Origin of the sequence: Variovorax sp. KK3, from assembly GCF_001984055.1 — a bacterium.
Taxonomy (GTDB): domain Bacteria; phylum Pseudomonadota; class Gammaproteobacteria; order Burkholderiales; family Burkholderiaceae_C; genus Variovorax.
Map to the genome: position 1 here is coordinate 1 of NZ_LYVO01000018.1, position 96,818 is coordinate 96,818.

The 96,818-nt window shown below is 68.1% G+C and carries 88 protein-coding genes, 1 tRNA gene and 1 pseudogene; 42 read left to right on the forward strand and 48 right to left on the reverse strand.

Annotation, left to right across the window (positions count from 1 at the left end; translation table 11 throughout):
- The 5 genes from B0W80_RS11005 to B0W80_RS11025 form a co-directional block, all read right to left on the reverse strand.
- Positions 1-288: ATP-binding cassette domain-containing protein (locus tag B0W80_RS11005; protein WP_143684575.1), on the reverse strand; the 288-nt coding region annotated here is incomplete at its 3' end.
- A gap of 206 nt (positions 289-494) precedes the next feature.
- Positions 495-2,084, reverse strand: coding sequence for a DHA2 family efflux MFS transporter permease subunit (locus B0W80_RS11010; RefSeq protein WP_256856547.1), 1,590 nt, complete (start codon positions 2,082-2,084; stop codon positions 495-497).
- Complete coding sequence (locus B0W80_RS11015; protein WP_076999181.1) at positions 2,081-3,448, reverse strand: efflux RND transporter periplasmic adaptor subunit; 1,368 nt, start codon at positions 3,446-3,448, stop codon at positions 2,081-2,083. The genes B0W80_RS11010 and B0W80_RS11015 overlap by 4 nt, the downstream gene beginning before the upstream one ends.
- Before the next feature lie 33 nt (positions 3,449-3,481).
- Positions 3,482-4,969: an efflux transporter outer membrane subunit gene (locus B0W80_RS11020; protein ID WP_076999182.1), complete on the reverse strand. Its 1,488-nt coding sequence runs from the start codon at positions 4,967-4,969 to the stop codon at positions 3,482-3,484.
- Positions 4,950-5,498: a MarR family winged helix-turn-helix transcriptional regulator gene (locus B0W80_RS11025; RefSeq protein ID WP_076999183.1), complete on the reverse strand. Its 549-nt coding sequence runs from the start codon at positions 5,496-5,498 to the stop codon at positions 4,950-4,952. Before B0W80_RS11025 ends, B0W80_RS11020 begins: the two co-directional genes overlap by 20 nt.
- 79 nt (positions 5,499-5,577) lie before the next feature.
- Between B0W80_RS11025 and B0W80_RS11030 the strand changes: the two genes are divergently transcribed.
- Together B0W80_RS11030 and B0W80_RS11035 are read left to right on the forward strand one after the other, a co-directional pair.
- On the forward strand, positions 5,578-7,374 hold the full coding sequence (locus tag B0W80_RS11030) for an ABC transporter transmembrane domain-containing protein (RefSeq protein WP_076999184.1): 1,797 nt from the start codon (positions 5,578-5,580) through the stop codon (positions 7,372-7,374).
- 62 nt (positions 7,375-7,436) lie between these two features.
- Positions 7,437-8,354: a LysR family transcriptional regulator gene (locus B0W80_RS11035; protein WP_076999185.1), complete on the forward strand. Its 918-nt coding sequence runs from the start codon at positions 7,437-7,439 to the stop codon at positions 8,352-8,354.
- 22 nt (positions 8,355-8,376) lie between these two features.
- Here B0W80_RS11035 and B0W80_RS11040 read toward each other — a convergent pair whose 3' ends face one another.
- The 6 genes from B0W80_RS11040 to B0W80_RS11065 form a co-directional block, all read right to left on the reverse strand.
- Positions 8,377-9,291 carry an aminotransferase class IV gene (locus tag B0W80_RS11040; RefSeq protein WP_076999186.1) on the reverse strand — a complete coding sequence of 305 codons (915 nt, stop codon included), beginning with the start codon at positions 9,289-9,291 and terminating at the stop codon, positions 8,377-8,379.
- A 65-nt stretch (positions 9,292-9,356) separates the two neighbouring features.
- Entirely contained in the window at positions 9,357-10,331 is a 975-nt protein-coding gene (locus tag B0W80_RS11045) for a tripartite tricarboxylate transporter substrate binding protein (RefSeq protein WP_179106887.1), read from the reverse strand.
- Positions 10,332-10,417: 86 nt separating this feature from the next.
- The gene (locus B0W80_RS11050; RefSeq protein ID WP_179106888.1) at positions 10,418-12,037 is read right to left on the reverse strand and encodes a thiamine pyrophosphate-binding protein; all 1,620 of its coding nucleotides are present in this window, start codon (positions 12,035-12,037) and stop codon (positions 10,418-10,420) included.
- A 25-nt stretch (positions 12,038-12,062) separates the two neighbouring features.
- Positions 12,063-13,541 (reverse strand): aldehyde dehydrogenase, encoded by a 1,479-nt coding sequence (locus B0W80_RS11055; protein ID WP_076999258.1) that lies wholly within the window; start codon positions 13,539-13,541, stop codon positions 12,063-12,065.
- 11 nt (positions 13,542-13,552) lie between these two features.
- The gene (locus B0W80_RS11060) at positions 13,553-15,670 is read right to left on the reverse strand and encodes a hydantoinase/oxoprolinase family protein (protein WP_076999188.1); all 2,118 of its coding nucleotides are present in this window, start codon (positions 15,668-15,670) and stop codon (positions 13,553-13,555) included.
- Positions 15,667-17,397, reverse strand: a complete 1,731-nt coding sequence (locus tag B0W80_RS11065; protein ID WP_076999189.1) for a hydantoinase B/oxoprolinase family protein — start codon at positions 17,395-17,397, stop codon at positions 15,667-15,669. The genes B0W80_RS11060 and B0W80_RS11065 overlap by 4 nt, the downstream gene beginning before the upstream one ends.
- 288 nt (positions 17,398-17,685) lie before the next feature.
- On the opposite strand from B0W80_RS11065, the gene B0W80_RS11070 reads away from it, so the two are divergent.
- Genes B0W80_RS11070 through B0W80_RS11080 form a run of 3 tightly spaced genes read left to right on the forward strand, consistent with a single transcriptional unit; the run spans position 17,686 to position 20,349 of the window.
- Positions 17,686-18,657: a tripartite tricarboxylate transporter substrate binding protein gene (locus tag B0W80_RS11070; RefSeq protein ID WP_143684576.1), complete on the forward strand. Its 972-nt coding sequence runs from the start codon at positions 17,686-17,688 to the stop codon at positions 18,655-18,657.
- 2 nt (positions 18,658-18,659) lie between these two features.
- Positions 18,660-19,514 carry an HpcH/HpaI aldolase/citrate lyase family protein gene (locus B0W80_RS11075; RefSeq protein WP_076999191.1) on the forward strand — a complete coding sequence of 285 codons (855 nt, stop codon included), beginning with the start codon at positions 18,660-18,662 and terminating at the stop codon, positions 19,512-19,514.
- Between the two features lie 10 nt (positions 19,515-19,524).
- Positions 19,525-20,349: a putative hydro-lyase gene (locus B0W80_RS11080; protein ID WP_076999192.1), complete on the forward strand. Its 825-nt coding sequence runs from the start codon at positions 19,525-19,527 to the stop codon at positions 20,347-20,349.
- A gap of 27 nt (positions 20,350-20,376) precedes the next feature.
- On the opposite strand, the gene B0W80_RS11085 is transcribed toward B0W80_RS11080, so the two are convergent.
- From B0W80_RS11085 to B0W80_RS11095, 3 genes are read right to left on the reverse strand one after another with little or no spacing between them, the layout of a single operon-like run.
- Positions 20,377-21,252, reverse strand: a complete 876-nt coding sequence (locus tag B0W80_RS11085) for an oxaloacetate decarboxylase (RefSeq protein WP_076999193.1) — start codon at positions 21,250-21,252, stop codon at positions 20,377-20,379.
- 4 nt (positions 21,253-21,256) lie between these two features.
- The gene (locus B0W80_RS11090) at positions 21,257-22,222 is read right to left on the reverse strand and encodes a tripartite tricarboxylate transporter substrate binding protein (protein ID WP_076999194.1); all 966 of its coding nucleotides are present in this window, start codon (positions 22,220-22,222) and stop codon (positions 21,257-21,259) included.
- 49 nt (positions 22,223-22,271) lie between these two features.
- Positions 22,272-23,402 carry a TauD/TfdA family dioxygenase gene (locus B0W80_RS11095; protein ID WP_076999195.1) on the reverse strand — a complete coding sequence of 377 codons (1,131 nt, stop codon included), beginning with the start codon at positions 23,400-23,402 and terminating at the stop codon, positions 22,272-22,274.
- A gap of 131 nt (positions 23,403-23,533) precedes the next feature.
- Here B0W80_RS11095 and B0W80_RS11100 point away from each other — a divergent pair, with 131 nt between their 5' ends.
- Complete coding sequence (locus B0W80_RS11100; protein ID WP_076999196.1) at positions 23,534-24,493, forward strand: LysR family transcriptional regulator; 960 nt, start codon at positions 23,534-23,536, stop codon at positions 24,491-24,493.
- Here the strand turns inward: B0W80_RS11100 and B0W80_RS11105 are convergent.
- The 25 genes from B0W80_RS11105 to B0W80_RS11225 all read right to left on the reverse strand — a co-directional run bounded on the left by B0W80_RS11105 (position 24,474) and on the right by B0W80_RS11225 (position 48,309).
- A complete protein-coding gene (locus B0W80_RS11105; RefSeq protein ID WP_076999197.1) occupies positions 24,474-24,986 on the reverse strand; it encodes a DUF1178 family protein in 513 nt (170 codons plus the stop codon). The two genes, B0W80_RS11100 and B0W80_RS11105, sit on opposite strands and share 20 nt — an antisense overlap.
- Before the next feature lie 32 nt (positions 24,987-25,018).
- On the reverse strand, positions 25,019-25,591 hold the full coding sequence (locus tag B0W80_RS11110; RefSeq protein ID WP_076999198.1) for an NUDIX domain-containing protein: 573 nt from the start codon (positions 25,589-25,591) through the stop codon (positions 25,019-25,021).
- 1 nt (position 25,592) lies between these two features.
- Positions 25,593-25,904, reverse strand: a complete 312-nt coding sequence (locus B0W80_RS11115) for a DUF2818 family protein (protein WP_076999199.1) — start codon at positions 25,902-25,904, stop codon at positions 25,593-25,595.
- 25 nt (positions 25,905-25,929) lie between these two features.
- Positions 25,930-27,417, reverse strand: coding sequence for an NADH-quinone oxidoreductase subunit NuoN (nuoN, locus tag B0W80_RS11120; protein ID WP_076999200.1), 1,488 nt, complete (start codon positions 27,415-27,417; stop codon positions 25,930-25,932).
- A gap of 23 nt (positions 27,418-27,440) precedes the next feature.
- Complete coding sequence (locus B0W80_RS11125) at positions 27,441-28,916, reverse strand: NADH-quinone oxidoreductase subunit M (RefSeq protein ID WP_076999201.1); 1,476 nt, start codon at positions 28,914-28,916, stop codon at positions 27,441-27,443.
- A 21-nt stretch (positions 28,917-28,937) separates the two neighbouring features.
- Positions 28,938-30,986: an NADH-quinone oxidoreductase subunit L gene (gene nuoL, locus B0W80_RS11130; protein WP_076999202.1), complete on the reverse strand. Its 2,049-nt coding sequence runs from the start codon at positions 30,984-30,986 to the stop codon at positions 28,938-28,940.
- Positions 30,987-30,996: 10 nt separating this feature from the next.
- Positions 30,997-31,305 (reverse strand): NADH-quinone oxidoreductase subunit NuoK, encoded by a 309-nt coding sequence (gene nuoK / locus B0W80_RS11135; RefSeq protein WP_076999203.1) that lies wholly within the window; start codon positions 31,303-31,305, stop codon positions 30,997-30,999.
- Positions 31,302-31,964 carry an NADH-quinone oxidoreductase subunit J gene (locus tag B0W80_RS11140; RefSeq protein WP_076999204.1) on the reverse strand — a complete coding sequence of 221 codons (663 nt, stop codon included), beginning with the start codon at positions 31,962-31,964 and terminating at the stop codon, positions 31,302-31,304. The genes nuoK and B0W80_RS11140 overlap by 4 nt, the downstream gene beginning before the upstream one ends.
- A 37-nt stretch (positions 31,965-32,001) precedes the next feature.
- Positions 32,002-32,520 (reverse strand): NADH-quinone oxidoreductase subunit NuoI, encoded by a 519-nt coding sequence (gene nuoI / locus B0W80_RS11145; RefSeq protein WP_076999205.1) that lies wholly within the window; start codon positions 32,518-32,520, stop codon positions 32,002-32,004.
- Positions 32,521-32,525: 5 nt separating this feature from the next.
- Positions 32,526-33,602, reverse strand: a complete 1,077-nt coding sequence (nuoH, locus tag B0W80_RS11150; protein WP_076999206.1) for an NADH-quinone oxidoreductase subunit NuoH — start codon at positions 33,600-33,602, stop codon at positions 32,526-32,528.
- Complete coding sequence (gene nuoG / locus B0W80_RS11155) at positions 33,599-35,740, reverse strand: NADH-quinone oxidoreductase subunit NuoG (RefSeq protein ID WP_076999207.1); 2,142 nt, start codon at positions 35,738-35,740, stop codon at positions 33,599-33,601. Before nuoG ends, nuoH begins: the two co-directional genes overlap by 4 nt.
- A 22-nt stretch (positions 35,741-35,762) precedes the next feature.
- Positions 35,763-37,106: an NADH-quinone oxidoreductase subunit NuoF gene (nuoF, locus tag B0W80_RS11160; RefSeq protein ID WP_076999208.1), complete on the reverse strand. Its 1,344-nt coding sequence runs from the start codon at positions 37,104-37,106 to the stop codon at positions 35,763-35,765.
- The gene (gene nuoE, locus B0W80_RS11165) at positions 37,103-37,642 is read right to left on the reverse strand and encodes an NAD(P)H-dependent oxidoreductase subunit E (protein ID WP_083745317.1); all 540 of its coding nucleotides are present in this window, start codon (positions 37,640-37,642) and stop codon (positions 37,103-37,105) included. Before nuoE ends, nuoF begins: the two co-directional genes overlap by 4 nt.
- Positions 37,643-37,650: 8 nt before the next feature.
- The gene (locus tag B0W80_RS11170) at positions 37,651-38,904 is read right to left on the reverse strand and encodes an NADH-quinone oxidoreductase subunit D (protein ID WP_076999209.1); all 1,254 of its coding nucleotides are present in this window, start codon (positions 38,902-38,904) and stop codon (positions 37,651-37,653) included.
- 2 nt (positions 38,905-38,906) lie between these two features.
- Positions 38,907-39,518: an NADH-quinone oxidoreductase subunit C gene (locus B0W80_RS11175; RefSeq protein ID WP_076999210.1), complete on the reverse strand. Its 612-nt coding sequence runs from the start codon at positions 39,516-39,518 to the stop codon at positions 38,907-38,909.
- Positions 39,519-39,530: 12 nt separating this feature from the next.
- The gene (locus B0W80_RS11180) at positions 39,531-40,010 is read right to left on the reverse strand and encodes an NADH-quinone oxidoreductase subunit B family protein (protein ID WP_021008163.1); all 480 of its coding nucleotides are present in this window, start codon (positions 40,008-40,010) and stop codon (positions 39,531-39,533) included.
- A 15-nt stretch (positions 40,011-40,025) separates the two neighbouring features.
- On the reverse strand, positions 40,026-40,385 hold the full coding sequence (locus B0W80_RS11185; RefSeq protein WP_076999211.1) for an NADH-quinone oxidoreductase subunit A: 360 nt from the start codon (positions 40,383-40,385) through the stop codon (positions 40,026-40,028).
- Between the two features lie 58 nt (positions 40,386-40,443).
- A tRNA-Leu gene (locus tag B0W80_RS11190) sits at positions 40,444-40,528 on the reverse strand.
- Between the two features lie 122 nt (positions 40,529-40,650).
- Entirely contained in the window at positions 40,651-41,076 is a 426-nt protein-coding gene (gene secG, locus B0W80_RS11195; RefSeq protein ID WP_076999212.1) for a preprotein translocase subunit SecG, read from the reverse strand.
- Between the two features lie 38 nt (positions 41,077-41,114).
- On the reverse strand, positions 41,115-41,885 hold the full coding sequence (gene tpiA / locus B0W80_RS11200) for a triose-phosphate isomerase (RefSeq protein WP_179106889.1): 771 nt from the start codon (positions 41,883-41,885) through the stop codon (positions 41,115-41,117).
- A complete protein-coding gene (locus B0W80_RS11205; protein ID WP_076999213.1) occupies positions 41,879-42,877 on the reverse strand; it encodes an NAD(P)H-quinone oxidoreductase in 999 nt (332 codons plus the stop codon). The genes tpiA and B0W80_RS11205 overlap by 7 nt, the downstream gene beginning before the upstream one ends.
- A 78-nt stretch (positions 42,878-42,955) precedes the next feature.
- Complete coding sequence (gene pnp, locus B0W80_RS11210; RefSeq protein WP_076999214.1) at positions 42,956-45,244, reverse strand: polyribonucleotide nucleotidyltransferase; 2,289 nt, start codon at positions 45,242-45,244, stop codon at positions 42,956-42,958.
- Between the two features lie 217 nt (positions 45,245-45,461).
- A complete protein-coding gene (rpsO, locus tag B0W80_RS11215) occupies positions 45,462-45,728 on the reverse strand; it encodes a 30S ribosomal protein S15 (protein WP_076999215.1) in 267 nt (88 codons plus the stop codon).
- Between the two features lie 106 nt (positions 45,729-45,834).
- The gene (locus tag B0W80_RS11220) at positions 45,835-47,004 is read right to left on the reverse strand and encodes a pyridoxal phosphate-dependent aminotransferase (protein ID WP_076999216.1); all 1,170 of its coding nucleotides are present in this window, start codon (positions 47,002-47,004) and stop codon (positions 45,835-45,837) included.
- 21 nt (positions 47,005-47,025) lie between these two features.
- On the reverse strand, positions 47,026-48,309 hold the full coding sequence (locus B0W80_RS11225; protein WP_076999217.1) for a branched-chain amino acid ABC transporter substrate-binding protein: 1,284 nt from the start codon (positions 48,307-48,309) through the stop codon (positions 47,026-47,028).
- Between the two features lie 123 nt (positions 48,310-48,432).
- Here B0W80_RS11225 and B0W80_RS11230 point away from each other — a divergent pair, with 123 nt between their 5' ends.
- Both B0W80_RS11230 and B0W80_RS11235 read left to right on the forward strand, forming a co-directional pair.
- Complete coding sequence (locus B0W80_RS11230; protein WP_076999261.1) at positions 48,433-48,801, forward strand: Hsp20/alpha crystallin family protein; 369 nt, start codon at positions 48,433-48,435, stop codon at positions 48,799-48,801.
- Between the two features lie 217 nt (positions 48,802-49,018).
- The gene (locus tag B0W80_RS11235; RefSeq protein ID WP_076999218.1) at positions 49,019-49,765 is read left to right on the forward strand and encodes an alpha/beta hydrolase; all 747 of its coding nucleotides are present in this window, start codon (positions 49,019-49,021) and stop codon (positions 49,763-49,765) included.
- On the opposite strand, the gene tsaD is transcribed toward B0W80_RS11235, so the two are convergent.
- A complete protein-coding gene (gene tsaD / locus B0W80_RS11240) occupies positions 49,710-50,762 on the reverse strand; it encodes a tRNA (adenosine(37)-N6)-threonylcarbamoyltransferase complex transferase subunit TsaD (protein ID WP_076999219.1) in 1,053 nt (350 codons plus the stop codon). The two genes, B0W80_RS11235 and tsaD, sit on opposite strands and share 56 nt — an antisense overlap.
- Positions 50,763-50,846: 84 nt before the next feature.
- Here tsaD and B0W80_RS11245 point away from each other — a divergent pair, with 84 nt between their 5' ends.
- The 4 genes from B0W80_RS11245 to B0W80_RS11260 all read left to right on the forward strand — a co-directional run bounded on the left by B0W80_RS11245 (position 50,847) and on the right by B0W80_RS11260 (position 55,442).
- The gene (locus tag B0W80_RS11245; protein WP_076999220.1) at positions 50,847-52,127 is read left to right on the forward strand and encodes a nitrate regulatory protein; all 1,281 of its coding nucleotides are present in this window, start codon (positions 50,847-50,849) and stop codon (positions 52,125-52,127) included.
- Between the two features lie 312 nt (positions 52,128-52,439).
- Positions 52,440-53,684 (forward strand): CmpA/NrtA family ABC transporter substrate-binding protein, encoded by a 1,245-nt coding sequence (locus tag B0W80_RS11250; RefSeq protein WP_076999221.1) that lies wholly within the window; start codon positions 52,440-52,442, stop codon positions 53,682-53,684.
- A gap of 10 nt (positions 53,685-53,694) precedes the next feature.
- Positions 53,695-54,618, forward strand: coding sequence for a nitrate ABC transporter permease (gene ntrB / locus B0W80_RS11255; RefSeq protein ID WP_076999222.1), 924 nt, complete (start codon positions 53,695-53,697; stop codon positions 54,616-54,618).
- Positions 54,615-55,442: an ABC transporter ATP-binding protein gene (locus tag B0W80_RS11260; RefSeq protein ID WP_076999223.1), complete on the forward strand. Its 828-nt coding sequence runs from the start codon at positions 54,615-54,617 to the stop codon at positions 55,440-55,442. Before ntrB ends, B0W80_RS11260 begins: the two co-directional genes overlap by 4 nt.
- 23 nt (positions 55,443-55,465) lie before the next feature.
- Here the strand turns inward: B0W80_RS11260 and B0W80_RS11265 are convergent, their stop codons facing one another.
- Positions 55,466-56,740, reverse strand: coding sequence for a type IV pili methyl-accepting chemotaxis transducer N-terminal domain-containing protein (locus B0W80_RS11265; protein ID WP_076999262.1), 1,275 nt, complete (start codon positions 56,738-56,740; stop codon positions 55,466-55,468).
- A gap of 243 nt (positions 56,741-56,983) precedes the next feature.
- On the opposite strand from B0W80_RS11265, the gene B0W80_RS11270 reads away from it, so the two are divergent.
- Positions 56,984-58,264 carry a nitrate/nitrite transporter gene (locus B0W80_RS11270; protein WP_076999224.1) on the forward strand — a complete coding sequence of 427 codons (1,281 nt, stop codon included), beginning with the start codon at positions 56,984-56,986 and terminating at the stop codon, positions 58,262-58,264.
- Between the two features lie 41 nt (positions 58,265-58,305).
- Here B0W80_RS11270 and B0W80_RS11275 read toward each other — a convergent pair whose 3' ends face one another.
- Positions 58,306-60,024 (reverse strand): bifunctional protein-serine/threonine kinase/phosphatase, encoded by a 1,719-nt coding sequence (locus tag B0W80_RS11275; RefSeq protein ID WP_076999263.1) that lies wholly within the window; start codon positions 60,022-60,024, stop codon positions 58,306-58,308.
- 67 nt (positions 60,025-60,091) lie between these two features.
- Here B0W80_RS11275 and nirB point away from each other — a divergent pair, with 67 nt between their 5' ends.
- From nirB to B0W80_RS11330, 11 genes are all read left to right on the forward strand, one after another.
- A complete protein-coding gene (gene nirB / locus B0W80_RS11280; protein ID WP_076999225.1) occupies positions 60,092-62,566 on the forward strand; it encodes a nitrite reductase large subunit NirB in 2,475 nt (824 codons plus the stop codon).
- A gap of 13 nt (positions 62,567-62,579) precedes the next feature.
- Entirely contained in the window at positions 62,580-62,984 is a 405-nt protein-coding gene (nirD, locus tag B0W80_RS11285; RefSeq protein ID WP_083745314.1) for a nitrite reductase small subunit NirD, read from the forward strand.
- Positions 62,985-63,060: 76 nt separating this feature from the next.
- The gene (locus B0W80_RS11290; RefSeq protein WP_076999227.1) at positions 63,061-65,859 is read left to right on the forward strand and encodes a nitrate reductase; all 2,799 of its coding nucleotides are present in this window, start codon (positions 63,061-63,063) and stop codon (positions 65,857-65,859) included.
- Positions 65,860-65,942: 83 nt separating this feature from the next.
- Positions 65,943-66,860, forward strand: a complete 918-nt coding sequence (ybiB, locus tag B0W80_RS11295; protein WP_076999228.1) for a DNA-binding protein YbiB — start codon at positions 65,943-65,945, stop codon at positions 66,858-66,860.
- Positions 66,857-67,645: a uroporphyrinogen-III C-methyltransferase gene (cobA, locus tag B0W80_RS11300; RefSeq protein ID WP_076999229.1), complete on the forward strand. Its 789-nt coding sequence runs from the start codon at positions 66,857-66,859 to the stop codon at positions 67,643-67,645. Before ybiB ends, cobA begins: the two co-directional genes overlap by 4 nt.
- Before the next feature lie 97 nt (positions 67,646-67,742).
- On the forward strand, positions 67,743-68,873 hold the full coding sequence (locus B0W80_RS11305) for a sterol desaturase family protein (RefSeq protein ID WP_076999230.1): 1,131 nt from the start codon (positions 67,743-67,745) through the stop codon (positions 68,871-68,873).
- The gene (locus B0W80_RS11310) at positions 68,873-70,126 is read left to right on the forward strand and encodes an NAD(P)/FAD-dependent oxidoreductase (RefSeq protein ID WP_076999231.1); all 1,254 of its coding nucleotides are present in this window, start codon (positions 68,873-68,875) and stop codon (positions 70,124-70,126) included. The genes B0W80_RS11305 and B0W80_RS11310 overlap by 1 nt, the downstream gene beginning before the upstream one ends.
- Positions 70,127-70,225: 99 nt before the next feature.
- Entirely contained in the window at positions 70,226-70,438 is a 213-nt protein-coding gene (rpsU, locus tag B0W80_RS11315) for a 30S ribosomal protein S21 (protein WP_007833691.1), read from the forward strand.
- 114 nt (positions 70,439-70,552) lie between these two features.
- Positions 70,553-71,002: a GatB/YqeY domain-containing protein gene (locus tag B0W80_RS11320; RefSeq protein ID WP_076999232.1), complete on the forward strand. Its 450-nt coding sequence runs from the start codon at positions 70,553-70,555 to the stop codon at positions 71,000-71,002.
- Positions 71,003-71,004: 2 nt separating this feature from the next.
- The gene (locus tag B0W80_RS11325; RefSeq protein ID WP_143684577.1) at positions 71,005-71,493 is read left to right on the forward strand and encodes an NUDIX domain-containing protein; all 489 of its coding nucleotides are present in this window, start codon (positions 71,005-71,007) and stop codon (positions 71,491-71,493) included.
- A complete protein-coding gene (locus B0W80_RS11330; protein WP_076999234.1) occupies positions 71,490-72,794 on the forward strand; it encodes an Hsp70 family protein in 1,305 nt (434 codons plus the stop codon). Before B0W80_RS11325 ends, B0W80_RS11330 begins: the two co-directional genes overlap by 4 nt.
- A 20-nt stretch (positions 72,795-72,814) precedes the next feature.
- On the opposite strand, the gene pmbA is transcribed toward B0W80_RS11330, so the two are convergent.
- Positions 72,815-74,185, reverse strand: coding sequence for a metalloprotease PmbA (pmbA, locus tag B0W80_RS11335; RefSeq protein ID WP_076999235.1), 1,371 nt, complete (start codon positions 74,183-74,185; stop codon positions 72,815-72,817).
- Positions 74,186-74,241: 56 nt separating this feature from the next.
- On the opposite strand from pmbA, the gene yjgA reads away from it, so the two are divergent.
- On the forward strand, positions 74,242-74,898 hold the full coding sequence (gene yjgA / locus B0W80_RS11340) for a ribosome biogenesis factor YjgA (protein ID WP_076999236.1): 657 nt from the start codon (positions 74,242-74,244) through the stop codon (positions 74,896-74,898).
- On the forward strand, positions 74,895-75,494 hold the full coding sequence (mog, locus tag B0W80_RS11345) for a molybdopterin adenylyltransferase (protein WP_076999237.1): 600 nt from the start codon (positions 74,895-74,897) through the stop codon (positions 75,492-75,494). Before yjgA ends, mog begins: the two co-directional genes overlap by 4 nt.
- 72 nt (positions 75,495-75,566) lie before the next feature.
- Here mog and cysE read toward each other — a convergent pair whose 3' ends face one another.
- Positions 75,567-76,337, reverse strand: coding sequence for a serine O-acetyltransferase (cysE, locus tag B0W80_RS11350; RefSeq protein ID WP_076999238.1), 771 nt, complete (start codon positions 76,335-76,337; stop codon positions 75,567-75,569).
- A 35-nt stretch (positions 76,338-76,372) separates the two neighbouring features.
- Entirely contained in the window at positions 76,373-77,173 is an 801-nt protein-coding gene (locus tag B0W80_RS11355) for an RNA methyltransferase (RefSeq protein WP_076999239.1), read from the reverse strand.
- Positions 77,174-77,295: 122 nt separating this feature from the next.
- On the opposite strand from B0W80_RS11355, the gene B0W80_RS11360 reads away from it, so the two are divergent.
- Genes B0W80_RS11360 through B0W80_RS11370 form a run of 3 tightly spaced genes read left to right on the forward strand, consistent with a single transcriptional unit; the run spans position 77,296 to position 81,681 of the window.
- A complete protein-coding gene (locus tag B0W80_RS11360) occupies positions 77,296-78,321 on the forward strand; it encodes an inositol monophosphatase family protein (RefSeq protein WP_076999240.1) in 1,026 nt (341 codons plus the stop codon).
- Positions 78,321-80,567 carry an FUSC family membrane protein gene (locus tag B0W80_RS11365; protein ID WP_076999241.1) on the forward strand — a complete coding sequence of 749 codons (2,247 nt, stop codon included), beginning with the start codon at positions 78,321-78,323 and terminating at the stop codon, positions 80,565-80,567. The genes B0W80_RS11360 and B0W80_RS11365 overlap by 1 nt, the downstream gene beginning before the upstream one ends.
- Positions 80,568-80,577: 10 nt before the next feature.
- On the forward strand, positions 80,578-81,681 hold the full coding sequence (locus B0W80_RS11370; protein ID WP_076999242.1) for a mechanosensitive ion channel family protein: 1,104 nt from the start codon (positions 80,578-80,580) through the stop codon (positions 81,679-81,681).
- A gap of 45 nt (positions 81,682-81,726) precedes the next feature.
- Here the strand turns inward: B0W80_RS11370 and pcaQ are convergent, their stop codons facing one another.
- Positions 81,727-82,647, reverse strand: a complete 921-nt coding sequence (pcaQ, locus tag B0W80_RS11375; protein WP_076999243.1) for a pca operon transcription factor PcaQ — start codon at positions 82,645-82,647, stop codon at positions 81,727-81,729.
- A gap of 169 nt (positions 82,648-82,816) precedes the next feature.
- Between pcaQ and B0W80_RS11380 the strand changes: the two genes are divergently transcribed.
- Positions 82,817-83,809 carry a tripartite tricarboxylate transporter substrate binding protein gene (locus B0W80_RS11380; protein WP_076999244.1) on the forward strand — a complete coding sequence of 331 codons (993 nt, stop codon included), beginning with the start codon at positions 82,817-82,819 and terminating at the stop codon, positions 83,807-83,809.
- Positions 83,810-83,827: 18 nt separating this feature from the next.
- Here B0W80_RS11380 and B0W80_RS11385 read toward each other — a convergent pair whose 3' ends face one another.
- Positions 83,828-84,331 carry a MarR family winged helix-turn-helix transcriptional regulator gene (locus B0W80_RS11385; protein WP_076999245.1) on the reverse strand — a complete coding sequence of 168 codons (504 nt, stop codon included), beginning with the start codon at positions 84,329-84,331 and terminating at the stop codon, positions 83,828-83,830.
- Positions 84,332-84,461: 130 nt separating this feature from the next.
- Here B0W80_RS11385 and B0W80_RS11390 point away from each other — a divergent pair, with 130 nt between their 5' ends.
- The 3 genes from B0W80_RS11390 to B0W80_RS11400 are packed head-to-tail and all read left to right on the forward strand — an operon-like array spanning position 84,462 to position 87,774.
- The gene (locus tag B0W80_RS11390) at positions 84,462-85,454 is read left to right on the forward strand and encodes a tripartite tricarboxylate transporter substrate binding protein (protein ID WP_076999246.1); all 993 of its coding nucleotides are present in this window, start codon (positions 84,462-84,464) and stop codon (positions 85,452-85,454) included.
- A gap of 8 nt (positions 85,455-85,462) precedes the next feature.
- The gene (locus B0W80_RS11395) at positions 85,463-86,440 is read left to right on the forward strand and encodes a Bug family tripartite tricarboxylate transporter substrate binding protein (RefSeq protein WP_076999247.1); all 978 of its coding nucleotides are present in this window, start codon (positions 85,463-85,465) and stop codon (positions 86,438-86,440) included.
- Positions 86,441-86,457: 17 nt separating this feature from the next.
- Positions 86,458-87,774 (forward strand): sulfatase, encoded by a 1,317-nt coding sequence (locus B0W80_RS11400; protein WP_076999248.1) that lies wholly within the window; start codon positions 86,458-86,460, stop codon positions 87,772-87,774.
- A 19-nt stretch (positions 87,775-87,793) separates the two neighbouring features.
- On the opposite strand, the gene B0W80_RS11405 is transcribed toward B0W80_RS11400, so the two are convergent.
- Positions 87,794-88,753, reverse strand: coding sequence for a GyrI-like domain-containing protein (locus B0W80_RS11405; protein WP_076999249.1), 960 nt, complete (start codon positions 88,751-88,753; stop codon positions 87,794-87,796).
- Positions 88,754-88,857: 104 nt separating this feature from the next.
- Here B0W80_RS11405 and B0W80_RS11410 point away from each other — a divergent pair, with 104 nt between their 5' ends.
- The 9 genes and pseudogenes from B0W80_RS11410 to B0W80_RS11450 all read left to right on the forward strand — a co-directional run.
- Complete coding sequence (locus B0W80_RS11410; protein ID WP_076999250.1) at positions 88,858-89,418, forward strand: PadR family transcriptional regulator; 561 nt, start codon at positions 88,858-88,860, stop codon at positions 89,416-89,418.
- Positions 89,419-89,423: 5 nt separating this feature from the next.
- On the forward strand, positions 89,424-90,257 hold the full coding sequence (locus B0W80_RS11415) for a siderophore-interacting protein (RefSeq protein ID WP_076999251.1): 834 nt from the start codon (positions 89,424-89,426) through the stop codon (positions 90,255-90,257).
- Between the two features lie 138 nt (positions 90,258-90,395).
- Positions 90,396-90,908, forward strand: coding sequence for a hypothetical protein (locus tag B0W80_RS11420; RefSeq protein WP_076999252.1), 513 nt, complete (start codon positions 90,396-90,398; stop codon positions 90,906-90,908).
- Between the two features lie 108 nt (positions 90,909-91,016).
- Entirely contained in the window at positions 91,017-91,355 is a 339-nt protein-coding gene (locus B0W80_RS11425) for a type II toxin-antitoxin system RelE/ParE family toxin (protein WP_076999253.1), read from the forward strand.
- Complete coding sequence (locus tag B0W80_RS11430) at positions 91,355-91,687, forward strand: helix-turn-helix domain-containing protein (RefSeq protein ID WP_076999264.1); 333 nt, start codon at positions 91,355-91,357, stop codon at positions 91,685-91,687. Before B0W80_RS11425 ends, B0W80_RS11430 begins: the two co-directional genes overlap by 1 nt.
- Positions 91,688-91,772: 85 nt before the next feature.
- Complete coding sequence (gene mutS / locus B0W80_RS11435; RefSeq protein ID WP_076999254.1) at positions 91,773-94,403, forward strand: DNA mismatch repair protein MutS; 2,631 nt, start codon at positions 91,773-91,775, stop codon at positions 94,401-94,403.
- 23 nt (positions 94,404-94,426) lie between these two features.
- Complete coding sequence (locus B0W80_RS11440; RefSeq protein ID WP_076999255.1) at positions 94,427-95,266, forward strand: proteasome-type protease; 840 nt, start codon at positions 94,427-94,429, stop codon at positions 95,264-95,266.
- Positions 95,267-95,607: 341 nt separating this feature from the next.
- Positions 95,608-96,105, forward strand: coding sequence for a hypothetical protein (locus B0W80_RS11445; RefSeq protein WP_143684579.1), 498 nt, complete (start codon positions 95,608-95,610; stop codon positions 96,103-96,105).
- Between the two features lie 290 nt (positions 96,106-96,395).
- A pseudogene (locus tag B0W80_RS11450) lies at positions 96,396-96,818 on the forward strand (hypothetical protein); the annotation flags it as partial.

Genomic DNA, 96,818 nt, shown 5'->3' on the forward strand with positions numbered 1-96,818 from the left:
CGTGAGGTGCGGGAACACGGCCGAGATCTGGAACGAGCGGATGATGCCGCGCCGCGCGATCTGCGCCGGGCGCTCGCGCGTGATGTCCTGGCCGTTGAAGAGGATGGTCCCCGAGGTGGGCTCGAGGAACTTGGTCAGCAGGTTGAAGCAGGTCGTCTTGCCGGCGCCGTTGGGCCCGATCAAGGCATGGATGGAGCCGCGCACCACCTTCAGATCGACTTTGCTGACGGCGGTGAAGCCCTTGAATTCCTTGGTGAGCTGGCGGGTCTCGAGAATGATGTCGCTCATCTCGCGAGGGCGCCCGGGTACAGGGAGTAAAGGTCGATCATGCGGTCCATCTGATGCCATCAATGTGGCTGCTGGACACATTGTTTGCAGCCATCTCAATAATGCCTACTGGGGCAAATGCCTATGCTGCACCGCAACCATTTGTCAGATGCGTGAAAGCCGCCGCGCCCCGAACGGGACGCGGCGGCTTTCCGGATCGACGAAGTTCAGTGCGCGCCGGCTGCGGCGTCGGCGGCGCCCGGGCTGCGCGTGGGCTTCGACAGCCACACGAAGGGGATCAGCAGCAGGAAGAGCACGGCCGACGCATAGAACACGTCGTTGGCGGCGAGCATGAAGGACTGCTGGTCGACCAGGCGGTTGAGCTGCCCCAGGATCTGCTCGGTCGAGAAGCCGTTGGCCGCCAGTCCGGCCATGGCGCTCGACGTGGCCGAACTGCCCTGGCTCACCGATTCGACCAGCTGGGCATGGTGCAGCGCGGCGCGGTTCTCCCACACCGTGGTGGCGATCGAGGTGCCCATGGCGCCCGCCGTGATGCGCGCGAAGTTCGACAGACCCGAGGCCGCCGCGATACGGTCGGGTGTGAGACCCGACAGCGTGATGGTGACCAGCGGAATGAAGAAGAAAGCCATCGCCACGCCCTGGATCACCGTCGGGATCATGATGGTCCAGAAGTCGGCCTGGGTGTTGAAGTTGGAGCGCATCCACAGCACCAGCGCGAACACCAGGAACGAGAAGGTCGCGTAGCGGCGCGGGTCGATCTTGCCGACCGTGAGGCCGACGATGGGCGAGAAGATGATCGCCAGCAGCCCCACGGGCGCCATGATCATCCCGGCCTGCGTGGCGGTGTAGCCCATGTACTGCTGCAGCCACAGCGGCAGGATCACCACGTTGCCGAAGAAGAGGCCGTAGGCCACCGCGGTGGCAAGCGCGCCCGACCAGAAGTTGCGGCGCTTGAAGAGCGACAGGTCGACCACCGGATGCTTGTCGGTCAGCTCCCAGACCAGGAAGAAGGCGAAGCCCACCACGGCGATGATCGCCATGGCGATGATCTCGGGCGAGTGGAACCAGTCGAGCTCCTTGCCCTTGTCGAGCATCAGCTGCAGCGAGCCCACCCACAGCACCAGCAGCGCCAGGCCGATGCCGTCGATCGGCACCTTGCGCGTGCCGCTTTCGCGCTTGTGATAGATGCCCCAGGTGATGCCGGCCGCGAGCAGGCCCACGGGGATGTTGATGTAGAAAATCCAGGGCCAGGAAATGTTGTCGGTGATCCACCCGCCCAGGAGCGGGCCCATCACGGGCGCGACCAGCGTGGTCATGGACCACATCGCCATCGCCAGCCCCGCCTTGGCACGCGGGTAGCTCGACAGCAGCAGCGTCTGCGACAACGGGATCATCGGCCCGGCGACGAAGCCCTGCAGCGCGCGGAAGGCGATCAGCGTCGTCATGTTGGGCGCCAGGCCGCACAGCCACGAGCTGATGATGAAGAGCAGCACGCTGGCCATGAACAGGCGCACCTGGCCGAAGCGCTGGGTGAGCCAGCCGGTCAGCGGCACCGCGATCGCGTTGGCGACGGCGAAGCTGGTGATGACCCAGGTGCCCTGCGTGGAGCTCACGCCCAGGTCGCCCGAGATGGCGGGCAGCGACACGTTCGCGATCGACGTGTCGAGCACGTTCATAAAGGTCGCGGCCGAGAGCGCGATCGTGCCCCAGACGCGGGCCGAGCCCTCCAGCGGCGGATAGGCGGCGGGAGCCGCTGCGGCGGTTGCCATCGTTCTTGCCTCGTCGCGGCGCGTCAGATCGGGTTGACCTGTGCAGTGTGGGCGGTGTGCGAGCTGTGCGGGCGCAACGCCGCGGCGGCCGGCGCGGGCGTGGCCGCGGGCGCAGCCGCGGGAGGCTGTGCGGCGGGGCGGGCGAGCGCCGGGCCGCGTCCCAGGTTGGCGGCGATGATGCGCTGGACCTCGGCGTCGGCGCCCTGGTCGAGCTGGCTGTAGACCTTGGTCTGCGCCAGCGCGGCGGCACGCGGCGCGTCGGCCAGCATCTTGCCGGCCTTCGCGCGCACGTCGACTTCCACGTCCATCGACAGGCCCACGCGCAACGGGTTGGCCTTGAGCTGCTGCGCGTCGAGCGCGATGCGCACGGGCACGCGCTGCACCACCTTGATCCAGTTGCCGGTGGCGTTCTGCGCCGGCAGCAATGCGAAGGCAGCGCCCGTGCCCACGCCCAGGCCCGCGACCCGGCCGGTGTACTCGACCTTCTTGCCGTAGACGTCGGCCACCAGCTTCACGGGCTGGTCGATGCGGATGCTGCGCAGCTGGACTTCCTTGAAGTTGGCGTCGACCCAGAGCTGGTCGAGCGGCACGATGGACATCATCGGCGTGCCGGCCGCGACGCGCTGGCCCAGCTGCACCGTGCGCCGCGCCACGTAGCCTTCGACCGGCGCGGGCAGCGCCACGCGCTGCGTCGCCAGGTAGGCCTCGCGCACCTTGGCGGCGGCGGCCTGCACGCTGGGGTGCTGCTCGACGCTGGTGCCGTCGGTCAGCGACTGGTTGCTCGCGAGCTGCTCGCGCGCGGCCACCACGCCGGCCTGGGCCGCGGCCAGTGCGCTCTTGGCGTTGGCGAGCGTGGTCTCGGCATGGTTGAGTTCTTCCTTCGACACCGCGCCGTTGCCCGACAGCGACTGGCGACGCTTCAGGTCGTCTTGCGCGCGAGCGATGTCGCTCTGCGCCTTGACGATGTCGGACTGCCGCAGCGTGACCTGCGCGGCCAGCGAACCGTTGTTGGCGTAGAGCGTGCGCACCTGGCGCACGGCCTGGCCGAGCGCGGCCTCGGCCTGCTCGAGCGCGACCTTGGCATCGGCCGGGTCGAGCTGCACCAGCGGCTGGCCCGCCTTCACCAGGTCGGTGTCGTCGGCCATGATCGACATCACGGTGCCGCCGATCTGCGGCGTGATCTGGATCACGTTGCCTTGCACGTAGGCGTTGTCGGTGGTTTCGTAGCGGCTGGCCACGAGCGCTTCGTACGCGCCCCAGCCGGCACCGGCCACCACCACGACGGCGGCCAGTGCCGTCAGGGCGCGGCGGCGCTTGCCGTTGGAGGCCGGCGCTTCGGCCGGAGCGGTGTTGGGGACGCTGTTGGCGGGTGTGTTGTTGTTGCTGTCCATGGAATGTCCTTCGGATTCGCGCGATGTAGGGGTTCAGGGTTGCCGTGCGGGCGTCGTGCCGGCATCGGCGGTGGCGTCGGCCTGCGGCTGCCAGCCGCCGCCGAGCGCGCGCGCCAGGCCCACCTGGGTTTCGAGCGCGCGGGCCGACAGGTCGACGGCCTGGCGGCGCTCGGCCAGCACGGTGGTCTCGGCGGTCAGCACGTTGAGGTAGTTGCCCAGGCCCGCGCCGTAGCGCTGCACGGCGATGCCGTAGGCGGCTTCTGCTGCGCGCTGCGATTCGGCCTGTTCGGCCTGCTGGCGCGTGACGGACTGGGCGCTCGCGACCTGGTCGGCCACGTCGTGCACGGCGTCGAGCACCGTGGCGTTGTAGCTCTCGATCGCGGCGTCGAGGTCGGCGTTCTTGCCGCGCAGGTTGGCGCGCAGCCGGCCGCCTTCGAAGATCGGCAGGCGAATCGCCGGGCCCACGCCCCACTGCTCGCTGCCCGACTTGGTGAGCTGGCCGAAGCCCAGTGCCGAGAAGCCGGCGAAGGCCACCAGGTTGATGTTGGGATAGAACTGCGTCTTGGCGTTGGCGACGTCGCTGGTCGCGGCCTCGACGCGCCAGCGCGCGGCGGCGACGTCGGCGCGCCGGCCCAGCAGGTCGGCCGGGATGGTGGGCTGCAACGCGATCGGGCGCAAGCTGGCGATCTGCGGGGCGGCCAGCGACTGCGTCGCGCCGGGCTGGCCCACCAGCGCGTCGAGCGCGTTGCGCGCCAGCGCGATCTGTTCGTTGAGCGCCTCGATCTGCTGCCGGGCCTGCGGCAGGCCGCCTTCGCTCTGGCGCAGTTCGAGGCTGGTGTCGAGGCCGGCCGACACGCGGTCGCGCACGAGCTTGAAGGTCTCGTCACGCTGCGCGAGGGTGCGGCGCGCCACGGCCAGCTGGTCGTCGAGCCGGGCCCACTGCACGTAGGCGCGCGTCACGTTGCTGGCCAGCAGCACGCGCGCGGCGTCGGCATCGGCCGCGGCGGCGTTGGTGCTGCCGACGGCCGTCTCGATGGCGGTGCGGTTGCGGCCGAAGAAGTCGAGCTCCCAGCTCGCGTTGAGCTGCAGCGTGCCCAGCTCCTGTTGCGAGCCGCCCAGCGGTGCGGGATAGATGTAGTTGCTGCTGAACTTCTGCTTGTTCAGGTCGAGCTGGCCGTCGACCTTGGGCAGGCGCCCGGCCTGCGCCGCACCGATGGCCGACTGCGCGCGCTCGAGGCGGGCCTGGGCCACCTGCAGGTTGGGGTTGCCGCGCAGCGCCTGGTCCACCAGGCCGTTGAGTTGGGCGTCGCCGAAGGCGAGCCACCATTGGCTGTCGATGGTGGGCGCGGCCATGGCCGCGGCTTCGCTGGTCAGGCCCAGCGAGGCGGCATCGCGCAGGGTGGCTTGCGAAGTGTTGCGGCCCATGTCGGCGCAACCGGCCAGGAACAGGGTCGCTGCAGTCGCCAGCACCGCAAGCGCCGCGATGGGGCGTCGAGTGGAATCAGTTCGAAGTGTTGTCATTGTTCTCTCCACGGGCCGAGACGGCCTGGGCGTTGTCCAGCAGGCGGCGCAGGTAGCTCTTGAGCTGCATCCATTCCTCGCGGCTGAAGCCTTCGAGCAATTCGTTCTGCACGCCACACAGCACATGGGGCACCTGGCGCGCGGCATCGCGCCCCTCGTCGGTCAGCTCGATGTTGACCACGCGGCGGTCGGACACCGAGCGCACGCGGCGACACAGGCCCTTGGCCTCGAGACGGTCGAGAAGGCGCGTCATGGCGCCGGTGTCGAGCTGGCATTCGCGCGCCAGTTCGGCGACGGTGGTGGCCGTGCCCAGGTGCAGCTTGTACAGCGGCGCCCACTGAGGGAAGGTCGGGCCGCTCGGCTCCGACATGCGATTGCCCACCGTCTGGCCCAGCATCGTGGTGATGCGCCGCATCATGTGGCCGACGCTCTCCTCCGCGTTGTACGAGTCGGGCTTGTAGAACTCGGGCGCACGCGCTTTCGGTTCGGGCGGCGAATCGGCGACAGCGGGATCGGTGGAAGCAGGCATGGGGCGGATAATAGTTGCCGCGACAGTAATTGTCAAGGCGACCTTTGAAAGGGCAAGCGTTCGTTAGAATGCGCGCTCCATGGTTACCCCTGCCCCTTCTCCTGTCTCGGCCCCTGCCGCCAAGGCCTCTCCCAAGTCGCTGTCGGGCCTGGCGCCGTTCCTGCGGCCGTACCGTGTCCAGATCGGGCTCGCCGCGCTGTTCCTGGTGCTGGCGGCCGCGACCACGCTCGTGTTTCCGATCGCACTGCGCAGCCTCATCGACGGCGGGTTGATCGTGGCCGACCGCGGCGCCCAGACCATGGCGCTGCGCGACCACTTCCTGGCCCTCTTCGCCGTCGCCATCGCGCTGGGCATGTTCTCGGCCGCACGCTTCTACACGGTGAGCTGGCTCGGCGAACGCGTCACGGCCGACCTGCGCAATGCGGTGTACGCCCACGTGCTGCGCCAGAGCCCGGTGTTCTTCGAGACCACGCAGACCGGTGAAGTGCTCTCGCGCCTGACCACCGACACCACGCTCGTACAGACGGTCGTCGGCTCGTCCCTCAGCATGGGCCTGCGCAATGCCGTGATGGGCGTCGGCGCGCTGGCCATGCTGATCTGGACCAACCCCTACGTGATGGTGCAGGTGATGGGCATCCTGGTGCTGGTGGTGCTGCCCAGCATGTGGTTCGGCCGGCGCGTGCGCAAGCTCTCGCGCGCGAGCCAGGACCGCGTGGCCGACTCGAGCGCCATCGCAGCCGAAGTGCTGAACGCGATTCCCGTGGTGCAGAGCTACACGGCCGAGCCGCGCGAGGCCGCCCGCTTCGATGCCTCCACCGCCGATGCCTTCCGCACCGCGGTGCGCCGCACGAAGGCGCGCTCGGTGCTGGTGGCCTTCATCATCATCGCCACCTCGGCCGCCCTGCTGTGGGGGCTGTACCAGGGCACGCAGGCCGTGCTGCGAGGCGACATCACGGCCGGGCACCTGGGACAGACGGTGGTGTACGTGATCATCCTCGCGAGCGCGGCCGCGGTGCTGGGCGAGGTCTACGGCGAGCTTCTGCGCGCGGCCGGCGCCACCGAACGGCTCATGGAGCTGCTGCACGCGCCGCCGGTCATCGTCTCGCCGGCCCGGCCGACGCAGGCTGCAGTGCCGGCGGCGGGCAGCGCGGTGCGCTTCGAAGGCATCGGCTTCCACTACCCTTCGCGGCCCGGCATGCCGGCGCTGCGCGACTTCAGCCTCGACATCGCACCGGGCGAAACGGTGGCCCTGGTCGGCTCGAGCGGCGCCGGCAAGAGCACGGTGTTCCAGCTCTTGCTGCGCTACTACGACCCGCAGTCGGGCCGCATCCTGCTCGACGGCGTGCCGCTGGCCGAGCTGGGCCTCGAAGCGCTGCGTGGCCGCATCGGCCTGGTGCCGCAAGACGCCGTGATCTTCTCGGCCAGCGCACTCGAGAACATCCGCTACGGCCGACCCGATGCCAGCACGGACGAGGTCCACGCCGCCGCGCGCGCCGCATTCGCCGACGGCTTCTTGCGCGCGCTGCCCGAGGGCTACGACACCTTCCTCGGCGAGCGCGGCGTGCGCCTGTCGGGCGGCCAGCGCCAGCGCATCGCCATCGCACGCGCCATGCTGAAGAACCCGCCGCTGCTGCTGCTCGACGAGGCCACCAGCGCACTCGACGCCGAAAGCGAACGCATGGTGCAGGCCGCGCTCGAATCGGCGATGACGGGCCGCACCACGCTGGTCATCGCGCACCGCCTGGCGACGGTGCAAAAGGCCGATCGCATCATCGTGCTGGACCACGGCGGCATCGTCGAGCACGGCACGCACGCCGCGCTGGTGGCGCAGAACGGCGTTTACGCGCGGCTGGCCGCGCTTCAGTTCGCCGCATAGCCGCGTCGGGCGCAGGCATGCATCCTGCGGCGGCATGCCGCGTGGATCACAATCGCTTTCGCATGCACTACGACCTGACCGACCTGCGCCTGTTCCTGCACGTGGGCGAGACGCGCAACCTCACGCGGGCCGCCGAGCGCGCCTTCCTTTCGCCGCCCGCGGCCAGCATGCGGATCAAGCAGCTCGAAGAGAACTTCCACACGCCCCTGCTGTTGCGCCAGGCCAAGGGCGTGCAACTTACGCCGGCCGGCGAACGCATGCTCGAGCACATCCGCATGGTGTTCAACCAGCTCGAATGCATGCATTCGGCGATGCAGCCTTTCGCCAGCGGCGTGAAGGGGCGCGTGCGCCTGCTCGCCAACAGCACGGCAGCCAGCACCTTCCTGCCCGGCGCGCTGTCGGCCTTTCTGGCGGAGCATCCCGACATCGACATCGAGCTGGAGGAGTGCAGCTCGCGCGAAGCCGCGGTGGCGGTGGTCAAGGGCGCGGCCGACATCGCGATGGTGGCGGGGCACGTGATGCCCGAAGAACTCGACGTGCTGCCGCTCTACCGCGACGAGCTGGTGCTGATCGGCTCGCCGCTGCTCGGTCCGCGCAAGGAAGGTCCGGTGCGTCTGGCCGAGCTGTTGGACAGCACGCCCTTCGTCGGCCTCAACCAGCACAACTCGATCCACAGCTTCGTCGACGGCATCGCGCGGCAGCTGGGCAAGCGCATCAACCTGCGCATCCAGGTCGGCAATTTCGACGCGGTGTGCCGCATGGTCGAAGCCGGCGCCGGCGTGGCGGTGGTGCCGCTGATCTGTGCGCAGCAGTACGGGCTGAAGCGGCTGCGCGTGATGGCGCTCGACGAGCCATGGGCCCGGCGCGACATCAGCCTGGTGCGCCTGCGCTCGCACACCTTGCCGCGGTCGAGCGAGCTGCTGATCGAACACCTGCGCCAGCAGGTACGCGCGTTGGTGGGCGAGGTCGCGCACGAGTAGCCCGCCGGCGCGCCGGCGCGTCTCAGGTCAACGGCGTGTGCCAGCCCCACTCGTCCGGCACCATCCGCCGCACGCAGTCGAAGTACATGGCCTGCACCTGCCGCGTGATCTCGCCGGGCTTGCCGTCGCCGACCGGCAAGCGATCGATGCCGACCACGGGAATGATCTCCTGCCCGGTGCCGCAGAGGAAAGCCTCCTGCGCGAAGTACAGCTCGCTGCGGTCGACGTCGCGCTGGATCACCGGCCGGCCGAAGCGGCGTTCGTACAGCCGGATGATCGAATCGCGCGTCACGCTCTCCAGGATGTTGCTGCCCAGCCCCGGCGTGATCAGCTCGCCGTCGCGCACCATGAAGAAACAGGCGATCGGCGCCTCGGACACCTTGCCCTGCGGCGTGAGCATGAGCGCGCCGTCGTAGCCGTCGGCCTGCGCCTGAAGCTGCGTGAGCCGGGCGTTGTGGTAATTGGCCGTGGCCTTGATGCGGGGCGGGCTCGCGTTGTCGGAGAGCCGGCTCCACGAGCTCACGCCGAGCTGCATGCCGGTCTCCGCGAACTTCGGCTTGTCGCGCGGCTGGGCCACCGCAAAGTAGCTGACTGGCCCCTTCGTCGCCATCAGGCCGGTGCCCGAGATGAAGACGAGCAGGCGGATGTACACGTCGGTGTCGGGTGAGTTCGCGCGCACCAGGCGCGACAGGGCTTCCTGCATCTCGTCGACCTCGATGCGCCGGTCGAAGCGCATCACCTTCATGCCCACCTGCAGGCGCTCGATGTGCTCGCGCAGGCGGAAGAAGCTGTAGCTGCCATCTTCGGGGCGACGGTAGGCGCGCAAGCCTTCGAAGACGGTGGTGGCGTAGGTGACGGCGAGCGAGAGGGGATGGATCTTCGCGTCGGCATGGCGAATGATCTCGCCGTCCGACAGCACCCAATCAGGGGTCCACATGCTGGGTCGTTCCTTATGTGCGTGGATGGATGGATTGGCGGGTTGGCCGAACGCCTGGCGACGAATCAGTTGCCGAGCTTGAGGCCGGGCACGAGCTTCGCCATCTTGCGGTTCACGTCGGCGATGGTGCGGCCGAAGGCCGTGGCGTCCATGTACGCACCCGTGCCGGAGAGCTTGCCGAGCATCTCCCTGAAGCTTGCTTCGGCCACCATGTCGCGCCCGGCGGCTTCCCAGGCCTTCACTGCGTCCTCGGGCATGCCGGCCGGGCCCGCGATGCCGTAGAAGATCGGCACCGAGACCGGGAACTGAAGCTCCTTGTACGTGGGCACGTCGGGATAGCCGGGGATCTTGTCGGGCCCGCTTTCCGCCAGCAGCCGCACGCGCCCGCTCGCGGCGAAGGGCGGAAACTCGGCCGCGACCAGCGCCTGGATCTGGCCGCCGAGCAACGCCGACATGGCATCGGCACCGCCCTTGTAGGGAACATAAGTGGCGTCGATGCCCGCGGCCTGGAACGCGGCCGCGGTCGAGATGTGCGTGGCGCCGTTGGTGGCCGCGGTCGACCAGAACAGCTTGCCGGGGTTGGCCTTGCCCCAGGCCATGAGTTCCTGCATCGACGTCCACTGCGCATCGGCCTTGACGAACAAGGGCTGCGCGCTGACCAGGTACTGGAACAGATAGCGGAAGTCCGCCACCGGGTCGTAAGGCAGCTTCTGCAGGTAAGGCGCCACCGTGAACGGGCTGGAGGTGGCCAGCGCGACGGTGTAGCCGTCGGGCTTGGCGCGTGCGAGCAGGCCGGCCACGATGGTGCCGCCTGCGCCGGGTTTGTTCTCCACCACCACGGTCGTCTTCCAGCGCGCGCGCAGATAGTCGGCCATCCAGCGGCTCCAGGTGTCGCCGCCGCCGCCTGGCGCGAAGCCGACCAGGATCGTGACCGTCTTCGATGCAGACGGAAAGGCCTCTGCAGCCCCACTGCCCAGGTGCGGCAGGCCGGCGAGGCCGGCGGCGGAAAGCGCCATCATCCGGCGGCGAGACATCGACATGGGAAACCTCCAGTGAATGGCGAAGCAAGCCTCGCCGACCGCAACATGCATGCCCGTTGGCGGCCATGCGTCAGCCTCTCAGCCTCTCAGCCCCTCATGGCCTTGAGCTGCTGTGCATAGCCCGCCGGCTCGACCTCGACGTCGATCAGCGCCGGCCCCTGGCAGCCCAGCGCATGCTTCAGCGCGGCGCGCAGCCCGTCTTCGTCGCGCACGCGCCAGCCTGCGCCGCCTGCGCCTTCCATCACCTTCGCGAAGTCGTGCCGGCCCCAGCGCACGCCGCGCGTGGGCAGTTGGCGGCTCTGCTGCTTCACGTCGATCAGCGACAGCGCGCCGTCGTTGAACACCACCACCAGGATTCGCGCGCCGGCCTCGACCGCCGTGCACAGCTCGCCCATGCACATCATCAAGCCGCCGTCGCCGGTGAAGCAGACCACCGGGCGCGATGGGTCTTCGAGCGCCGCCGCGATCGCGGCGGGAACGCCGAAGGCCATCGAGGCCAGGCCGTTCGAGATGAGGCAGTCGCCCGGCGCCTCGCAGGGGAAGAAGGCAGTGGCCGAAAACATGTGGGCACCGGCATCGACCGCCAGGCGCGGTCGCCAACCGGCCTCGGCACAGGCCTGCGCGGTGAGCTGCACCAGCCTGTCGGGCGCCACGCCCTGCGACACCGGCCCGTAGGCCAGCGCGCGCTGCACGTTGCTGCGCAGGCGGGCGATCTCGCCGGGCTCCCACGTGCTCGCCGCGAGGCCGTGGACGCCGAGCGCTTCGAGGCTCGCCGGCAGGTCGCCGTACACGCCGAACGCGGGCGTCACGTAGTGCACCGGGTAGGCATGCGTGCCGATGTCGAGCACCGGCGTCTCGTAGGGCCACGGCTGCAGGATCAGCTCGACCGGGTCCATGCCCACCAGCACGATCAGGTCGGCCTGGCGCACGCATTCCTGCTCCTGCGCCCCGCCGGTGAACACGCCCGTCACCAGTTCGTGCCGATCGGGCAGCACGCCCTTGGCCTTGTAGGTGGGCAGCACGGGGCAGCACAGCCGCTCGGCCAGTGCGCGCAGCTGCGGGGCCGCACGCCGCGCTTCGAGCCCCGCGACGATGACCGGGCGCCGCGCCTTCGCGATCATCGCCGCGGCCTCTTCCACCCGCATCGCATCGGCCAGCTCGCGCCATGCCGGCGCGGCGTCCGGCATCGGCCGGGCCAGCGGCTTGCGGGCCGCCGCGCTGGTGAGTTCCAGATGCACCGGGCCGCAAGGCGCCGTGCAGGCCTGCGCCACCAGCCGGCGAATCTCCGCGCCTGCGTCTTCGCCGTCGAGCCGGCCGTGGCCCTTGACCAGCGGCGCCAGCATGGCGCGCTGGTCGAACACCTGGTGCGTGATGTAGCTCGTCTGCTGCGGCGTGAAGCCGTCCGTGATGACCATCACGGGCGCGCGATCGAGGCTCGCATAGGCTACGCCGTTCGTCGCATTGGCGACGCCGGGGCCCTTGGTCATGAGCGCCACGCCGAGGCGCCCGGTGCTCTCGGCCAGGGCGCCCGCCATCATCACGGCGGCGTTCTCGGACTTCGTGAGCGTGAAGCCGATGCCGCGCTGCGCGGCCGCCTCGATCACGTCGAGCGACGAGCCGCCGCCCGGCACGCCGTAGATGCGTTGCACACCAGCCTCCTGCATCGCCTGCGCGAGCGCCTCGGCCACTGTCATCGTTGTCGTCATGCTTTTCTTCTCTGCGGCGCGCTCGTCAGCGGCGGATGTAAGGGTTGGCCACCGGTCCGCCGGTGTAGAACCAGACGCTCTTGGTCTGCAGGTATTCGCGGATCGCATCCATGCCGTTCTCGCGGCCCAGGCCCGATGCCTTCACGCCGCCGAATGGCGTGGTGTAGCTGGTCGACCGGTAGGTGTTGACCCAGACGGTCCCGGCCTGCAGCTGCTTCGAGAAGTTCACCGCGCGGCGCAGGCTCTCGGTCCACACGCCGGCGGCCAGGCCGTAGTTCGTGCTGTTGGCGATGCGGATCGCTTCTTCGTCGGTGGAGAAGCGGATCACCGACAGCACGGGCCCGAATACCTCTTCCTGCGCGATGCGCATGTCGGGCGTCACGTCCGCAAAGATCGTGGGCTGCACGAAGAAGCCCCGCGCGCCCGGCGGCTGCGAAGCCACGTCGCCGCCCATCACGCAGCGCGCGCCCTCCTCCTTGGCGATGCGCAGGTAGTCGACCACCTTGCGAAACTGGGGCTCGGTGGTGACGGGGCCGATCTGCGTACCGGCATCCATCGGATCGCCGAAGCGGGCCTGGCCGGCCAGCTCGAGCAGCTTGCCGAGGAACTCGTCGTGGATGCGCTCGTGCAGCAGCAGGCGCGAACCCGCGATGCAGGTCTGGCCCGTCGCCGCGAAGATGCCCGAGATCGCCCCCGACACCGCATCGTCGATGCGCGCATCGTCGAGCACGATGTTGGCCGACTTGCCGCCCAGTTCGAGCGTCGTGTGCTTGAAGTCGCGCGCGGCGGCCACCGCGACGTGGCGTCCGCCCGATTCGCCGCCGGTGAAGGCGACCTTGCGCACCAGCGGATGCGTGACCAGCGGCTCGCCAGCCTCGGCACCGTAGCCGGTGACCACGTTCACCAGGCCCGGCGGCAAGCCGGCCTCGTCGCAGACGCGCGCGAACTCCAACGTCGACGCCGAGGTGAATTCCGAGGGCTTGATCACGACCGCGTTGCCGGCCGCGAGCGCCGGCGCGACCTTCCATGCCATCAGCAACAACGGCGAGTTCCACGGCGTGATGCAGGCGGTGACGCCGATCGGCTCGTGCCGCGTGAAGTTGAGAACGTCGGCCTTGTCGATGGGCGGGACCGTGCCCTCGATCTTGTCGGCCAGTCCGCCGAAGTAGTGGAACCACTCGGTGAGATAGCGGCACTGGTTGAGCATCTCGGCCAGCAGCTTGCCGTTGTCCTGCACTTCGGTGCGCGCCAGATGTTCGGCCCGCGCGAACAGCAGGTCGCCGAGCTTGCGCAGCCGATGGCCGCGCTGGGTAGCGTTGATGCGCGCCCACTCGCCGTCGTACATGGCGCGGTGCGCCGCGCGCGCGGCCGCATCGACGTCTTCGGCATTGCCGCGCGGTATGCGGCACCAGGCCTCGCCGGTGTAGGGATTGATCGAGTCGAACCACTCGCCGCCGGCGGGGTCGCGCCATTGGCCGTCGATGTAGAGCTGGTACTGCTGCATGGCGGGCGCCTTCATTGAACGGCCTGCACGGGCAGGTCGACGATCAGGTTGCGGTAGCCGTCCACGGTCACGCGCGCGCCCTCGGGCACGACCACGGTGGATTCGCGCTCTTCCACGATCGCCGGCCCCTGCAGGTCGGTGTCGGGGCCGAGCCGGTAGCGGTCGTACACCGGCGTGTCGACGAAGCGCTTGCTCGTCACGCTGTAGACGGGGCGCCGCCCTTTCAGCGCATCGCCGCGTTCGTCGAGGGTCGCGACGGCCGCCGGGGTGATGTCGGGCGTCTCGGTCATCACCACCACGCGCCACGAAACGATCTCCAGCGGCGAGTCGTGCTCGATGCGGCCGTAGAGCTGCCGGTAGGCGGCTTCGAAGGCGCGCTCGAGCCGTTCGGCCATGCCATGCGGCTGCCGGTGATCGTCCAATGGCACCGGCACGTCGTAGCCCTGGCCGACATAGCGCATGGCGGCGCTGATCTTGACCAGCACCTTCACGCTGCCCATGCCGGAGGCCTCGAACATCGCGCGGCCCTGGGCCTCGAGTTCGTCCACCAGGGCCTGCACGCGGCCGGCCGACAGCTGCGCCAGCGGCGTGATCTCGGCCCGCACGAACTGGAAGGACATCGGCGACGCCAGGAAGCCGAAGGCCGAGGCCACGCCCGCGCCCAGCGGGCAGATGACGCGCCGGATGCCGAGCTTGAGCGCGACGTGGCAGGCATGCACCGGCCCGGCGCCGCCGATCGGCACCATCGCGTAGTCGGCTGCCTTGCGGCCCTTTTCGAGCGCGTAGATGCTGGCGGCCTGCGCCATGGTCTCGTTGACGGTCTCGTGGATGCCGAAGGCGGCTTCCACGTCGTCCAGGCCGAGGCGCTGGCCGATGTTCGCTGCCAAAGCCTTGCGCGCGGCCGGCTCGTCGAGCGCCATGTCGCCGCCCAGGAAGGCCTTGGCGTCCAGGTAGCCGAGCACCAGGTCGGCGTCGGTCACAGTGCCGTCTTCGCCGCCCAGGCCGTAGCAGGCCGGGCCGGGCACGGCGCTGGAGCTGTCGGGGCCGACCTGGATCAGGCCCATCTGGTTGATGCGCGCGATGCTGCCGCCGCCGGAGCCGATCTCGATCATGTCGACGGCCGGCACCTTGAGCGGAATGCCGCTGCCCTTCTTGAAGCGCGCCTGGCGCGCCACTTCGAAGTCGGTGGTGACGGCCGGCTCGCCGCCTTCGATCAGGCAGGCCTTGGCGGTGGTGCCGCCCATGTCGAAGCACAGCACGTTGTCGGCGCCGGCCAGGCGGCCGATGAGCGCGGTGGCCTGCACGCCGCCGGCGGGGCCCGACTGCACGAGGCGGATCGGGTACTGCATCGCGGTGCTGTAATGCACGGTGCCGCCGTCGGACTGCATGAGGAAGAGCTCGCGCTCGATCCCCATGTCCCGCATGCCGTCGATGAGGCCCGCGATGTACTTGCGGAACAGCGGCTGCACGTAAGCGTTGCACACGGCCGTGGCGCTGCGCTCGTATTCGCCGAGTTCGGGCATCACCTCGCTGGAGATGCAGACCGTGGTGTGGGGCAGGTGCTTCTCGAGGATGGCCTTGGCGCGCTGCTCGTGGGCCGGAAAGCGGTACGAATGCAGGAAGCACACGGCCACGGCCTCGTAGTCGCCGGCCGCGAGCTGCTGCGCGATGGCCTCCATCTGGCGCTCGTCCAGCGCCGCGATCGCCTCGCCTTCCGGGCCCACGCGCTCGCGCACCTCGTAGCGGGCGGAGCGATCGATCAGCGAATCGACCGGCTGCAGGCCGATGTCGTAGATGTCGTAGCGCCACTCGCGGCCGATCTGCAGCACGTCGCGGAAGCCCTCGGTGGTCACCAGCGCCGTGCGCACGCCCTTGCGCTCGATCAGCGCGTTGGCCACCAGCGTGGTGCCGTGGATCACCGCGTCGACGTCGCGCGCCTGCACGCCGCTCTTCTGCAGCAGGAGGCCGATGCCGTTGAGCACGCCGCGCGACGGGTCGTCGGGCGTGGTCGGCACCTTCTCGTTGACCAGCATGCGGGCCTCGGTGTCGAACATCACGAGGTCTGTGAAGGTGCCGCCGATGTCCACGCCGATGCGGTAGCGGCGGGCGTCTTGTCCCTGTGCGTTCACGAGTTCGATTCCTTCGCTGCCTTCGATGCCTTCGATGCTTTCGACACTTCCGATGCTTTCGCTTCGCTCTTGCCGGCCGCCAGGCTCAAGCGGTCGGCCTGGATGCCGTAGTCGCGCTGGGCCGCAGCCAGGCTCACGATGCCGTTGACCAGGTCCTTGCGGATCGCGTCGAGCCGGCGCTCGCCCGGCGGGTACATGCCGCCCCCGCCCGGCGTCTCGAAGGTGGCGACGTCGCCCTTCTTCATGGCCACGACCGACTTGGCCGCGATGCGCTCGCCGTTGAGCATGTCCACGCCGGCCGAGCCGGGCAGACCGCCCAGGAAGCCGCGCGGCGGATGCTTGACGCGCTCGTGGCGGATGACGAAGGTGAGCGGGTCGTCGGAGGTCGAGCGGAACGACAGGCGCTGCCCCGCCCCGCCGCGGAAGCGCCCCGCGCCGCCCGAGTCGGTGATGAGGCGCTTCTCGGTCACGATCAGCGGCGTCTGCGTCTCGAACTGCTCGATGGGGCTGTTCGCCACGTTGGTCGGAAAGCTCAGGCAGGCCGGCCCGTCCGACGTGGCGCGCGCGCCGTAACCGCCGCTCATGAAGAACATCTTGACGAACTTGCGGCGCACCTTGTCGTTGCCCTTGAAGTAGATGTTCCAGATCGGCGAGCCGCTGTCGGCGGCCACGCGCTCGGGAATCATCTGCGCCAGCGCGCCGAAGATGGCGAAAGGCAGGTAGTGGCCCGAGAGATGCCGCCCCCACACCGGGGCCGGGCGCGTCGGGTTCACCAGGCAGCCCTCGGGCGCGAGGATGGTCAGCGGACGCAGCGACCCGTCGTTGTTGGGCGAGCCCGGATCGAAGGCGCACTTGATGGCGTAGGCGCTGTAGGCGAAGGTGAAGTTCATCACCGAGTTGATCGGCTTGTCGATCTGGCCCGTGGTGCCGTCGTAGTCGACCGTGAGGTCCGAGCCCTTCTTGCGCACGGTGCAGCGGATGGACAGCGGCAGGTCGTAGCCGTCGGCCGTCACTTCGTCGTGGAACTCGCCGTCGGGCGCTGCCTCGAGCATGGCGCGCATGCTCTGCTCGGAGCGGTCGAGGATCTGGTCGGTGACCTGGCGCAGGTCGTCGATGCGCTCGTCGTCCAGCAGCTTGATCAGCCGCTTCTGCGCCTGCTCGAAGGCTGCGAACTGCGCGCGCAGGTCGCCCAGGGTCTCCGTGGACTCGCGCAGGTTCTCGGTGATGAAGGCCACCACGTCGGCGTTCTCCTCGCCGCGCCGCATGATCTTGAGGGCCGGGATGCACAGGCCTTCTTCATAGCAGTCGCGCGCGAATGGGTTGGGCGCGCCGCCGATGTCGACCGTGTGGAAGGTGGAGCCGACGAAGGCGATCAGCGTGCCACCGCGGAAGATCGGCCGCACCATGGTGATGTCGTTGAGGTGGCCGGTGCCCATCCACGGGTCGTTGGAGATCAGCACGTCGCCCGGCTCCAGCGTCTCGCGCGGATGCCGCTGCAGGATGGCCGCGAGCGTGCGCGGCATGGTGCCGAGAAAGGACGGGATCGAGCGCGAGGACTGCGCGAAGACGCGGCCCTCGGCGTCCATGAAGGACATCGCGAGGTCCCAGTTCTCCCGCACGACCACCGAGAAGGAGGTGCGCACGAAGGTCTGCGCGATCTCGTCCATCAGCCCTGTGAGGCGCTGCCAGACGATGCCGAGCTGCACGGCGTTGATGTCTTGTCTCATCGGATCGGAAGGTGGTGCCCTCGCCGGTGGCGAAGGACGAGTGGTACATGCGGCCAGTATGTCCAGCGCTCGCGGCGCTGACCATTCGTGGTTCGATAACGGGCCGTTCAACGGCGCTGAATCCGTGGCCGGCTGCGGCAGCGTTCAGGCAGGCTGAACGTTGCCCCCGGCGGATGTGAATTCAGCGCGCGGGCACGCGTTCCTACCATCTGGCGCAGTGGTTCTGCATGGCGCGCATGGTGCGCGGCAAGCATCAGGACCGGTCAGCCCGCCCCCGAGGAGTGTTCCGTGAATCCGAGCCCGATGTTCAGGCGATGCGTCGCCGCCGCCCTGTTGTGCATCGCCGGCGCTGCCGGCGCCGCCTACCCCGACAAGCCGATCCGCATCATCGTGCCCTACCCGCCCGGCGGCAGCGTCGAGATCGTGTCGCGCGTGATCAGCAACCGGCTCGCACAGGCGCTGGGGCAGCCGGTGGTGGTGGAGTCGAAAGGCGGCGCGGCCGGCAACATCGGTGCGTACTACGTCGCCACGCAGCCCGCCGACGGCTACACGCTGGTGATGGGCACGCAGAGCACGCACGGCACCAACAACCTGCTGTTCAAGGAAACGCGGCACGACCCGGTGAAGGACTTCGAGCCCGTCACCATGGTCGCGGCCGCGCCGCTGCTGCTGGTGGTGAACCCGAAGGTGCCGGCCACCGACGGCAAATCGATGCTGCAGTACATCGCCGAGCAGAAGGACGGCGTGAGCTTCGGCTCCGCCAGCACGGGCGGCGGCGGCCACCTGGCGGGCGAGCGCTTCAAGAAGCTCACGGGCCTGAACCTGGTCCACATTCCCTACAAGGGCAGCGGCCCGCTGCGCACCGACCTGATCGCGGGGCACGTGCCGATGAGCTTCGACAACATGGCCTCGGCCCTGCCCGCGGTGCAGGCCGGGCAGCTGCGTGCGCTGGCCGTGACCACGGCGACGCGCAGCAGCGTGGCGCCCGAGATCCCGACCATGGCCGAGGCCGGCTTTCCGCCGCTGGTGCTGGACACCTGGTATGCGCTCTTCGCACCCGCGGGCACGCCGAAGCCGATCGTCGACCGGCTCAACAAGGAAGTGGTGAAGATCCTGCAGGAGCCCGCCGTGACCGAGCGCCTGCGCGGCCTGGGCATGGACGTCGTGACCACCACGCCGGAAGGCCTGCGCACGCGGGTCGTCGAAGACACGGCGCGCTACAAGCGCATCATCGACGACGCGAAGATCGAGGCGCAGTGAGGATGGTGACCACCGCCACCACCACCGCCCTGCCCGCCCCCTCGATGAGCGGCCATCCCGCCGTCGGCGCGGCCTTCAAGGAACGACTGGCGCGCGGCGAGCTGCTGCTCGGCTGCAACGTGCGGCATTCGCGCACGCCGGAGATCGGCGCGATCCTCAAGGACTGCGGCTACAGCTGGCTCATGCTGGACAACGAGCACAGCCCGATGACGCCGCATCTCGGCTACGACATCGCGCTCGGTGCGCTGCGCGCGGGGCTGCTGCCCTTCGCGCGGGTGCGGCGCAACGACGAGGCGGAGATCGCGAGCTGGCTGACCAATGGCGTGCTCGGCGTGGTGGTGCCGCACGTCAACTCGACCGACGAGGCCCGCCGCGCGAGCCGTGCGGCGAAATACCCGCCCGAGGGCACGCTGTCGGTGCCGGGATCGATTCCGCAGTTCGGCTACGGCATCCCGCTCGCCGAGGCGAGCCGGCGCTTCAACGAGGAGTCGGTGACCATGCTGATGATCGAGAGCGAAGCCGCGGTCGAGGCCGTCGACGACATCGCGGCCGTGCCGGGTGCCGACGTGCTCTTCGTCGGCAGCAGCGACCTGGTCTTCGACATGGGCCTGCCCGGCGGCTACGACCACCCGCGCTACGTGGCCGCGCTCGAACGCATCGCAGCGGCGGCGCGGGCGCACGGCAAGGGCTTCGGCGTGGGCGGTGTCGGGCGCGACGCGCAATGGGAGGCCGTGCTGGTGCTCGGCGCCCAGGTGGTGCTGACCGAGAACGACCTGAGCATGCTGGTCAACCGCGCGCGTGAACGTGTCGCTTTCTTCGCGGCGCTGACCGAGCGCCGCCCTCCTCTTTCGACTTGAGCCAAACCCGATGCAGAAGACGGCAAGAATCCAGGAACGCGACGAGCTGCGCGACGCGCATCCGAAGCAGGTGCGCGATGCGATCCGAGAGGGCCGCTGGGACGGCCCGACCGTGGGCATGGCACGCGGCTACATCCAGGCCAACGTGGCGATCGTGCCCGAGCGCCATGCCTTCGACTTCCTGCGCTTCTGCCTGCGCAACCCCAAGCCCTGCCCGCTGGTCGAGGTGCTGGAGCCCGGCGACCCGGTGCCGCGGCAATCGGCGCCCGGGGGCGACCTGCGCACCGACGTGTCGCGCTACCGCGTGTTCCGCGACGGCAAGCTCGCGGAGGAAGTGCGCGACCTGCGCACGCTGTGGCGCAAGGACCACGTGGGCTTCCTGATGGGCTGCAGCGTGTCCTTCGACCAGGCGATGCTCGACGGCGGCATCGACCTGCGGCATCTTCAGAGCGGCACCGGCCGCATCGCGGTCTACGAGAGCAGCATCGCGTGCCAGCCGGCGGGCATGTTCCACGGCAACATGATCGTGAGCATGCGTCCGATTCCGAAGTCGCTGCTGGTGCGGGCGATCGAGATCACCTCGCAGTACCCGATCGCACATGGCTCGCCGGTGCACGTGGGCGATGGCGCGGCGATCGGCGTTGCCGACATGGCGAAGATCCACAGCGGCAAGGTCAACGAGGTGGGGCCCGACGACGTGCCGGTGTGGTGGGGCTGCGGCGTGACGCCGCAGGCGATCGCGCTGGCCTCGGGGGTGCCCGAGATGATCACGCACGCCACCGGGCATCTGTTTGCAACCGATCTGCGCGTCAGCGCGCATCGCACCGGGCTGTAACGGCCCGCGCGACGAGATCCGCCCTGCTCAGCCCTGCTGGTAGCGCTTGCCGCGGGCCAGCAACTCTGGCGTGCCGATCACGGCATTGAGGCCGTCGAAGTCGAGCATCTCCGGCCGCATCGCGTTGGTGCTGCCGTTGGCGTGCAGCGAATCGAAGTAGCGCTTCATCTGCGCACCCAGGAAGCGCACCACGCCGCCCGGGAAGATGACGATGCCGAAGCCCATCTCGCCCAGCTCGGCTGCCGATTGCAGCGGCGTCTTTCCACCTTCGACCATGTTCGCCAGCAGCGGCGCACGGCCTTCGAACTGGCGGCAGGCGCGCTGCATGTCGGCCGGGCTGCGCAGCGCCTCGATGAAGAGCACGTCGACACCGCAGGCCAGGTAGGCCTCGGCGCGCACCAGGGCGGCGTCGAGACCCTCGATGGCAACGGCGTCGGTGCGCGCGATGATGAGCGTGTCTTCGCTGGCCCGTGCATCGAGCGCAGCCTTGAGCTTGCCGCACATCTCGGCCTGCGGGATGACCGACTTGTCGTCGAGATGGCCGCAGCGCTTGGGAAAGCCTTGGTCTTCCAGCTGGATGGCCGCCGCGCCCGCGCGTTCGAACAGGCGCACGGTGCGCTGGGTGTTGAGCGCGTTGCCATAGCCGGTATCGCCGTCGACGATGACGGGCGTGTCGACGCGGTCGGTGATGCGGCCGAGCACGTCGGCGGTTTCGGTGGCGGTGGTCAGGCCCACGTCCGAGCGGCCATGCGAGGTGTAGGCCACCGCGGCGCCCGAGAGATAGAGCGCCTCGAAGCCGGCTTGCGTGGCGACAAGCGCCGAGAACGGGTCGTAGACGCCAGGCGCGAGCACCGGGCCGCCGGTGCGAAGCCGGGCCTGGAGCGTTGGTTTCGTCTGCGTCATGCGCTCAGCTCGCGCGAACGCCGGTGGTCTTGGCCACGGCGGCCCAGCGCTTGAGTTCGGCGTCGATGAAGGCCTTGAACTGCGCGCTCGTGTTGCCCACGGGCTCCAGGCCTTCGTGCTCCAGGCGCTGCTTCACGATGTCCGAACGGCCGGCCTTCATGGCGACCTGCTCCAGGGTCTTGGCATCCTCGGGCTTCAGGCCGGCCGGTGCGAGCACGCCGTACCAGGTGCGGTAGTCGAAGCCCGGCAGCACCTCGGCAATGGGCGCGGCATCGGGGTAGGCGACGAGTCGCTCCTTGGTGCTGACGCCGAGCGCCTTGAGCTTCTTGCTTTCGAGGAAGGGCCGCACCGTGGCGACGTTCGACAGCATCAGCTGCACCTGCCCGCCCAGCAGGTCCTGCACAGCCGGCGCGGCGCCCTTGTAGGGCACGCTCACGATGTCGAGCTTGGCCTGGGCCTTGAGCATCTCGCCCGACAGCTGGCTCGCGCTGCCCAGGCCCGCGCCGGCCACGCCCAGCTTGCCGGGATTGCGGCGCGCATAGGCGATCAGCTCGGCCGTGTTCTTGACCGGCAGGTCGGGATGGCAGACCAGCAGCAGCGGCGAGGTCGCGATCAGGCTCAGCGGCGTGAAGTCCTTCTGCGGATCGAAGTTCTGCTTGATGCCGATGGCGGGATTGATCGCGTGGCTCGTGTAGGCGAGCAGCAGCAGGTTCGGGTCGCCGCTGGCCTGCGCGACGGCGGACGCCGCGATGTTGCCGCCGGCGCCCGGCTTGTTCTCGACGATCACGGTGCGGCGCAGTTCGGCCTCCATGGCCTGTGCGAGCGCGCGGCCGACGATGTCGGTGCCGCCACCGGGCGTGGCGCCGACCTGCATGCGCACGGCTTGCGAGTTGCCCTGGGCCCAGCCGTCCAGGTGCAGGGCGCCGAGGCCGAGCGGTGCGGCGAGGCTCAGGAACTGTCGTCTTTTCATCGATGTCTCCGGTATCTCTTCTCTTGCGGGGGCATGGAACGAGGGGCGCTCAAACCGTCTCGGCGGTCGTGGTGGTCGTCGCTGCGGGCACCTCGGGCGCGGCGAAAGGCTTGCGCGGCATGTTCATGCGCTTGGCTTGCCGGATCTCGAAGTCCTCGAACGCCTGGGTGCGGTTGCTGCCGCGCAGGCCGCCGCGCACCGAGCCCGCGCGGTCGTCGCCGTAGTACGGCGCCCAGTTCTTCGGCAACTGCTGGGCGCTGGGCACCGACAGCCACAGGCGAAGCAGATGGCGCTTCTGATCGGCTTCTTCGTGGTCGACGAAGCTGGTGCGCGAGTGCACCACCGTGTAGTTGTTGAGCAATTGCAGGTCGCCCTTCTCGAACCACATCGTGAAAAGCAACGCGGGGTCTTCGAGCAGCGTGTCGATGAGGTCCAGCGCCTCGACTTGCTGGGTGCTGAGGCGCGGCACCTCGGCGAAGTCGCGCTGCGCCGCATTGACGTTCTTGCGGTTGATGCGGAACGCGAAGGGCACGTCGGCGCTGCCGAGCAGCGGGATCGTGTAGTACGGCGGCTGCGACGGGTCTTGCGCGCCCTGGTAGCTGTAGTGGAAGACACCGCGAAGCGTCCCGACCAGGTCGGGGCGCCGGCGCGCGAACTCGGCCACCAGCGCCTTCGAGCTCACGATCTTGCTCGCGCCGCCTTCCTTGGCCGTGCGCCGGCACAGCAGCGCGACGACGTCGCAGGAGTCGCAGTGAAAGTCGAGCTGCGCGTTGGTGTTGTAGCCACGACCGTTGGTCACCTTGTAGCTGCCGCCGGCATCGCGCACGTCGTTGAGGATGTCGCTGGCCTTGTTCTGCGTGCGCGCCACGCCCAGGTACAGGCCCAGGCCCCAATAGGCGACGCGGCAGTCGTCCTCGCTCCAGCGATCGACGGGGAAGCCCTTGAGCTGGCACATGCCCCAGTGGCCCTGGGTGCGGGCCAGCGCGGCCTGCAGCGCGTCGACGGATGCCTGCGGCAGCGGAAAGTCGTCCTGCGTCATCTCGATCAAGGGCTTGGCGGCGCGCCTGGCATGGTCGAGCGCGGCGTCGAAGCCGGCGACGGCTTCGGGGCTCAGGCGGTGGATCCAGCTCGTGTCGGCGGCGGCTTCGTCGGCGCGCCAACCAGTGTCGGGGGTGTTCATGTCAAGTCTCCGTGGCAGGTTGCAATCGGTCGTCTTCCGGTGCATCGAGCACTCGGGCATGCCATGAAGTCTAGGGACGCTTGCCCTCAAGAAAAAGTGACTATATTTGTCGGCTGACATCAAAAACCCTGATGAAGATCGAAGCCTTCCAAACCCTCGACGCCGTGGTGCGCGGCGGCAGCTTCGCCGCCGCCGCGCAGGCCATGCACCTGACCCCGAGTGCGGTCAGCATGCAGATGAAGCAGCTCGAGCAATACCTCGGACGGCCGCTCTTCGACCGCTCGGGCCAGCAGGTGCGGGTAACGCCAGCCGCGCTGGAACTGGTGGGCACCATGCGCCCGGCGCTCGACGCCTTGCAGACGCTGCGCCACCGCACGCCCACCAGCGTGGCCGGCCACCTGAAGATCGGGATGATCGAGATGCTGCAGCCGCTGCTGCTGCCGCCCGCCATCGCCCACACCCGGCGCGTCTACCCCGGGCTGCACATCGCGCTGCGGCGCGGCACGAGCATGGAGCTGACCGAGGCGGTGCGTGCCGGCCAGCTCGACGCCGCCATGGTGGCGCGGCCGGCCAGCGGCGCGCCCAGCGGCCTGGAGTGGACGCCGCTGATCCGCTGCGAGCTGGTCTTCATCGCGCCGCCACTCGACGAGCCGGCCCGCGCGCGTCCGCTGACCGCGGCGCGCCAACGCGCGCAACTGGTGGAGCTGATGCGCTCGCTCGACTGGATTCGCTACAACCGGGCGACCACCACCGGCGCGATGGCCACGCGCTTCGTGCGCGGCATGGTGCCGCAGAAGCGCAGCCTGATGGAGCTGGAAGGCGCGGCCGCGATCGTCGCGATGGTCCACGCGGGGCTGGGCTTTTCGGTGCTGCAGGTGCTGAACCGGGCTCTGTTCGAGCAGTACCCGGTACGGGTCATCGGCCTGGGCAAGGATGCGCCGCACTTCGACATGTGCATCGTGCGGCGCTCGGGCGACGTCAACGACCGGCTGCACCAGGCCTGGAACGAGGCGCTGCGCGCTGCGCTCGTGGAAGCCAAGCTGGCGATCCAGCCGGTGGCCACGCCGGCTGCTACTGCAGGGTTTCCTTGAGCGCGGGCGGCACGGGCAGCGGATAGACCGAGATGCCCTCGTCCTCGAGCTCGCGCGCCTCTTCGGGCGTGGCCTGGCCACGGATGCCACGCTGCTCGGCATCGCCGTAGTGCATCTTGCGGACCTCGTCGGCGAAGCGTGGGCCGACGTCCTCGGTCATGGACATCACCTCGCGCACCGCGCGCAACCAGTGCCCGACGGCGGAATCCACCGCGGCATCCGCCGCTGGCCCCGAAGGGCTTGCAGGACTTGCAGGAGTGGTCGGGGGCGCGGGGGTCGAGGGGGCGCGCGACGCTGAAGACGCCGCCTCGTCAGGCGGCTTGGCCGCGCCGAAATTCAGGCGCGGCGCCGAGAGCAGCTTGGTGATGACGGTGTCGCCGCACAGCGGGCAGGCGACCAGTCCGCCGGCCATTTGCGTGTCGAAGTCTTGATGAGAACCGAACCACCCTTCGAAGCCGTGGCCGTGTGCGCATTGCAGGTCGAGTACCTTCATGCGCAGGATTATCAACGGTTGACGATGCTGGTTTACCCTAGGTTCCAGTCCAGCGACCAGGCACCGGACAGGACGTTCTGCAACCAAAGCGTGCAGGTCAACGTCTTTGCGTCCGACACGGCGCCGTCACGGCACCAGGCCTGCAGCTCGTCGGGCGTGGCCGCGAGGACGTCGACGAATTCCTCGTGGTCGAGCTGCTGGCTGCCCTGCGTGAGGCCGCGGGCGAAATAGATGTGGATGATCTCGGTCGAATAGGCGACCGCCAGGTGCATGGCACCTGCATGGGCCCATTCGCGTGCGCTGTAGCCGGTTTCTTCGAGCAGCTCGCGCTGGCCGCAAAAAAGCGGGTCTTCGCCCTCGTCGAGCTTGCCCGCAGGAAACTCGGTCATCACCCGGCCGATGGGGTAACGGTACTGGCGCACCATGGCCACGCGGCCATCGTCGAGCAACGGCACCACCACCACCGCACCCGGGTGAACCACGTATTCGCGCGTGGCGCTCTTGCCGTCGGGCAGGCGCACGGTGTCGCGCTTGGCATGGAGAAAGTTGCCCTTGAAGAGCAGTTCGCTCGCGGTGCCCTCTTCCCTCAGGTGTGCGTCGTCCATATCAGGTCCGGTGATGCTTGAGCAGGTAACGCCAGGTGAAGCCCGGGAAGGCCAGCACCAGGAACAGCGCGCCGGTGACGGCGTAGAACTCCCAGCCCTGCGGCGAGATCTGGCCGACGCGCCGCTCGAAGAGCAGGCCGATGCCGCCCGCCAGGAAGTAGAGGATCACCAGTTCGAGCAGCCGCAACCCGAGCGACTTCTTCGGCCTGGCCCCGAGCGGGACCACACCGAACAGCCGCTCGTTCAGGAAAGGGAGGTTGGCCGCCGCCAGTGCGACCAGCAGCACCAGCCAGACCGACGCGCTGTCCGACACGGGAACGACCGGGCCCGGGCCGGCTTCAGCCGGCCAGCGTGGCCACGATGGCCTCGGCGCACAGCGTCATCAGCCCGCCGGGCACGATGCCCAGGATCAGGATCAACGCGCCGTTGAGCGTCAGCACCGTGCGCACGTCGCGCGGGGCCGACACCGTGGTGGCCGTGACCGGTGCGTCGAAGTACATGACCTTGACCACGCGGATGTAATAGAAGGCGCCGATCAGCGACATCACGACCGCGAACACGGCCAGCGCGATGTACAGGCCCTGCCCCGAGGCGATCAGCGCCTGCAGCACGGCCAGCTTGGCGTAGAAGCCGACCAGCGGCGGAATGCCCGCCAGCGAGAACATCGCGATCGCCATCACGCCGGCGTAGAGCGGGCTGCGCTGGTTGAGGCCGGCCAGGTCGGTGATCTCTTCGCTCTCGAAGCCCTCGCGCGCCAGCAGCAGGATGATGCCGAAGCTCGCCAGCGTGGTCAGCACGTAGGTCACGATGTAGAACATCGAGGCGCTGTAGGCGAACTGGGCGTTGTAGGTGTTGTTGTTGACCACGCCCGCGATCAGGCCCAGCAGCATGAAGCCCATCTGCGCGATGGTCGAGTAGGCCAGCATGCGCTTGAGGTTGGTCTGCGCGATGGCCGCCAGGTTGCCCACGAGCAGCGAGCCGATGGCCAGCAAGGCCAGCATCTGCTGCCAGTCGATCGCCAGCGGCAGCAGGCCTTCGACCAGCAGGCGGATGATGATGGCGAAGGCCGCGAGCTCGGGCGCCGCGCCGATCAGCAGCGTGACGGCCGTGGGCGCGCCCTGGTAGACGTCGGGCACCCACATGTGGAAGGGCGCCGCGCCGATCTTGAAGGCCAGGCCCGCCACGATGAACACCAGGCCGAACACCAGCACCTGGTGGTTGACCTTGCGGCTGGCGATGGCCTTGAAGACCTCGTTGGTGTCGAGCGAGCCGGTGGCACCGTACATCATCGACAGGCCGTAGAGCAGGAAGCCGCTGGCCATGGCGCCGAGCACGAAGTACTTCATCGCCGCCTCGCTGGCCACCGCGTTGTCGCGGCGCAGCGCCACGAGCGCATAGCTCGACAGCGTGAGCAGTTCCAGGCCGAGGTAGATCAGCAGGAAGTTGGAGCCCGAGATCATCACGAACATGCCCAGCAGCGCGAACATGCTCAGCGTGAACATCTCGCCGCCGCGCAGCATGCCGCGATCGGCGGCGTAGGGCCGGCCGTAGACCAGCGTCACCATCAGTGCCACGCTGGCGAAGCACTTGAGCCAGTTCCCCATCGGGTCGCTCACCACCATGCCGCCGAAGCCGTAGTAGCTCTTGGGGTCGGTGGCCTGCATGCCGGACAACACCGCCACGACGGCCAGCGTGGCGAGGGTCAGCACGTAGGTGCGCGTGCGGTGGGTGTCGGTGGTGGACAGGTCGACCAGGGCGATGATGCAGGCCATGACCAGCAGCACCAACTCGGGGTAGATCGTCATCCAGCTGAGTTTGTCAATCATCTCGTTCTCGTGTCAGGCTGGATTCAAGGCAGCTTGGAGATCGCCACGTGGCGCAGCAATTCGGTCACCGAGGCGTTGGTCGCATCGGTGAAGGGCTTGGGATACAGGCCCATCCACAGCACCGCGATCGCCAGCAGCGCCAGCATGAGGAATTCGCGGGCATTGATGTCGTCGAGTTCCTTGACGTGGTCGTTGCCCACCGGGCCCAGGTAGACCCGCTTGTACATCCACAGCGTGTAGGCCGCACCGAAGATCAGGGCGGTGGCCGCGCCGAAGCCCAGCCAGAAGTTGGCCTTGACGGCGCCGATGATCACCATCCACTCGCCGACGAAGCCGGCGGTGGCGGGCAGGCCGCAGTTGGCCATGGCGAACAGCAGCGCGAAGGCGGCGAACTTGGGCATGGTGTTGACCACACCGCCGTAGTCGGCGATCTGGCGCGAATGCACGCGGTCGTACAGCACGCCGATGCACAGGAACATCGCGCCCGAGACGAAGCCGTGCGCGATCATCTGCACGATGCCGCCGGACACGCCGAGGTCGTTGAAGATGAAGAAGCCCAGCGTGACGAAGCCCATGTGGGCGACCGAGGAATAGGCCACCAGCTTCTTCATGTCCTGCTGAACCAGCGCGACCAGGCCGACGTAGATCACCGCCACCAGCGACAGCGCGATCATGAGCCAGGCCCATTCGTGCGCGGCATCGGGCGCGATGGGCATCGAGAAGCGCAGGAAGCCGTAGGCGCCCAGCTTCAGCATGATCGCGGCCAGCACGGCCGAGCCGCCGGTGGGCGCCTCGACGTGCACGTCGGGCAGCCAGGTGTGCACCGGCCACATCGGCACCTTGACCGCGAAGGCCGCGAAGAAGGCGAAGAACAGGAAGGTCTGCGCCGTGCCCGACAGCGGCAGCTTGTGCCATGTCAGGATGTCGAAGCTGCCACCGGACTTGTTGTAGAGGTAGATCAGCGCGACCAGCGTGAGCAGCGAGCCCAGCAGCGTGTACAGGAAGAACTTGAACGCCGCGTAGATCTTCTTGGGGCCGCCCCAGATCCCGATGATCAGGTACATCGGGATCAGTGTGGCCTCGAAGAACACGTAGAACAGGATGCCGTCGAGCGCCGAGAAGGTGCCGATCATCAGGCCCGACAGGATCAGGAAGGCGCCCATGTACTGGTTGACGCGCTCGGTGATCACTTCCCAGGCGGAGATCACGACGATCACCGTGATGAAGGACGTCAGCAGCACCAGCCACAGCGACAGCCCGTCGAGCCCCACGTGGTAGTGGATATTGAAACGGTCGATCCAGGGCGCCTTTTCGACGAACTGCATCGCGGCAGTGCCGTTCTGGAAGCGCGTGAACAGCGGCACGGTGGCCAGGAAGCTCACGATCGAGCCGACCAGTGCGATCCAGCGCACGATGCCCGCGTGCTGGTCGCGCCCGATGGCCAGCAGCACGGCACCGAACACGATCGGCACCCAGATGGCGAGGCTCAACATACCCATTTTTCTTGTTCTCCCGGCGGCTTATCTGTTGAACCAGACGAAATACGTCATGAGGATGAAGACACCCAGCAGCATCGCGAAGGCGTAGTGATAGATGTAGCCGGACTGCATCCAGCGCACCACGCCGGCGATGCGGCCGATGGTCTTCCAGGATCCGTCGACGATGGCGCCGTCGATGATCCCCTGGTCGCCGCCCTTCCACAGGCCGGTGCCCAAGGCGCGCGTGCCGCGCGCGAGCACGTGCTCGTTGAACCAGTCCATGTAGTACTTGTTCTCGAGCAGGTTGTAGATCGGGGAGAACGAGCGCTTGATCGCGGCGGGCAGCGCCGGGTTGACGAGGTACATGTACCAGGCCAGCACCACGCCGGACAGGGCCAGCCAGAACGGCGGCGCGGTCAGGCCATGCAGGGCCATCGCCATCGGGCCGTGGAAGGCTTCTGCCAGCTCCTTCATCGCGTGGTGCTTGGTGGCGTCGATGAAGATCGAGTCCTTGAAGAACTCGCCGTAGAGCATCGGCTGGATGGTGATGTAGCCGATCACCACCGAGGGAATGGCGAGCAGCACCAGCGGCAACCAGACCACCCAGGGGGTTTCGTGCGGCTTGTGTGCGTCGTGGTGGTCGCCGTGGCCGTGCCCGTGGTCGTCATGGCCGTGGCCATGGTCGTCGTGATGCGCGTCGGGATTCTGGTCGTAGCGTTCCTTGCCGTGGAAGACGAGGAAGTACATGCGGAACGAATAGAAGGCCGTGACGAACACGCCGATCAGCACCGCCCAGTATGCGAAGCCGGCGCCCCACAGGTGGCTTTCGTGGACGGCCTCGATGATGCTGTCCTTCGAGTAGAACCCGGCGAACAGCGGCGTGCCGATCAACGCGAGCGAGCCCAGCAGCGAGGTGATCCAGGTGATGGGCATGTACTTGCGCACGCCGCCCATCCAGCGGATGTCCTGGTTGTGGTGCATGCCGATGATCACCGAGCCGGCACCGAGGAACAGCAGCGCCTTGAAGAAGGCGTGGGTCATCAGATGGAACACGGCCACCGAATAGGCCGAGGCGCCCAGCGCGACCGTCATGTAGCCCAGCTGCGAGAGCGTGGAGTACGCCACCACGCGCTTGATGTCGTTCTGGATGATGCCCAGGAAGCCCATGAAGAGCGCTGTGATGGCACCGATGACGAGCACGAAGCTCAGGGCCGTGTCGCTCAGCTCGAACAGCGGCGACATGCGCGTCACCATGAAGATGCCGGCCGTCACCATGGTGGCGGCGTGGATCAGCGCCGAGATGGGGGTGGGGCCTTCCATCGAATCGGGCAGCCACACGTGCAGCGGAAACTGCGCGCTCTTGCCCATCGCGCCGATGAACAGGCAGATGCAGATCACGGTGATCAGCATCCACTCGGTGCCCGGGAAGCTGAGCTTGGCCAGGTCGTCGGCCTTGGCGAAGGCCTCGCCGTAGTTCAGCGTGCCGGCGTAGGCGGCGATCAGGCCGATGCCCAGGATGAAGCCGAAGTCGCCCACACGGTTGACCAGGAAGGCCTTCATGTTGGCGAAGATGGCCGTCGGCTTGTTGTACCAGAAGCCGATGAGCAGATACGACACCAGGCCCACGGCTTCCCAGCCGAAGAAGAGCTGCAGCATGTTGTTGCTCATCACGAGCATCAGCATGGAGAAGGTGAAGAGCGAGATGTACGCGAAGAAGCGGTTGTAGCCCTCGTCTTCTTCCATGTAGCCGATGGTGTAGATGTGCACCATCAGCGAGACGAAGGTGACGACGCACATCATCATGGCCGTGAGGCCGTCGACGAGGAAGCCGATCTCCATCTTGAGGCCGCCCACCACCATCCACTCGTAGATGGTTTCGTTGAAGCGGGCGCCGTCGAGCGCCACGCTCTTGAGCGTCATGGCCGAGATGACGAAGGCGACGAACACGCCCAGGATGGTCAGCGAGTGCGATGCGGCGCGGCCGATGCGGTTGCCGCCGAACTTGGTGCCCAGGATGCCCGCGAGCACGGAGCCGACCAGCGGCGCCATCGGGACCGCGAGCAGCGCGGATGCGGAAAGAGTTGCGCTCATGTGAATTCCCTCAGCCCTTGAGCGCGTTCAGCTCGTCGACGTTGATGTTCGACTTGTTGCGGAAGAGCAGCACCAGGAGCGCCAGCCCGATCGCCGATTCGGCCGCGGCCACGGTCAGGATGAAGAACACGAAGATCTGGCCGTGCATGTCGCCCAGGAAGTACGAGAAGGCGACGAAGTTGATGTTGACCGCGAGCAGCATCAGCTCGATGCACATCAGCAGCACGATCAGGTTCTTGCGGTTCAGGAAGATGCCGATCACGGAGAGCGCGAAGAGCATCGCGCCCAGCGACAGGAAGTGTCCGAGGGTGAGGGTCATGCCTTGGTCTCCCCGGCGGCCGTGGCGGCCGTTGCGGCCGGATCTTCGGCCGCGGGCGGGGCGGCCCGCGTGACCGGCATCGGCACGATGCGCACGCGGTCGCGCGCCTTCACGCGAACCTGGTCGGCCGGGTTCACGTACTTGCTGTCCTTGCGGGTGCGCAGCGTGAGCGCGATGGCGGCGATGATGGCCACCAGCAGGATGACGGCCGCGATCTCGAGCGGGTAAAGGTATTCGGAGTACAGCAGCTTGCCGAGTTCGAGTGTGTTCGACGTGTCGGGGCCGGAAGCCAGTTGCTGGCGCGGCTCGGCCAGGCGGAAGCCGCCCATGAGCACCGCGGCCATTTCCAGCGCGATCAGCGCGCCCACGCCGGCAGCGAGCGGAAAGTGCTTCCAGAAGCCCTGCCGCAGCGCGTCGACGTTGATGTCGAGCATCATCACCACGAACAGGAAGAGCACCATCACGGCGCCCACGTACACGAGCACCAGCGAGATGGCGAGGAACTCGGCACGCAGCAGCAGCCAGATGGCCGAGGCCTGGAAGAAAGCGAGCACCAGATACAGCGCCGCATACACGGGATTGCGCGAGGTGATGACGCGGAAGGCCGCGAACAGCAGCACCGCGGCGAACAGGTAGAACAGACCGGTCTTGACGTCCATGATCGGTTTCGTTGTTGTGATTCGGGCCAGGTCCGCTTCAGCGGTACTTGGCGTCGGCCGCTTTGTTGGCGGCGATCTCGTTTTCGTAGCGGTCGCCCACGGCCAGGAGCATGTCCTTGGTGAAGTACAGGTCGCCGCGCTTCTCGCCGTGGTATTCGAAGATGTGGGTCTCGACGATGGAGTCGACCGGGCAGCTCTCTTCGCAGAATCCGCAGAAGATGCACTTGGTCAGGTCGATGTCGTAGCGGGTGGTGCGGCGCGAGCCGTCGTCGCGCACGTCCGACTCGATGGTGATGGCCAACGCCGGGCAGACCGCCTCGCAGAGCTTGCAGGCGATGCAGCGCTCCTCGCCGTTCTCGTAGCGGCGCAGTGCGTGCAGGCCGCGGAAGCGCGGGCTCAGCGGCGTCTTCTCTTCGGGGAACTGCACCGTGATCTTGCGGCTGAAGGCGTATTTGCCGGTGATGGCCAGGCCCTTGAACAGCTCCACCAGCATGAAGCTGGACAGGAAGTCCTTGAGCGAGAACGGCGCGCTGGCCGTGACAGTGTTCGCAGCCATGGCGATTACTTCCAGATGTTGAACGGGGTCTGCATCCAGACGCCGACCACCACCAGCCACACGAGCGTGACCGGGATGAAGATCTTCCAGCCCAGACGCATGATCTGGTCGTAGCGGAAGCGCGGGAAGGTCGAGCGGACCCACAGGAACATCGTGACCACGGCGAAGGTCTTGACGCCCAGCCAGATCCAGCCCGGAATGAACGAGAGGAACTCGAAGGGAGGCAGCCAGCCACCCAGGAACAGGATGACCGTCAGGATCGAGACCAGCCACATGTTGGCGTACTCGGCCAGGAAGAACATGGCGAAGCTCATGCCCGAGTACTCGATCATGTGGCCCGCGACGATCTCCGATTCGCCTTCGACCACGTCGAAGGGATGGCGGTTGGTCTCGGCCAGGCCGGAGATGAAGTACACGACGAAGATCGGCAGCAGCGGCAGCCAGTTCCACGACAGGAAGCTGACGCCCATGGACGCGAAGATGCCCTTGCCCTGCCCCATCACGATGTCGCTCATGTTGAGGCTGGCCGACACCATCAGCACCACCACGAAGGCGAAGCCCATCGCGATTTCGTAGCTCACCATCTGGGCCGAGGCGCGCAGCGCGCCCAGGAAGGCGTACTTCGAGTTAGAGGCCCAACCGGCGATGATCACGCCGTACACCTCGAGCGAGGTGATGGCCATGACGAAGAGCAGGCCGGCGTTGATGTTCGCCAATGCCACGTCGGGGCCGAAGGGAATCACGGCCCATGCGGCCAGGGCCGGCATGATGGTCATGATCGGGCCCAACAGGAACAGGCCCTTGTTGGCGACCGTGGGAAGAATGATTTCCTTGGTCAGCAGCTTGAGCGCATCGGCGATGGGCTGCAGCAGGCCCAGCGGCCCGATGCGGTTGGGGCCCACGCGGATCTGGGTGAAGCCGATCGCCTTGCGCTCCCAGAGCGTGAGGTAGGCCACCGCGCCCATCAGGGGCAGCACCACGACCACGATCTTGATCAGGGTCCAGATGACGGGCCAGGCCACCGCGGTCCACCACGGCGCCGCGATCAGGCCCAGGCCGAAGCCGTGCAGGCTGTCGATCATGCGAAGACCTCCTGCGCGGCGCGCGCATCGGCAGTGAGCTGCAGCGAAGGTGCGCGGCGCACGATCGAATCGAGCTGGTAGATGCGGGCGACGACGGGCTCGGCGGCACCATTGGCGCGTTGGCCATCGGCACGTGCGGAGGTCGCGTTGCTGAACCGGTCCGCCGGCAGCGCGCCGGCCGCCAGGCCGATGTCGGCCTGGACCTCACCCACCGACTCGAACGAGAAGCCCTGCAGGCCCAGCAGATTGGCCAGCACGCGCAGCACCTTCCAGGCCGGACGGGCCTCGCCCTGCGGCTTGACCACGGCATGGAAGCTCTGCACGCGGCCTTCGGCGTTGACGAAGGTGCCGGGCGTTTCCGTGAAAGGCGCGATGGGCAGCAGAACGTCGCTGAAGTCGAGATTGGCCTTGAACGGGCTCAGCGTGACGACCATCTGGGCCCGTGCGAGCGCCTCGGCGGCGGCAGCGCCTGCCGCCGAATCGAACACGGGCTCGGTGTTGAGCAGCAGCGCCGCCTTGAGCGAACCACCGAGCATCTGGCCGGCGTCGAGGCCGCCTTCGCCGGGCAGCGCCCCGACCAGTTGCGCACCGACGGTGTTGGCCGCTTCGGTCAGGTAGCCGACGCTGGCGCCGGTCTGGGCGCCGAGCCAGTTGGCCAGCGACAGCAGCGCGCCGGCTTCGGCATGGTGCGCGGCCGCGTTGCCAAGCAGGATGGCCTTGCGTTCGCCGCCGAGCAGCGACGCGGCGATGGCTTTCGCCTCGTCGCCCGGCTCGCCCGAACGGGCCACCGGTGCGGCGACGCCCGCGCTGGACGCCACGGCGGAGGCGATCTCGGCCAGCGCATCGGCCCAGCCCTGCGCCGGCACACGCACCGCGCTGGCCACGGGCATGGCCCAGGCTTCGCCGTCAGCCAGGAATTCCGTGGAGGTCAGCGCGCTGAGCGCGGCGCCATTGCGCACCGCCTGGCGGATGCGCTGAGCGAACAGCGGATGGTCCTTGCGCAGGTTGGTGCCGATCACCAGCACGCGCTGCAGTTGCGACAGCGATGCGATGGAAGTGCCCAGCCAGCGCACGCCCTCGGTCGCTTCGAACGAAGCGTGGCGCAGGCGATGGTCGATGTTGGCGCTGCCCAGGCCTTGCACCAGCAGCTTGGCCAGGTGCAGTTCTTCGAGCGTGCTGTGCGGGCTGACCAGCGCACCGATGCTCTGAGCGCCGTGGTCGGCCTTGATCTGCTTGAGACCGTTGGCCACGTACTCGAGCGCGGTCTGCCAGTCGACCTGCTGCCACTGGCCGCCCTGCTTGAGCATGGGCTGCGTGAGGCGCTCGGGTCCGTTCAGGGCCTCGTAGGAGAAGCGATCGCGGTCGGCGATCCAGCATTCGTTGACGTCTTCGTTCTCGAGCGGAACGACGCGCATGACGCGGTTGTTCTTGACCTGGACGATCAGGTTGGCACCGGTGGAATCATGCGGGCTCACCGACTTGCGGCGCGACAGCTCCCAGGTGCGGGCGCTGTAGCGGAAGGGCTTGCTCGTCAGCGCGCCGACCGGGCAGATGTCGATCATGTTGCCCGACAGCTCGGAATCGACCGACCCGTCGAGGAAGGTCTCGATCTCGGCATGCTCGCCGCGATGCGACATGCCCAGCTCCATCACGCCGGCCACTTCCTGGCCGAAGCGCACGCAGCGGGTGCAGTGGATGCAGCGGCTCATCTCTTCCATGCTGATGAGCGGGCCGACGTCCTTGTGGAACACCACGCGCTTTTCTTCTTCGTAGCGCGAGGAAGAGCCGCCGTAGCCGACGGCCAAGTCCTGCAGCTGGCATTCGCCGCCCTGGTCGCAGATGGGGCAGTCCAGCGGGTGATTGATCAGCAGGAACTCCATGACCGACTGCTGGGCCTTGATGGCCTTGTCGCTCTTGGTTCGGACGATCATGCCCTGCGTCACCGGCGTGGCGCAGGCTGGCATGGGCTTGGGCGCCTTTTCGACGTCGACCAGGCACATGCGGCAGTTGGCCGCGATGCTGAGCTTCTTGTGGTAGCAGAAGTGCGGGATGTAGGTGCCCGCCTTGTCGGCCGCATGCATCACCATGCTGCCTTCGGTCACTTCGACCTTCTTGCCGTCGAGTTCGATTTCAACCATGTTCGTGTTTTCTCGTTCTCGCTCAGGCCTTGACCGGCGCCTTCGGGACGTAGCCCGGGATCAAGGCTTCGAACTCGTGGCGGAAGTGCTTGATCATGGCGCGCACCGGCATGGCGGCGGCATCGCCCAGTGCGCAGATGGTGCGGCCCTGGATGTTGTCGGCGACGGAATTGAGCAGGTCCATGTCGCTTTGCTTGCCATGGCCGTTGTGGATGCGGTCGACCACACGCCACATCCAGCCCGTGCCCTCGCGGCACGGCGTGCACTGGCCGCAGGACTCGTGCATGTAGAAATACGAAAGGCGCTTGAGCGATTCGACCATCGAGCGGCTGTCGTCCATGACGATCACCGCGCCCGAGCCCAGCATCGATCCGGCCTTGGCGATGGAGTCGTAGTCCATCGTGCATTCCATCATGATGGAAGCCGGCAGCACCGGCGCCGACGAACCGCCGGGGATCACGGCCTTGAGCTGGCGGCCCTTGCGCACGCCACCGGCAAGCTCGAGCAGCTTCGAGAAGGGCGTGCCCATCGGCACTTCGTAGTTGCCGGGCAGCTCGACGTCGCCGCTGACCGAATAGATCTTGGTGCCGCCGTTGTTCGGCTTGCCGCATTCGAGGTACGCCGCACCACCGTTGACGATGATCCACGGCACGGCCGCGAAGGTCTCGGTGTTGTTGATGGTGGTCGGCTTGCCGTAGAGACCGAAGCTGGCCGGGAACGGCGGCTTGAAGCGCGGCTGGCCCTTCTTGCCTTCGAGCGATTCGAGCAGCGCCGTCTCTTCGCCGCAGATGTAGGCGCCGAAACCGTGCGCCGCATGCAGCTGGAAGTTGAACGCACTGCCCAGGATCTTGTCGCCGAGGTAGCCGGCCGCCCTCGCCTCTTCGAGCGCTTCCTCGAAGCGATCGTAGGTCTGGAAGATCTCGCCGTGGATGTAGTTGTAGCCCACGCTGATGCCCATGGCGTAGGCCGCGATGGCCATGCCCTCGATCACGATGTGCGGGTTGAACTGCAGGATGTCGCGGTCCTTGCAGGTGCCGGGTTCGCCTTCGTCCGAGTTGCAGACCAGGTACTTCTGGCCCGGGAACTGACGCGGCATGAAGCTCCACTTCAGGCCGGTCGGGAAGCCCGCACCACCGCGCCCGCGCAGGCCCGAGGCCTTGACCTCGGCGATCACTTGCTCGGGCGTCAAGCCCTCGCTGAGGATCTTGCGCAGGGCCTGGTAGCCGCCGCGCGCTTCGTAGTCGGCCAGGCGCCAGTTGGTGCCGTTGAGGCCGGCATAGATCTGGGGCTCGATGTGGCGGTCGTGAAAGCAGGTCTGGACGCCGGTGGCCTGGAACTGCGAGAGGACTTGCTCCGGCGTCATCATTGCGCGCCCTCCGCCTTCGCGCTGCGAAGGCCGTCGACCAGCTGGTCGAGCTTTTCGTTGCTCATGAAGCTGCACATGGTGCGGTCGTTGACGAGCATCACGGGCGAATCGGCACAGGCGCCGAGGCACTCGCTCTGCTGCAGCGTGAACAGGCCGTCGGGCGTGGTCTCGCCCATCTGGATGCCCAGCTTCTTCTCGAGGTGGGCCAGCGCCACGGCGCCGTCGCGCAGCTGGCACGGCAGGTTGGTGCAGACGTTGAGCTTGTAGCGGCCCACCGGATGCTGGTTGTACATGTTGTAGAAGGTCGTGACCTCGTGCACCGCGATCGGTGCCATGCCCAGGTAGGCGGCGATCTCGCGCTCGCGCTGCGTGCTCACATAGCCTTCCTGCTTCTGCACGATCGTGAGGCAGGCCATCACGGCCGACTGCTTGCCGGCCGGTGGGTATTTGGCGACCTCGCGCGCGAAGAGATCCACGATGGCCGCCGGCAGCGGCGGCTGGGTGCCCTGTTGGCTCTGGTGGGTGTCGGGTGTCATGCGTTCGCTCACCTGTCGATTTCGCCGAAGACGATGTCCATGGTGCCGATCACCGCGACGGCGTCGGCGATCATGTGGCCGCGCGACATCTCGTCGAGCGCAGCCAGATGCGGAAAGCCCGGCGCACGGATCTTCAGGCGGTAGGGCTTGTTGGCGCCATCGCTCACGAGATAGATGCCGAACTCGCCCTTGGGATGCTCGACGGCGGCGTAGGCCTCACCCTCGGGCACGTGGAAGCCTTCGGTGAAGAGCTTGAAATGGTGGATCAGCTCCTCCATGTTCGCCTTCATCGATTCGCGCGCGGGCGCGGCCACCTTGTGGTTGTCGGTGATCACCGGGCCCGGGTTGGCGCGCAGCCAGGCCGAGCACTGCTGGATGATCCGGTTGGCCTGGCGCATCTCTTCGACGCGGACCAGGTAGCGGTCGTAGCAATCGCCGGTCTTGCCGATCGGCACGTCGAAATCCATGCGGTCGTAAACGTCGTAGGGCTGCTTCTTGCGCAGATCCCATTCGACGCCGGAGCCGCGCAGCATCGGGCCGGTGAAGCCCAGGTTGAGCGCACGCTCGGGCGTGACCACGCCGATGCCGACGGTGCGCTGCTTCCAGATGCGGTTGTCGGTGAGCAGCGTTTCGTACTCGTCGACCATCTTCGGAAAGCGGCGGCAGAAGTCGTCGACGAAGTCGAGCATCGAGCCCTGGCGGTTCTCGTTGAGCTTCTCGATCGCCTTCGCGTTCTTGATCTTGCTGACCTTGTACTGCGGCATCGCGTCGGGCAGGTCGCGGTAGACGCCACCCGGACGGAAGTAGGCCGCGTGCATGCGCGCGCCCGACACCGCTTCGTACAGGTCGAACAGGTCCTCGCGCTCGCGGAAGCAGTAGATGAGCATGTTCATCGCACCGCAGTCCAGGCCGTGCGCGCCGAGCCACAGCAGGTGGTTCAGCAGGCGCGTGATTTCGCCGAACATCACGCGGATGTACTGCGCGCGCACGGGCACTTCGAGGCCGAGCATGCGCTCGATGGCCAGGCAGTACGCGTGCTCGTTGCTCATCATCGAGACGTAATCCAGCCGGTCCATGTAGGGCAGCGACTGGATGAAAGTGCGCGTCTCGGCCAGCTTTTCGGTGGCCCGGTGCAGCAGGCCGATGTGGGGGTCGGCGCGCTGGATGACTTCGCCGTCCAGTTCGAGCACCAGGCGCAGCACACCGTGCGCCGCCGGGTGCTGGGGACCGAAGTTAAGCGTGTAGTTCTTGATTTCCGCCATGGTCAGTGCAGGCCGCCGCCGTAGTTGTCTTCGCGAATCACGCGCGGCGTGATCTCGCGCGGCTCGATGGTCACCGGCTGGTAGATCACGCGCTTCTGCTCGGGATCGAAGCGCATCTCGACATGGCCGGAGACGGGGAAGTCCTTGCGGAACGGGTGGCCGATGAAGCCGTAGTCGGTGAGAAGGCGCCGCAGATCGTCGTGGCCCTCGAAGACGATGCCGTAGAGGTCGAAGGCTTCGCGCTCGAACCAGCCGGCGGAGCTCCAGACGCTGGTCAGCGAATCGACCAGGGGCAGGTCTTCGTTGGGCGCGAAGACCTTGAGGCGAACGCGCTGATTGAGGCTGACCGACAGCAGGTGCGAGACCACGCCGAAGCGCTCGCCCTCCCACTCGCCTTCACGGTAGTCGGAATAGTCCATGCCGCAGAGGTCGATCAGCTGCTCGAAGCGGCAACCGGGCGAGTCACGCAGCAGGCGCGCAGCCTCGAGGTAATCGGCCGCAGCCACGACCACGGTGACCTCGCCGAGCGCGAGCGTCACGCGCTTGGCCTTGGCGCCGAGCGTTTCCTGGATCTGGGTCTGAAGTGCCTCGGGAGCAATGGCAAAGTCGGTCATCGTCTCTCGCTCTCAGGCACGCGCGATGGTGTTGGTGCGCCGGATCTTCTGCTGCAGCTGGATGATTCCGTACAGCAGCGCCTCGGCGGTCGGCGGGCAGCCCGGCACGTAGACGTCGACCGGCACGATGCGGTCGCAACCTCGCACCACCGAATAGCTGTAGTGGTAGTAGCCGCCGCCGTTGGCGCAGGAGCCCATCGACAGCACCCAGCGCGGCTCGGGCATCTGGTCGTAGACCTTGCGCAGGGCCGGCGCCATCTTGTTGCACAGCGTGCCGGCCACGATCATCAGATCGGACTGGCGCGGGCTCGGGCGGAACAGCATGCCGAAGCGGTCGATGTCGTAGCGAGCGGCACCCGCGTGCATCATCTCCACGGCACAGCAGGCAAGACCGAAGGTCATCGGCCAGAGCGATCCCGTCTTGGCCCAGTTCACCACCGAATCGTAGGTCGTGGTGACGAAGCCTTCCTTCATGACGCCTTCAATGGCCATTGTTCGAATTCCTTGTCATTCCCAATCGAGCGCACCCTTTTTCCACTCGTAGATGAAACCTACGACGAGGATGGCGAGAAAAATCATCATGGCCCAGAAGCCGACCGGACCGATCTGCTTCAGCGCGATCGCCCACGGAAAGAGGAAGGCGATCTCGAGGTCGAAAAGAATGAAGAGGATCGCAACCAGGTAATAGCGCACGTCGAACTTCATGCGCGCGTCTTCGAAGGCCTCGAAGCCGCATTCGTAAGGCGAATTTTTCTGGGAGTCGGGCCGATTGGGGCCGAGGATGTAACCGAGAACCTGAGGTGCCACTCCGACACCGATACCGACCAGGATGAACAACAGGACGGGCAGGTAGGATTCGAGGTTCATCGGGGGTCTTTTACCGCTTGTCGCCGACAGGAACATGACGTGCCCTGTCGGCGAGATTTGGTGCCGTCGGCGAGACTCGAACTCGCACAGCTTTCGCCACTACCCCCTCAAGATAGCGTGTCTACCAATTTCACCACGACGGCGGTTTTATGTGTCCGAATGGCATGAGGAACCAGATGAGGTTTTGGCTTTCCGGACAGCTTTAGAGTTTACCCTGAAAAGAAGTCGTTTTCGCCGCGCGCAGGAGCGAAAACGACTGTGGCGTTCACTTGGTCGGAATCTGCGCGGCGCCCGACGCGGGCGTGGCTGGCGCAGGCGCACTGCCGGCCGGCGCGGCCGGTGCATTGCCGGTCGGAATCTGCGAAGCCGGGCCCGATGCGCCCGGTGCCGGCGCGGGGGCCGCGGCACCACCGATCGCGGCGCGCTCGAGCAAGCTGCCGCCACCCGCAGGCCGGCTGTGGCTGAAATAAGCCAGCAGCAGCGTGCATGCGAAGAAGACGGCAGCGAGCACCGCCGTGCTGCGCGACAGGAAGTTCGCGCTGCCGCTGGCGCCGAAGAGGCTGCCGGCACTGCCGCTGCCGAAGGCCGCACCCATGTCGGCGCCCTTGCCGTGCTGGATCAGGATGAGGCCGATCATCGCGAGCGCCGACAGCATCTGCACGCCCACGAGGATGTTGAAGACCACGTTCATTTCGTTCTTACTCCGGGATTCGTTCGGGACCGGGCCGCTCAGCGGGCCGCGGCGATGATCTGCAAAAAGTCGGGGGCCTTGAGAGACGCGCCGCCGATCAATCCGCCGTCGATGTCCGGCTGGGCCAGCAGCTCGGCGGCGTTGGCGGCATTCATGCTGCCGCCGTAGAGGATGCGGATGCCCGCAGCGTGCTCGTTCGCGGCATGGTGCAGTTGCGCACGCAGCAGCGCGTGCACGGCCTGCGCCTGCTCGGGCGTCGCGGTCTTGCCGGTACCGATGGCCCACACGGGTTCGTAGGCGACCACGATCTCGCTGATGCAATGGCCGTTCACGTGGATCACGGCGGCCAGCTGGCGCTTGACCACTTCCTCGGTGTGCCCTGCCTCGCGCTCCGCCAGCGTCTCGCCGACACAGACGATGGGCGTGATGCCACCGCCCAGCGCGGCAGCGGTCTTGGCCGCCACCGTGTCGTCGGTTTCACCGTGGTATTGCCTGCGCTCGGAATGGCCGACGATCGCGTAGCGCACGCCGAAGTCCTTGAGCATCGCGGCCGACTGCTCGCCCGTGAAGGCGCCTTGCGGCTGGGCAGAAAGGTCTTGCGCGCCCAGGGCGACGGGCGACCCCGTGACCAGTGCCTGGACCTGCGCCAAGTATGGCGCCGGCACGCACACGGCAATGTCGCAGGCCGGCGATCCGACACCTTGCCGAAGCGCATTCACCAAGGCTTCGTTCGCGGCCAGGCTGCCGTTCATCTTCCAATTGCCGGCGATGAGTTTCTTCTTCGTGGTCATGGGTTCGTCGCTCACCATGTCAGCACGATCTTGCCGATGTGCTGGTTCGATTCCATCAGGGTGTGGGCCTGCGCCGCGCCACTCGGGTCGCCGCCCGCAGCGAAGACGCTATGGATGACGGGCTTCACGGCGCCGCCTTCGAGCATCGGCCAGACCTTCTCGCGCAGTGACTTCGCGATCGCTGCCTTGAAGGCGATCGGCCGCGGACGCAGCGTCGACCCGGTGATGGTCAGGCGCCGGCGCAGCACCAAGCCCGCATTGAACTCGCTCTTGGTGCCGCCCTGCACGGCGATGATCACCAGGCGGCCGTCCTCGGCCAGGCAGTCGATCTCACGCGGCACGTAGGCGCCGGCGACCATGTCGAGGATCACGTCCACGCCCTTGCCGCCGGTCAGCCGCTTGGCCTCTTCGGCGAAATCGGCTGTCTTGTAGTTGATCGCGTGGTCGGCGCCCAGCTTCCGGCAGGCCTCGCACTTGTCGTCGCTGCCCGCGGTGGCGATCACGGTCGCGCCGAAGGCCTTGCCCAGCTGGATCGCCGTCACGCCGATGCCGCTGGTGCCGCCCTGGATCAGCAGGGTCTCGCCCTTCTGCAACCGACCGCGATCGAACACGTTGCTCCAGACGGTGAAGAAGGTTTCGGGCAGCGAGGCAGCCTCTGCGTCGCTCCAACCCTTGGGCACCGGCAGGCACTGGGCCACCGGTGCGACGCAGAGCTCGGCATAGCCGCCGCCCGCGATCAGCGCGCAGACGCGGTCGCCGACCGCGAAGCCGGCGTCCTTCATGGCCGCCTCGTCGCCTGACACGATCTCACCCGCCACCTCGAGCCCAGGGAGGTCCGAGGCACCCGGCGGCACCGGGTAGTTGCCCGTGCGCTGCAGCACGTCCGGCCGGTTCACGCCGCTGGCCGCCACGCGGATCAGCAACTCGCCCGCACCGGCGACCGGCGCGGGGCGCTCGACCTGGCGCAGCACCTCGGGCGCACCGAAGGATGTGATTTCAATGGCTTTCATGCTCGTCTCGGCTGAAGCGCCCGCTCTTTCGAACGGGCGCCCGTTGGAAGGTCGGCAACGGCGTCACCGCCCTCGCCTTCAGGCCTGGCGGTCGCCGCCGTTGGGCTCTTGCGGACGCACGTCCTGGTCGACGGCCACTGCTTGCTCTGCGGCCGGCGCTTCGGCCGTGTTGTCGAAGCGCGGTGCACGATCGCCGCGGGGCGGACGATCACCGCGCTCGCGTCGCTCGCCACGCTCTTCGCGCGGCGGACGGTCGTAGGACTCCATGCCGGCCGGGCGCTCGGCCAGCGCCTTCATGGACAGCTTGACGCGGCCCTTGTCGTCCGTCTCGAGCACCTTGACCTTCACGATCTGGCCTTCGCTCAGGTAGTCGGTCACCTTCTCGACGCGCTCGTGCGCGATCTGGCTGATGTGCAGCAGGCCGTCCTTGCCGGGCAGCAGGTTGATCAGTGCGCCGAAGTCCAGGATCTTCGTGACCGGGCCTTCGTACACCTTGCCGATCTCGACTTCGGCAGTGATCTGCTCGATGCGCTTCTTGGCCGCCTCGGCCTTGGCCGGATCGGTGGAAGCGATGGTGATGGTGCCGTCTTCGTCGATGTTGATCTGGGTGCCGGTCTCTTCGGTCAGCGCGCGGATCACCGAGCCACCCTTGCCGATCACGTCGCGAATCTTCTCGGGGTTGATCTTCATCGTGAACAGGCGGGGCGCGAAGCTGGAGACCTCGGCCTTGGCTTCGCCCATCGCTTCCTGCATCTTGCCCAGGATGTGCATGCGCGCTTCCTTGGCCTGGGCCAGGGCGACCTGCATGATTTCCTTGGTGATGCCCTGGATCTTGATGTCCATCTGCAGCGCGGTGATGCCGTTGGTCGTGCCGGCCACCTTGAAGTCCATGTCGCCCAGGTGATCTTCGTCGCCGAGGATGTCGGTCAGCACGGCGAAGCGGTTGTCTTCCTTGATCAGGCCCATGGCGATGCCGGCCACGTGAGCCTTCATCGGCACGCCGGCGTCCATCATCGAGAGGCAGCCGCCGCAGACCGAAGCCATCGACGACGAGCCGTTCGACTCCGTGATTTCCGACACCACGCGGATGGTGTAGGGGAACTCTTCCTTGCTCGGCAGGCAGGCCACGAGGGCGCGCTTGGCCAGTCGGCCATGGCCGACTTCGCGGCGCTTGGTCGAGCCCATGCGGCCCACTTCGCCGGTGGCGAAGGGAGGCATGTTGTAGTGGAACAGAAAGCGGTCTTCGTACTCGCCAGCCAGCGCGTCGATGCGCTGCGCGTCGCGTTCGGTGCCCAGCGTGGTCACCACGAGCGCCTGCGTTTCACCGCGGGTGAACAGCGCCGACCCGTGCGTGCGCGGCAGGACGCTGTTGCGGATCTCGATGGGGCGGACGGTGCGCGTGTCGCGGCCGTCGATGCGCGGCTCGCCCGAAAGGATCTGGCTGCGAACGATCTTCGATTCGATGGCGAACAGCAGATCGCTGACCTTGCCTGCATCGAAAGGCTCGCCGCTCTCCTTGAGCGATGCCATCACGCTGGCATTGGCTTCGCGCAAGGCTTGCGTGCGCGCCTGCTTGCTGCGGATCTGGTAGACCGCACGCAGCTTTTCTTCCGCAAGGCCCTTGACCTTGGAGACGAAGGCTTCGTCTTCGGCCGGCGGCTGCCAGTCCCACACCGGCTTGCCGGCGTCGCGGACGAGTTCGTGGATCGCGTTGATCGCGATGCCGGCCTGCTCATGCCCGAACACCACGCCGCCGAGCATGATTTCTTCGCTCAGCTGCAGCGCTTCGGACTCGACCATCAGCACGGCGGCTTCGGTGCCGGCCACGACGAGGTCCATCTGCGATTCCTTGCGCAGGGTCTGGCCCGGATTCAGGACGTACTGGCCGTTGACGTAGCCCACGCGCGCGGCGCCGATCGGGCCGCTGAACGGAATGCCGGAGATCGACAGCGCGGCGCTGACGGCGATCATGGCGGCGATGTCGGCGTCGACCTCGGGGTTCAGCGACAGCGTGTGGATCACCACGTGCACTTCGTTGAGGAAGCCCTCGGGGAACAGCGGCCGGATCGGGCGGTCGATCAGGCGCGAGGTCAGGGTTTCGAGTTCGCTGGGCTTGGCTTCGCGCTTGAAGAAGCTGCCGGGGATCTTGCCTGCGGCATAGGTCTTCTCGATGTAGTCGACCGTCAGCGGGAAGAAGTCCTGGCCGGGCTTGGCGGTCTTCGAGGCGACCACGGTAGCCAGCACCACGGTGCCGTCGATGTCGACGACCACGGCACCGCTGGCCTGGCGGGCGATTTCGCCCGTTTCCATGACGACGGTCTTGTCGCCCCACTGGAAGGACTTGCTGACTTTGTTGAAGAGGCTCATGTCTTGCTCCTGTTTTTGTTGGCGGCTTGGCCTGCGGTCATCGCAGGGTCCACCGGGAGGGGAGGCCTTCAGAACACGATGCCATTCCAGCGAAGCTCGCCTCGAGCTTCATTGGAATGACACAGCTTCGATCTGTGCGGCACTCCTGGATCGATTCGCGAAGTAAAAAACGCCTGAGCTAGCGGACTAACCCAGGCGTTCCTTCATATGAATCGGCTTACTTGCGCAGACCCAGCTTGGCGATCAGGGCGCTGTAGCGGTCGACGTCCTTGGACTTGAGGTAGTCCAGCAGTTTGCGGCGGCGGCTCACCATGCGCAGCAGGCCGCGACGACCGTGGTGGTCCTTGGCATGCGTCTTGAAGTGGGGGGTGAGTTCGTTGATGCGGGCGGTCAGCAGTGCGACTTGCACTTCGGGGCTGCCGGTGTCGTTGGCGGCGCGGGCGTTGTCCTTGACGACTTCGGCCTTGATGGAGGCTGCGATCATTGATTGATTTCCTTGTTCCGGGATGTTTGACTTGCGGCGGGCACTGGAACTGCACCCGTCGTGCGCCTTGCGGCATGCAAAGCCTTGGGATTATACATAGCGACCCTCACGCGGCCGGTTGCCGGCCCTGCAGCCACCCCTCGAGCCGATCGACGCCCTGGGCCAGGCGCTCGGCATCCTTCGACGCGAAGCACCAGCGCAGCCAGCCTTGGGCTTCCGGCGCGAAGGCGTTGCCCGGCGCCAGGCCGAGCCCCGCCTCGGCCACGAGCCGCTTGGCCAGCGCGAGCGAATCGTCGAAGCCTTCGAGCCGGAAGAAGGCATACATGCCGCCGCGGGCCGGCGCCACTTGCACGCCAGGGACCCGGGCCAGCAGCGGGACGAGCCGGTCGCGGCAGGACTTGAGCTGCGCCACCACGCGCGGCGTGACCTCATTGCCGAGTCCCAGGGCCGCGATGCCGGCACGCTGGGTGAACACGCTGGTGCAGGAAGTGTTGAACTCGATCAGCTTGCCCATGGCATCGACCAGCGTCGGCGGCAGCACGAGCCAGCCCAGGCGCCAGCCGGTCATCAGGAAGCTCTTGGAGAAGCTGTGGACCACGACCAGCCGGTCATCCGGCTCGGCCACGTCCAGGAAGCTCGGAGCGCAGGCGTTCGGGGTGGGCTCGTAGTAGAGCCGCTCGTAGACCTCGTCGGCCAGGATCCAGGTGCCGGTCCGCCGGCAATGCGTGACGATCGCCTGCTGCTCCGCGCGCGTCAGCGTCCAGCCGGTCGGATTGTTCGGCGCATTGACGACGAGCAGCTTCGTGGCCGGCGTCACCGCGGCCAGGAGCGCATCCAGATCGAGCGTCCACTCCCCGCCCTTCGGCACCAGCGAGACACGGCGCACGCGCGCGCCCAGGATCGCCGGCTGCGCCGTCAGGTTGGGCCACACCGGCGTCACCGCCACCACCTCGTCGCCCGCATCGACCAGAGCCTGCACGGCCAGCATCAACGCGCTCACACCACCCGAGGTGACGGCGATGCGCCCGGCGTCGATGGACGGATGCAGGCTGCTCATGTAGCCCGCGATCGCCTGGCGCAATTCGGGCAGCCCCAGGTTGTGCGCATAGAAGGTCTCGCCGCGCTGCAGCGACTCGATGGCCGCCTGGCGGATCGGCTCCGGCGTCACCTCGTCGCCCTCGCCGAACCAGAAGGCCAGCACGTCGGCGCGGCCCATGCCCGCATTGGCGACCTCGCGGATCTTGGAGGCTTCGAGGTTCTGGATGGCTTCGCGCATCTTGGAGTCCTTCTGTGACGGTCAGGGGCGCTGCATCTTGCAGCTCGTAGGCATCTCGGCGCGCTCCGCTGGAATGGTGCGCACCACGCGAAAGCCGTAGCCTGAGCCTTCCACGTCGAACTTCACGCCGGGACTGCCTTGGCGGTCCATCATGCCGACGACCAGGCTCTGCTGGAACTGATGGTCTGACGCACGCATGCGGCCGCCCTGCCCCGCCAGGCTGACGTCGGCGCGCTCGAGCGCACGCCCCACCGCCACCGTGTCGACGCTGCCCGCGCGTTCGACCGCCTGCGCCAGCGCCTCGACGAGCAACTGCATCCGCATGTGCACGTAGTCGTCGGCAGGCTTCGGAAAGCGCTCGCGAAAGGCCCGGTAGAAGGCTTCCGATTCGCGCGTCTGCACGTTGGGCAGCCAGTCGGCCACCGCGGCGACGCGCCCGATACCGGCATCGCCGATCGCCGCCGGCGCGCCGAGCGCATTGCCGTAGAAGGTGTAGAAGCTGCCGTTGAAGCCCGCCTCGCGCGCCGCCTTCACCATCAGCGTGAGGTCGTTGCCCCAGTTGCCGGTAACCACGGCCTGCGCGCCGCTCGCGAGGATCTTGGTCGCGTAGGGCGCGAAGTCCTTCACGCGGCCCATCGGGTGCAGTTCCTCGCCGACGATCTGCACATCGGGCCGCAGTTGGCCCAGCTGGCGTTTCGATTCGCGCAGCACCGCCTGGCCGAAGCTGTAGTCCTGGCCGATCAGGTAGACGCGCTTGAGGGACGCGTCGTTCTTCATCACCTCCATCAGCGCCGTCACGCGCATGTCGGCGTGCGCGTCGAATCGAAAGTGCCAGAAGCTGCAACGCTCGTTGGTCAGCACCGGATCGACCGCCGAGTAGTTGAGGAAGAGCACGCGCCGCGACACGTCCCGCTCGTTGTTCTTGTCGATCGCATCCACCAGCGCCGCGGCCGTGGCCGACGAGTTGCCCTGCAGCACGATGCGCGCGCCGTCGTCCATCGCGGCACGCAGTGCGGAAAGAGCCTCTTCGTTCTGCCCCTTGCTGTCGTAGCGGTCGAGTTGCAGAAAGCGATTGCCGCCGGGCAGCTTGATTCCGCCGCGGGCATTCACCCGCTCCACCGCCCACAGCAGGTTGCGGAACACAGCCTCGCCGGTGTTGGCGAAGGGGCCGCTCATGCTCTCGATCAGTGCCAGGCGAATGGGCGTCACGGTCTGGGCATGGAGCGCCGGCAAGCCGGTCGCGCATAGCGCCGAGGCCACGAATTTCAAGGCCCGTCGACGGCAAATAAAGCTGGATGAATGCATCTTGAAAGCCCACCTGCTGCGCCTAGATGGGTTGGCAAGCGGCACTCTGTTGAAAGGCCGCGCAGTGTAAGGGACGCACATCTCTCGTCCCCATTGTGTTCATCAGGAGTACCCATCATGTCCTTGTTCTTCGCACCTGCCCATCGCGCTTCGTTCGCCCCCCGTTCGTTCGACCGCAGCTTCGAACGCTTCGTCAACGATGCCTTCTCGGCATCGCGCCGTTCACTCAACGTCGAACAGGACGACAAGAGCTGGACCGTGACGCTCGACGTTCCCGGCTTCGCCCGTGAAGACCTCACCATCGGCATCGAAGGCGCCGTCGTGCGCATCGAGAGCAAGGCCGACGCCAAGCGCAAGTTCAAGGCCGCCTACGAACTGCCGCAGGACATCGATGTCGCCGCCAGCGAGGCCAAGCTCGAAAACGGTGTATTGACGCTCAAGCTCGGCAAGCTCGTCCCTGTCAGCAACGTCGCGCAGCTGACCATCAACTGATTTCCGCGCGTTCAGCGTGTTTCAGAGTTGCTGAACACGCAAACAGCTCAACAGGCCGGTAACTTTTTGTTGCCGGCCTTTTTTGTTCCTGATCACAAAATATGTGCCAACAACGTCACATTAAGCGGCGTTTCTTCTTACATATTTCCGGCCCATCGTCTGTTTAGCCTTCTTGCGGCTCGCCCCGTAACCGGTTGCAGACGACTTACGACGCAACATGAAAACGCACCTGAAGCCTGCCTTCGACAACTTGCGCTCGGACACTCTCCTGGTCTTTCTGCCAGGCGCCTTCCTGAAGCCCGAAGAGTTCGAACGCGAAGGCTTCGTCAGTGCCGTGCGCGAGCGTGAACTGGCCGCCGATGCCCTGCTGGTCGACGCCGACGTGTCCTACTACTACGACCAGAGCTTCATCGAGCGCCTGCAGGACGACGTGCTCCAGCCGCAGCGCGCCCTGGGCTACAAGACCATCTGGCTGGTGGGCATCTCGATCGGGGGCTTCGGCGCCTTGATCCACGAACTGGCCAAGCCCGGCACCGTCGACGGCATCGTGACCCTTGCGCCCTACCTCGGCCGCCGCCCGATCGGCGCCGAGATCCACAAGGCCGGCGGGCTGCGGACCTGGAAAGCCCCCGAAGGTCCGCCGCCGGACGAAGAAGTCGACCGCAAGCTGTGGCCCTGGCTGCAGCAGTACGCGAATGCCGCGCCCGCGAAGGATCTTCCACCGCTGTACCTGGGCTACGGCTTGGCCGACCGCTTCGCGGCCAACCACCGCCTGCTGGCCGACGCCCTGCCGGCCGGCCAGGTGTTCACCACCGAGGGCGGACACGACTGGCCGCAATGGTCGCAGCTGTGGCGCAAGATGCTCGACGTGCTGCCGCTGCCCGCGCTCGCCGGCCGCAAAAACCCGTCTAGCCGAACTGCGGTTCCGGCTCTCCCAGCGACGCCAGTGGCCATCGCGGCTTGACGTCGAAGGCGTAGCGCTCGGTCGCTTCCTGCACGCCGGCCTGCAGCCGCATCGCGCCGGCCATCGCGATCATGGCGCCGTTGTCGGTGCACAGGTGCAACTCGGGGTAGTGCACCCGAACGCCGCGCTGGGCACAGGCCGCATTCAGCTGAGTCCGCAGTGCCTGGTTGGCACCGACGCCGCCGGCGACCACCAGGCGCTTCAGTCCGCTCTCTTCGATGGCGCGAAGTGATTTCTTCAGCAGCACGTCGACGATGGCCGCCTGCGTGGACGCCGCCAGGTCGGCCTTGCGCGCTTCCAGTTCGCCGCCCAGCTTGCGCGCCTGGGTCAGCACCGCGGTCTTGAGGCCGGCGAAGGAGAAATCGAGGTCGCCGCTGTGCAGCAGCGGCCGCGGCAGCTTGAAGGCCGCGGGGTCGCCTGACTCCGCCAACTTGGCCAGCCACGGCCCGCCCGGATAGGGCAGGCCCATGAGCTTGGCGCTCTTGTCGAAGGCCTCCCCGGCCGCGTCGTCGATGGTTTCGCCCAGCAGGTCGTAGCGCCCCACGTCGTCGACCCGCATCAGCTGCGTGTGCCCGCCCGACACCAGGAGCGCGACGAAAGGAAATTCGGGCGGATCGGCGCTGAGGAACGGCGACAGCAAGTGCCCCTCGAGGTGGTGCACGCCCAGCACCGGCTTGCCGAGCGCAGCCGCCAGGGCGCAAGCCACGCCGGCACCCACCAGCAGCGCACCCGCCAGCCCCGGCCCGCGCGTGTAGGCGACGACGTCCACATCGGCCAGCCCGCGCCCCGCCTCGTCCAGCACTGCTTGCGCCAGCGGCAGCACACGCCGGATGTGATCGCGGCTCGCCAGTTCCGGCACCACGCCGCCGTAGGCCTGGTGCATGGCGATCTGGCTGTGCAGCGCATGCGCGGCCAGGCGCGGCAGACCGCCCTCACCCGCCTCGACCAGCGCCACGCCCGTTTCGTCGCAGGAGGACTCGATTCCCAATACAAGCATGCGGCGAGTGTAGGAGGCTCGCCGGGCCGGGGCACGAATGTTGCTCGATGCCCGCACGACGAGCACTCGCCTGCAACCCACACGATGAAATCCGGCCTGAGCTTTCTGATCGCCGCCCTGCGTTGCGAGATCGACGAACTCGACCAGCTCGCCCGCACCAGCGCACTGGTCGCGACCATCGGGCGGCTGGTCCACGCGCTGCAGCGCGAGCGCGGCCTGTCCAATGTCTTCCTGGCTTCCGGCGGCTGCCGCTTCGCAGCGCAGCGCGCGGAGCAGACCCACGCCTGCCTGTTGGCCGAAGAGGCGGTTCGCGCCTGCTTCGACCGGCTCGAAGCCGACGCCAGCGGCATCGGCAACGGCGCGCGCCTGTTCAGCCGCATCGCCTGGGTGCTGCCCGGCCTGGCGGCCCTGCCCACGCTGCGCAGCCGCATCGGCGCGATGGAGCTCTCGCCCGCGGATGCGACGGCCGCCTTCGTCAAGCTCGTCTCGGGGCTCTTGGCCGTGGTGTTCGAGGCGGCCGACGGCGCCACCGACCCCGAGATCTCGCGACTTCTCGTGGCGATGTTCAACTTCATGCAGGGCAAGGAATTCGCGGGCCAGGAGCGCGCCTGCGGTGCCGCAGCCTTCGCCTCGGGCCGCAACGACGCCGACCGCCAGCAGCAGTGGCTGCATCTCATCGAATCGCAGGAACGCTGCTTCCAGGTCTTCGTCGAGTTCGCCGGCGGAGCGATGGGCGAGCGCTGGTACGCCAATCAATCGCCGCAGCAACTGGCCGAACAGGAGCGCATGCGCCGCATCGCCTGCGCGGCGCCTGCCGGCGTGGTGCTCGACCCCGAACTCAGCTCCACCTGGTTCGACTGCTGCAGCCGCCGCATCGACGCCATGCAGGCCGTCGAAGAACAGCTGGCCGCAGACCTGCGGCTCATCTGCGAGCAGAAGACCGCCCGCGCACGCGCCGAGCTGACGGCGCACGAAGCGCTGCTCGCGCACCTGGCCGACGACGAAGGCACGCCCTCCGCCGCGTTCTTCGACGAAAGCGCGCCGGCCCAGAGCCCGCCGCGCGTAATGGGCGCGGCGCCGCCTTACGGCCGCCAGCTCGAGCGCTCGATCCTCGACATGGTCCAGGAGCAGTCGCTGCGCCTTCAGGCGATGGGCGAAGAGCTCGACACCGTTCGTGCCGCCCTCAACGAGCGCAAGCTGGTCGAGCGCGCCAAGGGCCTGCTGATGGCGCACCGGCGCCTCAGCGAGGAAGAGGCGCACAAGATGCTTCGACGCACGGCCATGAGCCAGGGACGCCGCCTGGTCGAGGTCGCCGAATCGGTGTTGGCCATGGCCGAGTACCTGCCGCCACAACCCGTGCGCTGACCACCCTCGGATGGTGCGCTGCACAACAAGAGTGCCGCCCACGCGAAGACCGCCCGATCGTGGCCAATCCAATGCCCACCGGGGCGTACCTGCTACGGACTTCATAGCAAGCAGCTCTGGCACGCAGCTTGCTCAGTCTCACGCAGGCGACATCCAACGGCGGATGCTGCCGACCGAACCGGACAAAGGCGTCCCCATCCCGCAAGGGCTCGTTTTCGAGCAGCCCCTGCGCGGTGCGGACGCCTTTTCGTTTTTGCCTCTCGCTTTTTTTGCTTTTTTCTCCTCCCAGTCCTCTCAACCGGAGCCCGCCCCATGAACGACCTGCTGAAACCGAAACTGAGCCGACGCCGAGTGCTGCAAGCCGCCGCCATCGGCGCGATCGGCATCGACCCGGCCTTGCGCGCCGCGGTCTGGGCCCAGGGCTCGGACAAGCCCGAGAAGGAAGAGGTCAAGATCGGCTTCATTCCCCTCACCGACTGCGCCAGCGTGGTGATGGCCTCGGTGCTCGGCATCGACAAGAAGTACGGCGTGAAGATCGTGCCCAGCAAAGAGGCGAGCTGGGCCGGCGTGCGCGACAAGCTGGTCAACGGCGAACTCGACATGGCCCACGTGCTCTACGGCCTGGTCTACGGCGTGCACCTGGGCATCAGCGGCCCCAAGAAGGACATGGCCGTGCTGATGACGCTCAACAACAACGGCCAGGCGATCACGCTGTCGAAGAAGCTGGCCGACAAGGGCGCCGTCGATGCAGCCTCGCTCGCCAAGCTCATCACCACCGAGAAGCGCGAGTACACCTTCGCCCAGACCTTCCCGACCGGCACCCACGCGATGTGGCTGTACTACTGGCTCGCCTCGGCCGGCATCGACCCGTTCAAGGACGTCAAAAACATCGTGGTGCCGCCGCCCCAGATGGTCGCCAACATGCGCGTGGGCAACATGGACGGCTTCTGCGTCGGCGAGCCGTGGAACCAGCGCGCGATCATGGACAACATCGGCGTCACCGCCGTCACCACGCAGGACATCTGGCGCGACCATCCGGAGAAGGTGCTGGGCACCACCGGCGACTTCGTCAAGAAGTACCCCAACACCGCGCGCGCCGTGACGGCCGCCATCCTCGAAGCCGGCAAGTGGATCGACACCGGCCTGCAGAACAAGAACAAGATGGCCGAGACCATCGCCGACAAGAGCTACGTCAACACCAGCGTGGACGCGATCAACCAGCGCATCCTGGGCCGCTACACCAACGGCCTCGGCAAGAACTGGGACGACCCGAACCACATGAAGTTCTACAACGACGGTGCGGTCACCTTCCCCTACCTGTCGGACGGCATGTGGTTCCTGACCCAGCACAAGCGCTGGGGTTTGCTCAAGGAGCATCCCGATTACTTCAAGGTCGCCACCGAGATCAACCGCGTCGACATCTACAAGCAGGCCGCGGCGGCCACCAAGACATCCGTGCCCAAAGACGCGCTGCGCACCAGCAAGCTGATCGACGGCGCGGTGTGGGACGGGAAGAACCCGAAGCAGTACGCCGATTCCTTCAAGTTGCATGTCTGAGGAGCGCACCATGGTCAGTGCCGTCTTTCATTCGCCGCTCGATGCGGCCGCCGGCCACCTGCCGGCCCCCGTCGCCGCGCGCACCGCGGTGCCCGCCGCCGCACACGCAGCAGAGCCGGTGCAGACCGCAGCCGAAGAACGCACGCCGCGTGACTTCAGCTGGGTCTGGCTGCGCGTGCTGCCGCCGCTCATGGGCTTCGCGCTGCTGATCCTGATCTGGGAGCTGGTGGCGCTCAAGAGCACGACCGGCTTCCCGTCCCCGGGTGTCGTGTGGCAACAGGCGCTGAGCGTCTTCAGCGACCCGTTCTACAGCAAGGGCCCCAACGACCAGGGCGTGGGCTGGAACGTGCTGTCGTCGTTGCAGCGCGTGGCGCTGGGCTTCGGGCTCGCCGCCGCGGTGGGCATTCCGGCCGGCTTCGCGATCGGGCGCTTCTCGTTCCTCGCACGCATGTTCAATCCGCTCATCAGCCTGCTGCGGCCGGTGTCGCCGCTGGCCTGGCTGCCGATCGGGCTGCTGGTGTTCAAGGGCGCCAACCCGGCCGCCATCTGGACCATCTTCATCTGCTCGATCTGGCCGATGGTCATCAACACCGCGGTGGGCGTGCAGCGCGTGCCCAGCGACTACATGAACGTGGCGCGCGTGCTCAACCTGTCCGAATGGAAGATCCTCACCAAGATCCTCTTCCCCGCCGTGCTGCCCTACATGCTGACCGGCGTGCGCCTGGCGGTCGGCACAGCCTGGCTGGTGATCGTGGCGGCCGAGATGCTGACCGGCGGCGTCGGCATCGGCTTCTGGGTGTGGGACGAGTGGAACAACCTCAACGTCGCCAACATCATCATCGCGATCTTCGTGATCGGCATCGTGGGCCTGGTGCTCGAGTTCGCGCTGATCCGCATCGCCACCGCGTTCACGTTCGAAGAGGTGAAGGCATGAGCACGAGCACTGCCATTGCTGCGGATGCGAAGTACATCCAGGTCCAGGGCGTCGAGCAGCGCTTCAAGACGCCCAAGGGCAGCTTCCTCGCGCTGCGCGACATCGACCTGCAGGTGGCCAAGGGCGAGTTCATCACGCTGATCGGCCACTCGGGCTGCGGCAAGTCGACCCTGCTGAACCTGATCGCGGGGCTGACCACGCCCACGCAGGGCGCCCTGCTCTGCGCCAACCGCGAGATCAAGGGCCCGGGCCCCGAGCGCGCGGTGGTGTTCCAGAACCATTCGCTGCTGCCCTGGCTCAGCTGCTACGAGAACGTGTACCTGGCCGTCGAGCGCGTGTTCGCCGCGACCGAGAACAAGGCACAGCTCAAGGCCCGCACAGAAGCCGCGCTCGCGCTGGTCGGCCTGAGCGCCGCCGCGCAGAAGCGGCCCGGCGAGATCTCGGGTGGCATGAAGCAGCGCGTCGGCATCGCGCGCGCACTGTCGATGGAACCCAAGGTGCTCTTGATGGACGAGCCCTTCGGCGCCCTCGATGCGCTGACGCGCGCCAAGCTGCAGGACGAGTTGCTCGCCATCGTGCAGAAGACGCACAGCACGGTGGTGATGGTCACGCACGACGTCGACGAAGCCGTGCTGCTGTCCGACCGCATCGTCATGCTCACCAACGGGCCGGCCGCCACCATCGGCGAGATCCTTTCGGTGGACCTGCCGCGCCCGCGCGACCGTGTGGCCTTGGCGGAAGACCCGGTCTACGTGCACGCGCGCAAGGCCGTGATCGACTTCCTCTACACGCGGCAGGCGCACGTCGAAAAGACGGCAGCCTGAACACGCGGCGGCGAACACGGGGCTCAGGACATGATGACCTGCAAGCTGTGTTCGTACGAGGCCGTCAAACGGTCGAAAGTGTCGGCCAGCACTTCGCTGGCGCGCACCAGGTCCGCCCGGCCCTCGGCCCTGTCGGCCTCGCGCACGCCGCGCACCAGCCGCAGCCATTCGTCGCGCGCGCCGGCGAGTGCGGCGCGGATCTCGGGCGAGCTCAGCGGTGCACGCTCCAGTTCGAGCAGCGAGGCCTCGAAAGCGTCCATGGTCGGCGCCAGACGCATGCTCCATTCACCACCGCCCAGCAGCGATGCGAGCAGCGCATCCTTGGCGAGGCGCTGCGCCCGCATGCGTTGCCGGCCGCACAGGTTGACGATGCGCAGCGCGCGCCGTCCGCCCGAGGTTTCGAGCGCGTCGGTCAGCGCCTCGGCGGCGGTCAGGAGCGCCTCCGCGTCGACGTCGATGGCGCCGAGCGCGGCCGGCGACAGGCGCGCACCGAGCGCCGCGTCCAGCGCCTCCCAGGCCGCGCGCACGCGCTCCAGCGCCATCTTGCTCAGCTCGTCGAGTGGGAGGGCCGCGAGATGAGCCAGGTTGTCCTGCACCCGCGCGACCGACTCGGTGCGCAAGCTGCGGCTGCGTCGCGCATCGACGCCGGCCAGCGCCTGCGCAGCCAGCCGCGCCAGCCGCTGCGACAGCATGCGCAGTTGCCCGGCACGGTTGATGGCCTCGGCCCACTGCGCCGCCTCCACCACGGAGCGCGACAGCTCGCCCACGCGCAGGTTGGCATGCATGGCCGCGCCACGCAGCAGCACGAACGCGGCGTCCTCGTCGATGCCGCGCGCCGACATCAGCAGGCCCTTGGCGCGGTCCACCCACTTGCGCTCGTCCAGGTGCGCGAGCGAGCGCGTCAACGTGTCGCGCAGCGCCGCCTCGCGCCGCCAGCGTGCGTCGGCCCGCGCGAGCAATGCGCGCAGCGCGGGCGCATCCAGGCCGACGGCGAGCGACCAGGCGTTCACGCCGACATGCACCAGCTCCTCGTGCTGCGACGCCGCCAACGGGCCGCAGACCAGGCTCACGGGATGCGGCGGCGCACCGGCCCAGGCCGCCTGCAGCGCCGCGCGCAGGCCGGCGATGGATGCGGGTTGCCAGGCCAGCAGCTGCTGCGGCACCAGCATGGAAGCCTGCTGCACCAGGGTGTCGCACGTCGCGGCGCCGATGGCGGCCGCATCGGACGTCGCCAGCAGGCGCTGCAGCGCGTCGGGAACGGCGTCGGCATCGGGCAGGACGAGCAGCAAACGGATCATGGCCAGCGCATTGTGGAAGAACGGTGCGCGCGCAGCATAGGCCACGAATGGCGGGCACGGGTCTTGCGTGACGGAGGGCGCGGTGTAACGAAGCACCGCTTTGGTGAAGTCCCCGGCCGCAGCGCCGGCAGCTCGCCACCCCACGCGCCGCCGGCTCCCGGCGGTCCAACCCCCTTGCGTCCATCCACCTGCGCAGCCTCGCACCGGCTGTGCGGCGCCTTGGCGCATTGACGAACCACCGCCATGTCCACCCGCTTCAAGACCTTCCTGAGCTCCGGGCACTCGCCCACCCTGTTCGCAGCCTTCCTGTACTTCACGTTCTCGTGCTGCATCTGGGTGCTCAACGGTGCCATGGCGCCGTTCATCAGCGAGACCTTCCAGCTCACGCCCGCGCAAAAGGGGCTGATGCTGTCGATCCCGATCATCGCGGGCGCGCTGATGCGCTTTCCGCTCGGCATCCTCGCGCAGTACATTGGCCGCAAGAACGCCACGCTGGTCGAGATGGGCCTCATCGCGGTCGCGATGCTGTTCGGATTCTTCCTGGTGCACAGCTTCAACGACCTGCTCGCCATGGGCGTGTTGCTGGGCATCGCGGGCGCCAGCTTCGGCGTGGCCCTTTCGCTGGGCTCGGGCTCCTTCCCGCCGCAGAACAAGGGCCTGGCCATGGGCCTCGTGGGTGCCGGCAACGTGGGCACAGCGCTGTCGGTGCTGGTGGCGCCGCCGCTCGCGCAGTGGCTGGGCTGGCAGGCGGTGTACGGCGTGGCGGCGGTTGCGATCCTGATCCCGATGGTCGTGATGGTGCTCTTCGCACAAGAGCCGCCCGACGTCGACAGCCATGCCAGCCTGCGCGAGCACGTGGCCTGCCTGTTCGAGAAGGACGGCTGGGCCTTCAGCCTGATCTACGGCATCACCTTCGGCGGCTTCATCGGGCTCATCACCTTCCTGCCCTCGTACTACTACGACCAGTTCGGCGTGAGCAAGGTGCAGGCCGGCCAGCTGACCATGCTGGCCGCCTTCATGGGTGCGGCGGTGCGCGTGATGGGCGGCTGGATCTCCGACCGCTGGGGCGGCGTCAACACGCTCACGGTGGTGCTGATGGTGGCCGCGGTGACGCTGGCGCTGATCGGCTTCAGCGCGGGCTCGCTGGTCCTCACGACGCTGCTGCTGATCGTCTGCTTCGCGGCACTCGGCGCCGGCAACGGCGCGCTGTTCCAGCTGGTGCCGCTGCGCTGGCCGACCACCACCGCGGTGGCGGGCTCGATGATCGGCGAGATCGGCGCGCTCGGTGGCGGCTTGGTGCCGAATGCGATGGGCCTGTCGAAGCAGTACTTCGGCACCTACCTGTGGGGCTTCTTGCTCTTCGCGGTGCTGGCCGTGGTGATGCTGGGCGTGATGCGCGTCATGCAGATCCGCTGGACGCGCACCTGGGCCGAGAAGGGTGGTCGCGCCCGCACGGCACCCGTCGCATCGGCCGCGCCGGTGGCCGATCGCGGTCGCGCCCTGCGCCGGCGCGTAGGAGGCTGACGACCATGCAGCCCCGCATTCCGCACAACCCCTTCGCCTGCTCAGCGCGGCAGGAACAGCAGCCAGAACACCAGCAGCGCGTTGAAGAGCAGCGAGAGGGCCAGCGCGATCTTCCACAGCGTGGCCGGATCGCGTCGCGCCAGCGGCGTGGCGCCGGGCGCACCGATCGGCCGCGCAGCCCCGCGCTCGAGCGCGAGCAGCATTTCTTCGGCCGTCTCGAAGCGCTGGCGCGGGTCGCGCGCGACGGCCTTGCGCACCAGGTGGTCGAGCCACATGGGCACGTCGGGCCGGATGCGCGACAAGGCCACGGGGTCGCGCCGGTAGCGTGCGCTCTGATAGGGCTCGATCTCGCCATAGGGCAGCCGACCGCCCAACCACTGGTAGAGCACCACGCCGAGTGCGAACAGGTCGCTGCCGGCGTCGGGCAAGCCGCCCTCCCACTGCTCGGGATTCATGTAGCTCGGCGTGCCCGCATGCAGTTCGCGCTGCGCCGCGCCCTCGCGTCCGGACAGCGCCACACCAAGGTCGAGGATGCGCCACTGGCCGTCGTCGCCCAGGTGCAGGTTGCCGGGCTTGATGTCACGGTGCACCACGCCGTGGCGATGCAGCCGGCCCAGCGCCTTGCAGATCTGGATGGCGGCCGCGACGACCTGGGCCACGGGCTGGCGCGCACCGTCCTTGCGCAGCTGGGCCTGCATCTGCTCGATGGTGCGGCCGCCATGCCAGTCGAACACGGTGTAGAGCGCGCTGGCCTGGCCGGCACGCGGATGCACGCGCACGAAGCCGGGCTCTCCGCGCGCGCTCACGCGCAGGCCCAGCCAGGCCTCGTGGGCCAGCATCGCGCGCTCTTCGGGGTCGCTCGCACGCGCAGGGTGCAGTGTCTTGATGGCCACCAGCGCGCGGCTTTGCAGGTCGCGGGCCTGGTACAGCCGATGCACGCCGGTGTCGGCGACCAGCGCGGTGACCTGGTAGCCGTCGAGCAGGTCGCCCACCTTCAGCGCGGCGGGCGGCACCAGCCGGCGCGCGTCGCCCAACTCGTCGTGCAGCTGGCGCGCGTCGAGGCCCAGCACGCGAATCACCAGTGCGGTGGCGTTGTCTCGGCTGCCGGCGGCGATGGCGGCCTCGACCATCGCGTCGCTGGCCTGCTGCGCGCTTCCGGCCAACGCCAGTTCGCCCACGCGCGCGGGCTTCAGCACGCCGTGCACGCCATCGGTGCTGAGCACGAAGCAGTCGCCCACGCGCAATTCGCCCTGCGTGTAGTCGACGCGCACGTGGTCGTCCAGGCCGACGGCGCGCGTGAGGCGGCTGCGCAGGTCGGGATGGTCCAGCGCATGGTCGACGGTCAGCGGCGTGGCGGCGCCTTCGTCGTGGCGCACGCGCCAGGCGCGCGTGTCGCCCACGTGGGCCAGCGTGTAGCCCTGCCCGTGCAGGGCCAGCGCGGTCAGCGTGGTCATCGCGCTGTCCTTGCCGCGTCGCCGGTTGTGGTCGGCCAGCCAGGCGTTCTGCGCGGCGATGAGGCGGTCCATCGCGACCGTCGGCTCCCAGGTGTCGGGCGTGGCGAAGTAGTCGCCCAGCAGGCCGATCACGGTGGTCTGCGCCGCCTCCAGGCCATGGCCACCGGACGACACGCCATCGGCAATGGCTGCGATCAGCCCGCGCGACTCCTCGCCGCGCGGCGCATGCACCGCACCGGCGAAGTCCTCGTTCTGCGGACGCGGTCCGCGATGGCTGCTGTAGCCGATCTCCACCTCGAAGCTCATGGCGCGCGATTGTCCACGCACGCCGCCATGCGCCACCACTTTGATTGAGTCCAGAAAGGTCCACCCCATGAAGAAGATGAAACTCGTGATGGTCGGCAACGGCATGGCCGGCGTGCGCACGGTCGAAGAGCTGCTCAAGATCGAGCCCGACCTCTACGACATCACCGTGTTCGGCGCCGAGCCGCATCCCAACTACAACCGCATCCTGCTGTCGCCCGTGCTGGCCGGCGAGCAGACGGTCGACGAGATCATCCTCAACAGCTGGGAGTGGTACGCCGAGAACAACATCACCCTGCACGCCGGCAAGAAGGTGGTGGAGGTCGACCGCGTGAAGCGCATCGTGCGCGCCGACGACGGCACCGAGGCCGCCTACGACCGCCTGCTGATGTGCACCGGCTCCAACCCCTTCATGCTGCCGGTGCCCGGCAAGGACCTGAAGGGCGTGATCGCCTACCGCGACATCGCCGACACCGACTACATGATCGAGACCGCCCGCACGCACAAGAACGCGGTGGTCATCGGCGGCGGCCTGCTGGGCCTCGAAGCCGCCAACGGCCTGATGCTGCGCGGCATGACGGTCACCGTCGTGCACGTCATGCCCTGGCTGATGGAGCGCCAGCTCGACGACGTGGCGGGCAAGCTGCTGCAAAAGTCGCTGGAAGACCGCGGGCTCAAGTTCGCGATCGGCGCGCACACGCAGGAACTCGTCGGCGGCGAGGACGGCCGCGTCAAGGCCATCCGCTTCAAGGACGGCAGCGAGGTCGCGGCCGACCTGGTGGTGATGGCCGTCGGCATTCGGCCCAATGTCGACCTGGCCCAGAAGATGCGCCTGCATTGCGAGCGCGGCATCGTGGTCAACGACACCATGCAGACCGTGACGGACGCGCGCATCTACTCGGTGGGCGAATGCGCCGCGCACCGCGGCATCGCCTACGGCCTGGTCGCGCCGCTGTTCGAGCAGGCCAAGGTGGCGGCGAACCACCTGGCGCACTTCGGCATCGGGCGCTATTCGGGGTCGCTCACTTCCACCAAGCTCAAGGTGACGGGCATCGACTTGTTCTCGGCCGGCGACTTCATGGGCGGCGATGGCTGCGAAGAGATCGTGATGAGCGACCCCTTCGGCGGCGTCTACAAGAAGCTGGTGATCAAGGACGACAAGCTGGTCGGCGCCTGCCTCTACGGCGACACGGTGGACGGCAGCTGGTACTTCAAGCTGCTGCGCGACGGCCGCAGCGTGCACGACATCCGCGACAAGCTGATGTTCGGCGAATCGAACATCGGCGACACCGGCCACGAAGGCCACAGCAAGGCCGCGAGCATGCCCGACGAGGCCGAAGTCTGCGGCTGCAACGGCGTGACCAAGGGCACCATCTGCAAGGCCATCAAGGACAAGGGCCTGTTCACGCTCGAAGAGGTGAAGAAGCACACCAAGGCCAGCGCGTCCTGCGGATCGTGCACCGGCCTGGTGGAGCAGATCCTCATGTTCACCGCCGGCGGCGACTACTCGGCAGCGCCGAAGAAGAAGGCGATGTGCGGCTGCACCGACGCGAGCCACCAGGACGTGCGCGACGGCATCCGCAAGGAGCACTGGCTGACCCACGCCGAGGTGTACCGCGGCATGGGCTGGCGCACGCCCAACGGCTGCTCCAGCTGCCGCCCGGCCGTCAACTACTACCTGATCTCGACCTGGCCCAAGGAGGCGAAGGACGATCCGCAGAGCCGCTTCATCAACGAGCGCAGCCACGCCAACATCCAGAAGGACGGCACCTATTCGGTGATCCCGCGCATGTGGGGCGGCCACACCACGCCCGACGAACTGCGGCGCATCGCCGATGCGGCCGACAAGTACAAGATCCCTACCGTCAAGGTCACGGGCGGCCAGCGCATCGACCTGCTGGGCGTGAAGAAGGAAGACCTCGAGAACGTGTGGAAGGACATCGGCATGCCGTCGGGCTTCGCCTATGCCAAGTCGCTGCGCACGGTGAAGACCTGCGTCGGCAGCGAGTGGTGCCGCTTCGGCACGCAGGACTCCACGCAGATGGGCAAGGACCTGGAGCGCGCGCTGTGGGCCATGTACTCGCCGCACAAGGTCAAGCTGGCCGTGTCGGGCTGCCCGCGCAACTGCGCCGAGTCCGGCATCAAGGACGTGGGCGTGATCGGCGTCGACTCGGGCTGGGAGCTGTACGTGGGCGGCAACGGCGGCATCAAGACCGAGGTGGCGCAGTTCCTGGTCAAGGTGAAGACATCCGAGGAAGTGATGGAGTACGCGGGCGCCTTCCTGCAGCTCTACCGCGAGGAAGGCTGGTACCTGGAGCGCACGGTGCACTACATCGGCCGCGTGGGCCTGGACTACGTGAAGAAGAAGGTGCTCGACGATGCCGAGGGCCGCAAGGCGCTGTGGGAAAGGCTGCAGTTCGCACTCGACGGCGAACCCGATCCGTGGTTCGAGTCGAGTCAGGCGTCCGTGGACGTCCGGCAGTTCACGCCCGTCGCCGTGCTCGATGCCGCCGCCGTGGCCGCCAACGCCGCCCAACCGGCCTGAAGGAGCAACAACCATGAGCGAATGGAAAGTCATCTGCCGCGTCGACGACATCCCCGTGCTCGGTGCGCGCCGCGTGGCGCGCCCGGTGGGCGTGGACGTCGCCGTGTTCCGCAACGCCGAGAACCAGGTGTTCGCACTGCTCGACCGCTGCCCGCACAAGGGCGGTCCGTTGTCGCAGGGCATCGTGTTCGGCACCAGCGTGGCGTGCCCGCTGCACAACTGGTCGATCGGCCTGGACGACGGCTGCGCGAGGGCTCCCGACGAGGGCTGCACGCCGCGATTCGCGGTGAAGGTGGAGGACGGCGTGGTGCACCTGGGCGCCGAGGAACTGGAGACGCACGCGACCGACCTGCCGCGCCCGGTCGCCGGCCCCGCCAGGCGCGTGGAGTTGTTCCCTCTCCCTGCGGGAGAAGACTAGGGTGAGGGCACCGGGCGTTCCCATGGACACGCAGCCTGCCCTCACCCCCGCCCTCTCCCAGAGGGAGAGGGAGCAAATGCAGACGCGCTCGACCTGTCCTTACTGCGGCGTCGGCTGCGGCGTGATCATCGAATCCGATGGCGACCAGATCACCGGCGTGCGCGGCGACCCTGACCACCCGGCCAACTTCGGCCGGCTCTGCACCAAGGGCTCGACCCTGCACCTGACCGCATCCGCCGCCGTCACGATGCAGACGCGCCTGCTGCGGCCGATGCGGCGTGCCGCGCGCGGCGCCGCGCCCGAAGCCGTGGGCTGGGGCGACGCGCTCGACACCGCCGCCGGCAAGTTCGCCCAGGTGATCCGCGAGCACGGCCCCGACGCCGTCGGGTTCTACGTCTCGGGCCAGCTGCTGACCGAGGACTACTACGTCTTCAACAAGCTGGCCAAGGGCCTGATCGGCACCAACAACATCGACACCAATTCGCGCCTGTGCATGAGCAGCGCGGTGGCCGGCTACAAGAAGACGCTGGGCGCCGACGCGCCACCGGCCTGCTACGACGACTTCCAGCACACGCAGTGCCTCTTCATCGCGGGCAGCAACACCGCGTGGGCACACCCGATCCTGTTTCGCCGCATCGAGGACGCCAAGGCCGCGAACCCCGGGATGAAGATCATCGTGGCCGACCCGCGCCGCACCGACACCTGCGAAATCGCCGACCTGCACCTGGCACTGCAGCCGGGCACCGACGTGATGCTGTTCCACGGCATGCTGCACCTGATGCTGTGGGAAGGCTGGACCGATGCCGCCTACATCGCCGCCCACACCAGCGGCTTCGACGCACTCAAGGCCAAGGTGCGCGACTGCACGCCCGACCGGGTCGCGCAGGTCTGCGGCATCGCCAAGGAAGACCTGCTGGAGGCGGCGCGGCTCTTCGCGACCTCCGCCGCGACGCTGAGCCTGTACTGCCAGGGGCTCAACCAATCGTCCTCCGGCACCGCCAAGAACGCGGCGCTGGTCAACCTGCACCTGGCCACCGGCCAGATCGGCAAGCAGGGCGCGGGGCCCTTCTCGCTGACCGGCCAGCCCAATGCGATGGGCGGGCGCGAGGTGGGCGGGCTGGCCAACCTGCTGTCGGCCCATCGTGACCTCGGCAATGCGCAGCATCGTGCCGAAGTCGCCGCCTTGTGGGGCGTGCCTTCGGTGCCGGAGAAGCCGGGCAAGACCGCGGTCGAGATGTTCCAGGCCGCCGCCGACGGTGAGATCCGCGCGCTGTGGATCGCCTGCACGAACCCCGCGCAGTCGATGCCCGACCAGGCCACGGTGCGCCGTGCGCTGCAGCGCTGCGAGTTCGTGGTGGTGCAGGAGGCCTTCTCCACCACCGCGACCTGCGACTACGCCGATCTGCTGCTGCCCGCTACCACCTGGGGCGAGAAGGACGGCACCGTGACCAACAGCGAGCGCCGCATCTCGCGCGTGCGCAACGCCGTGGCGCGGCCGGGCGAGACGCGCGACGACTGGGTGATCGCCAACGACTTCGCGCGGCGGCTGGAAAGGCAACTCGGCCGCGCGGGCACGCTCTTTCCCTACGCGGATGCCGAATCGGTCTGGAACGAGCACCGCGAATCGACGCGCGGCCGCGACCTCGACATCACCGGCATGAGCTACGCGATGCTCGACGCCGCGCCGCAGCAGTGGCCGCTGCGCGAAGGCGATGCCACCGGTCGGGCGCGGCTCTACGAAGATGGCGTGTTCCCCACGCCCGACGGCCGCGCACGCTTCGCCGACGTCGCCTACAAGCCGGTGGCCGAGGCACGCGAGGCGCGCTACCCCTTCTCGCTGAACACCGGCCGGCTGCGCGACCAGTGGCACGGCATGAGCCGCACCGGCACGTTGGGGCGCCTGTTCGGCCACGTGCCCGAGCCCACCGTGCAGATGCATCCGCAGGACATGGCGCGCCGTCAGTTGAAAGACGGCGAACTGGTCCACGTGACCTCGAAGCGCGGGTCGATCCTGCTGCCGGTGTCGGCCAGCACCGACCTGGGCCTGAGCCAGGCCTTCGTCGCGATGCATTGGGGCGGCGAATACCTCAGCGGCCGGTCGAGCACCGGCGAACTGCTGGCCGGCGTGAACGCGCTGACGAGCCCGGCCTTCTGCCCCGATTCGAAACAGCCCGAGCTCAAGCACGCGGCGGTGAAGATCCTCAAGGCCGAGATGCCCTGGTCGCTGCTGGCCGTGGGCTGGCTGCCGCAGGACAAGATCCTCGAGTCGCGGGAGGCTCTGCGCGAACTGATGGGCGCTTTCCCGTTCGCGAGCTGCGTGCCCTTCGGCGACTCGGGCGCGTTGCAGGATGGTTCGCCGCAGCGCAGCGGTGTGCTCTTTCGCGCCGCCGCCTACGAGGCGCCGCCGGACGCGATGCTGGCCCGCATCGAGGCCTTGCTCGGGCTCGACGGCCACGACAGCCTGCGCTACGCCGACCGCAAGCACGGCCAGCGACGTACGGCCCGGCTCGTGCGCGACGGCCAGGATGCGCGTCTCGAAGCCTTCCTGCTCGGCGGCGACACCCGTGCCGAGGCGTGGATCAAGACCCTGCTGCAGGAACGCCTGCCGGCCCAGTCCTATGGCCGCCAGCTGCTCAAGCCGGGCGCCGCCGCGCCGGCCGGCGTCGCCACGCGCGGCAAGGTCGTGTGCAGCTGCTTCGGCGTCAGCCAGACCGCGATTGCCGACGAACTGGCCACCGCGTCGGGCGACGAGGGACAGCGCCTGGCCGCGCTGCAGGGTGCGCTGAAGTGCGGCACCAACTGCGGTTCGTGCCTGCCCGAACTCAAGCGCATGGTGCGTGCCCCCGCCATGCCGGCCCTGGTACTGCAGCCATGACCACTACCCTTGCACTCGCTGCCGCCGGGGTAATAAGCGGCCTGCCGATCCGGCATAAGCCTTGCGGGACAATCCGCACACCCATGGGAATCAGCCACTACATCAAGGAAATCGGCCGCGGCGCGCGCGGCGCCAAGCCGCTCGACCGCGCGCAGGCGCACGACCTGTTCGGCCAGGTGCTCGACGGCAGCGTGAGCGACCTGGAGATGGGCGCCTTCTGCCTGGCCATGCGCATCAAGGGCGAGACGCCCGAAGAGATGGCCGGTTTTCTCGATGCCACCCATGAACGCCTGGCGCGCATCCCGGTCGCCGGCCATCCGCCCGTGGTGCTGCCGAGCTACAACGGCGCGCGCAAGCTGCCGGTGCTCACGCCGCTGCTCGCGCTGCTGCTCGCGCGCGAAGGCGTGCCGGTGCTGGTGCATGGCGCGGCCACCGAGACGGCGCGCGTGCTGTCGTCCAACGTGCTCGCCGCGCTCGGCATTCAACCGCTGCCGGCCATCCGCCCCATCGCCGATGGCGAAGTCGCGTTCGTACCCACCGAGCTGCTGAGCCCCGGCCTCAAGCGTCTGCTCGACGTGCGCCGCGTGGTGGGCCTGCGCAATCCGGGCCACAGCGTGGTCAAGCTGATGCAGCCCTGCGAGGGCGAAGGCGTCGTGGTCGGCAGCTACACCCATCCGGCTTACGCCGAGTCGATGGCCGCGACTTTCGAGTTGATGGGCGCGACCGCCCTGCTCTCGCGCGGCCTCGAAGGCGAGAGTGCGGCCGATCCGCGCCGCACCGCGCAGGTCGACGGCTTCGTGCGCGGGCGCCGTATCGCGCTGCAGTCGCACCAGCCGGGCACGCTGTCGGACGTGCCGGGCCTGCCCACCGAAATCGACATCGCCACCACCGCCGACTACACGCGCCGGGTGCTGGCCGGGCACGCGCCCGTGCCCGACGCCATCGCACAACAGGTCCGCCAGATCCTGCAACTGACCCACGAGCTGGAGCGCAAACAATGAGCCAATCCTTTCACGCCGGCAGCTGCACGCTGGTCGGTGCCGGCCCGGGCGACCCGGAACTGCTGACCATCAAGGCCGCCAAGGCCATCCAGGCCGCGACCGTGTTGCTGGTCGACGACCTGGTCAGCGACGAGATCCTGGCCTATGCCCGGCCCGGCGCACGCATCGTCCACGTCGGCAAGCGCGGCGGCTGCAAGAGCACGCCACAGGCCTTCATCGAGCGGTTGATGATCACCGCGGTGCGTGAGGGCGAGACGGTGGTGCGCCTCAAGGGCGGCGACCCCTTCATCTTCGGCCGCGGCGGCGAGGAGGTGGAGCATCTGCGCGAAGAAGGCATCGAGGTGCAGGTCGTCAACGGCATCACCGCCGGCCTGGCTGCCGTGACCTCGCTGGGGGTTCCGCTCACCCACCGCGAGCATGCGCAGGGCGTGGTCTTCGTCACCGGGCATGCCAAGACCGGCCACGCCGCCGCCGAGCATCCGACCGACTGGCGCCAGCTGGCGGCGACCGTGCGCGACGCACGGCTCACGCTGGTGATCTACATGGGCGTGGCGGGCGTGGTCGGCATCCAGCAGCAACTGCTGAGCGGCCTGCCGGGCGAAACGCCGGTGGCGGTGATCCAGCATGCGAGCCTGCCGGAGCAGCAGCACATCACGACCACCCTGGCACGCCTTCCGCTCGACCTGGCGACCGCCGGGCTGGGCAGCCCGGCCGTGATCGTGGTCGGCGACGTGCTGCGCGGCCTGGCCGCCGCCGGGCTGCCGGCTTCGCGCTTCGGTACCTGAGCCTGTCGATCGGTGGCAACTCGGCCGTTCGGACGGTCGTTGCCGCCGAGCCCGCGGCCTAGAATCTTCGCCCTGAAAGAACAACACGGAGAAGGGCATGCTGGAGCTCGAGAAACTCAACGAATTCGTCGACAGCCACGGCGAGCTGCAGCGCGGCAAGGGGCTGGTCACCGGCACCATCGCGCTGTCGCTGGGCATCCTGTGCTTCCTGGGCGTGCTGGTCTTCCACTTTCCGCAGTACCTGAGCACGCCCGAACTGCGCCGCAGCTACAACGTCGACGTGATGCGCATCGTGCTGCTGACGTCGATGGTCGTCGCGGGCGGGCTGTCGCTGGTCAACATCATCTTCAACCGCTCGCGCTGGCTGTCGGCTTTCGCGTTCCTGCTGGTGGTGGCGGCCGCCCTGCTGGGCGGTCACAAGGTGCCGGTCAACGACTTCGCGGACAACACGCCCTACATCGGCCTCGACTGGTTCATCCTCGACCTGCTGGGCTCCGCGCTGATCTTCATCTTCATCGAGAAGCTGTTCGCCCACCGCAAGGAGCAGCCGGTGTTCCGCGCCGAGTGGCAGACCGACTTCCACCATTTCGTGGTCAACCACATGATCGTGGGCTTCGTGCTGCTGGCCACGAACCTGCTGGTGCACAAGCTCTTCGGCTGGGCCGCCAACGACGGCATCCGCGGCTGGATCGCGGGGCTCAACTTCTGGGTGGGACTGCTCCTGATCGTGCTGGTGGCCGACTTGGTGCAGTACTGGACTCACCGCGCCTACCACGAGGTGCCCTTGCTGTGGCGCCTGCACGCGGTGCACCACAGCGTGAAGAGCATGGACTGGCTGGCCGGCTCGCGCCAGCACATCCTCGAACTGCTGATCACCCGCACGCTGGTGCTGGCGCCCATCTACGTGCTGGGCTTCAGCAAGGAAGTGATCGATGCCTACATCGTGGTGGTCGGCTTCCAGGCCGTCTTCAACCATTGCAACGTGAGCGTGCGGCTGGGGCCGCTGCGCTACGTGATCGTCACGCCCAACTTCCACCACTGGCACCACAGCCAGGACGACGAGGCGATCGACAAGAACTACGCGGCGCACTACGCCTTTCTCGACTACCTGTTCGGCACCGCCGTCAAGAGCACCAAACTCTGGCCCGAGCGCTACGGCGTGGTGGGCGACTACGTGCCCAACGGCTTCTTCAAGCAGCTGAAGTTTCCGTTCGTGTGGAAGGGCTGATGGCGGCGGACGGCGCTTTCGAGGCCTTCGACGTCGTCGTCATCGGAGCCGGTGCCGCCGGCCTGTTCTGCGCGGGCATGGCGGGGCAGCGCGGCCTGAAGGTGCTGCTGCTCGACCATGCCGAGCGCATCGCCGAGAAGATCCGCATCTCGGGCGGCGGCCGCGCCAACTTCACCAACCGCGACCTGGACGTGCGCGCGCCGCAGCGGCATTTCATCGGCGGCAACCCGCATTTCTGCCGTTCGGCGCTGGCGCGCTATACGCCGCAGCAGTTCATCGCGCTGGTCGAGCGGCACGGCATCGCGTACCACGAGAAGCACAAGGGGCAGCTGTTCTGCGACGGGCCTTCGCAGCAGATCATCGACATGCTGCTGGCCGAATGCGCAAGCGGCGGCGTCACGCATCGGCAGCCCTGCAGCGTGGACGAGATCGGGTTCACGCCCGGCGGTGGCTATCGGCTGCAGACCGCGCAGGGCGAGGTGCGGGCGCACCAGGTGGTGGTGGCGACCGGCGGCCTGTCGATTCCCCAGATCGGCGCCACCGACTTCGGCTACCGGATCGCCGCCCAGTTCGGCCTGCGCGTCGTCACGCCGCGGCCCGCGCTGGTGCCGCTGACCTTCGGCGGCGAAGCCTGGGCGCCGTACGCCGAACTGGCCGGCCTCGCCTTGCCAGTGCAGATCGCGACGGGGAGCAAGAAGGAGCGCACGGCGTTTCTCGAGGACCTGCTGTTCACCCACCGCGGCCTCTCGGGCCCCGCGGTACTGCAGATCTCCAGCTATTGGCAGGCCGGCAGCCCGCTCACCATCGACTTCGCGCCCGGTGTGGACGTGCAGGCCGCGCTGGGCGAGGCCAAGCAGCGCTCCCGCAAACGCATCGCCAACGAGCTGGCCGGTCTGGTGCCGGGCCGCCTGGCCGATGCATGGGTCGGCCAGGACGCGGCGCTGCAGCGCCCCATCAACGAAGCGGCCGACCGCGCGCTGGCGGCCCTGGCCGAGCGCATCGCGCGCTGGCAGATCACGCCCAGCGGGACGGAGGGCTACAAGAAGGCCGAGGTCACGGCCGGCGGCGTCGACACCCGCGACCTGTCGTCCCAGACCATGGAATCGAAGCAGCCCGGCCTGTTTTTCATCGGCGAGGTGGTGGACGTGACCGGCTGGCTGGGCGGCTACAACTTTCAATGGGCCTGGGCCAGCGCCCACGCCTGCGCCCAGGCGCTGGCCAGCGCGAGTTCTGACGCTATAATGCCCGGCTAACTTTGGCCTCCCCTCAACGGCCCACCCCTTTTCGTGTTGAGGACACCCGGCCCGGGGCCCGATCTTCCCCAGGCCAACATTCAAGCAACCGATTCATCAATGACCACCATCCGCGTTAAAGAAAACGAGCCTTTCGACGTCGCACTTCGCCGCTTCAAGCGCACCATCGAAAAGCTCGGCCTGCTGACCGACCTGCGTGCCCGCGAGTTCTACGAAAAGCCGACCGCCGAGCGCAAGCGCAAGAAGGCCGCAGCCGTCAAGCGCCACTACAAGCGCGTGCGCAGCATGCAGCTGCCCAAGAAGCTGTACTAAGAGCCGGCATCGCTGAACCGGCCTGAAGGCCGGACACCAGCCAACGCCGCGAGCCGCGCCAGGGACATCCTGCCGCGGCTCTTGTCATTTCCGCCCACCCAGAAAGAGAACGCCATGAGCCTCAAGGACCAGATCACCGAAGACATGAAGACCGCCATGCGCGCCAAGGACTCGGAGCGCCTGGCCACCATCCGCCTGCTGATGGCGGCCATGAAGCAGAAGGAAGTCGACGAGCGCGTGGAACTCGACGACGCGCTGATCGTGGGCATCCTCGACAAGATGGTGAAGCAGCGCAAGGACTCGGTCGCCGCCTTCGTCCAGGGCGGGCGCACCGACCTGGCCGACAAGGAAACGGCCGAGATCAAGGTGCTCGAGGTCTACCTGCCCCAGCGCATGGACGCCGACGCGATCGCGGCCGAGGTCAAGGCCATCGTAGCCGAGCTGGGCGCCAAGGGCCCTGGCGACATGGGCAAGGTGATGGGCGCCGTGAAGTCCCGCCTCGCCGGAAAGGCCGACATGGGCCAGGTCAGCGCCGCCGTCAAGGCCGCTCTTTCGGGCGCCTGAACGTGACGGCGTCGCCGGTCCTCAAGGCCTGTGCCTGCCTGGTCGACGACCGGGACCGCCTGCTGGTCTTCTTCCACCCCGGCGATGGCGGCTTGCAGCTGCCCAAGGGCACCATCGAGCCCGGCGAGTCGCCCGAAGACGCGGTGCGGCGCGAGTTGCTGGAGGAATCCGGCATCGCCTACGACGACGCGCTGCAGCCGCTGGGCACGATGGAGCGCGAATGCGAGGCCGGCATCGAAGGCAACATCGAACGGCATGCCCAGCTCTGGCATCTGTTCCTGATGCGCATCCGGAGCCCACAGCCCGAGCGATTCGAGCACGTGGCCTCGGGCAGCCCCGAGGAAGATGGCCTGGTGTTCCGCTTCCAGTGGCTGGCGCCCGATGCCCCGCTCGACGGCTTCGCCACCCCCTACGTGCGCGTCATCGACCGGGTGCGTGCCGCACTGGCCCCCGTGTCGGGCGAATCCATCGGGGCGCATTCGCCGTCATGACATCACCGCGCCCGGCGTCCTACTGCGCCATCGACTTCGGCACCTCCAACTCCGCCATCGCCCTGCCCGCCGGGCCGGGCCGCGTCGCGTTGGTCGCGCTCGAGAACGGCCAGCGCACCATGCCGACCGCGGTCTTCTACCAGGTCGAGGGCCTGGCGCCGCACGAGGAGCCGCTGCGCTTCTACGGCCGCGCCGCGCTGGCCGCCTACGTCGAAGGCCATGACGGCCGGCTCATGCGCTCGATGAAGAGCATCCTGGGCTCGACGCTCGCCGAGCAGAGCACCGACATCGGCGCCGGCCGCTCGGTTCGCTACCTCGACGTGGTCGGCGGCTACCTGCGCCATCTCAAGACGCTGGCGGAGCGAGAAGCCGACACCACGTTGTCGCGCGTGGTGCTCGGGCGGCCCGTCTTCTTCGTCGACGACGACCCGGCGCGCGACCGCCAGGCCCAGCAGGCGCTCGAGAACGCCGCGCGCGCGGTCGGCTTCAGCGAGCTCAGCTTCCAGTACGAACCCATCGCCGCGGCGCTCGACTACGAACAGGGCATCGACCGCGAAGAGCTGGTGCTGGTGGCCGACATCGGCGGCGGCACGTCCGACTTCTCGCTGGTGCGGGTGGGGCCCGAGCGGCGCCTGCGCATCGATCGGCGCGAGGACATCCTGGCCAACCATGGCGTGCACGTGGCGGGCACCGACTTCGACCGGCACGTCGAACTGACCAGCATCCTGCCCTGGTGCGGCTACCGCGGCTTCGGCCCCAGCCGGCCCGGCCAGACCCCGCGCGAGGTGCCGAGCCGCGTCTACTTCGACCTCGCGACCTGGCACCTGATCAACACGGTGTACGGCCCTCAGCGGGTCGCCGAGCTGCGCCGCATGCGCAGCTTCTACGCCGACACCGACCAGCATGCGCGGCTGATGCGGGTGGTCGAGGATCACCTGGGCCATGCGCTGATCGCCCAGGCCGAGGCGGCCAAGATCGCGGTGGCCGAGGGCGGCAGCACGCAGATCGACCTCGATCGGCTCGAAGACGGACTCCGCTCGACGCTCGACGAGGCCGAGGCGGTCCAGGCGCTCGATCCCGACATGGGGCGCATCGTCGAAGCGGCGCAAGAAACGCTGCTCGCCGCGGGCGTCGACGCGGGCGATGTCGACGTGCTGTATTTCACCGGCGGCTCCACCGGCTTCCTGCCGCTCACGCAGAAAATCGCGGCCGCCCTGCCGAACGCCCGTGCCATCCATGGCGACCGCGACGCGAGCGTTGCGCAGGGGCTGGGCCTGCATGCCCAGCGCCTGCTGGGCTGAGCCCCCGGACCAGCAGCCGATCAGCTGCCGGCGACCTTCATTCTGTTGACCAAAATCGAGCCGGTCGTCTTGGCGCCATAGTTGTACGCATCGGCACCCACCGCCTCGATGCCCATCAGCATGGTCTTGAGGTTGCCGGCGATGGTGATCTCTTGAACCGGAAAAGCGATCTTGCCCTTCTCGACCCAGAAGCCGCTGGCGCCGCGCGAGTAGTCGCCGGTCACGTAGTTGACGCCCTGCCCCATCAGCTCGATGACGAACAGGCCGGTGCCCAGCTTGGCCAGCATCGCCTCGAGGTCGTCGCCGGGCTTCGTCTGGCGCGAGCTCAGCGTGAGGTTGTGCGAGCCGCCGGCGTTGCCGGTGGTCTTCATGCCCAGCTTGCGGGCCGAATAGGTGCTCAGGAAATAGCCTTCGAGCCGGCCGCCGTCGACCACCTTGCGCTTGCGCGTGGCCACGCCTTCGTCGTCGAAGGCCGAGCTGCCCTTGCCGCGCGGGATGTGCGGGTCTTCCGCCACGTCGAGATGCGACGCCAGCACCGGCTTGCCCAGCGAGTCGAGCAGGAAGCTGCTCTTGCGGTAGAGCGCACCGCCGCTGGTGGCCTGCACCAACCCGCCCAGCAGGCCCGCCGCCAGCGGCGACTCGAACAACACCGGGCACTCGGTGGTCTTGATCTTGCGCGACTTCAGGCGGCTGAGCGCCCGCTCGGCGGCATAGCGGCCGACGGACTCGGGGCTGGCCAGCTCGCTGGCCGAACGCATCGAGCTGTACCAGGCGTCCCGCTGCATGTCGTCGCCCTTGCCGGCGATGGGCGCGACCGAGATCGAATGGCGCGAGCTCGCATAGCCGCCGCGGAAACCGCGCGTGTGCGCGCTGAAGAAGTGGCTCTGCTGGGCCGAGACGCCGGCGCCCTCGCTGTTGGTGATGCGCTTGTCGGTCGACAGCGCCGCGGCCTCGCATTCCAGGGCCAGGGCCGCAGCCTGCTCGCTCGTGACCTCCCAGGGGTGGAAGAGATCGAGGTCGGGCTGCTCGGTGGCGATGTCGGCCTCGTCGGGCAGGCCGCTGACCGGGTCTTCGGCGGTGAAGCGCGCGATGTCGTAAGCCGCCTGCACGGTCTGCTGGATGGCTGTTTCGGAGAAATCGGAGGTGCTGGCGTTGCCGCGGCGGTGGCCCACGTAGACCGTGATGCCGAGCGACTTGTCGCGGTTGCGCTCGACGTTTTCGAGTTCGCCCTTGCGCACCGAAACGCTCAGGCCGCAGCCCTCTGAGGCCTCTGCCCCGGCGTCCGTGGCGCCGAGCTTGCGGGCATGGGCCAGCGCGGTGTCGACCAGGTTTTCGAAGAAGGGACGGCTGTAGGCGAAGCCGGCGTCGGCGCGCGAGGGGTGTGTGCTCATGTGGAGGGCTATGATACTTGCGCCCCCCGCTCCGAGGGGGCAGCAACGAGTCCCCCATGCCCCGCAAACCCAAGAAAGGCTACTTCGTCCGCGGCACCTTTGTCGCCGAAGGCAGCGAACTAGACCAGGAACTCAAGCGCGAGCTCAAGGGCAGCGACGCCGCCAGCAAGACCGATCTCAAGCGCGAAAGCGCCGAACTTCAGGATCTGGGCGAGGCCCTGCTGGGCCTGCGTGCCGGCCTGTTCGACAAGCTCGACCTCGGCGAGAAGCTGGTCGACGCCATCGACGAAGCCAAGCGCATCACCAATTTCGAGGGCAAGCGCCGCCAGATGCAGTTCATCGGCAAGCTGATGCGCGGCCTCGATGCGGCCACGCTCGACGCCATTCGCGCTTCGCTCGACGAGCAGAACCGCGGTCCTGCCATCGAAGCCGCCATCCTTCACGATGCCGAGCGCTGGCGCGACCGGCTGATCGCGGACGACGACGCGCTCGGTGGCTGGATCGAGACCCACCCCGGCACCGACGCCCAGCAGCTGCGCGCACTGGTGCGCCAGGCCCGCAAGGACTTCAAGGACGGCGCGCCCGGCGAGGCGCAGCGCCAGGGCAAGGCCTACCGCGAGCTGTTCCAGCTGCTGCGCGCGCAACTCGAGGTGCACGGCACCGACGACCATGCCGCCGAAGCGGCCGCCCAGGCCCGCGAGGAGGACGCATGACGGCATCGCCGAATTTCGACCCGGTGCGCATCGGCATCGTCTCGGTCAGCGACCGCGCTTCCAGCGGCGTCTATGAAGACAAGGGCCTGCCCGCCCTGCAAGACTGGCTGCAACGCGCGCTGCGCAACCCCCTCGCCTTCGAGCCCCGCCTGATCCCGGACGAGCCCGAGCGCATCAGCGCCGCGTTGATCGAGCTGGTGGATGCCGGCTGCTCGCTCGTGCTGACCACCGGCGGCACCGGCCCCGCGCTGCGCGACGTGACACCCGAGGCCACGCTGGCCGTGGCGCACAAGGAGATGCCGGGGTTCGGCGAGCAGATGCGGCAGATCAGCCTGCGCTTCGTGCCGACGGCCATCTTGTCGCGGCAGGTGGCGGTGATTCGCGACAAGAGCCTGATCATCAACCTGCCGGGGCAGCCGAAGTCGATCGCGGAAACGCTGGAAGGGTTGAAGGATGCGGACGGCAAGCAGGTGGTGCCGGGCATCTTCGCGGCGGTGCCGTATTGCATCGATCTGATCGGCGGGCCGTACCTGGATACCGACGAATCGGTGTGCAAGGCATTCAGGCCGAAGTCGGCGATTCGCACGTTCCCTTAGCGCCCTGTCTTGCTCCCTCTCCCAGAGGGAGAGGGAGAGGGAGCAATACCTCTCGCCTTCTGCTTGCTCCCGCTACTTCCCGACCAAGTCCGCCAGCCGCCCCTTCTCGAAGTTCTCCGTCGTCGCAGCCTCGTCCGGCACGCAATCCTTGCTGCCCTGCGACGACAGCGCCTCGATCGCCTGCCACAGCAGCGCGATCTGGTGCTCCTGGTTCGCCGCGTTGTCGATCAGCCCACGCATGGCCAAGGACAGCGGGTCGTCCTGCTGTGTGATGCCGTAGGCCTCGAACTTGCCGTCGGCGCCGTCCACGTCCGCAGTTGCACCGGCCTTCGCCGGGATGATGCGAGCCGGTATGCCCACGGCCGTCGCGCCCGCAGGCACGGGCTTGATCACCACCGCATTGCTGCCGATCTTGGCGCCATCGCCCACGGTAAAACCGCCCAGCACCTTGGCACCGGCACTCACCACGACATTGCGGCCCAGCGTGGGATGCCGCTTGGCCCCTTTGTAGAGCGAAGTGCCGCCCAGCGTCACGCCCTGGTAGATGGTGCAGCCGTCGCCGATCTCGGCCGTCTCGCCGACCACCACGCCCATCGCATGGTCGAAGAACACGCGGTCGCCGATGACGGCGCCGGGGTGGATCTCGATGCCGGTGAGCCAGCGGGACACCTGCGAGACGAAGCGCCCGACCCACTTGAGGCCATGGCCCCAACACCAGTGCGCGAGCCGGTGCAGCACCACGGCATGCAGGCCGGGGTACAGGGTCAGCACCTCCCAGCGCGATCGCGCCGCCGGATCGCGGTCGAGGATGCACTGGATGTCGGAACGCAGGCGCGAGAACATGGATGTTCTGGTTATGTCGTTATGGGCAGCGCAGTCTAAGACGAGCCCTCATCGCGCGCCGGCGGTGGGGTCTTCGTTGCGGCTTTCGAGGCCTGGGGGGCCTTGTATGTGCCGCCCTGCGCCGCGTCGGCCATGGCCTTGGCGATGCCGCGCAGGATGTGGATCTCTTCCGGCGTCGGCTGCGCGCGGTTGAAGAGCTGGGCCAGCCGCGGCATCAGCTTCTTGGGTGCTTCCGGATCGAGAAAGCCGACCTGTACCAGCGAACGCTCCCAGTGTTCGAGCATGCCCGCCACCGCTCTGGCATCGGCTGCGTGCGGCTGCTCGGCCGCCTCGCGCACCGGCGCTGCGAAGCCGCCCAGCGCCATCCGCCATTCATAGGCGATCACCTGGATCGCGGCGCCCAGGTTCAACGAACCGAAGTTCGGGTCGGTGGGAATGCTGAGCGCCACGTGGCAGCGGTACACGTCTTCGTTGCGCATGCCGAAGCGCTCCGATCCGAACAGGAACGCGACATGCTGCCCCGCCTGCTGCGCGAGCGGCCCCAGGTGCTCGCGCGGGCCGCGGGTGGGCGGGCCGAAGTCGCGCGGCACCATGGCGGTGGCGCACAGGTGGGTGACGCCATCGAGCGCTTCGTCGAGCGTGTCGACGATGCGGGCCTTGGCCAGCACGTCGAGCGCCCCGCTGGCGCGCTGGATGGTTTCCTCGCGCCGCAGCACATTGGCCCAGCGCGGCGCCACCAGCACCAGGTCGTCGAAGCCCATGGTCCGCATGGCACGCGCCGCGGCGCCGACGTTACCGGCATGGCTGGTCTGGATCAGGATGAATCGGGTGCGCATGGCAAGGACAAGAAGCGATGAGCCGGGTCGGCCGGCCCGGGCCCGGTAAAATCCGCGATTCTCGCCGCCCGCATCGCCGGGCCGCCTCCTCGGGCAGCGCCCGTTGTTCTTCCCCCCATCCGATGCCGTCTCCCAACCTGCACCCCATGCTCAACGTGGCCGTCAAGGCCGCCCGCGCCGCCGGCGCCATCATCAATCGCGCTGCGCTCGACATCGAGGCAGTGCGCATCTCGCAGAAGCAGGTCAACGACTTCGTGACCGAAGTCGATCACGCCAGCGAACGGGTCATCATCGACACCCTGCTGGGCGCCTACCCGGGACACGGCATCCTCGCCGAGGAATCGGGCACCGAACACGGCGCCAAGGACTCGGACTTCGTCTGGATCATCGATCCGCTCGACGGCACCACCAACTTCATCCACGGCTTTCCGGTCTACTGCGTGTCGATCGCACTGGCCATCCGGGGCAAGGTCGAGCAAGCCGTCATCTACGACCCCACGCGCAACGACCTGTTCACGGCCACCCGCGGCCGCGGCGCCTTCATGAACGAGCGGCGCATCCGCGTCAGCAAGCGGGTGCGGCTGTCCGAGTGCCTCATCTCGACCGGCTTCCCCTTCAGGACCGGCGACAACTTCAAGCAGTACCTGGCCATCATGGCCGACCTGATGCCGCGCGCGGCGGGCCTGCGCCGGCCCGGCGCGGCGGCCCTCGACCTGGCCTACGTCGCGGCCGGTTTCAGCGACGGCTTCTTCGAAACCGGCCTCAACATCTGGGACGTGGCCGCGGGCTCGCTGCTGGTCACCGAGGCCGGCGGACTCATCGGCAATTTCACCGGCGAGCCCGACTTCCTCGAGCAACGCGAATGCCTGGCCGGCGCACCGCGCATCTACGGCCAACTGGTGCCGCTGCTCGCCAAGTACTCGAAGTTCGCCAGCGTCGACGACAAGTTCGCCGCCAGCGAGCGCGTGCGGGCGGTCGACCCGTCGGCCGGCGGCGTGTATGCGCGCAGCACGGTGCACGGCCTGGCAGAAAGCGCGGAGCCCGCCGCGGATGCAGCATCGGCAGCGCCGGCCCCGCGCAAGCTGACGCGCCTGCGCCGCGAAGAATCACCGGCCGCACCCGCCGCAGGCGAAGCCGCCACCGAGTGATGCGGGCGGAGAGCGACGCCACCGCTTTCGCCACCCGTCGGGGCCGCGCCGCGCTGCGCGTGGCCCTGTCGTACTACGTCGCCAACGGCCTGTCGGTCGCGGTCGGGCTGCTGCTGATTTCGGGCGGCGTGCACATCGCACTGGGCACCGCGGCGGCCTCCGCGGCCGGCGTTGGCGTGATCGTGAGCGCACCACCCGACCTGCCCGGCCCCCGGCGCGGCAAGTTCTGGCAGATGGTGCCTTCGCCGCTGGTCGGGCTGCCGCTCTTCTTCCTGGTGCAACTGTTGCACTCGGCGCCACTGCGCCTCGGCCTGCTGGTCGTGCCCGCCACCTTCCTCGCCTTCGTGGCCATGGCCTGGGGCAAGCGCGGCATTCCTATCGCCATCGCGATCATGTTCTCGATGATCTTCTCGATGGCCACGCCGGCGCCCGCGGGCATGCACGAGGCCGTCGAGCGAACCATGCACTTCGGGCTGGGCGCGGGGCTCTACGTCATCTACTCGCTGCTGGCCAACCACCTGCTCAACGGCCGCTACCGCGTGCAGGCGATGTCCGACCTGCTGCTGTCGCTGGCCGCGCTGATGCGCACCGAGGCCCGTCAGTTCACGCCGCGCGACGAGTCGGGCGACGTGCGCGAGGTGCAGGCGCCGCTGCTGGGCCAACTGCTGCGCGAGCAGGCCGCATTGGCCGACCAGTTGCAGGCCACGCGCGACATCGTGCTCGAGTCCCCCCGCACGCCGCGCCGTCAGCGGCTGGCCGGCATGCTGGTCACGGTGCTGGAGCTGCGCGACATGCTGCTGGCCTCCGAACTCGACCTCGACGCGCTCAAGGCCCATCCGGGTCATGCGGAGGCGCTGTGCGACATGCAGCGCATCCTGCTCGAACTCTCCGACGAAACGGCCGCGCTGGCCGACGCGATGCTGCTGGGCCGGCAGCCCGATCCCGTGCCCGATCGCCGCCCCGAGCTGGCCGCCATCCATCTCGAAGACGACCCGGCCCATCCCTCGGCCGCCGCCAGCGGGCCGACACCCGCCATGCTCGCGCGCGGGCTGGCCAGCCGCATCGGCCACATCAACGACGAGGTGCTGCGCCTGGTGGGCCTGGCGCGCGGCGAGCGCCAGCCCGACCTGGCCGTGGTGCGCGCCAACTGGCACATGTTCGTGAGCCCGACCGACTGGTCGCTGCTGCCCTTTCTCACGCTGTGGCGCTGGGACGCGCCGCCGCTGCGCCACGCGATCCGCGCCGCGCTCGCCATCGGCACCGGCTACACCATCGCCGTGCTGCTGCCCTGGGGCTCGCACGACTACTGGATCTTGCTGACCATCGTGGTGGTGCTGCGCGGCAGCCTGTCGCAGACGCTGGAGCGGCGCAACAGCCGCGTGGCCGGCACGCTGCTGGGCTGCGTGTTCGCGGTGGCCCTGCTGTCGGCCCATCCCGGTGCGCTGGCCACGCTCGCGGCCATGACCTTCGCACAGGCCATCGCGCACGGCTTCGCGGTGCGCAAGTACCTCATCACCTCGGTCGCCGCCACCGTGCTGGGACTGTTGCAGGCGCACCAGCTCAACGTCGGCATGAGCACGACCTTCGCCTTGTTCGAACGCGTGGCCGACACGCTGATCGGAGCCGGCGTGGCCTGGGCCTTCTGCTACGTGCTGCCGTCGTGGGAGCGCAGCCAGATCCCGTCGCTGGTGGCTCGCTGCCTCACCGCACAGGCACGCCACGCAAGGCTCGCACTCGGCCTGGGCCAGCTGCGCGCGGTGCAGACCAGCCCCGAACTCGAATGGCGGCTGGCGCGACGCGAGGCCTTCGACAGCCTCTCGGCCCTGGTGCAGGCCACCGCGCGGTCGCTGTCGGAGCCGCGCGCCGTGCGGCCGCCGCTGGAGCCGCTGGAGCACTTGCAGGCCCACAGCTACCAGCTGCTGGCACAGCTGAGTGCGGTCAAGTCGATGCTCGTGCTGCGGCACGACCGGCTCACGCCGGCCGACATCGAAGACCCGCTGCAGCGCGCCGCCGTGCGCATCGAGGCCAACATCGGCAGCACGCCGACCACCGGCCCCGTGATGCCCGACAGCGCCCCCGCCACCACCGTGGCCGAGCCGATTCCCCTGCCCGACCCTTTCGACAACGACGTCAGCCCCTGGCTGCTGCGCCGGCTCGACATGGCGATCGGCATTTCGGCGCAGCTGCGCGACGACGCGGCCCGAATCCTTCAAGCTCCTACAGAGGAGGTGCCCGAGACTGCGTAAGGTCGGCAGCATGACTTTGGACATGTTGCTTTCCCATCCGTGGTTCGGCCCCTGCCTGGCCGCACTGATCGCCGCGCCGCTGGCGCTTTTCGTCCACCGCATCGGTGGCATGGTGCTGCGGCGCCTCGCGCGCCCCATACCGGTGCTGCATGCCATGCTGGTCAACATCCAGGTCGCGGCACGCTTCGTGCTGCCGCTGATCGCGCTGCAGATGGTGTGGCAGGCCGCACCCGACGACCTGAAATTCATCGGCAGCGTGCGCCATCTGAACGGCTTGCTGCTGATCGCGGCCCTGACCTGGCTCGCGATTCGCGCGGTCAACGGGATCGCCGACGGGGTGCTGGCCAAACATCCCTACGACGTGGCCGACAACCTGCAGGCGCGCCGCGTGCTCACCCAGACGCGCGTGCTCTCGCGCACCGCCGCCAGCATCCTGCTGGTGGCCGGCGCTTCGCTGATGCTCATGACCTTTCCGGGCGCGCGCCAGGTCGGCGCCAGTTTGCTGGCCTCGGCCGGCGTGATCGGCATCGTGGCCGGCCTGGCCGCCAAGCCGGTGTTCAGCAACCTCATCGCCGGCCTGCAGATCGCACTGGCCCAGCCGATCCGCATCGACGACGTGCTGGTGGTCGAAGGCGAATGGGGCCGGGTCGAGGAGATCACCGGCACCTTCGTCGTGCTGCGCATCTGGGACGACCGGCGCCTGATCCTGCCGCTGTCGTACTTCATCGAGAAGCCCTTCCAGAACTGGACGCGCAGCAGCTCGCAGCTGCTGGGCTCGGTCTTCATCTACGCCGACTTCGGCATGCCGCTGGTGCCGCTGCGCGAAGAGGTCGAGCGCATCGTGAAGTCGGCGCCCGAGTGGGACGGCCGCTTCTTCAACCTGCGCGTCACCGACACCACCGAGCGCACGATGCAGATTCGCGTGCTGTGCACGGCGGCATCGTCGTCGCTGGCTTTCGACTTGCGCTGCTCGGTGCGCGAGGGGTTGATCGAATTCATGCAGCGCAGCTACCCGCAGTTCCTGCCGCGGCTGCGCATCGAGGGCGATGCCGTCGCGCCGACTGCATCGCAACCAGACCTGCCCTTGCCGCAGGCCGCACACGCCACGGCCTGAGTGCATGGGCGTGCACGTGCGTGCGCCTGCATGCACCTGGCCGGCCTACGCGGAGCGTTGCCGCACCACCTCGTGGATCGCCTCGACCAGCGCCCGTGCGCCTTCGCCCACCTCGGCGCCACGCCGCATCGTCAACCCGACCGGGCCCTCGGTGCTCGCGGTGTCGATGGCCAGCCGTCTCAGCTCGCCACGCGAGACGAAGCCGTCGACCGCACCCTGCGGCGCGAACCACACGGCATCCGAGCATTGCAGCAGCCCGACCGCGAAGCTGGTGTCGGTCGCTTCGATCAGGCAGCGCGGCGGCGCCATGCCTTGGGCGACGAGGAAGGTGTCGGCGGTCTGGCGCACCAGCGTGCCCGAGACCGGCATCACCAGCGGATAGGCCGCGAGCGCATCGAGCCTGGGCCGGCGCTGCGACGCGAGCGGATGGCCGGGCCGCGCGACCAGCCGCAGCGGCTCGCTGTAGAGCTGCTCGAAGGCGAGGTCGGCCATGGCCGATGCTTGCGCCAGCCGGCCGAGCACCAGGTCGATCTCGCCTTGGCGCAGCTGCGTCATCAACTGCGCGTTGGTGCCGCTGACCACGCGCACGCGCAACGACGGCGAACGCGCATGCAGCGCGGCGACGGCCACCGGCAGCAGGTGGGCGGCCATGTTGGGCAATGCGCCCACCGCCACCTGCAGCTGGTCGAGTTCGGGCTGGTCCAGCGCCAGGCCCAGGCCTTCACGCAAGCCGCGCAAGGCGACCACCGCATGCCGCACCAGCACGTCGGCGGCCGGCGTCAGCTCCACGCCACGGCGGCGGCGAAGCAGCAGGCGACGGCCGACGATGTCTTCCAGCTCGGCGATGGTCTTCGACACCGCAGGCTGCGTCAGCGCGAGCGCCTTGGCCGCGCGCACGAGGTTGCGCTCCTGCGCCACGATCACCAGGCACTGCAGGTGACGCAGCTTGAGGCGAGCAAAGTTCATGGCAGACATCGGCGGCCTCTCTGAAAAGCGCAGCCGGAAATATAACCAACGGGAATAGCTGGCAGAAGAGCTTTCAGTTGTGCCGGGCTGGGCGCGCTCCTAGAGTCGCTCTTGTGGCCGCACGCCGTCTCCCGGCGACGGGCCCTTGCGAATTCGGAGACACGACACCATGACCCGCACCTCCCCGCTCGGCGCGCTGCGCCGCCTCGGCCTCGCCGCCGCCTGCGCCGCGCTCGCTTTCGGCGCGACCACGACCTCGTTCGCTCAAGGCGCTTATCCGCAGAAGCCGGTGAAGTTCATCACCAACTTCCCGGCCGGCGGCCCGCTCGACATCCTCGGCCGCGCCTTGGGCGACGTGCTGCAGAAAGACCTGAAGCAGCCGTTCGTGGTCGACAACCGGCCCGGCGCCGGCGGCAACATCGGCGCCGACCTGGTGGCCAAGAGCCCGGCCGACGGCTACACGGTGCTGCTGTCGATCGACACCACCTTCACCATCAACCCGCACCTCTACGCCACGATGCCATTCGCGGCCAAGGACTTGAAGCCGCTGATGATCTTCAGCTCATCGGGCCTGAGCTTCGGCGTCGGGCCTTCGGTGGGCGCGAAGACGCTGCCCGAGTTCGTCACGGCGAGCAAGGCGCAGGCCTCCACCTTCGCTTCGGCCGGCAACGGCAGCCCGGGGCACATCGCGGCGGAGATCTTCGCCAACGCCACGGGCGCCAAGATCACGCACGTGCCCTACAAGGGCAACGCGCCAGCCGTGATGGCCATGCTCTCCGGTGAAGTGCAAGCCGGCATCGTCGCCACGCCGGGCCTGCTGCCGCAGCTGCAGGCGGGCAAGCTGCGGGCGCTCGCCGTGACCGGCCGCCAGCGCGCGCCGCTACTGCCGCAGGTGCCGACCGTGAGCGAGCTGGGCCTCAAGGACCTGGAATTCGAAGTGCTCTACCTCGCGATGGTGCCGGCCGCTACGCCCGAGCCGGTGATGCAGACACTGCGCAGCGCGCTCACGTCGGCCATGGCACTGCCCGAGATCAAGTCGCGGCTGGCCACTCTGGACATGGTGGCCGTGGGCGAGACCGGTGACGACGCGGTGCGCCACCTTGCGGCGAGCCAGGCACGCTACGGGAAGATCGTCAAGGCCACGGGCATGAAGGTCGACTGAGATGAGCGCCGCGCGGCTTCAGCGCGAGCCCGCGCCGCGCCGGCCCCGGTCGGCCTTGGGCAGCACGGCTTCGCTCGTCAATTGCTCGGCACGCGCCTGCAGCCGGCGCAGCATCTCGTCGAGCCGTTCGGCCTCCGCGGCATCGAGCGCGTCCATCAGCTCGGCGTTGATGCGGCTGACCAGCGGGTACAGCTCGTCGTACAGCGCCTGCCCGCGGTCCGACAGCCGCAGCAACACCTGTCGGCGGTCGCCGGCCGGATGGCCGCGCAGCAGCAACTGCTTCTCGACCAGCGAGCCGATGGCCTTGGAAGTGCGGGCGCGGTCGAGCTGCGCATGCTCGGCCAGCTGGGACGAGCCGAGCTCGCCGCGGCTGGCCAGCGTGGCGATGAGCCGCCATTCACGCCGCGTGATGCCGAAGCGCCCTTCGCACAACCGGATGACCATGCTGCCGGCCACCGCGAGCAGGCGCGACAGTCGGTACAACAGCAGGTCGTCCAGCGGACGGCGCGGGGAAGAAACCATCTCGGGGTTAGTCCTGGGGACAGTTGATTTGATCAATCGAATGACGCGACTCTAAAGTGGATCGGGCCGAGGGCCGCTGCGGCGCCGGCACCCGACGGACATTCGACACAACACCCGGAGACGCTTCTTCATGACCGACACCCTCCTCGACCGGCGCCATGCGCTCGCCCTGCTCGGCGGCATCGCGCTCGCACCCGTGGCATCGATCGCGCAGGCCCAGGCCTTCGTGCCCGGCCAACCGATCAAGGTGCTGATCGGCGTGCCCGCCGGCGGCACGCAGGACGTGCTGACCCGCGCCATCGCCCACGAGGTGCGCGACTCGCTGGGTCCGCTGGTGGTGGACAACCGCTCCGGCGCGGCCGGCCGCATCGCGGTCGAAGCCGTGAAGACCGCGGCGCCCGACGGCCGCACGCTGCTGCTGGGCACGGCGAGCATGATGACCATGTTCCCCAGTGCCTATCGCAACCTCTCGTACGACCCGGTGCAGGACTTCATTCCGATCGTCAACGCGGCGCGCTTCGAGCTGGCCTTGACGGTTCACAAGGACGTGCCGGCCAACACGCTGCCCGAGTTCGTCACCTGGGCCAAGGCGCAGGGCGACAAGCTGAGCTTCGCGTCCTACGGCGCCGGCACGCCTTCGCATTTCCTCGGCGAGATGCTCAACCGCGCGGCCGGCCTGAAGATGACGCACGTGCCCTACCGCGGCTCCACGCCGGCGCGCCAGGACCTGATGGGCGGCACCGTGCCGGTGTACTTCGACACCGTGGGCGGCGCGCAGCAGATGCTGGGCACGGGCCGCGCCAAGGTGCTGGCCACCAGCGGCGACAAGCGCTCGCCGCTGCTGCCCAGCCTGCCCACCTTCGTCGAAGCCGGCTACAAGGACGTGGTCGCGACCGCCTGGTTCGCCTTCTACGCACCGCGCAAGACGCCGCAGCCCATCGTCGACAAGCTGCGCGCCGAGTTCACGCGCGCGGTGAACACGCGCGAGGTGCGCCAGCAGTTGCTGCAGAACGGCATGTACCCCGTGGGCGATGGCCCCGAAGCCTTGCTGAAGACCATGCGCGAGGACACGGCGCGTTGGGGAGGCATCATGCGGGCCGTGAACTTCCAGGCCAACGATTGAACAACCCCATGCAAGCGTCTTCACTTCTTCGCCGTTTTGCCGGCATCGCCCTTCTCGCCGCCATCGGCGCGGTCGCCACCGGCGCCGCGGCCCAGCCGGCCGATGGCCCGCTGCGCATCGTCGTGGGCTACGCGCCCGGCGGCGCCACCGACCGCGTCGCCCGCATCGTCGGCGACAAGCTTTCGGCGAAGCTCGGCGTGCCGGTCGTCGTCGACAACAAGCCCGGCGCCGGCGGCCGCCTCGCCGCCCAGCAGGTCAAGGCCACGCCGGCCGGCCAGAACGTGCTGATGGTCGCCAACCCCGCCGTGATGGTGGTGGCGCCGCTGGTCTTCAAGGACAACGGCTACGACCCCGAGCGCGACTTCGTGCCGGTGTCCCACGTCAACGACTACGAGTTCGCGCTGTCGGTGTCGACCGCCGTGCCGGTGCGCGAGCTGCCGCACTTGCTGGCCTGGATGCGTGCCAATCCCGACAAGGCCAACGTGGGCGTGCCTGCCACCGGCAGCCTGCCGCATTTCTTCGGCCTCATGGTCGGCGAAAAGGCGAAGGTGCAGACGCAGGTGGTGGGCTACCGCGGCTCGGCACCACTGATGACCGACCTGATCGGCGGCCAGGTGCCGATCGCGGTCGACACGCTCGACGTGGTGATCCCGCAGCACCAGGCCGGCAAGGTGCGCATCCTCGCGATGTCGGGCACGAAGCGCTCGCCCTTCGCGCCGGAAGTGCCCACCTTCAAGGAAGCCGGGCTCGACCTGGTCGGCCTGGGCTGGAATGCCTTCTTCGCGCCCGCCACCATGCCGCGCGACAAGGTCGCGCGCCTGTCGCAAGCCATCCGCGAAGTGATGCAGGACGCGGACACGCAGCGCCGCTTCAAGGAATCGCTGATGACGCCGGTGGTCAGCACGCAGGAGCAGACCGCCGCCATGCTCAAGGCCTACCGCGCGCAATGGGCGCCGGTGGTGCAGAAATCGGGCTACCAGCCCTGAGACCCGAGAGGCCCCTCATGAAACGCCCCAACATCATCTTCATCGTGGCCGACGACCTCGGCTTTGCAGACCTCGGCTGCTATGGCGGCCGGGATGCGCCATTCGGGCCCGTGTCGCCGGTGCTAGACCGCCTGGCCGCCAACGGCATCCGCTTCACGCAGGGCTATGCCAACTCGCCCGTGTGCTCGCCCACCCGCTTCGCGTTGATGACGGCCCGCTACCAATACCGGTTGCGCGGTGCGGCCGAGGAGCCCATCAACAGCAAGAGCCGCGGCAGCACCAGCCTGGGCCTGCCGCCCGAGCATCCGACACTGCCCTCGCTGCTGCGCGAGGCCGGCTACCGCACGGCCCTGATCGGCAAATGGCACCTGGGCTATCCGCCGGCCTTCGGGCCGCTGCGCTCGGGCTACGAGGAGTTCCTGGGGCCGATGTCGGGTGGCGTCGACTACTTCACCCACTGCGATTCGAGCGGCCGCCACGACCTGTGGTTCGGCGAGGAGGACCGGCAGGAAGAGGGCTACCTCACCGACCTCCTTTCGCGCCGCGCGGTGGACTACGTCGAGCGCATGGCGGAGCAGGAAGCGCCCTTCTTCCTGAGCCTGCACTACACCGCGCCGCACTGGCCCTGGGAAACGCGCGAGGACGAAGGCCGCGCGCCGACGGTGAAGAACAACCTCTTCGATCTGGCCGGCGGCAACATCCACGTGTACCGCCGCATGATCCATCACATGGACGAGGGCATCGGCTGGATCATGTCGGCGCTCGACAAGCTGGGCATCGCGGACGACACGCTGGTGGTCTTCACCAGCGACAACGGCGGCGAGCGCTTCTCGGACAACTGGCCGCTGGTCGGCGGCAAGATGGACCTGACCGAGGGCGGCATCCGCGTGCCGTGGATCGCGCACTGGCCGGCCGTGATCCGGCCCGGCAGCGAAAGCGCCCAGCACTGCATGACGATGGACTGGTCCGCCACCATGCTCGACGCCGCAGGCGCGAAAGCCGCTGCGGACTTTCCGCTCGACGGCGTGTCGCTGCTGCCGGTGCTGCGCGATTCCTCGCTCGGCTTTCACCGCCCGCTGCACTGGCGCATGAACCACCGCGGCCAGCGCGCGCTGCGTGACGGCGACTGGAAGTACCTGCAGGTCGACGGCAACGAGTACCTGTTCAACATCCCGGCCGACGAGCGCGAGCGGGCCAACCAGGCCGAGCGTGAACCCGAACGGCTGGCCGCCATGCGCAATGCCTGGCAGCTGTGGAACGACGGCATGCCGGCGATTCCCGACGACGCGACGGTGAGCCTCGGCTATTCGGTGAAGAACATGCCGCAGCGTTGAAGCACGCGGCGACCAGGCCTCACAGCGGCCGCACCGGCATGCACAGCGTGCAAGCGAAAGCGCCGGTGTTTTCGTCCATCACGAAGTCGGGGCCGTAGATTTCGAGCGGTGGGCCGTCGGCGGCCTGCCAGCCGCTGTCGGGCAGCCAGTCGCACAAGCGCATCCAGGCCTGGTGGATCTCGGTCGGCGGGCCGCTGAATTCGCAGCAGGCATGGCGCCCCCCCGCGATGGTCTGCACGCCGACCTCGCCGCCGGCCTTGAAGGCGTCGTCCACTTCGATGCACGCGTCGTAGCGGCATTTCTCCGGCGGCGTCACGTCGGGGTTGTCGTAGCTGATGCCGTACATCGTGCGGCGCGGCGTCATCAGCCCCTGCTCGCCGCACCACGCGGCGAAGCGCTGCCACAGCCGCGTGATGCCGGAGTCGCCATAGGCGCCCACATGGCGCATGTAGGCCACGCGAACCGGCGGCAAGGTCTTGAGTTCCACGTTCATGTCGCTGTCTCCTGGTTGAGGCACGTGGCCCCGCGGCCACGAACGCTCATCCTGTCGGAAAGCCTCCATCACGGCTTGATGCGACTTGCGGTCGGCTTGATGAATCTTGCTGAGCGCGATGCGATGGCGCTCGGCCCAACTGCGGTACCCGCCGCGCCGCCACTGCGTCGGCGTGGTACCGAAGTGCGCGCTGAAGGCGCGCGTGAACACCGGCGCCGAGCCGAAGCCGACATCGAGCGCGATGGCCAGCACAGGCTCGGGCGGCAGGCCCAGCAAGCGCGCGGCCGCCACCTCGAGCCGGCGGCGCCGCACGCGGTCGGCCAGCGTTTCGCCCGTCATCGACAGGAACACGCGGTGGAAATGCCAGGCGGAGAAGTGAGCCACGTCGGCGAGCGTGGCGAGGTCCAGCGGGTCGGCCAGGTGCGCGTCGATGTGGTCGATCACGCGGTTGATGCGGCCGACGTAGGTCTGGCGCGATGAACTCATCGGCGGACCTGCCGCGCACGCGCACGCTCACTCATCACGCGCTTGACTTCGACATAATTTAGATATATCTTTTGTCTATCCGACATATTCAAGAAAGCATCTCCATGCACACTCACCATCACCCACGCTTCCTGCACGGCCACCCCCGCGGCGACCATGGCGACGGACTCGGCGGCGGCCGGGGCAGCCGCGGCGGCGGGCGCATCTTCGGCCACGGCGGGCTGCGCTTCGTGCTGCTGCAGCTGATCGCCCACAAGCCCAGCCACGGCTACGAGCTCATCAAGCTCATCGAAGAACGCCTGGGCGGACGCTACAGCCCCAGCCCCGGCATCGTCTACCCCACCCTTACCCTGCTCGAAGAACTCGGGCACGTCGGCGTCGATACGGCCGAGGGCGGCAGCCGCAAGCGCTACACCGTCACCGACGCCGGCCGCGAATTCCTGGCCTCCAACCGACAGGCCACCGACGACATGATGGCCCGCATGGAAGGCGGCGTCGACGGCGCCGGCCCCCGTGCCGGCCGGCCGCCGCAGGTCGTCCGCGCCATCGAGAACCTCAAGCTCGCGATGCGCCTGCGCCTCGCGCGCGAACCCCTCACCGAACAACAGGCCCACGAATTCGCCGCGGTGCTCGACAGCGCCGCCCAGCAACTGGAAAAGATCTGACATCCATGACCGACACCACATCTCCCTCTGCCACCGACCTGCCCGACCGCCTGCCCCGCCGCGTGCGCCATGCGTTGCGCTTCCGCCGGCTCGAGGTGCGCGCCACCGAGCGCGTAACGCCGCACCTGGTGCGCATCACGCTCGGCGGCGACCAGCTCGAAGGCTTTGCCAGCCCCGGCTTCGACGACCACGCCAAGCTTTTCTTTCCCGACGAGCAGACCGGCCAGCTGACGCTGCCCACCGCCGGCCCCGACGGCCCGGTGTGGCCCCCTGGCGGCAAGCCCGCGATGCGCGACTACACCCCGCTGAACCACGACGCCGCGGCCGGCACGTTGCAGTTCGACTTCGCACTGCACGAAGCCGGCCCCGCCACTCGCTGGGCCGAGCGCGCCCGCGTCGGCGACATCCTCGGCGTGGGCGGGCCGCGCGGCTCCTTCATCGTGCCGACCGGCTTCGATTGGCACCTGCTGATTGGCGACGACACCGCGTTGCCGGCCATCTCGCGCCGGCTGGCCGAGCTGCCGGAAGGCGCACGTGCCGTGGTGCTGGCCGAGGTCGACGGCGAATCCGACCGCATTACGCTGCCGACCCGCGCACGGCTCGATCTGCACTGGGTCCATCGCGGGAGCGCGGCGGACGCCCATCCGCTGCTGGACAGGCTGCGGTCACTCACCCTTCCGGCCGGCGATTTCCACGCCTGGATCGCCTGCGAATCGGCCGCCGCCAAGGCCCTACGTGTTTTCCTGGTGGACGAGCGCGGCGCCAATCCCAAGTGGATTCGCGCCTCGGGCTACTGGCGACGCGGCACGGCGGCCACCCACGATACCCACGAGGACTGAGACGCTAGCGGGCTAGCCCCGCGTCGCGCAACTGGCCGAACGCGCTATGCCGCGCGACGGTTTGACACCCCCACTCTGCAACACCAGAATTTAAGTTTGAATACTTAAGGACTAGTGATGATGGCGGGGGGCTCTCTGATGAACGTCGGACTCGCGAATTGGCAGTTGCTCGCCCTGGTCGCGGGGGTGCTGCTGCTGTTCCTGGTGATGTGGATGGCCTGGGCCCGGCTCGCCGAGCGGCGCGAGACCGAGCGCCGGATCGCCGCCGCGCGCGTGCGCTCGGGCCACGTGCCGCTGGAGATTCCCACCGTGCGCGGCAGCCTCAACCAGGCCGACGACGCGGCGCCCGACACCCTGCCCGAGTGGTTCATCCAGGGCAAGGGCGAGCACTCCATCGTCGACGAGCAACCGCGCATCCGCGTGCGCTACGTCGATCCCAACGGCCGCAAGGCCGAATGCACCATGCAGGTCCAGCACCTGGATATCCAGAAAAAGGTGCTCACCGGCCACGGCGAGATGCCCGGCGACATGTACCGCATCCCCCTGCACGCCATCACCGGCGCCCGCATCGCCGAATCGGGCCAGCGCTTCAACATCGACACTTGGGTGGACGCCGTGCGCGTGGCGCGGCGGCGGCGCGGGCAGGTTTGAGTTCGAAGGCACCTGCTCCCTCCTCTTGCTTCCAGCTTCCCGCGAGCCGCGCGTGCATGCTTGTCTTGCATTTGAATCCCCGTATAAAATTTTATACAGGGAGAAAAGATGGAAGACAAAGAGATTCGCTGGGTTGGATCGTCGTACGAAGATCTGCTTGGGTTTCCAGCAAGCCCGCGTCGGGAAGCCGGCTTCGAGCTGCGAAAGGTGCAGGGTGGACTCGATCCGTCGGATTGGAAGCCATTCAATGAGGTCGGCCCCGGCACAAAGGAAATCCGCCTGCGGGACGCCAATGGCATTTATCGCGTGATGTACGTTGCAAGGTTCGAGGAAGCCATCTACGTCCTGCATTGCTTCCAGAAAAAGACGCAGACGACCAGCCGGCAGGACAAGGACATCGCAGCGGCGCGCTACCGTGCGGTGGCCGCAGGAAGGACACCAAGATGATCAACATCGATACCGACATTCGCCATGTCACTCGGCCGGGCGCCAATCTTTTTCGCGAGCTGGGTTTTTCGCCCGAAGAAGCCAGGCGCCTGCAGGCTGCGTCCCGGAAACAGATCAACGACACGAAGGTGCTCAAGCAGCAGTTGATGGACGAACTCTCGGCCTGGATCACCGCGCACGACCTGAAGCAGGCGGAGGCCGCCGAAATCCTCATGGTGTCGCGCCCGCGCGTGTCCGACGTGGTGAACCGGAAAACCGCCAAGTTCACCATCGACACGCTGGTTGAAATGCTGAGCCGGATCGGCAAACCCGTGAGGCTGGCCATCGGCTGACGCGCATTGCCGCGATGGCCATCGCGTTCTTTATGATGCAGGGCCCGCCGCACCGCCGGCCGCGCCTTCGCATCCGTTCCGCTTGATGACCCTCCCCGCGACAGCCCCTCACACGCCCATGATGGCCCAATATTTGGGCTTGAAAGCGAACCATCCCGACACGCTGCTCTTCTACCGGATGGGCGATTTCTACGAGCTGTTCTATGCCGACGCCGAGAAGGCCTCGCGCCTGCTCGACATCACGCTGACGCAGCGGGGCCAGTCGGCCGGGCAGCCGGTGGTGATGTGCGGCGTGCCCTTCCACTCGGTCGACACCTACCTGGCGCGGCTGATCAAGCTGGGCGAATCGGTGGCGATCTGCGAGCAGGTCGGCGAGGTGGGCGCAGCCAAGGGGCCGGTGGAGCGCAAGGTGGTGCGGGTGGTCACGCCCGGCACTCTCACCGATTCCGAACTGCTGCAGGACAAGAGCGATTCGCTGCTGCTGGCCGTGCATGCCGGCCCACGCAACTTCTGCGGCCTGGCGTGGCTCAGCGTCACCGGCGCCGAGCTGCGGCTGGCCGAATGCCCGACCGATGCGTTGGAAGCCTGGATCGCGCGCATCGCGCCGAGCGAGCTGCTCTACAGTGCCGAGGTCACGCCCGGTTTCGAGCAGCGGCTGAAGGGTGCGCGCAACGGCAGCGCCTTCACGCTGTCGGTACGGCCCGCGTGGCAGTTCGACGGCGGCCTCGGCGAGCGCAAGCTGTGCGAGCAGTTGGGCAGCGGCAGCCTCGCGGCTTGGGGCGCCGAATCGCTTGCCAATGCGCATGCGGCCGCGGCCGCGCTGCTCGGCTATGCGGAACACACGCAGGGCCGCGCGCTATCGCACGTGCAGCGGCTCTCGGTCGAACGCGACGGCGAACTGATCGAGCTGCCGCCCACCACGCGCCGCAACCTGGAGCTGGTGCAGACCCTGCGCGGCGAGGATTCACCGACGCTCTTCTCGCTGCTCGACACCTGCATGACCGGCATGGGCAGCCGCGCGCTCAAGCGCTGGATGCTGGCGCCGCGGCGCGATCGTGCCGATGCGCAGGCACGGCTCGAAGCGATCGCTGCCTTGCAGACGGCACCTTCCGGCGCCACCGCGACGCCCTGGCGCGCGCTGCGCGAGCGCCTGAAGAACACCAGCGACGTGGAGCGGATCGCCGCGCGCATCGCCCTGCGCCAGGTTCGGCCGCGCGAGCTGCTGGCGCTGCGCATGGCGCTGGCCAAGGCCGAGGAACTGGCACCGGCGCTGTCGACGGCCGATGCCGCGCTGCTGGCGCAGATGGCCGCGCAACTCGCGCCGCCGCCGGGTTGCGTCGAGCTGCTGGCGGCCGCCATCCACCCCGAGCCGTCTGCCCTGGTACGCGACGGCGGCGTGATCGCGAACGGGCACGATGCCGAGCTCGACGAGCTGCGCGCCATCAGCGAGAACAGCGACGCCTTCCTGCTGCAGATGGAGGCCAGCGAGCGCGAGCGCACCGGCATCACGAACCTGCGGGTGCAGTTCAACCGCGTGCACGGCTTCTACATCGAGGTCACGCAGAGCGCGCTGTCGAAAGTGCCCGACAACTATCGCCGCCGCCAGACGCTGAAGAACGCCGAGCGCTTCATCACGCCCGAGCTGAAGGCCTTCGAGGACAAGGCACTGTCGGCGCAAGACCGCTCGCTGGCGCGCGAAAAATGGCTCTACGAGCAGTTGCTCGATGTCTTGCAGGCCTCGGTGCCCGCCCTCACCCGCCTGGCCGGCGCATTGGCCGCGCTCGATGCGCTGTGCGCCCTCGCAGAGCGGTCGCACACGCTGCACTGGCGCGCGCCCAGTTTCGTCGGCCACCCGTGCATCGAGATCGAGCAGGGCCGCCATCCGGTGGTGGAAGCGCGGCTGGCCGAAAAATCATCGGGCGCGTTCATTGCGAACGACACCCGCATGGGGCCCCAACAACGCATGCAGGTGATCACCGGCCCCAACATGGGCGGCAAGTCGACCTACATGCGGCAGGTGGCGATCATCGTGCTGCTGGCCTCGATCGGTTCGCACGTGCCGGCCGCCGCCTGCCGGCTGGGGCCCGTCGACGCCATTCACACCCGGATTGGCGCGGCGGACGACCTGGCCAATGCGCAATCGACCTTCATGCTCGAGATGACCGAGGCCGCGCAGATCCTGCATGGCGCCACCGCGCACTCGCTGGTGCTCATGGACGAGATCGGCCGCGGCACCAGCACCTTCGACGGCCTCGCGCTGGCCGCCGGCATCGCGGCGCAGCTGCACGACCGCACGCGCGCCTTCACCCTGTTCGCGACCCACTACTTCGAACTGACCGAGTTCCCGGCCAACCACCATGGCGCGGTCAACATGCACGTGAGCGCCACCGAGGCGGGCCGCGACATCGTGTTCCTGCACGAGATGCAGCCCGGCCCGGCCAGCAAGAGTTACGGCATCCAGGTCGCGCGCCTGGCCGGCATGCCGGCCGCGGTGGTCAACCATGCGCGCCAGGCGCTCGAAGCGCTCGAGAGCCAACAGCAGCAGACGCGCGCGCAAGTCGACCTGTTCGCACCGCCGCCGGAAGCGCAGGCACCGGCGGTGAGCGCCGTAGAATCCGCGCTGACCGCGCTCGACCCCGACACCATGAGCCCGCGCGACGCGCTCGAAGCCCTCTACACACTCAAAAAACTTCACGCGCGCGAACACGGGGCGTGACCCGTTCCGCGCCAGACGACCTCATGACGTACTGCGTAGGCATCAAACTCAACGCCGGCCTGGTGTTCCTCTCCGACTCCCGCACCAACGCGGGCGTGGACCACATCAGCACCTTCCGCAAGATGATCGTCTACGAGCAGCCGAACGACCGCGTGATGGTGCTGCTGTCGGCCGGCAACCTGAGCATTTCGCAGTCGGTGCGCGAGATCCTTCAGATCGAAGAACTGCACGAAGTGCGCGAAGACGGCGAAGAGAGCCAGCCCATCACGATCTGGAACGCCAAGAGCATGTTCGATGCCGCGCGCGTGCTGGGCTCGGCGGTGCGCCACGTCTACGACCGCGATGCCGAGGCGCTCAAGCATGCAGGGCTGGAGTTCAACGTCTCCTTCATCTTCGGCGGGCAGGTCAAGGGCGAGGGCATGCGCCTGTTCCTGGTCTATGCGGCCGGCAACTTCATCGAAGCGACCAGCGAGACGCCCTACTTCCAGGTCGGCGAATCCAAATACGGCAAGCCCGTGCTCGACCGCGTGCTCACGCCCGACACACCGCTCGACGAAGCCGCCAAGTGCGCGCTGGTGTCGATGGACTCGACCATGAAGTCCAACCTCTCGGTCGGCCTGCCGCTGGACCTGGTGGTGTACGAGGCCAACCGGCTCGAGACCGACAAGGTGGTCTGCATCGACGCCGACAACCCCTACTACCGCATGGTGCACAACAGCTGGGGCCAGAAACTTCGCGAAGTATTCGACAGCATTGAAGACCCGGTCTGGGACGACACCTACGCCGAGCACCCGCTGAAGATGCCGGCCACGCGCCACAGCCCGCTGCGCAAGATCTCGACGCCCGAGGAAAAGCTCATCTAGCTTTCCCCTGCCGCGGCCCCGGCGGGCGTTTGCACAAAGGATTAACCCGACGGGGATCAATCCTGCGAGCCAACGGGCCAACCCCCTCTGAACGGCACGCCATCCACGACGGCGCATGCGTAGAGCCACGGATTTTCCCGACGCATGGTCCCACGCGGATGCCCGGGCGGTACCACGCACCTGATCCTCACGGTTGATTCCTCGGGCGCCACATTCTTGGCTCCTCCGGGCCTATTTGCTCGCGGCTCAAAAAGCAAAACTGGACACAAGCTGGTGATGGCGCGAGACCCACCACGCAGCTCGATTCCAGAACCGTCTCGCGTGGACCCAGGAGCTTCGCCGTGATAAGTACCCCGCTCGAGACTGAAGTCATGCAGCGCGCATTGCATGAGATCGATCAGTTGCTCCATGCATTGCAGGAACCGGCCAAGGCACATCGATGCCTGCCGTACGACGACTCCCTCCCCCTTCCTTTCGACAGACCGGACGCCGGGCAATCACCGGCGCCGAGTGCCGTGTACTTCTGCCTCACGTCTGCCAGCGCGCTGCTCGAGGTGAGCCGTTCGCTGCTGGGGCACCTCGGCGCGCTGCCGGGGGATCATCGCCCCGCCAGCTGGATCGCGCTGAGCGAGGCCTCCAAGGCGGCCGGGCAATCGGCCTTCCTCGCCTCGGTGATGCTGAACGCACCCACTGCACGGGATCTCGATTCGACGTTGCAGCAAAGTGCCTGGGCCGGCACGCAGGTCTACACGCCCGTCACCGCACGGCCCCGGCGCAATCCGATCGGCGTACGCGTCAAGACCAAGCTTCGAAGTTTCTTCGGCGCCATCGCCGCCTAGCGCGTACCCCCTGATCGGCATCGCAGCAGGCCTGCGAGGAGGAAGGCGGCACGTGGGCGTTCTCGCCGAGGACGAAGAGGCTGTCGCTGCAATCCTGCTGATGTCGATCACCGGCCACCTCAGGCCCCACGCATGGAGCAGGGTCGAGCACGGTTGACGTGCCATATCCCGCCAGCCTCTCTCCGAGAGCAGACGCTCCCCTTCCACCCCCCTTCGTCGAGTTCTTTGTTGCGCTTCATGCGGCGCAAGGGACTTCTTTTGCCCAAACAGATTGATTCAGGAGATTCGGTGTGAGAAAGATCGACAAACATGCGCTTCTGCTCTTCGTCGCGGCCGGTGCGCTCGCGGGCTGTGGAGGTGGCGGCAGCGGCGCCAGCGGTGGCTTCGGTGTCTCGCAATCAGGCGGCGATTCGCTGCCCGCGTCGCAGACCCCGACGGAACCCACACCGGCCACTGACACGGTTCCGGGCAAGGAAGGCCAGCCACTCAGGAAACTCGATGCCAGCTGGATCAAGGTCGCCAACGAAGACCAGCAGTTCACGCTGTCCGCACCCGCGGTGGTGCAGTACGGCGCCAACTCGACATTCGCCAGCAAACAGATGACCGGCCGCGTCGCCTGCAGCAACGCCAGCTTCGGCGACCCCCTGCCCTACGTGGCGAAGGCGTGCTACGTGCAGCAGCAGGCCGCCACGACGACGCCTCCACCGCCACCC

What these genes read in the sequence shown, in the direction of transcription:
- rpsU (WP_007833691.1), top strand. Translation starts at nt 70,226, where the DNA reads ATGACCACCATCCGCGTTAAAGAAAACGAGCCTTTCGACGTCGCACTT.
- B0W80_RS11140 (WP_076999204.1), bottom strand. Translation starts at nt 31,964, where the DNA reads ATGGACGTCAAGACCGGTCTGTTCTACCTGTTCGCCGCGGTGCTGCTG.
- B0W80_RS11305 (WP_076999230.1), top strand. Translation starts at nt 67,743, where the DNA reads ATGCTGGAGCTCGAGAAACTCAACGAATTCGTCGACAGCCACGGCGAG.
- nuoN (WP_076999200.1), bottom strand. Translation starts at nt 27,417, where the DNA reads ATGATTGACAAACTCAGCTGGATGACGATCTACCCCGAGTTGGTGCTG.
- B0W80_RS11225 (WP_076999217.1), bottom strand. Translation starts at nt 48,309, where the DNA reads ATGCATTCATCCAGCTTTATTTGCCGTCGACGGGCCTTGAAATTCGTG.
- ntrB (WP_076999222.1), top strand. Translation starts at nt 53,695, where the DNA reads ATGGTCAGTGCCGTCTTTCATTCGCCGCTCGATGCGGCCGCCGGCCAC.
- pcaQ (WP_076999243.1), bottom strand. Translation starts at nt 82,647, where the DNA reads ATGAACTTTGCTCGCCTCAAGCTGCGTCACCTGCAGTGCCTGGTGATC.
- B0W80_RS11260 (WP_076999223.1), top strand. Translation starts at nt 54,615, where the DNA reads ATGAGCACGAGCACTGCCATTGCTGCGGATGCGAAGTACATCCAGGTC.
- nirB (WP_076999225.1), top strand. Translation starts at nt 60,092, where the DNA reads ATGAAGAAGATGAAACTCGTGATGGTCGGCAACGGCATGGCCGGCGTG.
- B0W80_RS11415 (WP_076999251.1), top strand. Translation starts at nt 89,424, where the DNA reads ATGACCGACACCACATCTCCCTCTGCCACCGACCTGCCCGACCGCCTG.
- nuoL (WP_076999202.1), bottom strand. Translation starts at nt 30,986, where the DNA reads ATGAGCGCAACTCTTTCCGCATCCGCGCTGCTCGCGGTCCCGATGGCG.
- cobA (WP_076999229.1), top strand. Translation starts at nt 66,857, where the DNA reads ATGAGCCAATCCTTTCACGCCGGCAGCTGCACGCTGGTCGGTGCCGGC.
- B0W80_RS11385 (WP_076999245.1), bottom strand. Translation starts at nt 84,331, where the DNA reads ATGGTTTCTTCCCCGCGCCGTCCGCTGGACGACCTGCTGTTGTACCGA.
- B0W80_RS11085 (WP_076999193.1), bottom strand. Translation starts at nt 21,252, where the DNA reads ATGACGCAGACGAAACCAACGCTCCAGGCCCGGCTTCGCACCGGCGGC.
- B0W80_RS11355 (WP_076999239.1), bottom strand. Translation starts at nt 77,173, where the DNA reads ATGCGCACCCGATTCATCCTGATCCAGACCAGCCATGCCGGTAACGTC.
- B0W80_RS11440 (WP_076999255.1), top strand. Translation starts at nt 94,427, where the DNA reads ATGACGTACTGCGTAGGCATCAAACTCAACGCCGGCCTGGTGTTCCTC.
- B0W80_RS11015 (WP_076999181.1), bottom strand. Translation starts at nt 3,448, where the DNA reads ATGGACAGCAACAACAACACACCCGCCAACAGCGTCCCCAACACCGCT.
- B0W80_RS11400 (WP_076999248.1), top strand. Translation starts at nt 86,458, where the DNA reads ATGAAACGCCCCAACATCATCTTCATCGTGGCCGACGACCTCGGCTTT.
- B0W80_RS11245 (WP_076999220.1), top strand. Translation starts at nt 50,847, where the DNA reads ATGAAATCCGGCCTGAGCTTTCTGATCGCCGCCCTGCGTTGCGAGATC.
- nuoK (WP_076999203.1), bottom strand. Translation starts at nt 31,305, where the DNA reads ATGACCCTCACCCTCGGACACTTCCTGTCGCTGGGCGCGATGCTCTTC.
- B0W80_RS11365 (WP_076999241.1), top strand. Translation starts at nt 78,321, where the DNA reads ATGCGGGCGGAGAGCGACGCCACCGCTTTCGCCACCCGTCGGGGCCGC.
- yjgA (WP_076999236.1), top strand. Translation starts at nt 74,242, where the DNA reads ATGCCCCGCAAACCCAAGAAAGGCTACTTCGTCCGCGGCACCTTTGTC.
- nuoE (WP_083745317.1), bottom strand. Translation starts at nt 37,642, where the DNA reads ATGACACCCGACACCCACCAGAGCCAACAGGGCACCCAGCCGCCGCTG.
- B0W80_RS11270 (WP_076999224.1), top strand. Translation starts at nt 56,984, where the DNA reads ATGTCCACCCGCTTCAAGACCTTCCTGAGCTCCGGGCACTCGCCCACC.
- ybiB (WP_076999228.1), top strand. Translation starts at nt 65,943, where the DNA reads ATGGGAATCAGCCACTACATCAAGGAAATCGGCCGCGGCGCGCGCGGC.
- B0W80_RS11290 (WP_076999227.1), top strand. Translation starts at nt 63,061, where the DNA reads ATGCAGACGCGCTCGACCTGTCCTTACTGCGGCGTCGGCTGCGGCGTG.
- B0W80_RS11185 (WP_076999211.1), bottom strand. Translation starts at nt 40,385, where the DNA reads ATGAACCTCGAATCCTACCTGCCCGTCCTGTTGTTCATCCTGGTCGGT.
- B0W80_RS11090 (WP_076999194.1), bottom strand. Translation starts at nt 22,222, where the DNA reads ATGAAAAGACGACAGTTCCTGAGCCTCGCCGCACCGCTCGGCCTCGGC.
- B0W80_RS11220 (WP_076999216.1), bottom strand. Translation starts at nt 47,004, where the DNA reads ATGCGCGAAGCCATCCAGAACCTCGAAGCCTCCAAGATCCGCGAGGTC.
- B0W80_RS11205 (WP_076999213.1), bottom strand. Translation starts at nt 42,877, where the DNA reads ATGAAAGCCATTGAAATCACATCCTTCGGTGCGCCCGAGGTGCTGCGC.
- B0W80_RS11405 (WP_076999249.1), bottom strand. Translation starts at nt 88,753, where the DNA reads ATGAGTTCATCGCGCCAGACCTACGTCGGCCGCATCAACCGCGTGATC.
- B0W80_RS11030 (WP_076999184.1), top strand. Translation starts at nt 5,578, where the DNA reads ATGGTTACCCCTGCCCCTTCTCCTGTCTCGGCCCCTGCCGCCAAGGCC.
- nuoI (WP_076999205.1), bottom strand. Translation starts at nt 32,520, where the DNA reads ATGGCTGCGAACACTGTCACGGCCAGCGCGCCGTTCTCGCTCAAGGAC.
- B0W80_RS11410 (WP_076999250.1), top strand. Translation starts at nt 88,858, where the DNA reads ATGCACACTCACCATCACCCACGCTTCCTGCACGGCCACCCCCGCGGC.
- pnp (WP_076999214.1), bottom strand. Translation starts at nt 45,244, where the DNA reads ATGAGCCTCTTCAACAAAGTCAGCAAGTCCTTCCAGTGGGGCGACAAG.
- B0W80_RS11025 (WP_076999183.1), bottom strand. Translation starts at nt 5,498, where the DNA reads ATGCCTGCTTCCACCGATCCCGCTGTCGCCGATTCGCCGCCCGAACCG.
- nuoH (WP_076999206.1), bottom strand. Translation starts at nt 33,602, where the DNA reads ATGATCGACAGCCTGCACGGCTTCGGCCTGGGCCTGATCGCGGCGCCG.
- B0W80_RS11275 (WP_076999263.1), bottom strand. Translation starts at nt 60,024, where the DNA reads ATGAGCTTCGAGGTGGAGATCGGCTACAGCAGCCATCGCGGACCGCGT.
- mutS (WP_076999254.1), top strand. Translation starts at nt 91,773, where the DNA reads ATGACCCTCCCCGCGACAGCCCCTCACACGCCCATGATGGCCCAATAT.
- nuoG (WP_076999207.1), bottom strand. Translation starts at nt 35,740, where the DNA reads ATGGTTGAAATCGAACTCGACGGCAAGAAGGTCGAAGTGACCGAAGGC.
- B0W80_RS11310 (WP_076999231.1), top strand. Translation starts at nt 68,873, where the DNA reads ATGGCGGCGGACGGCGCTTTCGAGGCCTTCGACGTCGTCGTCATCGGA.
- B0W80_RS11330 (WP_076999234.1), top strand. Translation starts at nt 71,490, where the DNA reads ATGACATCACCGCGCCCGGCGTCCTACTGCGCCATCGACTTCGGCACC.
- tsaD (WP_076999219.1), bottom strand. Translation starts at nt 50,762, where the DNA reads ATGCTTGTATTGGGAATCGAGTCCTCCTGCGACGAAACGGGCGTGGCG.
- B0W80_RS11370 (WP_076999242.1), top strand. Translation starts at nt 80,578, where the DNA reads ATGACTTTGGACATGTTGCTTTCCCATCCGTGGTTCGGCCCCTGCCTG.
- B0W80_RS11040 (WP_076999186.1), bottom strand. Translation starts at nt 9,291, where the DNA reads ATGTGGACCCCTGATTGGGTGCTGTCGGACGGCGAGATCATTCGCCAT.
- B0W80_RS11100 (WP_076999196.1), top strand. Translation starts at nt 23,534, where the DNA reads ATGAAGATCGAAGCCTTCCAAACCCTCGACGCCGTGGTGCGCGGCGGC.
- B0W80_RS11380 (WP_076999244.1), top strand. Translation starts at nt 82,817, where the DNA reads ATGACCCGCACCTCCCCGCTCGGCGCGCTGCGCCGCCTCGGCCTCGCC.
- nuoF (WP_076999208.1), bottom strand. Translation starts at nt 37,106, where the DNA reads ATGATGACGCCGGAGCAAGTCCTCTCGCAGTTCCAGGCCACCGGCGTC.
- nirD (WP_083745314.1), top strand. Translation starts at nt 62,580, where the DNA reads ATGAGCGAATGGAAAGTCATCTGCCGCGTCGACGACATCCCCGTGCTC.
- B0W80_RS11110 (WP_076999198.1), bottom strand. Translation starts at nt 25,591, where the DNA reads ATGGACGACGCACACCTGAGGGAAGAGGGCACCGCGAGCGAACTGCTC.
- B0W80_RS11075 (WP_076999191.1), top strand. Translation starts at nt 18,660, where the DNA reads ATGGTGACCACCGCCACCACCACCGCCCTGCCCGCCCCCTCGATGAGC.
- B0W80_RS11065 (WP_076999189.1), bottom strand. Translation starts at nt 17,397, where the DNA reads ATGAGACAAGACATCAACGCCGTGCAGCTCGGCATCGTCTGGCAGCGC.
- B0W80_RS11235 (WP_076999218.1), top strand. Translation starts at nt 49,019, where the DNA reads ATGAAAACGCACCTGAAGCCTGCCTTCGACAACTTGCGCTCGGACACT.
- B0W80_RS11420 (WP_076999252.1), top strand. Translation starts at nt 90,396, where the DNA reads ATGAACGTCGGACTCGCGAATTGGCAGTTGCTCGCCCTGGTCGCGGGG.
- B0W80_RS11105 (WP_076999197.1), bottom strand. Translation starts at nt 24,986, where the DNA reads ATGAAGGTACTCGACCTGCAATGCGCACACGGCCACGGCTTCGAAGGG.
- B0W80_RS11425 (WP_076999253.1), top strand. Translation starts at nt 91,017, where the DNA reads ATGGAAGACAAAGAGATTCGCTGGGTTGGATCGTCGTACGAAGATCTG.
- B0W80_RS11020 (WP_076999182.1), bottom strand. Translation starts at nt 4,969, where the DNA reads ATGACAACACTTCGAACTGATTCCACTCGACGCCCCATCGCGGCGCTT.
- B0W80_RS11095 (WP_076999195.1), bottom strand. Translation starts at nt 23,402, where the DNA reads ATGAACACCCCCGACACTGGTTGGCGCGCCGACGAAGCCGCCGCCGAC.
- cysE (WP_076999238.1), bottom strand. Translation starts at nt 76,337, where the DNA reads ATGTTCTCGCGCCTGCGTTCCGACATCCAGTGCATCCTCGACCGCGAT.
- B0W80_RS11055 (WP_076999258.1), bottom strand. Translation starts at nt 13,541, where the DNA reads ATGCAGCAGTACCAGCTCTACATCGACGGCCAATGGCGCGACCCCGCC.
- rpsO (WP_076999215.1), bottom strand. Translation starts at nt 45,728, where the DNA reads ATGATCGCAGCCTCCATCAAGGCCGAAGTCGTCAAGGACAACGCCCGC.
- tpiA (WP_179106889.1), bottom strand. Translation starts at nt 41,885, where the DNA reads ATGGTGAGCGACGAACCCATGACCACGAAGAAGAAACTCATCGCCGGC.
- mog (WP_076999237.1), top strand. Translation starts at nt 74,895, where the DNA reads ATGACGGCATCGCCGAATTTCGACCCGGTGCGCATCGGCATCGTCTCG.
- B0W80_RS11265 (WP_076999262.1), bottom strand. Translation starts at nt 56,740, where the DNA reads ATGATCCGTTTGCTGCTCGTCCTGCCCGATGCCGACGCCGTTCCCGAC.
- B0W80_RS11390 (WP_076999246.1), top strand. Translation starts at nt 84,462, where the DNA reads ATGACCGACACCCTCCTCGACCGGCGCCATGCGCTCGCCCTGCTCGGC.
- B0W80_RS11035 (WP_076999185.1), top strand. Translation starts at nt 7,437, where the DNA reads ATGCACTACGACCTGACCGACCTGCGCCTGTTCCTGCACGTGGGCGAG.
- secG (WP_076999212.1), bottom strand. Translation starts at nt 41,076, where the DNA reads ATGAACGTGGTCTTCAACATCCTCGTGGGCGTGCAGATGCTGTCGGCG.
- B0W80_RS11320 (WP_076999232.1), top strand. Translation starts at nt 70,553, where the DNA reads ATGAGCCTCAAGGACCAGATCACCGAAGACATGAAGACCGCCATGCGC.
- B0W80_RS11080 (WP_076999192.1), top strand. Translation starts at nt 19,525, where the DNA reads ATGCAGAAGACGGCAAGAATCCAGGAACGCGACGAGCTGCGCGACGCG.
- B0W80_RS11050 (WP_179106888.1), bottom strand. Translation starts at nt 12,037, where the DNA reads ATGACGACAACGATGACAGTGGCCGAGGCGCTCGCGCAGGCGATGCAG.
- B0W80_RS11250 (WP_076999221.1), top strand. Translation starts at nt 52,440, where the DNA reads ATGAACGACCTGCTGAAACCGAAACTGAGCCGACGCCGAGTGCTGCAA.
- B0W80_RS11170 (WP_076999209.1), bottom strand. Translation starts at nt 38,904, where the DNA reads ATGGCGGAAATCAAGAACTACACGCTTAACTTCGGTCCCCAGCACCCG.
- pmbA (WP_076999235.1), bottom strand. Translation starts at nt 74,185, where the DNA reads ATGAGCACACACCCCTCGCGCGCCGACGCCGGCTTCGCCTACAGCCGT.
- B0W80_RS11175 (WP_076999210.1), bottom strand. Translation starts at nt 39,518, where the DNA reads ATGACCGACTTTGCCATTGCTCCCGAGGCACTTCAGACCCAGATCCAG.
- B0W80_RS11045 (WP_179106887.1), bottom strand. Translation starts at nt 10,331, where the DNA reads ATGTCGATGTCTCGCCGCCGGATGATGGCGCTTTCCGCCGCCGGCCTC.
- B0W80_RS11395 (WP_076999247.1), top strand. Translation starts at nt 85,463, where the DNA reads ATGCAAGCGTCTTCACTTCTTCGCCGTTTTGCCGGCATCGCCCTTCTC.
- B0W80_RS11125 (WP_076999201.1), bottom strand. Translation starts at nt 28,916, where the DNA reads ATGGGTATGTTGAGCCTCGCCATCTGGGTGCCGATCGTGTTCGGTGCC.
- B0W80_RS11180 (WP_021008163.1), bottom strand. Translation starts at nt 40,010, where the DNA reads ATGGCCATTGAAGGCGTCATGAAGGAAGGCTTCGTCACCACGACCTAC.
- B0W80_RS11360 (WP_076999240.1), top strand. Translation starts at nt 77,296, where the DNA reads ATGCCGTCTCCCAACCTGCACCCCATGCTCAACGTGGCCGTCAAGGCC.